The organism is Psychrosphaera saromensis (assembly GCF_002954545.1).
Lineage (GTDB): Bacteria > Pseudomonadota > Gammaproteobacteria > Enterobacterales > Alteromonadaceae > Psychrosphaera > Psychrosphaera saromensis.
Genome location: NZ_MSCH01000003.1, coordinates 461,374 through 576,716 on the forward strand (window position 1 = coordinate 461,374; position 115,343 = coordinate 576,716).

At 37.6% G+C, this 115,343-nt stretch carries 107 protein-coding genes (1 of these 107 running past the window's edge); 43 read left to right on the top strand and 64 right to left on the bottom strand.

Annotated elements, in window-relative coordinates; all coding sequences use genetic code 11:
• Window positions 1-264 precede the first annotated feature (264 nt).
• The 7 genes from BTO11_RS02080 to BTO11_RS02110 all read left to right on the top strand — a co-directional run bounded on the left by BTO11_RS02080 (window position 265) and on the right by BTO11_RS02110 (window position 6,285).
• Window positions 265-1,356 carry a methyl-accepting chemotaxis protein gene (locus BTO11_RS02080; protein ID WP_181135818.1) on the top strand — a complete coding sequence of 364 codons (1,092 nt, stop codon included), beginning with the start codon at window positions 265-267 and terminating at the stop codon, window positions 1,354-1,356.
• A gap of 22 nt (window positions 1,357-1,378) precedes the next feature.
• Window positions 1,379-2,212: a nitrate- and nitrite sensing domain-containing protein gene (locus tag BTO11_RS02085; RefSeq protein WP_105051024.1), complete on the top strand. Its 834-nt coding sequence runs from the start codon at window positions 1,379-1,381 to the stop codon at window positions 2,210-2,212.
• Window positions 2,213-2,445: 233 nt separating this feature from the next.
• Window positions 2,446-3,930: an ATP-binding protein gene (locus tag BTO11_RS02090; protein WP_105051025.1), complete on the top strand. Its 1,485-nt coding sequence runs from the start codon at window positions 2,446-2,448 to the stop codon at window positions 3,928-3,930.
• A gap of 15 nt (window positions 3,931-3,945) precedes the next feature.
• Window positions 3,946-4,611 (top strand): response regulator, encoded by a 666-nt coding sequence (locus tag BTO11_RS02095; protein WP_105051026.1) that lies wholly within the window; start codon window positions 3,946-3,948, stop codon window positions 4,609-4,611.
• A 132-nt stretch (window positions 4,612-4,743) separates the two neighbouring features.
• The gene (locus BTO11_RS02100) at window positions 4,744-5,025 is read left to right on the top strand and encodes an EF-hand domain-containing protein (RefSeq protein ID WP_105051027.1); all 282 of its coding nucleotides are present in this window, start codon (window positions 4,744-4,746) and stop codon (window positions 5,023-5,025) included.
• Window positions 5,026-5,027: 2 nt separating this feature from the next.
• Window positions 5,028-5,507, top strand: a complete 480-nt coding sequence (locus BTO11_RS02105) for a hypothetical protein (RefSeq protein WP_105051028.1) — start codon at window positions 5,028-5,030, stop codon at window positions 5,505-5,507.
• 310 nt (window positions 5,508-5,817) lie between these two features.
• Entirely contained in the window at window positions 5,818-6,285 is a 468-nt protein-coding gene (locus tag BTO11_RS02110) for a GAF domain-containing protein (protein ID WP_105051029.1), read from the top strand.
• Between the two features lie 24 nt (window positions 6,286-6,309).
• Here BTO11_RS02110 and BTO11_RS02115 read toward each other — a convergent pair whose 3' ends face one another.
• Window positions 6,310-6,963, bottom strand: a complete 654-nt coding sequence (locus tag BTO11_RS02115; RefSeq protein ID WP_229793361.1) for a TetR/AcrR family transcriptional regulator — start codon at window positions 6,961-6,963, stop codon at window positions 6,310-6,312.
• 143 nt (window positions 6,964-7,106) lie between these two features.
• Here BTO11_RS02115 and BTO11_RS02120 point away from each other — a divergent pair, with 143 nt between their 5' ends.
• Window positions 7,107-8,144, top strand: coding sequence for an MBL fold metallo-hydrolase (locus BTO11_RS02120; protein ID WP_181135819.1), 1,038 nt, complete (start codon window positions 7,107-7,109; stop codon window positions 8,142-8,144).
• Window positions 8,145-8,146: 2 nt separating this feature from the next.
• Here BTO11_RS02120 and BTO11_RS02125 read toward each other — a convergent pair whose 3' ends face one another.
• Together BTO11_RS02125 and BTO11_RS02130 are read right to left on the bottom strand one after the other, a co-directional pair.
• Window positions 8,147-9,913 (bottom strand): hypothetical protein, encoded by a 1,767-nt coding sequence (locus BTO11_RS02125; protein ID WP_105051031.1) that lies wholly within the window; start codon window positions 9,911-9,913, stop codon window positions 8,147-8,149.
• A 248-nt stretch (window positions 9,914-10,161) separates the two neighbouring features.
• Window positions 10,162-11,922, bottom strand: a complete 1,761-nt coding sequence (locus BTO11_RS02130) for a hypothetical protein (protein WP_105051032.1) — start codon at window positions 11,920-11,922, stop codon at window positions 10,162-10,164.
• Between the two features lie 214 nt (window positions 11,923-12,136).
• Between BTO11_RS02130 and BTO11_RS02135 the strand changes: the two genes are divergently transcribed.
• Window positions 12,137-13,108 (top strand): CNNM domain-containing protein, encoded by a 972-nt coding sequence (locus BTO11_RS02135; RefSeq protein WP_105051033.1) that lies wholly within the window; start codon window positions 12,137-12,139, stop codon window positions 13,106-13,108.
• Between the two features lie 218 nt (window positions 13,109-13,326).
• On the opposite strand, the gene BTO11_RS02140 is transcribed toward BTO11_RS02135, so the two are convergent.
• The 9 genes from BTO11_RS02140 to greB all read right to left on the bottom strand — a co-directional run bounded on the left by BTO11_RS02140 (window position 13,327) and on the right by greB (window position 22,557).
• Window positions 13,327-13,965 (bottom strand): NAD(P)H-dependent oxidoreductase, encoded by a 639-nt coding sequence (locus BTO11_RS02140; protein WP_105051034.1) that lies wholly within the window; start codon window positions 13,963-13,965, stop codon window positions 13,327-13,329.
• 147 nt (window positions 13,966-14,112) lie between these two features.
• The gene (gene rnk / locus BTO11_RS02145; RefSeq protein WP_105051035.1) at window positions 14,113-14,502 is read right to left on the bottom strand and encodes a nucleoside diphosphate kinase regulator; all 390 of its coding nucleotides are present in this window, start codon (window positions 14,500-14,502) and stop codon (window positions 14,113-14,115) included.
• 126 nt (window positions 14,503-14,628) lie between these two features.
• A complete protein-coding gene (locus BTO11_RS02150; RefSeq protein ID WP_105051036.1) occupies window positions 14,629-14,931 on the bottom strand; it encodes a GreA/GreB family elongation factor in 303 nt (100 codons plus the stop codon).
• Window positions 14,932-15,451: 520 nt separating this feature from the next.
• The gene (locus BTO11_RS02155) at window positions 15,452-17,326 is read right to left on the bottom strand and encodes an Lnb N-terminal periplasmic domain-containing protein (RefSeq protein WP_105051037.1); all 1,875 of its coding nucleotides are present in this window, start codon (window positions 17,324-17,326) and stop codon (window positions 15,452-15,454) included.
• 83 nt (window positions 17,327-17,409) lie between these two features.
• Complete coding sequence (locus BTO11_RS02160) at window positions 17,410-17,892, bottom strand: DUF3015 family protein (RefSeq protein WP_105051038.1); 483 nt, start codon at window positions 17,890-17,892, stop codon at window positions 17,410-17,412.
• Window positions 17,893-18,183: 291 nt separating this feature from the next.
• Window positions 18,184-20,016 (bottom strand): glutamine--fructose-6-phosphate transaminase (isomerizing), encoded by a 1,833-nt coding sequence (gene glmS, locus BTO11_RS02165; protein WP_105051039.1) that lies wholly within the window; start codon window positions 20,014-20,016, stop codon window positions 18,184-18,186.
• A gap of 89 nt (window positions 20,017-20,105) precedes the next feature.
• Window positions 20,106-20,867 carry a DeoR/GlpR family DNA-binding transcription regulator gene (locus BTO11_RS02170; RefSeq protein WP_105051040.1) on the bottom strand — a complete coding sequence of 254 codons (762 nt, stop codon included), beginning with the start codon at window positions 20,865-20,867 and terminating at the stop codon, window positions 20,106-20,108.
• Window positions 20,868-21,365: 498 nt separating this feature from the next.
• Window positions 21,366-21,866, bottom strand: a complete 501-nt coding sequence (locus BTO11_RS02175) for a YehS family protein (RefSeq protein ID WP_105051041.1) — start codon at window positions 21,864-21,866, stop codon at window positions 21,366-21,368.
• A gap of 148 nt (window positions 21,867-22,014) precedes the next feature.
• Complete coding sequence (greB, locus tag BTO11_RS02180; RefSeq protein WP_105051042.1) at window positions 22,015-22,557, bottom strand: transcription elongation factor GreB; 543 nt, start codon at window positions 22,555-22,557, stop codon at window positions 22,015-22,017.
• A 229-nt stretch (window positions 22,558-22,786) separates the two neighbouring features.
• Here greB and BTO11_RS02185 point away from each other — a divergent pair, with 229 nt between their 5' ends.
• Window positions 22,787-25,162 carry a Tex family protein gene (locus BTO11_RS02185; protein ID WP_105051043.1) on the top strand — a complete coding sequence of 792 codons (2,376 nt, stop codon included), beginning with the start codon at window positions 22,787-22,789 and terminating at the stop codon, window positions 25,160-25,162.
• Window positions 25,163-25,251: 89 nt separating this feature from the next.
• Here the strand turns inward: BTO11_RS02185 and BTO11_RS02190 are convergent, their stop codons facing one another.
• Both BTO11_RS02190 and BTO11_RS02195 read right to left on the bottom strand, forming a co-directional pair.
• Window positions 25,252-26,049 carry a DODA-type extradiol aromatic ring-opening family dioxygenase gene (locus BTO11_RS02190; protein WP_105051044.1) on the bottom strand — a complete coding sequence of 266 codons (798 nt, stop codon included), beginning with the start codon at window positions 26,047-26,049 and terminating at the stop codon, window positions 25,252-25,254.
• 67 nt (window positions 26,050-26,116) lie between these two features.
• Window positions 26,117-26,725 (bottom strand): FMN-dependent NADH-azoreductase, encoded by a 609-nt coding sequence (locus tag BTO11_RS02195; RefSeq protein WP_105053634.1) that lies wholly within the window; start codon window positions 26,723-26,725, stop codon window positions 26,117-26,119.
• A 201-nt stretch (window positions 26,726-26,926) separates the two neighbouring features.
• Between BTO11_RS02195 and BTO11_RS02200 the strand changes: the two genes are divergently transcribed.
• The 3 genes from BTO11_RS02200 (at window position 26,927) to BTO11_RS02210 (ending at window position 29,418) form a co-directional block, all read left to right on the top strand.
• Window positions 26,927-27,835 carry a LysR family transcriptional regulator gene (locus tag BTO11_RS02200; RefSeq protein ID WP_105051045.1) on the top strand — a complete coding sequence of 303 codons (909 nt, stop codon included), beginning with the start codon at window positions 26,927-26,929 and terminating at the stop codon, window positions 27,833-27,835.
• A 107-nt stretch (window positions 27,836-27,942) separates the two neighbouring features.
• On the top strand, window positions 27,943-28,632 hold the full coding sequence (locus tag BTO11_RS02205; protein WP_105051046.1) for a pirin family protein: 690 nt from the start codon (window positions 27,943-27,945) through the stop codon (window positions 28,630-28,632).
• A gap of 42 nt (window positions 28,633-28,674) precedes the next feature.
• Window positions 28,675-29,418 carry a sulfite exporter TauE/SafE family protein gene (locus tag BTO11_RS02210; protein WP_105051047.1) on the top strand — a complete coding sequence of 248 codons (744 nt, stop codon included), beginning with the start codon at window positions 28,675-28,677 and terminating at the stop codon, window positions 29,416-29,418.
• Here BTO11_RS02210 and BTO11_RS02215 read toward each other — a convergent pair.
• From BTO11_RS02215 to lptM, 6 genes are all read right to left on the bottom strand, one after another.
• On the bottom strand, window positions 29,415-30,893 hold the full coding sequence (locus tag BTO11_RS02215; RefSeq protein ID WP_105051048.1) for an NAD-dependent succinate-semialdehyde dehydrogenase: 1,479 nt from the start codon (window positions 30,891-30,893) through the stop codon (window positions 29,415-29,417). The two genes, BTO11_RS02210 and BTO11_RS02215, sit on opposite strands and share 4 nt — an antisense overlap.
• A gap of 105 nt (window positions 30,894-30,998) precedes the next feature.
• Window positions 30,999-31,916 carry a tyrosine recombinase XerC gene (gene xerC / locus BTO11_RS02220; RefSeq protein ID WP_105051049.1) on the bottom strand — a complete coding sequence of 306 codons (918 nt, stop codon included), beginning with the start codon at window positions 31,914-31,916 and terminating at the stop codon, window positions 30,999-31,001.
• 12 nt (window positions 31,917-31,928) lie between these two features.
• Entirely contained in the window at window positions 31,929-32,585 is a 657-nt protein-coding gene (locus BTO11_RS02225; RefSeq protein WP_105051050.1) for a DUF484 family protein, read from the bottom strand.
• Window positions 32,582-33,409 (bottom strand): diaminopimelate epimerase, encoded by an 828-nt coding sequence (dapF, locus tag BTO11_RS02230; protein ID WP_219846485.1) that lies wholly within the window; start codon window positions 33,407-33,409, stop codon window positions 32,582-32,584. The genes BTO11_RS02225 and dapF overlap by 4 nt, the downstream gene beginning before the upstream one ends.
• A gap of 64 nt (window positions 33,410-33,473) precedes the next feature.
• Window positions 33,474-34,724: a diaminopimelate decarboxylase gene (gene lysA, locus BTO11_RS02235; RefSeq protein WP_105051052.1), complete on the bottom strand. Its 1,251-nt coding sequence runs from the start codon at window positions 34,722-34,724 to the stop codon at window positions 33,474-33,476.
• An 89-nt stretch (window positions 34,725-34,813) separates the two neighbouring features.
• Window positions 34,814-34,969: an LPS translocon maturation chaperone LptM gene (lptM, locus tag BTO11_RS16685; RefSeq protein WP_373295200.1), complete on the bottom strand. Its 156-nt coding sequence runs from the start codon at window positions 34,967-34,969 to the stop codon at window positions 34,814-34,816.
• 71 nt (window positions 34,970-35,040) lie between these two features.
• Here lptM and cyaY point away from each other — a divergent pair, with 71 nt between their 5' ends.
• The 7 genes from cyaY to BTO11_RS02270 all read left to right on the top strand — a co-directional run bounded on the left by cyaY (window position 35,041) and on the right by BTO11_RS02270 (window position 40,977).
• Window positions 35,041-35,358 carry an iron donor protein CyaY gene (cyaY, locus tag BTO11_RS02240; RefSeq protein ID WP_105051053.1) on the top strand — a complete coding sequence of 106 codons (318 nt, stop codon included), beginning with the start codon at window positions 35,041-35,043 and terminating at the stop codon, window positions 35,356-35,358.
• Window positions 35,359-35,434: 76 nt separating this feature from the next.
• The gene (locus BTO11_RS02245; RefSeq protein WP_105051054.1) at window positions 35,435-35,866 is read left to right on the top strand and encodes a DUF2914 domain-containing protein; all 432 of its coding nucleotides are present in this window, start codon (window positions 35,435-35,437) and stop codon (window positions 35,864-35,866) included.
• A gap of 111 nt (window positions 35,867-35,977) precedes the next feature.
• Window positions 35,978-36,916 (top strand): hydroxymethylbilane synthase, encoded by a 939-nt coding sequence (hemC, locus tag BTO11_RS02250; RefSeq protein ID WP_105051055.1) that lies wholly within the window; start codon window positions 35,978-35,980, stop codon window positions 36,914-36,916.
• Window positions 36,917-36,942: 26 nt separating this feature from the next.
• Window positions 36,943-37,767 (top strand): uroporphyrinogen-III synthase, encoded by an 825-nt coding sequence (locus BTO11_RS02255; protein ID WP_105051056.1) that lies wholly within the window; start codon window positions 36,943-36,945, stop codon window positions 37,765-37,767.
• A gap of 9 nt (window positions 37,768-37,776) precedes the next feature.
• The gene (locus tag BTO11_RS02260; protein ID WP_105051057.1) at window positions 37,777-39,141 is read left to right on the top strand and encodes a uroporphyrinogen-III C-methyltransferase; all 1,365 of its coding nucleotides are present in this window, start codon (window positions 37,777-37,779) and stop codon (window positions 39,139-39,141) included.
• A complete protein-coding gene (locus BTO11_RS02265; protein ID WP_105051058.1) occupies window positions 39,141-40,340 on the top strand; it encodes a heme biosynthesis HemY N-terminal domain-containing protein in 1,200 nt (399 codons plus the stop codon). The genes BTO11_RS02260 and BTO11_RS02265 overlap by 1 nt, the downstream gene beginning before the upstream one ends.
• 40 nt (window positions 40,341-40,380) lie before the next feature.
• Window positions 40,381-40,977: a class I SAM-dependent methyltransferase gene (locus tag BTO11_RS02270; RefSeq protein ID WP_105051059.1), complete on the top strand. Its 597-nt coding sequence runs from the start codon at window positions 40,381-40,383 to the stop codon at window positions 40,975-40,977.
• 164 nt (window positions 40,978-41,141) lie between these two features.
• On the opposite strand, the gene BTO11_RS02275 is transcribed toward BTO11_RS02270, so the two are convergent.
• Window positions 41,142-41,621: a hypothetical protein gene (locus BTO11_RS02275; RefSeq protein ID WP_105051060.1), complete on the bottom strand. Its 480-nt coding sequence runs from the start codon at window positions 41,619-41,621 to the stop codon at window positions 41,142-41,144.
• A 306-nt stretch (window positions 41,622-41,927) separates the two neighbouring features.
• Window positions 41,928-42,992, bottom strand: a complete 1,065-nt coding sequence (locus BTO11_RS02280; protein ID WP_105051061.1) for a mechanosensitive ion channel family protein — start codon at window positions 42,990-42,992, stop codon at window positions 41,928-41,930.
• Window positions 42,993-43,101: 109 nt separating this feature from the next.
• Between BTO11_RS02280 and BTO11_RS16400 the strand changes: the two genes are divergently transcribed.
• Complete coding sequence (locus tag BTO11_RS16400) at window positions 43,102-43,485, top strand: DUF2956 domain-containing protein (protein WP_146105450.1); 384 nt, start codon at window positions 43,102-43,104, stop codon at window positions 43,483-43,485.
• A 76-nt stretch (window positions 43,486-43,561) separates the two neighbouring features.
• On the opposite strand, the gene BTO11_RS02290 is transcribed toward BTO11_RS16400, so the two are convergent.
• Both BTO11_RS02290 and BTO11_RS02295 read right to left on the bottom strand, forming a co-directional pair.
• Entirely contained in the window at window positions 43,562-43,876 is a 315-nt protein-coding gene (locus tag BTO11_RS02290; RefSeq protein WP_105051062.1) for a DMT family transporter, read from the bottom strand.
• A 149-nt stretch (window positions 43,877-44,025) separates the two neighbouring features.
• Complete coding sequence (locus tag BTO11_RS02295) at window positions 44,026-44,562, bottom strand: GNAT family N-acetyltransferase (protein ID WP_105051063.1); 537 nt, start codon at window positions 44,560-44,562, stop codon at window positions 44,026-44,028.
• Between the two features lie 147 nt (window positions 44,563-44,709).
• On the opposite strand from BTO11_RS02295, the gene BTO11_RS02300 reads away from it, so the two are divergent.
• Window positions 44,710-45,612 (top strand): LysR family transcriptional regulator, encoded by a 903-nt coding sequence (locus BTO11_RS02300; protein ID WP_105051064.1) that lies wholly within the window; start codon window positions 44,710-44,712, stop codon window positions 45,610-45,612.
• Window positions 45,613-45,644: 32 nt separating this feature from the next.
• On the opposite strand, the gene BTO11_RS02305 is transcribed toward BTO11_RS02300, so the two are convergent.
• Window positions 45,645-46,091: a GNAT family N-acetyltransferase gene (locus BTO11_RS02305; RefSeq protein WP_105051065.1), complete on the bottom strand. Its 447-nt coding sequence runs from the start codon at window positions 46,089-46,091 to the stop codon at window positions 45,645-45,647.
• A 329-nt stretch (window positions 46,092-46,420) separates the two neighbouring features.
• Between BTO11_RS02305 and BTO11_RS02310 the strand changes: the two genes are divergently transcribed.
• Window positions 46,421-47,347, top strand: a complete 927-nt coding sequence (locus tag BTO11_RS02310) for a LysR substrate-binding domain-containing protein (RefSeq protein WP_105051066.1) — start codon at window positions 46,421-46,423, stop codon at window positions 47,345-47,347.
• Between the two features lie 36 nt (window positions 47,348-47,383).
• On the opposite strand, the gene BTO11_RS02315 is transcribed toward BTO11_RS02310, so the two are convergent.
• The 3 genes from BTO11_RS02315 to BTO11_RS02325 all read right to left on the bottom strand — a co-directional run bounded on the left by BTO11_RS02315 (window position 47,384) and on the right by BTO11_RS02325 (window position 49,302).
• Window positions 47,384-47,755 carry a 2OG-Fe(II) oxygenase gene (locus BTO11_RS02315; RefSeq protein WP_105051067.1) on the bottom strand — a complete coding sequence of 124 codons (372 nt, stop codon included), beginning with the start codon at window positions 47,753-47,755 and terminating at the stop codon, window positions 47,384-47,386.
• Window positions 47,756-47,832: 77 nt separating this feature from the next.
• Entirely contained in the window at window positions 47,833-48,426 is a 594-nt protein-coding gene (locus BTO11_RS02320; RefSeq protein WP_105051068.1) for an HD domain-containing protein, read from the bottom strand.
• Window positions 48,427-48,681: 255 nt separating this feature from the next.
• Entirely contained in the window at window positions 48,682-49,302 is a 621-nt protein-coding gene (locus BTO11_RS02325; RefSeq protein ID WP_105051069.1) for an RDD family protein, read from the bottom strand.
• 400 nt (window positions 49,303-49,702) lie between these two features.
• Between BTO11_RS02325 and BTO11_RS02330 the strand changes: the two genes are divergently transcribed.
• Together BTO11_RS02330 and BTO11_RS02335 are read left to right on the top strand one after the other, a co-directional pair.
• On the top strand, window positions 49,703-50,578 hold the full coding sequence (locus BTO11_RS02330) for a DMT family transporter (RefSeq protein WP_105051070.1): 876 nt from the start codon (window positions 49,703-49,705) through the stop codon (window positions 50,576-50,578).
• Between the two features lie 105 nt (window positions 50,579-50,683).
• Window positions 50,684-51,922 carry a leucine-rich repeat-containing protein kinase family protein gene (locus tag BTO11_RS02335; protein ID WP_105051071.1) on the top strand — a complete coding sequence of 413 codons (1,239 nt, stop codon included), beginning with the start codon at window positions 50,684-50,686 and terminating at the stop codon, window positions 51,920-51,922.
• A gap of 128 nt (window positions 51,923-52,050) precedes the next feature.
• Here BTO11_RS02335 and trhO read toward each other — a convergent pair whose 3' ends face one another.
• Entirely contained in the window at window positions 52,051-53,037 is a 987-nt protein-coding gene (trhO, locus tag BTO11_RS02340) for an oxygen-dependent tRNA uridine(34) hydroxylase TrhO (protein WP_105051072.1), read from the bottom strand.
• Window positions 53,038-53,338: 301 nt separating this feature from the next.
• Between trhO and BTO11_RS02345 the strand changes: the two genes are divergently transcribed.
• A complete protein-coding gene (locus BTO11_RS02345; protein WP_181135820.1) occupies window positions 53,339-53,878 on the top strand; it encodes a DsrE family protein in 540 nt (179 codons plus the stop codon).
• Window positions 53,879-53,972: 94 nt separating this feature from the next.
• Here the strand turns inward: BTO11_RS02345 and BTO11_RS02350 are convergent, their stop codons facing one another.
• The 6 genes from BTO11_RS02350 to BTO11_RS02375 form a co-directional block, all read right to left on the bottom strand.
• Window positions 53,973-54,305: a hypothetical protein gene (locus BTO11_RS02350; protein ID WP_105051074.1), complete on the bottom strand. Its 333-nt coding sequence runs from the start codon at window positions 54,303-54,305 to the stop codon at window positions 53,973-53,975.
• A gap of 599 nt (window positions 54,306-54,904) precedes the next feature.
• Window positions 54,905-55,471, bottom strand: a complete 567-nt coding sequence (locus BTO11_RS02355) for a hypothetical protein (RefSeq protein WP_105051075.1) — start codon at window positions 55,469-55,471, stop codon at window positions 54,905-54,907.
• Window positions 55,472-55,483: 12 nt separating this feature from the next.
• The gene (locus tag BTO11_RS02360; protein WP_146105451.1) at window positions 55,484-57,160 is read right to left on the bottom strand and encodes a hypothetical protein; all 1,677 of its coding nucleotides are present in this window, start codon (window positions 57,158-57,160) and stop codon (window positions 55,484-55,486) included.
• 247 nt (window positions 57,161-57,407) lie between these two features.
• Window positions 57,408-58,970, bottom strand: coding sequence for an exopolyphosphatase (ppx, locus tag BTO11_RS02365; protein ID WP_229793363.1), 1,563 nt, complete (start codon window positions 58,968-58,970; stop codon window positions 57,408-57,410).
• 156 nt (window positions 58,971-59,126) lie between these two features.
• Window positions 59,127-60,839, bottom strand: a complete 1,713-nt coding sequence (gene olsF, locus BTO11_RS02370) for a bifunctional ornithine lipid synthase OlsF (RefSeq protein ID WP_105051077.1) — start codon at window positions 60,837-60,839, stop codon at window positions 59,127-59,129.
• 192 nt (window positions 60,840-61,031) lie between these two features.
• Entirely contained in the window at window positions 61,032-61,898 is an 867-nt protein-coding gene (locus tag BTO11_RS02375; protein ID WP_105051078.1) for a LysR family transcriptional regulator, read from the bottom strand.
• 129 nt (window positions 61,899-62,027) lie between these two features.
• On the opposite strand from BTO11_RS02375, the gene BTO11_RS02380 reads away from it, so the two are divergent.
• Both BTO11_RS02380 and fghA read left to right on the top strand, forming a co-directional pair.
• Window positions 62,028-63,158, top strand: coding sequence for an S-(hydroxymethyl)glutathione dehydrogenase/class III alcohol dehydrogenase (locus tag BTO11_RS02380; protein ID WP_105051079.1), 1,131 nt, complete (start codon window positions 62,028-62,030; stop codon window positions 63,156-63,158).
• An 88-nt stretch (window positions 63,159-63,246) separates the two neighbouring features.
• The gene (gene fghA / locus BTO11_RS02385) at window positions 63,247-64,086 is read left to right on the top strand and encodes an S-formylglutathione hydrolase (RefSeq protein WP_105051080.1); all 840 of its coding nucleotides are present in this window, start codon (window positions 63,247-63,249) and stop codon (window positions 64,084-64,086) included.
• An 86-nt stretch (window positions 64,087-64,172) separates the two neighbouring features.
• On the opposite strand, the gene ppk1 is transcribed toward fghA, so the two are convergent.
• From ppk1 to rho, 6 genes are all read right to left on the bottom strand, one after another.
• On the bottom strand, window positions 64,173-66,281 hold the full coding sequence (gene ppk1 / locus BTO11_RS02390; RefSeq protein WP_105051081.1) for a polyphosphate kinase 1: 2,109 nt from the start codon (window positions 66,279-66,281) through the stop codon (window positions 64,173-64,175).
• Between the two features lie 172 nt (window positions 66,282-66,453).
• Window positions 66,454-66,936 carry a GNAT family N-acetyltransferase gene (locus BTO11_RS02395; RefSeq protein WP_105051082.1) on the bottom strand — a complete coding sequence of 161 codons (483 nt, stop codon included), beginning with the start codon at window positions 66,934-66,936 and terminating at the stop codon, window positions 66,454-66,456.
• A gap of 76 nt (window positions 66,937-67,012) precedes the next feature.
• Window positions 67,013-67,711 (bottom strand): NAD(P)H-flavin reductase, encoded by a 699-nt coding sequence (gene fre / locus BTO11_RS02400; protein WP_105051083.1) that lies wholly within the window; start codon window positions 67,709-67,711, stop codon window positions 67,013-67,015.
• Between the two features lie 53 nt (window positions 67,712-67,764).
• Window positions 67,765-68,046, bottom strand: coding sequence for a 2Fe-2S iron-sulfur cluster-binding protein (locus BTO11_RS02405; RefSeq protein WP_105051084.1), 282 nt, complete (start codon window positions 68,044-68,046; stop codon window positions 67,765-67,767).
• 2 nt (window positions 68,047-68,048) lie between these two features.
• Window positions 68,049-69,551, bottom strand: a complete 1,503-nt coding sequence (gene ubiD / locus BTO11_RS02410) for a 4-hydroxy-3-polyprenylbenzoate decarboxylase (protein WP_105051085.1) — start codon at window positions 69,549-69,551, stop codon at window positions 68,049-68,051.
• A gap of 106 nt (window positions 69,552-69,657) precedes the next feature.
• Window positions 69,658-70,923, bottom strand: a complete 1,266-nt coding sequence (rho, locus tag BTO11_RS02415; RefSeq protein WP_105051086.1) for a transcription termination factor Rho — start codon at window positions 70,921-70,923, stop codon at window positions 69,658-69,660.
• Between the two features lie 306 nt (window positions 70,924-71,229).
• Between rho and proB the strand changes: the two genes are divergently transcribed.
• The 3 genes from proB (at window position 71,230) to BTO11_RS02430 (ending at window position 74,791) form a co-directional block, all read left to right on the top strand.
• A complete protein-coding gene (gene proB, locus BTO11_RS02420) occupies window positions 71,230-72,372 on the top strand; it encodes a glutamate 5-kinase (protein ID WP_105051087.1) in 1,143 nt (380 codons plus the stop codon).
• Window positions 72,373-72,386: 14 nt separating this feature from the next.
• A complete protein-coding gene (locus BTO11_RS02425; protein ID WP_105051088.1) occupies window positions 72,387-73,637 on the top strand; it encodes a glutamate-5-semialdehyde dehydrogenase in 1,251 nt (416 codons plus the stop codon).
• A 257-nt stretch (window positions 73,638-73,894) separates the two neighbouring features.
• Window positions 73,895-74,791, top strand: coding sequence for a hypothetical protein (locus tag BTO11_RS02430; RefSeq protein ID WP_181135821.1), 897 nt, complete (start codon window positions 73,895-73,897; stop codon window positions 74,789-74,791).
• A gap of 123 nt (window positions 74,792-74,914) precedes the next feature.
• On the opposite strand, the gene BTO11_RS02435 is transcribed toward BTO11_RS02430, so the two are convergent.
• A complete protein-coding gene (locus tag BTO11_RS02435) occupies window positions 74,915-75,940 on the bottom strand; it encodes a TonB-dependent receptor (protein ID WP_105051090.1) in 1,026 nt (341 codons plus the stop codon).
• Window positions 75,941-76,172: 232 nt separating this feature from the next.
• Between BTO11_RS02435 and BTO11_RS02440 the strand changes: the two genes are divergently transcribed.
• Window positions 76,173-77,057 (top strand): alpha/beta fold hydrolase, encoded by an 885-nt coding sequence (locus tag BTO11_RS02440; protein WP_105053636.1) that lies wholly within the window; start codon window positions 76,173-76,175, stop codon window positions 77,055-77,057.
• Here BTO11_RS02440 and BTO11_RS02445 read toward each other — a convergent pair whose 3' ends face one another.
• From BTO11_RS02445 to BTO11_RS02455, 3 genes are all read right to left on the bottom strand, one after another.
• Window positions 77,058-77,681 (bottom strand): LysE family translocator, encoded by a 624-nt coding sequence (locus BTO11_RS02445; RefSeq protein WP_105051091.1) that lies wholly within the window; start codon window positions 77,679-77,681, stop codon window positions 77,058-77,060.
• A gap of 90 nt (window positions 77,682-77,771) precedes the next feature.
• Window positions 77,772-80,909 (bottom strand): efflux RND transporter permease subunit, encoded by a 3,138-nt coding sequence (locus BTO11_RS02450; protein WP_105051092.1) that lies wholly within the window; start codon window positions 80,907-80,909, stop codon window positions 77,772-77,774.
• Window positions 80,910-80,918: 9 nt separating this feature from the next.
• Window positions 80,919-82,112, bottom strand: coding sequence for an efflux RND transporter periplasmic adaptor subunit (locus BTO11_RS02455; RefSeq protein ID WP_105051093.1), 1,194 nt, complete (start codon window positions 82,110-82,112; stop codon window positions 80,919-80,921).
• A 235-nt stretch (window positions 82,113-82,347) separates the two neighbouring features.
• Between BTO11_RS02455 and BTO11_RS02460 the strand changes: the two genes are divergently transcribed.
• The 3 genes from BTO11_RS02460 (at window position 82,348) to BTO11_RS02470 (ending at window position 85,333) form a co-directional block, all read left to right on the top strand.
• Complete coding sequence (locus tag BTO11_RS02460) at window positions 82,348-84,198, top strand: DEAD/DEAH box helicase (protein WP_105051094.1); 1,851 nt, start codon at window positions 82,348-82,350, stop codon at window positions 84,196-84,198.
• 430 nt (window positions 84,199-84,628) lie between these two features.
• Window positions 84,629-84,865, top strand: coding sequence for a hypothetical protein (locus BTO11_RS02465; RefSeq protein ID WP_105051095.1), 237 nt, complete (start codon window positions 84,629-84,631; stop codon window positions 84,863-84,865).
• A gap of 120 nt (window positions 84,866-84,985) precedes the next feature.
• A complete protein-coding gene (locus BTO11_RS02470) occupies window positions 84,986-85,333 on the top strand; it encodes an energy transducer TonB (protein ID WP_105051096.1) in 348 nt (115 codons plus the stop codon).
• Window positions 85,334-85,779: 446 nt separating this feature from the next.
• Here the strand turns inward: BTO11_RS02470 and BTO11_RS02475 are convergent, their stop codons facing one another.
• From BTO11_RS02475 to BTO11_RS02520, 10 genes are all read right to left on the bottom strand, one after another.
• Entirely contained in the window at window positions 85,780-87,375 is a 1,596-nt protein-coding gene (locus tag BTO11_RS02475; RefSeq protein WP_105053637.1) for an ABC-F family ATPase, read from the bottom strand.
• A gap of 178 nt (window positions 87,376-87,553) precedes the next feature.
• A complete protein-coding gene (locus BTO11_RS02480) occupies window positions 87,554-88,744 on the bottom strand; it encodes a threonine/serine exporter family protein (protein WP_268245082.1) in 1,191 nt (396 codons plus the stop codon).
• Between the two features lie 138 nt (window positions 88,745-88,882).
• Entirely contained in the window at window positions 88,883-89,461 is a 579-nt protein-coding gene (locus tag BTO11_RS02485) for a hypothetical protein (protein ID WP_105053639.1), read from the bottom strand.
• Window positions 89,462-89,579: 118 nt separating this feature from the next.
• Window positions 89,580-90,689, bottom strand: coding sequence for a hypothetical protein (locus tag BTO11_RS02490; RefSeq protein ID WP_105051097.1), 1,110 nt, complete (start codon window positions 90,687-90,689; stop codon window positions 89,580-89,582).
• Complete coding sequence (locus BTO11_RS02495; RefSeq protein WP_105051098.1) at window positions 90,689-92,263, bottom strand: DNA recombination protein RmuC; 1,575 nt, start codon at window positions 92,261-92,263, stop codon at window positions 90,689-90,691. Before BTO11_RS02495 ends, BTO11_RS02490 begins: the two co-directional genes overlap by 1 nt.
• Before the next feature lie 65 nt (window positions 92,264-92,328).
• Window positions 92,329-93,699: an oxygen-independent coproporphyrinogen III oxidase gene (gene hemN, locus BTO11_RS02500; protein ID WP_105051099.1), complete on the bottom strand. Its 1,371-nt coding sequence runs from the start codon at window positions 93,697-93,699 to the stop codon at window positions 92,329-92,331.
• A 73-nt stretch (window positions 93,700-93,772) separates the two neighbouring features.
• A complete protein-coding gene (gene chrA / locus BTO11_RS02505; protein WP_219846451.1) occupies window positions 93,773-94,966 on the bottom strand; it encodes a chromate efflux transporter in 1,194 nt (397 codons plus the stop codon).
• A 174-nt stretch (window positions 94,967-95,140) separates the two neighbouring features.
• Window positions 95,141-96,565 (bottom strand): sigma 54-interacting transcriptional regulator, encoded by a 1,425-nt coding sequence (locus tag BTO11_RS02510; protein ID WP_105051101.1) that lies wholly within the window; start codon window positions 96,563-96,565, stop codon window positions 95,141-95,143.
• Window positions 96,562-97,146: a mediator of RNA polymerase II transcription subunit 4 gene (locus tag BTO11_RS02515; protein WP_105051102.1), complete on the bottom strand. Its 585-nt coding sequence runs from the start codon at window positions 97,144-97,146 to the stop codon at window positions 96,562-96,564. The genes BTO11_RS02510 and BTO11_RS02515 overlap by 4 nt, the downstream gene beginning before the upstream one ends.
• Window positions 97,147-97,148: 2 nt before the next feature.
• Entirely contained in the window at window positions 97,149-98,633 is a 1,485-nt protein-coding gene (locus BTO11_RS02520; protein WP_105051103.1) for a HAMP domain-containing sensor histidine kinase, read from the bottom strand.
• Between the two features lie 346 nt (window positions 98,634-98,979).
• Here BTO11_RS02520 and BTO11_RS02525 point away from each other — a divergent pair, with 346 nt between their 5' ends.
• Both BTO11_RS02525 and BTO11_RS02530 read left to right on the top strand, forming a co-directional pair.
• Window positions 98,980-99,252 carry an EF-hand domain-containing protein gene (locus BTO11_RS02525; protein WP_105051104.1) on the top strand — a complete coding sequence of 91 codons (273 nt, stop codon included), beginning with the start codon at window positions 98,980-98,982 and terminating at the stop codon, window positions 99,250-99,252.
• 50 nt (window positions 99,253-99,302) lie between these two features.
• Window positions 99,303-99,575, top strand: a complete 273-nt coding sequence (locus tag BTO11_RS02530) for an EF-hand domain-containing protein (RefSeq protein WP_105051105.1) — start codon at window positions 99,303-99,305, stop codon at window positions 99,573-99,575.
• A 138-nt stretch (window positions 99,576-99,713) separates the two neighbouring features.
• Here the strand turns inward: BTO11_RS02530 and BTO11_RS02535 are convergent, their stop codons facing one another.
• The gene (locus BTO11_RS02535) at window positions 99,714-100,337 is read right to left on the bottom strand and encodes a hypothetical protein (RefSeq protein WP_105051106.1); all 624 of its coding nucleotides are present in this window, start codon (window positions 100,335-100,337) and stop codon (window positions 99,714-99,716) included.
• 77 nt (window positions 100,338-100,414) lie between these two features.
• Window positions 100,415-100,846, bottom strand: coding sequence for a VF530 family protein (locus BTO11_RS02540; RefSeq protein ID WP_105051107.1), 432 nt, complete (start codon window positions 100,844-100,846; stop codon window positions 100,415-100,417).
• Window positions 100,847-101,251: 405 nt separating this feature from the next.
• On the opposite strand from BTO11_RS02540, the gene BTO11_RS02545 reads away from it, so the two are divergent.
• The 6 genes from BTO11_RS02545 to BTO11_RS02570 all read left to right on the top strand — a co-directional run bounded on the left by BTO11_RS02545 (window position 101,252) and on the right by BTO11_RS02570 (window position 109,005).
• The gene (locus tag BTO11_RS02545) at window positions 101,252-101,872 is read left to right on the top strand and encodes an ANTAR domain-containing response regulator (protein WP_105051108.1); all 621 of its coding nucleotides are present in this window, start codon (window positions 101,252-101,254) and stop codon (window positions 101,870-101,872) included.
• A gap of 1 nt (window position 101,873) precedes the next feature.
• On the top strand, window positions 101,874-102,959 hold the full coding sequence (locus BTO11_RS02550) for a CmpA/NrtA family ABC transporter substrate-binding protein (protein WP_105051109.1): 1,086 nt from the start codon (window positions 101,874-101,876) through the stop codon (window positions 102,957-102,959).
• A gap of 328 nt (window positions 102,960-103,287) precedes the next feature.
• Entirely contained in the window at window positions 103,288-106,056 is a 2,769-nt protein-coding gene (locus BTO11_RS02555; protein ID WP_105051110.1) for a nitrate reductase, read from the top strand.
• A gap of 11 nt (window positions 106,057-106,067) precedes the next feature.
• Complete coding sequence (gene cobA / locus BTO11_RS02560) at window positions 106,068-106,988, top strand: uroporphyrinogen-III C-methyltransferase (protein WP_105051111.1); 921 nt, start codon at window positions 106,068-106,070, stop codon at window positions 106,986-106,988.
• Window positions 106,989-107,004: 16 nt separating this feature from the next.
• Window positions 107,005-107,985 (top strand): glycosyl transferase family protein, encoded by a 981-nt coding sequence (locus tag BTO11_RS02565; RefSeq protein WP_105051112.1) that lies wholly within the window; start codon window positions 107,005-107,007, stop codon window positions 107,983-107,985.
• Between the two features lie 114 nt (window positions 107,986-108,099).
• The gene (locus BTO11_RS02570; protein ID WP_105051113.1) at window positions 108,100-109,005 is read left to right on the top strand and encodes a hypothetical protein; all 906 of its coding nucleotides are present in this window, start codon (window positions 108,100-108,102) and stop codon (window positions 109,003-109,005) included.
• Between the two features lie 11 nt (window positions 109,006-109,016).
• On the opposite strand, the gene BTO11_RS02575 is transcribed toward BTO11_RS02570, so the two are convergent.
• The 7 genes from BTO11_RS02575 to BTO11_RS02605 all read right to left on the bottom strand — a co-directional run.
• Window positions 109,017-109,865 (bottom strand): NAD-dependent epimerase/dehydratase family protein, encoded by an 849-nt coding sequence (locus tag BTO11_RS02575; protein WP_105051114.1) that lies wholly within the window; start codon window positions 109,863-109,865, stop codon window positions 109,017-109,019.
• 20 nt (window positions 109,866-109,885) lie between these two features.
• Window positions 109,886-110,182 carry a YkgJ family cysteine cluster protein gene (locus BTO11_RS02580; RefSeq protein ID WP_105051115.1) on the bottom strand — a complete coding sequence of 99 codons (297 nt, stop codon included), beginning with the start codon at window positions 110,180-110,182 and terminating at the stop codon, window positions 109,886-109,888.
• Window positions 110,183-110,320: 138 nt separating this feature from the next.
• Window positions 110,321-110,650, bottom strand: coding sequence for a hypothetical protein (locus tag BTO11_RS02585; protein WP_105051116.1), 330 nt, complete (start codon window positions 110,648-110,650; stop codon window positions 110,321-110,323).
• A gap of 68 nt (window positions 110,651-110,718) precedes the next feature.
• Complete coding sequence (locus BTO11_RS02590) at window positions 110,719-111,609, bottom strand: DMT family transporter (RefSeq protein WP_105051117.1); 891 nt, start codon at window positions 111,607-111,609, stop codon at window positions 110,719-110,721.
• 119 nt (window positions 111,610-111,728) lie between these two features.
• Entirely contained in the window at window positions 111,729-112,139 is a 411-nt protein-coding gene (locus tag BTO11_RS02595; RefSeq protein ID WP_105051118.1) for a GFA family protein, read from the bottom strand.
• Window positions 112,140-112,494: 355 nt separating this feature from the next.
• Window positions 112,495-114,321, bottom strand: coding sequence for a bifunctional protein-serine/threonine kinase/phosphatase (locus BTO11_RS02600; RefSeq protein WP_229793364.1), 1,827 nt, complete (start codon window positions 114,319-114,321; stop codon window positions 112,495-112,497).
• A gap of 73 nt (window positions 114,322-114,394) precedes the next feature.
• Window positions 114,395-115,343, bottom strand: partial view of a NarK family nitrate/nitrite MFS transporter gene (locus BTO11_RS02605; RefSeq protein ID WP_105051119.1) — the 3' portion only. 542 nt of this gene lie beyond the right edge of the window; the window shows 949 of its 1,491 coding nt (coding positions 543-1,491); its start codon lies beyond the right edge, outside the window; the stop codon is at window positions 114,395-114,397.

The window sequence follows — 115,343 nt, forward strand, 5'->3', positions numbered from 1 at the left end:
TCATTATTTATTAAAAACTTCATATTCTTAATAAATACCAAATTAGTACATAGTTTAATAAATCCGCACCAAGTTAGGTCAAAGAAAATACGCCTAGTAAAATTAAGCATTGATATTCAGCGAGTTACAAGTTGGAATATATATTGATATGTATAGAGATATAGAAACCTAAACAATCAATGGATTTGAAACTTAACACTTATGCTAAATACATTTGTTTGGCCCACGCGCCAGTTAGTTAAATATATAGGCTTCAAAGCTTATGTGGCGATATTAGTACTCTTTATCTTTACCCAAGTTGTGTTAGCCGTCTTTTTAATAACTGACTCAAATACAGCTTCAACTCTTTTGCTGATCAATGCCTGTTTGGTTTGTTATTTTAGTTTGTCACTCATTGTTATTTTCTCCCGCGAAATCGTCACTTTCAAAACTGCATTAGATAGCTTAGACCCAGAATCCTTTGATTACCGTAGCTTAAAATTACACAGCTTACTGCCAGTTGAATCTATTGAACAATTTATGAATACTTACCGTGAGTTAAATAGGGTGAATAATAAACACCACGAAAAACTCCACGAAGTAGATTATTCAGCATCGCAAGTTATCGAAAAAGCCCATGCGGTATCCGTCAATGTACAAAAGCAATCTGATGCTACAACTTCTACAGCGGCAGCCATTAATCAGATGAGCCAATCCTTTGTTGAAGTTAATAATAGGATCGCCGATGTTCATACCTCATCTAAAAATGCCAACCAAGACGCTAAAAACGGCAGAAGTACAATCACGGACTTAAGATCATCACTAAATATTGTGCTAAACGAAGCCAAAAATACCCAGCAAGATATTCAACAATTAGAACAACTGGTGAAAATAGTCACAACTTCATCTGAGTCAATACAAGCAATAGCCGATCAAACTAACTTATTAGCATTAAATGCATCAATTGAAGCCGCTAGAGCTGGTGAAACAGGCAGAGGTTTTGCAGTTGTTGCCGAAGAGGTTAGAGCCTTGGCACATAGTTCACGAGAGGCGGCTGATAGTATTAGTTCTAATATCAATGCAGCCTTAACTCAAAGTCACAAAATAGCTGAAAACATGGCAAACGTTGTTGAGCAAACTTCACATTGTCAGTCACAATCAACTCTGGTTGACGATGCGTTAATTGAGATCACATCAGCAACTATGTTGGTACAACAAAAAATGGAAAATGTATCAGCAACAGCGGAACAACAAAGCGCTGCAACATTGGAAATATCGCAACATATTGAGCTCGTTGTGCAAGGGGCTAGAGACAATGCTGAAATAGTAAAGCAAACAGAAATTGTCGCCGGTCACTTAAAAATGTTAACTCAATAGAGTCAGAAGGAATTAAATTAACATGTATATATATATTCTATTTGTTGTCATATTGACGTTAAGCGCGCTGCTCATTCATTCGTACAAAGTAAAAAAGACCAAAGCCCAACAGTTAGATGGTTTATCTAATATTATAAATATAAAGTCACTGATAAGTTTAGTGCAAAAACATCGAGGTTTGAGTGCCGCAAAGCTAAATGGGGACTTAAAACAGAAAGCGGAATTAAGTGATATTGAAAGGAAAATTAACAAAATCAGTAATGATTTATCCAATAAAAAAGTCGCAACTTCATGTCGTTGGATATCATTTCAAGATCACTGGAGTCGCTTAACCAAACAAAATATAGACACCGACCCGCAAAATAATTTTAAACAACATACACAGATGATTTCAAATCTACTTTATCTATTAGAGGATGAAGCCGAAAATAGTCATTTAAATTCATTATCACTAACGGCTATGCCTAACATAGGTTATGTTTGGCGAGAGCTTGTTGCTTCCACTGAAACTATAGGACAATCAAGAGCGATTGGTGTTGGAGTTGCTACGGTGGGAAATTGTAGCAGTGTCGATAAAATTCGTTTATCTTTTTTGGAGCAGCATATTAAGCTAACAAGCAAAGATATACTGTCTAAATTATCATTTTTAGATAGTTTCAGCGGCCAGCATAAAACCTTATTAACCACAGCTCAGACAAAAATGACTGAACTAACTAACATCATAGAATTTGAGTTGATTCAAACATCATCAATTACTATTACCGCGAATGATTATTTTACGTTAGCAACCGATAGTATTAGTGCTATTGATGATATTTTTAACAACCAGTTAGAACAAATAAAAATTACACTATGAATGTGAAAGACTTCAACTATCCTTCCTAATATTTCACTTGGTTATTAACCGTATAAACGTTATTTTTAATAGTGCACTGTATTTGCACATTGGCTTAATATGATCACCCTTAGGTTTTAATTTATTTAGCCAGAAACATTCAAATTACCACTCTATTCATCGAATGTATCTGTGTAAATCATGTTCCTGTATAACCATGGCAGGTTACGTTAAATAAGGATTTTGTCCCCACAATGAAAATTCAAAATAAGCTGTTTTTAGTATTATTTGGCTTTAGCTTTTTATTAGTCACTATTTTAGTGTTACTTATGCAATGGAGCCTAGGTAAAGGCATGATTAATTATGTTAATACTAAAGAAGTGCAAATTTTACAGCCGTTAGCCGTCCAATTAGCTGAAGAATATAAAGAAGATAACAGTTGGCTTTCTATGGACGGCCAGAATGATAAATTCCGACATTTGATCACTAATCAATTAAAAGGCAGTGAATTTATTGACGAGAGTCGACTTCCTCCGCAACCACGAAGAGGTATGCGCCCCCCGCAAAATGATGCAGATTCAAAATACTTTAGAAAAGCAAGAAACGACGGACCTCCGGGTAGAAGATTTCGTCCACCTCAGCAAGAGAATGAAGCCTATTATGCGTTATTAGACCAGACAGAAAATGTTGTGGCTGGCATGTACCTTGATGATTTGGATTATACTAAAACAGCAATAGAGCTTAATGGCGTTACCATTGGTTTTTTAGCTATCTCTAAACGAAATAGACTTACTAATGGTTATGAAATTGATTTCATCGAACAACAACAAAATTATCTGTGGGTAATCGCTTTGATGGCTATGAGTCTTGTGACTTTAGTCACTTTACCATTAGCAAGAAACTTAGTTGAACCAATAAAGCTTATTAGCCGAAGTATGCACCAACTGACACAAGGTAATTATAAACAATCTGTACAATTAACTCGTCGAGATGAACTTGGTCAAATGGCAAGAGACTACAATGAATTAGCTCTGACATTAGCGGAAAATGATACTGCCAGAAAGCGTTGGTTGGCAAATATTTCTCATGAACTGCGTACGCCGGTGGCAATACTGCGTGGTGAATTAGAAGCCATGTTAGATAACGTAAGACCATTATCGAAAGATAATATTTCGTCCGCTAACGATGAAGTAAAACACTTACAGCGCCTTATTGATGACTTAAATTTACTTACTAGTGCCGATGTTGGCGGAATGCGCTACCGTAAACAAGATGAAGAGCTAACTCACTTAATCTTAAATGAAGAACAGAAATATCAAAGCTATTTAGCAACGGCTGGTATTAAGTTAAATCTTAATATTACCGACCAAGAAATTGATGTGTACATTGATAAAACCAGACTTTATCAACTGTTTGAAAACGTTATCAATAACTGTATTAAATACTCTTACGCCACAGAGTTAACCATCTCATTGTCGGTTGAACATATTGGTGACAAACAATTTGCCGTTTTAACATTCGAAGACAATGGCATTGGCGTAGAAGAGGTACATTTAGCACACCTGTTTGAGCACTTGTATCGAGTTGAGGAATCACGTAACAGAAAAACAGGTGGAGCCGGATTAGGCTTAGCTATTTGCCGCCTTATTGTTATTGCTCATCAAGGCGAAGTAACCGCGCAACATTCTAAAAATGGTGGTTTATCCATAGTGATTAAACTGCCAATAGTTATAAGTTAATAAGAGAGTATATATATGTTGAATCCGATATTAATCGTAGAAGATGAGATAAAACTCGCTAGCTTATTGTCTGATTATTTTTTACAGGCAGAGTACACCACTCACCAAATTCATGATGGGAGTGTCGTGATTGACTGGGTGAAAGAACATCAACCTAGCGCTATTTTACTGGATATCATGTTGCCAGGAAAAAATGGCATTGATATTTGTAAAGAAATACGTCAATTCTCTAATGTACCTATCTTAATGATCACCGCTAAGGTAGACGAAATAGATCGACTAATCGGCTTAGAACTTGGCGCTGACGACTACATCTGTAAACCTTTTAGTCCTCGTGAAGTGGTTGCTAGGGTTAAAGCTGTGCTAAGAAGAACAGTCACGATAGAGCAAAACTCGGAACTACTTGAGCTAGACGAACATAGATTAAGTGTTGGATTTCATGGCAAGGAAGTATCGTTAACGTCGGTAGAATTTCAGCTGCTAAAACCTTTAGCTAATAAACCTGAACGTATTTTTACTCGTGAGCAGTTAATGCAAAACATGTATACCGATCACCGTATCGTTAATAACAGAACAATCGATAGTCATATCAAAAAGCTACGTAAAAAATTGGCCGATATCAGTGACGGTAAAGATTGGATTCATTCCGTTTATGGTACTGGATATCGTTTAGTTTTATAAAAGCTCGATTAATTTTATAAAAGTCCCCTTACTTACGTACTTCCTCAATTCTTGCACAATGTTTGCAACTTCTGTCGTTATTTTATAATTAATGCAATTGGCATAAGTCATTAATAACGATAGGAGCATTACATGCATATTTATTCAAAAATGCTACTGGCTTTAGTATTCAGTGCGACTACTTTAGTTCAAGCAGCTCAAACAGAACACGAACGTAAACCTCGCCCTGTATTTTCCGATATAGACACCAACTCAGATGGTGAAATTAATTTTGAAGAGTTCTCTATTCTAAAATTACCACACGGCGAGCATGAAGAAGTATTTGTCAGTATAGATGTCGACAACAACGGAGTGATTAGCAGCGAAGAGTTTGAAAATCACAAACCACCACGTCCTAAAAGAAAAGAGAGGTAGTAATGATTAATTCTGTAAGCTCTGGCATGTCGATGCCTGGAATGCAGTCATCTAGTTCAGGTCAGCAAAAGCTAACAACTGAACAACAAACGTTAATGTCTGAAACATTATCGCAATTTGATCCTGACAATTTAACCGAAGCTGATGCGCTATCGATTGTTGAAACGTTTTCAGAAGCTGGCATTCAGCCAAATGGTGAATTTGCAGATGCAGTGGCAGAATTGGGATACGATGCAAAAGAGATCGGTGATTTAGCTCAAGTATCGGAAGAAGGTCAAAGACCACCTCCGCCTCCACCGCCACAACAAAGCAGTGAAGAGATCACATCTTTGGTTGATTACCTTTCTGAATTAGTAGAAGAAACCTTAGCTACTAGCGGTTCTGAAAAACTAACAGATGAAGATAAAGAGTCTATTTTAGCTCAGGTTTTTGAAGAATTTAATATTGAAGATCAGAGCTCTATCATTAACACTAGTGTTTAATGTTAGATAAAATTATTTTTTGCAGAAGCCATTTTTAATATTAAAAATGGCTTTTTTATTTTTGCGGTCAAAAAACACTCAAGCTAGATGCGAATGCGTTTTGGTTACTAAAAAAGTTACTTTTGTGAATCAGCACCTGCTAATCAGAAAGATTTACATAACATTATAATTTTATTAAAGAATATAATTTCGATTAGCATTAATGCCCCTATCCCCTGATTTACGTCACTTTAACTCCACATAAAAAATATTGTTATCCTTTTCATAGAGTCGTATATTTCAGTTACTTATTAACTAACTTAGGTAGTATATGGCTGAAGTAAATTTCCATGATGTATTAAGCAAGCAACTAAACGTTGTTCGAAAAAAGCTAAATATGGAAACCGCTATTGTTAGTTATATAAACGACAATACATACACGTTAATTGCTGTTGATAGTCATTTGGAAGGCGTATTTAAAGCTGGGATGGCTTTTCCGCTTGAAGATACATATTGCCGAGACGTTTATCAATTTAATCAAGTAATGCGTTACTACAATGTTGGTTCTATGGACTCAATGTTGCAGCACCCTGCCTATTTATCAGTTCAATTAGAAAGTTATCTTGCCGCCCCAATCAATGATGATAAAGGTCAGGTTGTAGGTACAGTGAACTTCACGTCGTTAATGGCTAAACGCCAACAGTTTGAAGATAAAGAAGTTGAATTAGCAACGGATTTAGCGGCCTTCATTGGTAAGAATATTGAACAATATAAATTATTAATTCCTAGTGAGTCATAATTTCAATTCACTAACAAAAGTAAATTACACTTGGTAGTAGCTTAAAAACATGCCTACGGTCATCTCGACCAAGTGTTGTTTTTCGCCTACCGAAAGAGGAGCAGTTTGACGTAAAAGTTGTGGCCAAAATACCTGAGCTTTTAACAAGTTAGTAATTTGATCATGAGCAAAATCTATATCTAACGGTTTTAACTTTCCGTCAGCCATTGCCAACTTCAACCAACGTTTAAGTAACGTTTCTTGTTCAAACATTTTAGCCATTTTACTTTGCAGAGGTTCTGGAGCAAATAAGAAATGAGCCATAGCGATTCGAATTAATTCCATCATTTCTGTGTCGGCCATTAATTCAACTTCGTCCGTTAATAACAAAGTTAACTGCGACTTTATATCTTGTTCAGCACTGTATACAACGTCATGAACGGCAGTGCGTTTTTCCCAGCCAGCCAAAATAATTTCAGCAACTAACACTTCTTTACTTTCAAAATGATTGTAGACCGTACGCTTGGAGACCTGAGCTAGTTCTGCAATTTTATCCATGCTTGAGTCCGCCACACCGTATTGTTGGAATGCAGCTAACGCACCAGCGATAATAGCTTCGCGCTTTAACTCGCTACGTGTCTTCTTCACTTGTGTAATAGTTTCTGTACTTGATTGCTCTGTCATCGATTGCTCGGTCATGGATACGTCTCAAAATAACTGAACCAACATTTTTACACTGATCAGTTTACTTTTCAATTTATTAATTTAAACTGCACCGTGTAGTTTACTTTTTTTGTTGATCAATAATGTTAAAAATCTCAATCTTAATAGGGTTAATACTTATGACTTCTAGCTGCGTAAAAAACTTTGACGACAACAAGCAACCAAAGAAATTTACCAATACAGAGATAGAACATAAGACTAGCTTTAGTGACTTTTATGCCATGCTCAAAGCTTATTGGAATGACAAACGTACACTAGCTACACCATCTTTTGATATTCCCGTTCAGCCATTAACTGCCGCTCAATTAGCACAAGATAAATTTGATGCCGTATATAGACTTGGCCACTCTACTATTTTATTACGCATAGACCACGAGTTTATATTAATTGATCCTGTATTTAGCGACCGTGCCTCACCAGTGCAATGGTTTGGACCAAAACGTTTTCATCAAGCTCCTATATCCATTGCTGATTTACCAAATATTAAAGCGGTGATCATCAGCCACGACCACTATGATCATTTAGATAAAGATGCCATTAAACTCTTGGACCAAAAAGTTGAATACTTCATTACACCATTAAAAGTAGGACAACATTTACGTGACTGGGGAATTGATGACGCTAAAATCACTGAGCTCGCCTGGTGGCAAACTACTGAAATTGATACGTTAAAATTTACCGCAACGCCAGCTCAACACTTTTCGGGTCGAGGATTATTCGACAAAGATGAAACTTTATGGGCAAGTTGGGTTATTGAAGGATGGGAGTCTAAAATCTATTTTAGCGGAGACTCAGGTTATTTTGGTGGCTTTAAAGAAATTGGCGAGCGTTTAGGGCCATTTGATTTAACCTTGATTGAAACGGGGGCTTATAATGAATTATGGCCGGACATCCACATGTTTCCTGAGCAAAGTTTACAAGCTCATATAGACCTAAAGGGACTTGCTATGATGCCAATTCATAATGGAACTTTCGACTTATCTTTGCATAATTGGTACGAACCATTTGAACGTATTACCCAGTTAGCTGCTGACAGTTACGTCACTTTATTAACGCCACAATTTGGTGAGGCAGTTAATATACAAGTTCCTAAGCTACTGCAGAAAGTACCAGTGACCGTAAATTGGTGGCAAGAGACTGGACAGATAGAAAAATAATATTAGCTCAGTTTAAGCGCATCATATTGCATATAAACATCTAGCGCTTTAGATTTTGCGGTAACCCTAGCCGCACCATCTAGTTCCTCTTTTTCTATTGTCTCTTTTTTAGTTTCAATGGTGCCTATGTACATATTAGACAATATATCTTCTATCAATTTTAATTCACTGAGTTCAACAATAGACTCTTCTGTGACTAAGGTTTTTACCCTTCCATCGGAGTAAATCCGCGTATCTTCAATTCGATTATCCAAAGTATGATTTGATGTAAGACTCAATGCGTCACTTGAACTATCCCACGTGATTTTATTTTCTAACTCTTCCTTACGACTTGTAATAACTATATCTTTATCCACACTTGCCAAACTAGATGGAGTAGAGGCTCGGGAATCAAGTGAGAAATTCTTTTTTTGCGAATATTCGTAGAGATTCTCAAGTTCTTTACTTTCCGTTACTTGAGACATATTTACTCTTGTACTGACTACATCATCAAGGGTCTTAAAGTCAGCTATGTTAAGTGAATATGAATAATCCATAAGTGATGAGATTTTACTAGTGAATTGGTTCGCTCCTACCCGTTTACCTATTGTTGGTATAACAAACTTGTCTATATCATGTTGGCTTTTTTGCGTATTTACATCAAACAATGAAGTAAACGACTCTACAATAAATTCATTTAATACCTCTTTACCTCTATTTCTAAAACCAAACTCATCAAGTAAATCTCTCATTTCCAAAGCGTAACGACTTAGCTCCTCATCATCTTTTTCGCCAAGTAAGGATGTGGTTAAACTGAAACCAAAATTCTGAGAACTACCCATTGTGTTATAGTTCATTGCTACTGACAAAGTCTGTTCTTGAGTTTCTTGATTTACTTCATATGCAAAACTGCTTTTATCGATAAATTTATTGGTATCAATTGAAAAGCCTTTTAATAAGCTCATATCAAAACTTTCAGCAATATTGATATTATCCAATCCCGATACGCTTTGATCATTTGAAAGCACTTGCCCTATATACTCAGAAGTCCCTGCAAACAACTGATTTAAGGCTTCATGTTCTTCCTCAGATAATTTACCATCTACTTGATATGATAAACCATTAAAACCCTCTTCATTGCCATAAGAAGAATTTCTTTGGTAAGTAACTGTGATGGTATCGCCTTCTTGGGTTTCTACTTCGAAAGTCACCCCCATAAATCCAGCACCCGGCAAATCAAATAATGAACTGCCTTGGGCAAATTTATTTTCTGCGCTCGCTGCAGGTAATTTATTTGTGAGATTGTTTTCTATATAACTTTGACTGGCGACTAAATACGATTCTGTATCGTTATCAAGTTGGCCTAAACGGCTGAAGATATCGGCAATATTTAGATGAGCAGCTTCCGAATATTGAAGGGCGTGTTGCACCTTATTAAATAAGTCCTCAGTATCTTTGTTTGACTTTAGCTGCTCTATATTCCCATCCACATTATTTACATACTGCTGCTGAATATAGAACGGCTCATCTGGAATTGGAGGTTTAGTCTCTTTGTAGGAACTTATAGTAAAATTGCTCTTACCTCCAGCATCTAACAACAGTTGATCGGCAAGTAATTGCTCTACATTCGGTTTGGACAAAACAACATGGCTGGAGTCTAATTCTTTAGACTTTGTAACATTTTCCAGGCTACCAGAAGCGCTCGTTAAATCACCTTTGGTCAAATTTTTGTTATCCACCGTTTTATTATCAACAGTGCTATTTACTGATGTAGGTTTCAACAATTCCATTTTCATTCACCTGACTAAAAAATAATTTACAAAATTAAAGAGCCTTATCAATACATCGGCAAGTGTTGAATAAACTTTAAACCATAAATAAAATTAGAATAAATGCTATCTTGATATAGAAAAGCGACTCGATTAAACCAAAGTAAAAATAGCGCAACATTTACGTGATTGGGGAATTAATGACGCGAAGATCACTAAACCTTCTTGGTGGCAGAGACTGTACAGGTAGTGAAATAATAGTAGTTGTATTACTTAAGTTTAAGCGCATCGTACTGCATGTAAACATCTAGTGCTTTAGATTTTGCAGTAACCCTAGCCGCACCATCTAGTTCCTCTTTTTCTATTGTCTCTTTTTTAGTTTCACGTGTGCTTGTGTACATATTGGTCAATATATCTTCTAGCAATTTTAATTCACTGAGTTCAACAATAGCCTCTTCAGTGACTAACGTTTTTACCCTTCCATCAGAGTAAATACGCGTATCTTCAATTCGATTATCCAAATTATGTTTCGATACCAAGCTTATTGTATTTTGTATGCCATCAACCTTAACTTTATTTTCTAATTTTTCTTTACGGTTTGTAATAACAATATCTCTACTGACATCTTCTGCATTGGATGGTGTTGATATATATGAGTATAGTGAAAAGTTTTTTTGTTGAGTAAATTCATATAACTTTCCAATTGATGTGCTTTCCGTTTTTTGTGACATTTTAATTCTTGCACTTACTTCATCTGGACGATCTTTATTTTCCGCCAGATTAAGTGAGAAGTTATAGTCCATCAGGGATGTTATTTTACTAGTAAATTGGTTAGCTCCAACCCGTTTGCCTATTGTGGGTATAACAAACTTGTCTATATCATGTTGGCTTTTTTGTGTATTAACATCAAACAATGAAGTAAATGAATCCACAATAAACTCGTTTAATAACTCATGATCGCCCTTTCTAAAGCCAAACTCATCAAGTAAGTCTCTCATTTCCAGAGCATAGCGACTTACTTCATCTTCATCCTTACTTCCAAGTAAAGATGTGGTTAAACTAAAATCAAAACTTTGAGCAGCGTCTCTACCTGAAACATTCATTTCTATCGATAAAGTTTGTTCTTGAGTTGCTTTATTTACCTCATATTTATAATGGCTTTGCTGCCCAAATAGTTTTGTGTCAATTGAAAAGCCTTTTAACAAGCTCATATCAAAGCTTTCAGCAATGTCTATGCTGTCTAATCCACCTTCCTTTCGATCGCCAACTGACATTTGCCCAACATACTCGGCTGAACCAATAAATAGTTGATTTAACGCCTCTTGCTCTTCCTCTGACAATTCACCATCAACCTGATACGATAAGCCATTAAAACCTTCTTCGTAGCCATAAGACGTACTCCTTTGATATGTGACAGTGATGGTATCGCCTTCTTGGGTTTCTACTTCAAAAGTAACCCCCATAGATCCAGCTCCTGGCAAATCGAATAATGAACTGCCTTGTGCAAATTGATTTTCTGCGCTCGCGGCTGGTAATTTATTTGTGAGGTTGTTTTCTATATAACTTTGGCTGGCAACTAAATACGATTCTGTATCGTTATCAAGTTGACCTAAGCTACTGAAGATATCAGCAATATTTTTATGAACAGATTGAGAGTGAGTTAGAGCGTGTTGTACTGTATTAAATAACTCTGCAGTATCCTTACCGTCACTTATACGATCTATATTGCCATTTACGTTATTTACATACTGCTGCTGAATATATAGCGGCTCTTTTTTGTCAACAGGTTCAGGCGCTACATAGCTCGAGATGGTGAATTGTTGTCCTTCGTTTAAAGGTAGTTGTTCTGCAAGTAGCTTTTCTACATTAGGTCTGGACAAAGCAACATAGCTGGAGTCTAATTCTTTAGACTTTGTAACATTTTCCAGGCTACCAGAAGCGCTCGTTAAATCATCCTTGGTTAAACTGGTTTTATCACCTGCTTTATAATCAGCTGTGCTATTGACTGAGGTAGGTTTCAACAATTCCATTTTCATTCACCTGACTAAAAAATAATTTACAAAATTAAAGAGCCTTATCAATACATCGGCAAGTGTTGAATAAACTTTAGCCAATAAATATTTTTGATAGCCTAAGGGTTGTTTATATTTCATTTGGCAATATACATATGTAGATAGGTAAATAGATAAGCAACGGCTAAAATCAATATTGGTAAGCCATTAGTTACTGAGTAAAGAGGATAATGTGTTTTTATTATTGTTGTTTGCCATTGTCGCTATTCTAGTTTCATTTATATGTTCAATTATGGAAGCGGTTTTATTGAGCATAACGCCTGCTTTTATTACTTCATATCCAAATAAGAAAATAGCGCAACGTATGACAATGTTAAATCAACATGTGGATAAACCATTGTCAGCAATTTTAACATTGAATACAGTTGCTCATACTGCTGGAGCCGCAGGTGTTGGCGCACAAGCCTCCCATTTATACGGCGACTCATCCATTGGTATAGCCTCGGCTATTATGACCCTATTTGTGCTTGTTTTTTCTGAGATCATTCCAAAGACATTGGGAGCCAACTATTGGCGAGAATTTGCGCCTTTTGTTACCTCAGTATTAACCTACTTAGTCTGGTTGTTAAAACCTTTTGTTTGGATGTCAGAACTTATCACTAAGCTGTTCAAACGTACTCACGATGAAAGTCATTATATGCGTTCAGAAATAGAAGCTATGGCAAAGATAGGTTTGCAAACTGGGGCATTACAACAAGGTGAGTCGGACATCATCCAAAGCTTGCTGCACTTTAGAGAAATATCGTTACGTGAAATAATGACACCACGTGCAAAGGTTTTCCGTTTGCACAAAGACACCACAGTTGAAGAGTACTGTAAATTACATGGCTCGGTTTCATACTCCCGAATTTTAGTATTTGATAAAAACCCAGATGACATTATTGGCTACGTGCTAAAAACCGACGTTATGCTGGCCAATAGTAGAGTGAAACCTAGCTATCGGATTTCTAAACTAGTTAAAGCGCTATTAACTGTGTCACAAACCTTATCTTTACCTGTGTTATTCAACAAGCTTTTAACACAACGAGCGCACATATCTTTAGTGGTTGATGAATATGGTGAGATACAAGGGATAGTGACGTTAGAGGACGTAATAGAAGCTTTGCTGCAAGTCTCTATTGTGGATGAAAGAGACCTACAGTAAAAGACGGTGAAAATAACAAAACAAGTTCAAGCCTAAAACTGGCTGATTTGTGTATTGTGCAGCTATTGCTGGTTAAATTTCACCTATTAAATTTCGCCTATTAAATTTCGCCTATTAAATTTTTCCATAAAAAAAGCTGAACTACTTATTAGCTCAGCTCTTCATATCTTTTGTTGCTATAGAATTTTACTACTTAGCGACTTTTAAGTAAGTCGACTTTATTCAACGGTAGTAATAAAGTCTTCCGTTGAACGGCGTACTTTTTCTAGGTTAACTAACCAGTCACCTTCCGCTTCACGATAACCCAAAGGTAACAAGATAACCGATTTTAACCCGCGTTCTTTAAGACCTAGAATTGCATCCACTTCGTCAGGAACAAAACCTTCCATTGGCGTACTATCTACTTTCTGTTCAGCAGCAGCAATAAGTGCAGTACCCAAACCAATATAAGCTTGGCGAGCAGCATGTTCAAAGTTTGTTTGAGCATCACGTTGTGGGTAAGTATTTAGTAACATTTGGCGGTAGTTTTCCCAACCTTCATTAGTACCACCACGTTTCTCGTTAACTAAATCGAACATAGTGTTAATGCGTTCAGCTGTGTAATTGTCCCACGCAGCAAAAACTAATAAATGAGAACCGTCGGTAATTTGTGCTTGGTTCCAAGCATGTGGCACGATTTGTTTGCGTACTTCAGGATTCGTTACAACAAAAACTTCATAAGGCTGTAAACCACTAGAACTAGCGCTTAATCTAATTGACTCTAATATGTAATCAACTTTCTCTTGGCTAACCGGTTTAGTTGCGTCCATTTTTTTTGCAGCGTAACGCCATTGTAGATCTTTTAGTAATTCAGTCATATATCTCTCAGTTAAAGTAAAACAAACAATAAAGTTTAGCCTTATATGGTATTCCCACCTTAAAAAAACAAGTGGTTAAAAGCAAACTCTATAAATGAGTGTTCTGATCAGCGCTAATTTCTTAGCGCTAGATTTAAATAAACCCATTTACCTTAATGGGTTTTTATTTACATTAACAATTTCAACGGATTGTTGCACACCTTGAATTTTCCACTCAATACTTTGTCCTTTGCTCAGACCTATTATTGCAGAACCAATTGGTGCGAATATTGAAATACTATCGTCGTATTTATCCATACAACTAGGTAGGCATAAGGTTTTAGTGAAGGTTCGGCCTGAGCCTGAAACTTTAAAGGTAACTTGACTATCAATTGTCACAACATTACTTGGTATCGATTTTACGCTAACGATGGTTGCCCGAGCGAGTTCATCTTCCAAGGCTTTAATTGATTCATCAGGCTGTTTGATACGAGCTATTTGAAACTCTAATTCTGCTAAGTCGGCAGTGGATATAATTATTTCTGGTTGTTTTTTCATGATCAACTTTCTTCTATTAGGTTAAATAAAATTGGCTCAGTTGAACCACATAAATTGAAGGTTTTGTATATGAATTTACTTTTTATATTTGTCATTTCATTCCTATTGTTTTTGTTGTTTGTTTTACTAATGACTGTTGTTAATACTAATTACTTGCCACTTAGCAACGCCTGCTGAGGTTTTTATTTTTGCTACTTCACCAAATCGCAACCCTAACAATTCACAACCTAACACTGAGGTATATGAGACGGTTTCAATTAAAGGTATGTTTTTTTCACCCTCAACAATGTGTAAATCAAACTGTTCTTTGGTAGATAAGTTCTTTAATCCAACAGTACTACCAACCCTAGTGCGATTTTCTAAACGCGATACCTGACTATTACTAAACTCTAATCTGTCGAGTAAAGAGCACAAGGTTATTGGATTCATTAATATCCTATAACTAGAGTTATAGAACCGCGGGTTTGATGGGCAAATTAAGGCTTTGCAAAACCTATAGATGTGTATAAGCACGGTGAATTCTCCAACCGGACTGATTTATTAATAAATTATAAGTATGAGAAACAGCCGAACGTATTCGCTACGCTCGGCTTAAATTGGGAAGGTGAGTAAATTACTCTTAAAGATGCTGACGTTGTATTTTCTGTACATTTTTTCCTCTAATTCTTAGTTCGATAATACCTCCAGATAAAATAAAAACAAGTCCTTAGTGACTTGCCATAAACTTAACAAAATCATTACGATTTTTGTCTATCAGCAGCTGATAAAGATGGCGCAGATTTTATGATAATTGGAAAGATTTAGGCGGTTTTGTAAATCAAAGGCGTTAGTGATTTCCAACGAGCTTGTCGTAGTTTTATGGGGAACTAAAGACTTATACAAAGAACCTTGTATAGGTCTTTACCAATTAAAGCGTCACTCGACAAGCTACTATTAAAGCTCTCGCATGCTAAAAATAATAATATAAGGTTAGCTTTACTTGAGTATCTTCAGAGTGCCATTTTCTATAATTAATACTGCTCCTTAATGCGAGATTAGTATTTAGTGAAAGGTTCCAGGATAAATCGACTTGGCTATAGTACTGATTACCAGTGTTAATCAGTTGCATAACATTCCCGGTTAATCCGAGTTTATTATTGTTATTTACTTGCCAAATTGTACCAAACTCAATACCAGCCCCAACGTCTAATTTATCAGTAATATCTCCATAATTTAGGGCAACTGAACCTAGTACAAAACTATGTAAATTATTAGGGTCGCCAAATGATTTTCCAAATCCACCTTGAGTAAAATATCGATTTTTTTCTTTAACTGGATATTCACTCGCACTATCTTCATCGACACTAGGCTGATGATCGTAACCAAGTTTCATACTCCATGACCAGCTATCAAAGACGGCGTTATCAGGAGCAAGTGACATAGCATCAACTAAATATAAGTGTTCAATTCGACTTTTATGATGCTCTGAAAAGCTTCCTTCTAAATCAAAAAAACTAATTTTTGCACCAGGAATATAACCATCCGAACTATCAAGTAAGTCATGATAAGCCAAGCGGTAGGATAATTTTATTTGACGCGCTCCGTTCTTACTGTCAACAAACGTTACTCCTGCTCTAGATGAACTATGCCCTTGCTCAGGTGAAATATCGGGCTTTTTAGGCTGGGTAAATGGAGTCGGTGTTTTCAGTTTACTGCGTTGGTATAGTAATTTATTTAATCGTGGTGCAATATTCTCACGCTGAAGACCTTGGTCGTTAAAATCAAAGTTTAACCATTCATATGCCATTTCTAAAATTGCAGCCTGGCGATCTATGCTATATGTCGATTGTTCAAATGTTCCAGTGTCCATTAATTCATGGACCGACGTTAATTCTTGCTCTGATAACTGCTGTGAATAATGGTATAGACGAGTACCAAATGCTGGTCGATAGTTAGGTGCTTGCAGTAATTGATGTTCTCTTAGTACGGCAACAGTGTCCGACGGAATTGCTTGAAAAGAAAATGTGGATGTTAAATCAAGAGTCTCGTTTGCTAATTGTAATAAACCAAGTAGCTGATAAGAGCAGTTTTCATCGATAAAATAGTAATCAAATTTAGCTCGTTGCAATTCCCATAAATGCAGTAATATGCGGTGAACTTCATCCTCTGATAGATTAAGTTTATACTCCCAAATATCACGAGACTCTATGTCATTATATTCACGAACTTTTCGATAATAAGGCATCACAGTAAACGAGCCTGGATACATACCAACAAAACCTTTAAATGCATAAACCGCGGCATTGTCTGTTTCGTCAGGTTGCGCGGCAAAATTAACAGCAAAAGCAACTAGTTCTCTGTGCCTATTTTGATCTTTAGCATCAACACGCAATAGCGTATGACCAAACATGGATGAAGGGCTATTCATAAAGGCAGTTGGAAATACTAGTGTAATACCTGCTGGGTTAAGTGTTTTTTGCCACATAGTTAGCTCTGGACAATTGAGCTCTGGCCAGTGGTTATCTGTATTGTTTTTTAGCCATGTATAGCGAGCTGGAAATTCACACCTAAGCTTATCAGTTTTTTCTGCCGTAACATTTTTCCCGTTAAAAACATCCAATGTAGCCATTAGTTCCGCATAAGGGTCGGTTTTACCAGATTTTGCGAGAAAAAAACGTTTATCGTCAACTTCACTTTTAAAATCAGTTAATGTGGCAGATCTATAATGTATGAGTTTTAACCAGTAAGGTTTATCGGCTAAATCAGAGAAAGGAACAGAAGATGCGAACAGAGGCAGTGACAAACTAGCCATTAAAACAAGTACAGCTTTGCTTAATATTTTCATAATGTATTATATAAAAAGCCCCAAAAGGGGCTTTAGATGACTTCCTGAATGCAGTAATAAATGCAATTAGCTAAAATTACTAATTAAGAAAGTTTATAGCTTGATAATGCTACGTCATTTGCAACTAAGCTGTTTAGATTTTCTAAAACAGTTTGTGATGTTACATTTTCAGAAGTAAAAACAGCTGAGAAGTTTGCTTGAGCTAAAGTAGCAAATGCCGCTTTGTCTTGATCAGCAATTCCCCAAACTTCAGCAAGAGTCGCTAAAGTTTCGCCTTCACCTTTTGACATATCACGAGCTAGTTGGTCAACATTACCATCAATGAAAAGTGAAACTGTTTCAGTAGAAGTTACAGTCCCATTACCATCACAACCTAAAGTACCGAAGCTGATACCAAAAGTTTGGTTACCAGAACTACCATTAGTTGTTGCACCTAAAATTTTAACCGCTTTACCATCTTTTCCAGCAAAAATCATAGAACCTAGACCACAACCAATATCTTGGTCTGCCATTGCTTGAGAAAGAGGTAAAAGAGAAAGTGCTGCTATAGCGATAATTTTTTTCATATTTATAAATCCTTTATATTATTAATTAGCCTTTATGAGAAAGGCAATTTAATCTAGCACAATAAATTAAGTGGTAACAACCTTGTTATTTATCTCGATAAATATTGATTAAATCACGTACCTATAAATAATTAATTTTAACTATGTTTACTTTCATTTGCCGTGATTTAGCATCTTTTGCTGACATAAAAAAACCACCAAACCATGCTTAATTCATTATGAATCGGACACGATTAGATGGTTCAATTAAATAACTATGCTGTAAATTTACACAAAGTTTAGCTGTAAAACTTACTCAACCGTCACTGACTTAGCTAAGTTTCTAGGTTGGTCAACGTCTGTGCCTTTAATGATAGCGACGTAGTAACTCAATAACTGTAGCGGTATTGTGTAAACAATTGGCGCTATGATTGGGTCAACATGTGGTACTTCCATTACGCGCATAGTGTCGTCGCCTTTGAAGCGTGCATCTTTGTCTGCGAATACATATAAAATACCGCCACGGGCACGTACTTCTTCAACATTAGATTTAAGTTTTTCTAATAAATCATTGTTTGGTGCAACCACAATTATTGGCATTTCTGCATCAATTAACGCTAACGGACCGTGTTTTAACTCACCAGCTGCGTATGCTTCTGCGTGAATGTATGAAATTTCTTTTAGCTTTAACGCGCCTTCCATTGCAATTGGGTATTGCTCGCCACGGCCTAAGAATAAGCTATGTTGTTTATCGGCAAATTCTTCCGCTAGTTTTTCAATACCTTCCGCCATCGTTAGCGTTTCTTCTAACTTATTTGGCAAGGTAGCAAGGGCGGTTACAATTTCTTTTTGTAACTCAGCAGTCATGCCTTTTTGTTTGCCTAACGCAACCGTTAGCATTAACAAGGCCACCAGCTGTGTAGTGAATGCTTTGGTTGAAGCAACACCAATTTCAGCACCCGCATTGGTCATAACCGCTAAGTCAGACTCACGTACTAATGATGAACCTGGTACGTTACACACACTTAAACTGGCTTTATAACCAATCTCTTTTGCTAAACGCAGTGCTGCTAAAGTATCAGCCGTTTCGCCAGATTGTGAAATCGTAACGATTAATGAGTTAGCTGGAACAAACGACTTTCTGTATCTAAATTCAGACGCTATCTCAATATTACAACTTACATTAGCAAGCGACTCTAACCAGTAACGTGCAACCATGCCCGAATGGTAAGACGTACCACAAGCAATAATTTGTACATGGTCAATGCCCTGTAAAATTTCAGCGGCATTTTCACCTAAATATTCTTCAATAACGGTATCTGCATTAATACGATTTAATAATGTATTACGAACAGCAGCTGGTTGTTCATGAATTTCTTTCATCATGTAATGACGGTATTCACCTTTGTCACCTGCATCATGCGTTACCGTAGATTCATTAATTTCACGTTCAACTGCGTTACCGTCAGCATCAAAAATATTAATTTCATCACGAGTAATTTCAGCAACATCACCTTCTTCTAAAAAGATGAACTGACGCGTAACGGGTAATAATGCCAACTGATCAGAGGCAACAAAGTTTTCGCCGATACCAACGCCAATCACTAATGGGCTACCAGAGCGAGCCACCACAATACGGTCTGGGTTAGCTGGTTCCATCATTACCGTGCCGTAAGCACCGTCTAATTGCTTAACTGATTTTTGTACTGCCGCTAATAATGTGTCTGTGCTTTTACGGTTTTCATGTACTAAATGCGCAATAACTTCAGTGTCGGTTGCAGATAAAAACTCGTAACCTTTGGCTTGTAGCTCTGTGCGAAGTACTTCATGGTTTTCAATGATACCGTTATGAACTAAGGCTATGTCATTGTTAGACATATGTGGATGGGCGTTCTCTTTAGTAACACCACCATGTGTTGCCCAACGAGTATGAGCTATACCAACTGTGCCATTTACTTTCGATTTAGCCACGGCTTCAGCAAGGTTTTTAACTTTACCTATTTCACGTTCACGTTTTAACGAGCCGTCACTTTCCATTAAGGCAACACCAGCAGAGTCGTATCCTCGGTATTCAAGACGCTTAAGGCCTTCTAACAATATATTTACTATATGACGTTCAGCTACGCCACCAACGATTCCACACATAATTTTCTCCAAAAATTTATTAAGTGTAAAAGCAGAACCTTGCCTGCTTTTTAATATTTTTATAAGCTCAGACTACTGCGCTTATATAACTAATACGCTTTGATCACTAAAACGTTTTGAGCGGTTATTAAGCGCTCACTTTCGGCATCGATATCTGCGTCTGTTACCAGCACATCAATATCCTGCCAACTCAATTCTAAGTTAGGTATTTTTCTATCTAGTTTTTCTGATTCTGCCAACACAATAACTTGTTGTGACACTTCTGCCATCACTCGACTTAGATTAGTCAATTCGTTAAAGGTTGTAGAGCCACGGGTTACGTCTAAACCAGACGCGCCCAAAAATGCTTGGTCAAAGTTATAGGCTTTTAACATGTTCTCAGCTTGCTGACCTTGGAATGAATGCGATTGTGCATCCCAAGTTCCACCTGTCATTAACAAGGTAGGTTCATTTTCTAGTTCAAGAATATGATTAGCTACTTCCAGCGAGTTACTCATCACCACTAAGCCACGCACATGTTGAGCGTGAGATAAAACAGCGGACGTTGTGCTGCCACTGTCTATAACAATGCGGTTATGATCTTTAATTAACTCAGCGGCTGCTTTAGCAATGGCTTGCTTGCGTTTTGAAATCTCAGGACCTGCCAATTCTGACGAACCAGAAGGTAAGGCAATTGCGCCACCGTATTTACGTAATAACAGTCCGTTAGATTCAAGCGCGGTTAAATCTTTACGGATAGTGACTTCCGATGTATTAAACATAGATTTTAACGAATCAACCGTCACTTCATGCTGTTCGTTGACTAATTCAACGATTGAACGACGGCGAGACTGAGTATTTCGTTTTTGCACAAACACAACCCTTAACTTTCGATTCGAAAGATTATAGTTTCGTTTATATTTAAATCAAGGTTTTATTTAAATCAAAAGTTAACGTCCAACAAAAGTAATCGGAAAACTATTACGGTCAATTATGTAGCGAGATCAATCAGGGAAATACCAGTCGAGGGGAATGAACTAATACTTTAAATTTAAACATTCAAATTTATCGCTGAATTATGCCCAAGCTAAAGTAAGGAAAATAAAATGAATAAGACCGACACTACTTTATTAGGATTAGGCTTATTAATAGCAGTGGCTCTACAGGGTGGATTATTTTGTCTAAAATGGCGAGGCTAGTTAATTTTTTCCATGTTATTTTAATATTTAACCGCCTACACATTTATAAATATAGACGGATAAAATTAACCCCGTGTCTACTTACACAGGGTCACATCACACATCAAGCTTCTAGCTTCTAGCTTCTAGCTTCTAGCTTCTAGCTTACAGCTTTATTTCATTACGGCTTTTTTATTCAGCTTCTGGCTCTTCATTATTTTCAGTAGCGTCTACTTCACCACGTAATTTAATTTGTAAACCTTGTAGGAAGTTACGCATTACTTGGTCTTTACATTCACGGTAATGTTTATGCCCTGCTTTTCTGAAAAATGCACTTAACTCATGTTTGCTTAAGTTAAAGTTGGCAAGTTCTAAATATTCTAATAAGTCTTCAGCTTTTAAATTAAGAGCGATTTTTAATTTATTAAGCATGATGTTATTTGTTAGTTTTTGCTCTGGAGCAGGTTGTGCGCCTTCACGTTTACCGCGTTTTTCGTTGATTAACCCGTTTAAGAAAGAGGCCATCATAGGATCTTGTAAGCTTGCATAACGCGGGTCATCATCTTTTTTCAACCATGATGTTACTTGTTCTTGAGTTACTTTTTGATCTGCCGCTGCAAATGTTTTCATCATTGCAGAGTCACTAAAGTCAAAGCTGTAACGGATTCGACGTAAAATGTCATTGTTAGTCATGGTTGTTTCCTGATTTATAAATTCTGAATTTGGGTGCTTTGCTCATAAACTTGGTAAGAAACCAGCAGCCCATTAAATTGTAGCAATGGCTGTATTGTACTTGTTGTGCGCGGTAATGTCAGACTATGAATACTTTTATTTACTCTATTTAGCCTTCCGGCTCTTGAAGTGACTCTTCTTGTGGCGCTTTGTAGCTAATAACATTCACGTTATAACATACCTTTCCCGTTGGCGTTTGTACCCAAGCTTCTTCGTCTACTTGCTTGCCAATTAAGGCTCTTGCCATTGGTGCGTCTATGCTGATCCATTTTTTATATACGTCAATTTCATCTGGACCCACTATACGAATTTTAGTTAACTCGCCATCATCGTTCTCTAATTCTACCCAGGCACCAAAGAATACTTTACCTTCCTGCTCACTTGACGGGTAAATTACTTTTAAAATTTCTAAACGTTTTGTTAAAAAGCGTACTCGCCAATCTATTTCTCTAAGGCGCTTTTTACCATAAATGTATTCAGCGTTTTCGCTTCTGTCACCTTGAGCCGCGGCTTCAGATACTGACTTAGTAATTAGAGGTCGCTCGTCCTTCCATAAGTATGTCAGTTCTTTTTCCAGCTTGTCGTAACCATCGCGTGTAATGTAGTTGGTTTTGGTTAACAGCTCAGGATCTGGCTTTCTGTAACGCCCCATTAATGCTTCTTATTTTTTGTGATTTCAGTTTATAGGTAGTATTTAAAACTAATAAAAGTAAATGTACAAACTTGTTAGTAAAATTCAAGACGGTTTATTTTTCCATTGTTGTTTAAAACTCAGATTTAATCTCAATATATTGCTTTATTATTTTTGTTTTCATACCTATGATGCTGCCTTAGCTTTTTGTCAGTTTATTGTGTTTCTATTTTCAAGGATCTTCAAACCTATGTCTGTTGTTAGTCAAACAATCCCTCAGTTAATTGCTGAAGAAATTTTAGCACGTACCGAGCAAGTTATTGCTGCTATTACCTTATTAGATGAAGGTTCAACGGTGCCATTTATCGCTCGTTACCGTAAAGAAGTTACTGGCGGGTTAGATGATACCCAGTTACGTAATTTAGAAACTCGTCTTATTTATTTACGTGAATTAGAAGATCGTCGTCAGGTGATCTTAAAGTCGATTAAAGAACAAGAGAAACTGACTCCTGAATTAGAAAAAGCCATATTATCGGCTGACAATAAAACCCGTTTAGAAGATTTGTATTTACCTTACAAACCAAAACGTCGTACCAAAGGTGAAATTGCCAAAGAACAAGGTTTAGAGCCATTGGCAGATGCGTTATATGCTGATGCAAATTTAGACCCAGAACAACAAGCGCAAGCATTTGTTACCGGTGACGTTGCCGATACTAAGGCTGCATTAGATGGCGCTAAATACATCTTAATGGAACGTTTCTCTGAAGACGCTGAGTTGTTAACCAAAGTACGTCGTTACTTAAAACAAAATGCTTACCTTGAAGCCAAGGTTATTGCCGGTAAAGAAAACGAAGGTGCAAAATTCCAAGACTATTTTGACCATTCTGAATTAGCCATTAAAACACCATCGCATCGAGCACTTGCTATGTTACGTGGCAGAAACGAAGGTATTTTACAGTTAGTGTTAAATGCCGATCCGGGTCAAGAAACGCCAATTAGAGAATCTCAAGTAGAAAACATTATTGCTACTCACTTTGGTTTGAACTTCAACCAAAAAGCTGGCGATAAATGGATGAAATCTGTTGTGCAGTGGACATGGAAAATCAAAGTATCTATGTCGATGGAAAACGAGTTGTTATCTGAAATTCGTGAAAACGCAGAACAAGAAGCGATTCGCGTATTTGCTAAAAACTTAAACGACTTATTAATGGCCGCACCTGCTGGCGCAAAAGCGACACTAGCAATAGACCCAGGTTTTAGAACCGGTTGTAAAATTGCGGTTGTGGATCACACAGGTAAGTTCTTAGACAACGCCACAATTTATCCACACGAGCCTCAAAACCATTGGGATAAATCAATGCGTACTATTGAGTTGTTAGCACGTACTCATAAAGTGGAATTGATTGCCATTGGTAACGGAACGGCTTCGCGTGAATCAGACAAACTAGCGGCTGAAGTGATAAAAGCTTGTCCAGAATTAAAATTAAGCAAAGTCATGGTAAGTGAAGCCGGCGCTTCTATTTATTCTGCCAGTGAATTTGCATCAAAAGAGTTTCCAGATTTAGACGTATCTATCCGTGGTGCTGTTTCAATCGCCAGAAGATTACAAGACCCACTTGCAGAGCTTGTGAAAATTGAACCTAAGTCTATCGGTGTTGGCCAGTATCAACATGATGTAAGCCAAAGTTCATTATCAAAAAGCCTAGATGCGGTTGTAGAAGATTGTGTAAATGCCGTTGGTGTAGATTTAAATATGGCGTCTATTCCGCTGTTAAGCCGAGTGTCTGGTCTGAATAAAACCTTAGCCAACAACATCGTTAAATTCCGCGATGAAAATGGTAGTTTTAAAAATCGTAAAGACTTAAAAAATGTTGAGCGCTTGGGGCCAAAAGCCTTTGAACAATGTGCTGGATTCTTAAAAATTGCTAATGGCGACAATCCACTTGATTCATCTTCTGTACATCCTGAAGCGTATCCTGTTGTTACTGAAATCATCAAACAAAGTGGTGTTGCGGTAAACGATGTTATTAGTAACTCTGAGTTTTTGTCTAAGATAAATGCCAACGATTACACTAATGATAAATTTGGTTTACCTACGGTTGAAGACATTATTAAAGAGTTGGATAAACCAGGACGAGATCCTCGTCCAGAGTTTAAAACGGCAACCTTTAAAGATGGTGTGGAAGCGTTAAAAGATCTGAAAGAAAACATGATTTTAGAAGGTGTTATCACTAACGTAACTAACTTTGGTGCCTTTGTAGATGTTGGCGTTCACCAAGATGGCTTAGTGCATATCTCATCAATGACGGACAAGTTTATTTCTGACCCATCTGAAATTGTAAAAGCCGGTGACATAGTAAAAGTTAAAGTGATGGAAGTAGATATCCCTCGTAAACGCATTAGCTTATCTATGCGTATGGATGAACAAGCTTCAGGTAAAACTGGAGGGGCTAAGCCTGGAGCAGCTAGGCCTGGCCAATCTAGATCGGTTAAAGGTGATCAGAAACCTCGTTCTAATAATGGCTCTAATAACACTAACCGTTCGTCTAATAACTCTAGCAATTCTTTGGGCGGCGGCGCTATGGGCAACGCCTTTGCTGATGCATTTAAAAATGCGAAGAAATAGTAACTAGTTTCGAGTTTCGAGAAAAACAAAAATGCCGACCTGCTTTTGAAGCTGAGTCGGCATTTTTAGTCCTACACTTTTTTACTCAATCACCACAAATACATGCTTGATTTTTTATTCAGTATATTCAATTCAAACGTTTGTAAACAGGCTCGTTGCGCAGCACCATAACAAACATGCAATGGTAATAAATGCTCTTCTCTTGGCTGACAATATCTAGCCGCGGGTGCTTGTACCCAATCTGTGAGTAACTCTGTTCTTGTACTTTCACTGATCGCTTTATCTGAGCAAGTTGCTAATAACCAGCGTTCAAAAGACACATTCATCGCTCTTGCTTCTTTAGTTTCTGGCGCAAAAAAAGCTTTCATATTATGAAATGAAAAACCAGATCCAATGATCAACAAGTTATCAACATCTAGCTGATTTATTGCTCGCCCCATTTTTATGTGCTCACTTGGATCTAAAGTATTTACCAAAGACAACTGAATACAGGGGATATCGGCTTCTGGAAACATTACTTTTAAAGGAACAAATACACCATGATCTAGCCCACGTTGAGGGTCCAACTTTGATTTTATACCAGAACGCGTAAACGATGCATGCAGCTGCTCAGCCAATAAAGGCGCCCCCAAACACGGATAGGTAATGTCATATGCAGCTTGAGGAAAACCATAATAATCATAGATAAGATCTGGTGCAGCGTTTGATGTAATCGTTGGAATATCTTCTTCCCAATGGGCACTCACTACAATAATCGCCGACGGCTTTTGTAATTGCCCCGCTATACCTTTTAAACAATCTAACATTTCATCATGTGCAGGATCGCCCAGTAATGGCATTGGTCCACCACCATGTGACAAAAATAAAACTCTAGAATTATTTTTCATATTCCCCCCCCCTAAGCTAAACATCTATTAAGTACAAAGCCCTTGTTAGTTAACTGAGTTACCTGGCTTAGATTAACGATTCTAATACAACATCCATTGCTTGTTTGGCTCCTAGGATATTTTCCTCTTTTGCCGGCATCGCTAATCCTTCCGCATAAATAAACTGTACGTCTGTAATACCAATAAATGCTAATACATCTTTAAGGTACTGAGTTTGGCTGTCTTTTGGTGTACCTTGGTACATACCACCACGGGCAGCAACAATAATGGCTTTTTTACCTTCTAATAAACCAACAGGGCCTTGCTCTGTATATTTAAAAGTAATACCTGCTCTAGCAATACGGTCAATCCATGCTTTGAATGTCGAAGGAATACCAAAGTTATACATTGGCATACCTATCACTAGCGTATCTGTATTTTGTAACTCAGCCACTAAACTATCAGAAATATCGGCGAGTTGAGATTGCCCGTCAGTACGTTCATTTGCTGGAGTCATCCAAGCACCCATTTCAGCCTGAGTTAGATGTGGAAGTGCATCTTGTGATAAATCTCGGCTAACAAGATTCACCTGTGTTTTAGCTTTGCCTTTTAATCTAGTCACAAACTCATGTGACAATATATTTGAATTACCAAGTTTACCGTTTATTGATGAATTAACTAATAGAACATTATTTATTTCAGAAGCTGCGCTCATTTTAAAATCCTTAATTTGTTTACCTTGGTAACTAGTATTATGTTATTTTTAACAGAATAAAATCGTTAAAATACGTACAAACCATTCGTTAAAACAGAATGTATTTGAAATTAAATGTCGCTAAGATAAATATAACTAAAAGTACGGCATGTTAACCAAACCTATAAAACAAAGAGTAAAGCTGTGTTAAGAATTACATTAGAACAATGGCGAATGTTTAGAGCGGTTGTGGAGTTTGGCGGTTTTAATCAAGCGTCACAAGGCATACACAAGAGCCAATCAAGTATTCATAATGCCGTGGGGAAAATTGAAAACTCATTGGATGTGAAGCTTTTTAGCATTGAAGGTAGAAAAACCGTATTAACCGAGGCTGGAGCGTTAATCCTCAGGCGTGCTAATTTTCTACTTGATGAAGCTAGTAAAGTAGAAGCCATTGGTCATACGCTTGGGCAAGGTACTGAGAGTCGTCTTCGCATTGCTGTTGACGAAATTTTTCCACAGTCTTTGTTATTTAAAGTTTTAGAAAACGTTTCTATTCAATATCCTCTATTACAAATTGAGTTAATTGAAACGGTATTAAATGGCTCCACTGAATTACTAGAAAGTACCAAGGTCGACATTGCTATTTCAGCCACGCCATTAAGTAATGGTCTGAGTGAAAGTCTTTGTCATATTGAATTTGTTGGTGTTGCCAGCCCAGATCATCCGCTACATAAACTAGACGCAGAGCTGACGTTAGAAGATTTAAAGAGTCACCGCCAGATTGTGGTACGAGATTCTGCCATAGGGAATAAAAAGGACGAAGGTTGGTTAGGGGCAAATCAGCGCTGGACCGTTAGCCATATTAAAACCTCAATCGATATGATCTGTAAAGGTTTGGGCTTTGCCTGGTTACCTACAACCTCAATTGAACAACAACTAGAAACACAACAATTAAGACCACTTAGGCTTAACCGTAACAGCAAACGTTCTGGCCAATTATATTTAGTGTTTAAAGATGTCGACCGCTTAGGCCCAGCGGCTAAGTGTTTTTTAGCTGAGTTACGTGAACAATGTTTATCTATTAACAAGCCTGATTTACAGAGTAACTAAAACAAACATTCTTTAAAAACGAATGATTGAGACAATAATTGATAATTTTAATCTACTCATATGAATATTAAACTAGCTTCATTAAAACAGCGTATTGGGGTTTAGTTATGAAATATATTAGAAGGTCAGAAGAAAGAGGCCAAGTCGATTTTGGTTGGTTGCAGAGTAAACATAGTTTTTCCTTTGGTGAGTATCACGATCCAAAACACATGGGCGTGTCTGTATTAAGAGTGATAAACGACGACATGGTTATGCCAGCTCAAGGTTTTGGTACACACGGACATCGCGATATGGAAATCATATCTTATGTGATTGAAGGTGCGCTGAAACATGAAGATAGCACAGGCAACAAATACACTGTCCCAGCTGGTGATGTGCAGCGTATGAGTGCAGGTAGTGGAGTTAAGCATTCTGAATTTAACGCCTCAACTACCGACCCAGTTAAGTTTTTACAAATCTGGATACAACCTAATGTAATGGGTATTGAACCAAGCTATGAACAGAAAAGTATCCTACAGCAAGGTCAGTTAACGCCGTTAGTCACGCCAAGCGGCTCAAGTGACACATTAAGTATTAATCAAAATGCCAGCATATCTCGTTTAGTTTTAATGAATGGGGAAGCTTTCACGTTAAATACCGAACAACAAACAGGATACTTACATATTGTAAAAGGTAGCCTACTGGTTGATGGAGAAGAGTTTAATGCTGGCGATGCCTTTGCGATTGACTCACAGCAACATTGTGAAGTAAAAGCTAACTCAGCTCTTGAAGCGCTTTGGTTTAACTTACCCAGTTAACACAACTTAAACTAGAGCAACTAAAACGTTAAAAGGATAAACATGGAAATATCGGCAGTTATTATTATCGCAATTGTTGTACTGCTTATTGGTATTTCCAAATCCGCATTTGCTGGAGCATTAGGTGTATTTGCAGTGCCTTTGCTCATGTTAAAATTCAGCGCCGTTGAAGCAATTGCTTTAATGTTGCCTTTGCTAATAATAGCCGATGTAATAACAGTGAAAGGTTATTGGAAGAAGTGGGATACACCTTTATTAATGACGTTAATTCCAGGAGCTATTGTTGGGATCATTACCGCTAACCTAATCATAGACCTTATTAACAACGACTATTTACAGTTTGTTATTGCCAGTATTTGTATTGTCTTTGCTATTAAAAACATCGTATTTAAACATATAGAATTAAAGCTAATTAATAACAAACTTGGTGCTTACTGCATGTCAGCTTTGTCCGGTATTTCTAGCACTTTAGTTCATGCTGGCGGTCCGCCTTTACTGATTTATTTTAGTGCTATTGGTTTAGCGCCATCAAAATTTGTTGCTACCGCCGCTATATTTTTTGCCATTATGAACTTAGTCAAACTAGTTGGTTTTATTTCTTTGGGCTTAATAACCTCAGATCTAATATTGACTGCGCTTGCCTTTATTCCAATGGCATTTGTCGGCCATTGGATAGGTGTAAAGATCAACAATAACCTAGACAAACAGCTATTTTTAAAAGTAATGAATTACTTACTGCTGGTGTTGGGATTTTGGTTAATTATAAAAGCGAATATAGATATTTAATCTAAACCGCCCATGCATAAATACTTAGTTTCTAAATAATCATCCAGTCCATATTTGGAACCTTCACGACCACTACCTGATTGTTTTACGCCACCAAAAGGCGCAGCTGCATTGGAGATTAAGCCTTCGTTTATGCCAACCATGCCGTATTCCAAACCTTCTGCGACTCGCCAAATCACACCGATGTCTCTGGCATAGAAATACGCGGCTAATCCGTATTCCGTATCGTTTGCCATATTGATAGCATCTTGCTCAGTTTCAAAACTAATAATAGGTGAAACTGGACCAAATATTTCGTTGGCAGCAATAGGCATGTCGTTAGTGACCTGGCTTAATATTGTCGGCTGGTAAAAGTTATTAGTAACGCCATCAACCACCTGAGCTTTAGCACCGCCTAGTTCCAGCTTTGCTCCTGCGTTAATTGAGTCTTGTACTAGCTTATTTACATTGTCCACAGCCGAACTTGAGATCATAGGGCCAATAAAAACACCATCCGTCAAACCATTGCCCGTTACTAACTTAGCGACTGCGGCGGTAAACTTTTCAGTAAATTCTCGTGCTATCCCCTGCTGAACCAAAATACGATTGGTACACACACAGGTTTGCCCTGCATTTCGGTATTTAGATAGCACAGCACCTTCAACGGCGGCATCAATATCAGCGTCGTTAAATACAATAAATGGGGCGTTACCACCGAGTTCCATCGATACTTTTTTAACGCTTGTGGCACATTGAGCGATTAACGTTTTGCCAACAGCGGTTGAGCCAGTAAAGGTAAACTTAGCCACATCAGGATGCTGAGTAAGTACCTTGCCTATGCCTTTGGCGTCTTCACCAATCACAATATTAAACACGCCTGCTGGAATACCCGCACGTTCTGCCAGCTCTGCCATAGCTAAAGCCGATAAAGGGGTTTGTGTGGCAGGACGACCGACAAATGTACAACCTGCGGCTAATGCAGCCGCGGCTTTACGAGCTATCATGGCGTTAGGGAAATTCCACGGCGTGATTGATGCCACAACGCCAACGGGTTGCTTGATCACAATAATGCGTTTATCTGAGGATGGCGCAGGTATAGTATCGCCGTAAACGCGCTTTCCTTCCTCAGCAAACCATTCGATAAATGATGCGCCATAAGCAATTTCGCCTTTTGCTTCCGCTAATGGTTTACCTTGCTCAAGCGTTAAAATACGGCCTAGGTCATCTTGATGTTGCATCATTAAGTTAAACCAGTTTCTTAATAACACCGCTCTTTCATTGGCCGACTTACTCGACCATCCTTTAAGTGCACCTTTGGCAGCTTTAACCGCTAATTCAGCGTCTGCAACTCCGGCATTTGATACCTTAATGAGGACTTCATTAGTCGCAGGGTTAACAACCGAGAACTCTGCATTATCAACCTTTCCTTTATTTAGCCACTGCCCATTAATATACGAATGTTGCTTAAGCAATGATTTGTCGTTTAACTTATCCATGGTGTCGCTCCAGAAAAGATGTGAATGTATGCGTGAACTAATAATATATAAGTGATGATTTTATTATTAAATTCAAGTGGTGTTTGTACGACTGATTAGATGTTGTTACTTTTTTGCCCTTGGGTGAGCACTGTCATAGACCTTAGCTAAGTGCTGGAAATCTAAATGGGTGTAAACTTGAGTGGTGGATAAATCGGCGTGGCCCAATAACTCTTGTACCGCACGCAAGTCACTGCTTGATTGTAATAAATGTGATGCAAACGAGTGGCGTAATTTATGTGGATGTAATGTGTTATTTAACCCTTGGCGTTTGGCCCAATAACTTAATCTTTGTTGCACTTGCCTAACACTGATCCTGTTGCCTAATTTACTAATAAACAGGGCGTCAGTTTCGGTTTTTAAAAACTCGCTTCTGCATTTTAACCACAGGTTTATTGCTTCAATTGCCATTCGGCCAACTGGCACTAACCTTTGTTTACTGCCTTTACCTGTCACGCGTAATTCTGCGTTGGTTAAGTCTATATCTAAACGGTTGATAGAGGTTAATTCCGCTAAACGTAAGCCGCTAGAATAAAACAATTCCATTATCGCCTTGTCTCTAAACTCTATGGTTTGCTCTGGGGTAAATGACAGTAATTGAGCGACTTCATCCACTTCCATATTTTTAGGCAGTGGTTTGTCGGTTTTTGGTGTGGTTAATAACTCAGTAGGGTCGAGTCGGATGACATTTTTATGCAGTAAGTATTTAAACAAACCTTTAACTGATGATAATTTTAACTGTAACGAACGGGGTTTTAATTTTGCTTCACGTAAACCTATTAGCCAACGTTTTAAGGCATTAGCATCCATTTTCGACCATGTATCACAGTTAGATTCAATGCAGAAATAGCATAAATGTAGGATGTTAGCTTGATAGGTTTTTAACGTTAATGTTGCATAGCCGCGCTCATATTTTAGATACGCTAAATATTGCATGATTTGCGGCTTAATCGACTCTGGTAAATGCTCAATATCGTTCAGCATTTTACAATACAACTAACAGGTAATATGTACAGCGTGACGACTTAACAATCGACCTAATTGATCAATGAATAAGGTATCCATCTGTGGATTAAAATGGTGAATTGAGCTAGAAGCAATCGCTGCAATGCCAAAGATAGTTTCTTCATCGCCAACCATATAGTTTAATTCAACTAACGCGACCGACTGTGCAAAACCGTCAAATACCGCTTCCATGATCTCTGGATACAAACGTCCCAAATAACTTGAATTGCCATCTAGTTTGGCTTGCAGATGAATGTAAGCTTCATCTTCTGGTTGTAATAATCTAAATTGCGCTAAAAATAGTTGTTCTTTACAGACATCATTAATGACTTTTTCTAACGTAGCGATAGAGTCACAACCGACCAATCCAAGGTACATATCACTAACAGAGCGGAAGATGACTTCATTTTGTCTGGCGTTAACCATCAAAGCGTTTAGCTCTTCTTCCATTTGCAGAATTTTTCCGCGTTGAATCTCCTGACGGCGCTCCAATAAAGAAGTGGTGCCGTGCGTTACGTGGGGAATACGTAACTGAGTCACTAGCTCAGGGTGATCAAGAAAAAAAGAAGGTGTCTGCTGTAGGTAGTCTTTGACTAACTCAGCATCCAGCTCAAGGTCTTCAAAATTAGGTGTCAGTAATTTGGTCATATATGCATCTGTCCATCAAATACGTATTCTGCAGGGCCTGTCATTTTAACTGGAGAATTCTCATCATGCCAGCGAATATGTAATGTCCCACCTGGTAAATCAACTTGGACTTTACTGTCCAATAAATTTTGTAAACGGCCAACAACAACTGCCGCACAAGCTCCGCTACCACAAGCTAAGGTTTCACCTGCGCCGCGTTCAAATACTCGTAATTTAATATGCTCACGATTAATAATTTGCATAAAACCAATATTGGCTTTTTCTGGGAAACGTTCATGTTGCTCTAAACGCGCGCCTAGTTCTTCAACTGGCGCAGTTAGTACATCGTCAACCACAGTCACACAATGCGGATTTCCCATAGAAACCACGCCACATATAACGTTGTCGTCATCCGCTTTTAATATATAGGTTTTTTCTTGCTGTTGAGCATTAAACGGCACTTTTTTAGGCTCTAAAATAGGGCGTCCCATGTTCACAGTTACTTGATTTTCACCTTCAAGATACAACACCATATTGCCAGATTTAGTGCTTACTTTAATCGCCGACTTATTGGTTAAACCTTGCAGTTGAACAAAACGGGCAAAACAGCGTGCGCCATTACCGCACTGAGAAACTTCACTGCCGTCTGCATTAAAAATTCTGTAGTGAAAGTCTAAGTCTGGATCATAAGGCGGTTCAACAACCAACAATTGATCAAAACCGATACCAAAGTTTCGGTTAGCCAATTGTTTAATTTGTTCTGGCGAGAAGTACACATTTTGTGTCACCCCATCAACCACCATGAAATCGTTACCCAACCCATGCATTTTTGTGAACTGTAACAACATCTTTGTCGGTTTTCCTAAGTTTGCCCTAAATCTTCCCTAAACTTACATAGTGAAGGTAAAATTAATCTTTTAATATAGACTCGCCAGCCCAAAGAGATTCAACTGTCTCTCTTTGTCTAACTAAATGCATAGTGTTGCCATCAACCATAATCTCAGCCGCTCTTACTCTTGAGTTATAATTTGAACTCATAGTAAAACCGTATGCACCGGCTGAACGTACCGCTAAATAATCGCCCGCTTCAACTGACAGCTCTCTATTTTTTCCTAAAAAGTCACCGGTTTCACACACGGGCCCAACTACATCATAGCTCAAAGAATCACTGTCTCTTTGCTCCACTGGAACAATATCCTGCCAAGCAGAATATAATGCAGGTCTAATATTATCGTTCATTGCAGCATCAACAATGCAAAAGTGTTTATCTTCGTTTTGCTTTAAAAACTCAACCTTGGTCAACAAGATACCAGCATTCGCCATAATCGCTCTGCCTGGTTCAAATAAAATAGTTAAGTCTGGTCTGTGTTTTAATTTTTCCATTAAGACTTTCATGTACTCAGACGGATGCGGTGGCGTTTCATCTTTATAAGTAACGCCCAAACCGCCACCAAGATCTAGGTGACAGATTGTTACACCTGCTGCCGCTAACTGATCAATCAATTTGATTAATTTGTCCAGCGCATCTAAAAATGGAGAAAGGTCAGTTAATTGTGACCCTATGTGACAATCAACACCTTGAACATTTAAATGCTCTTGCTGATTAGCCCATTTGAATAGTTCCACGGCATCGTCGATGTTAATGCCAAATTTATTTTCTTTTAAACCAGTAGAAATATAAGGGTGAGTACCCGCATCTACATTTGGGTTTACTCGCAACGAGATTGGTGCGATTTTATTCAATTCTTTTGCGACTGAATTTATACGATATAACTCAGCTTCAGATTCAACATTAAAACATTTAATACCAATCTCAAGCGCGTATTCAATTTCAGCTTCAGTTTTACCAACGCCAGAAAAAACAATTTTAGTTGGATCGCCACCAGCTTCTAATACTCGAGCTAATTCGCCACCAGATACAATATCAAAACCAGAACCAAGACGAGCCATCACGTTTAATACCGCTAAATTTGAGTTGGCTTTTACCGCATAACAAATTAAATGAGGATGTTCGCCGGCCGCATCATCAAATGCTTGCCAATGACGTTCAATGGTCGCACGAGAATAAACGTAAGTTGGTGTATTAAAAGCTTCAGCTATGTCTTTACATGCCACTTGCTCAGCAAATAAACTGCGATTCTGGTAACTAAAATAATCCAAGGCTCTTTCCTGTCTGGTAAATTTGGTCAATCAAGGTTAATCGTTTTGCTACTATTTTGAGGTTGATATTGTCTTAATAGCTTTTAAAATTACTTTTCAACAGATTCTGTTGACTCAGCAACGGGTTTTTCTTTAGGTAAAGTTAAAGGTCCACGTTGGCCACACCCCATTAGTTGTAGGGTCACTAGCGTTAAAATCAGGAGGGTTAGCCCCCTTTTACATAACTTATTAGAAGAATAATGCATGTTTTTACTGAATCTATTAAATTTGCCGCCTATAATCGCACGGTATAACGTAATTGCAAGCAGGAACTACTATGAACGACAGTGAATATCACAAATTAGCCGACGAATTCTTAAATAACTTACAAGACGCCATTGATGAAGTGGAATTTGACTTAGATTATGAAAGTGCAGGCGGTTTAGTGGAAGTTATTTTTCCTAACGCCAGCAAGATCATTGTTAACAAACAAGCTCCTTTGCACCAAATCTGGGTAGCGACAAAAGCCAACGGTCACCATTTTGAATATATAGATGGAAAATGGATAGACAATCGTGGCGGCTCTGAACTTTGGGCATTGTTAAGTGAAGCGGCAACCAAACAAGCCGGTGAAAAAATTACCTTAGCAATTTAAGATAATTAATTTAGAACTTAAATAACGTTAAAACGACACCCGAACCAACATATAAATAAAATTAGGAACTATTTAAATGACCAAATATATAACTCACGCTTTATTTTCTTTACTACTTTTAGCTGTTAGTTCTGTCGCTTATAGCGCTGAGACTGTTACTGATAGCGAAACCGTATTATCTGATAATATTCGCCGAGCTATTATTACTGACTCTATTGTAAAAAGAGAACCAGCATCTGATTTATCTAATACCAGTATCTCGACCGACGTCAGCAAAGTGTATTTGTTTACTGAAGTAATTGGTAAAGCGGGCACAATGATCACGCACAGATGGTTTTTAGATGGCAAATTAGAAGCAGAAGTTGTGCTAAAAATTGGTGGAAACCGTTGGAGAACTAACTCAAGTAAAACACTTGATCCAACTATGCACTTAGGCAGTTGGCAGGTTGAAGTTGTTGATGAAAAAAATCACGCAATTGCTTTGGTTAATTTCAACTACGGCGAATAAGCCGCTAGTAACAAAAAGAGGACTAACGCTTTAGTCCTCTTTAGCCTCAGTTTAATAACTGTTATTCTATCGTTATTAACGATATCCAATTATTAAGAATTAATTCAATTTATGACAAGTTCAACTAAACCAGTGATCCGTATCGCAACTCGTGAAAGTGCTTTAGCAATGTGGCAGGCCTATTATGTTAAAAATAAACTTGAACTTGCTCACCCAGAATTAACCGTTGTATTAGTACCAATGACAACCAAAGGTGATCAAATACTCGATACGCCTTTAGCGCTTATTGGTGGCAAAGCCTTATTTGTAAAAGAGTTGGAAGTGGCAATCTTAGAAGACCGAGCTGACATAGCGGTACATTCAATGAAAGATGTTCCGGTGGAGTTTCCAGAAGGCTTAATGTTACACACAATTTGCGAACGCGAAGACCCTCGTGATGCGTTTGTTTCTAATACCTATCAAGACTTTGCAAGCTTGCCAAATGGCGCAGTTGTTGGAACATCTAGCCTACGCCGTCAGTGTCAAATTAAAGCCTTGCGTCCAGACTTAGTAATAAAAGACCTTAGAGGCAATGTAAATACTCGCTTACGTAAATTAGATGAAGGTCAATACGACGCTATTATTTTAGCCGCCGCAGGTCTTATCCGTTTAGAAATGCCTGAGCGTATTAAACAACACTTAGACACTGATATGTTATTGCCAGCCAACGGACAAGGTGCTGTCGGCATAGAATGCAGAACTAACGATCCGCTAATTCAAGGTTACTTGGCCACGTTAGAGCACACAGAAACACGCATTAGAGTATTAACAGAACGAGCGATGAACAGAGCGTTAGAAGGTGGTTGCCAAGTACCAATTGGTGCATACGCAACGGTAGATGGCGATCAAGTTACGTTAAAAGGTTTAGTGGGTAGTTTAGATGGTTCCCATATTATTACTGACCAAGTCATAGGCGCGACCAGCCAAGGTGAAGCGCTAGGCACACAACTAGCCAAACAATTGTTAGCCCAAGGCGCAGATGTCATATTAAAAGAAGTATATAAAGGTTAATCACAGATTTTGAGGCGTTTATCTACATGTCACAAGCTAAACCACAAAAGACGTTAACTATACTAAATACTCGCCCATCCCCAATGGGCGAGGAATTACAACGGCTGCTTACGCCTCAATTTATTAGTCATCACTTTCCAACCGTAACCAATAAAGCCATTGAGTTACCAAATAAAGCACCGTTAAAACAATGGTTACAAGATAGTTCGTTTGCTTGGATATTTGTTAGCCGGCCAACCGCTATGTATTTCCGACAGTTGTTACAGCAATATGGACTAGATAACTTTTCTCCTGCAGGTGGTGTATTTGCCATTGGTGAGTCCACCAAGTCAGAATTAAAGCAGTTTATTAGAACGCCTAATGTTCCAACGCAATCAAACCAAGAAAACCATTCAACATTGCAAATAATGACACCTGAATTGTCGAATAGTGAGTCTTTCCTTACTATTAAGCAGTTAGATGACTACCAAAGTTTTGTGCAAGTTAAAGGCAAAGGTGGTCGAGAACTGATAGGCCAGTCTTTAACACAACGTGGTAAACAATATTTTCCACTGGAGTTATACCAAAGAGAAATGCTGCAATATTCCAGTAGCCAAGTCGACTCTTGGTTAGAGTGTGATTGTATATTGGCAACCAGCATTGATATTGCCAAAGGCATATTCACTAATTTATCACAGCAAAGTAGCCGCAAAAATATTCAGCTTTTGTTACATAAAATAAAGTGGGTAGTCTTGAGTGAAAGGATTAAACAGTTTTTAATAGACAACAAGATAAAAGAAGAACATATTTTTATCTGTGAAGAGTCGGATAATTCCTCTATTATCAATACGATCAATTTAATTTCTAAGTGAGATAACAGCATGGCTCAGGATAAAGAATCCAAGACATCAAAAACTTCAAATGAATTAACGCCACAAGGTGAAAACGAAGTAGTAGATGCCAAGAACTCAACAGCAGCAAAACAAGATGACAGCTTATCGACTCAAGAGTCGTTGGCTAAACTTGAGTCAGAAGTAAAACAATCTCGTGCTGCAGAAAAAGAAACTAAATCAAAAAATACGGCAAGCTCAAAAGCAAAAGCCAGTAAAACGGCTGAAGCAAAGAGTACTGAAACATCGTCATCGGCTAACAGCTCAAAAAACGCTGAGAAAAAGATCCGCACGGAAAAAACTAAAAAACCAAGAAGTTGGTTAGCTATATTCGCCTTTATATTTAGCGTTGCGGTCTCTGCTTTTGTCGGATTTTTTTGGTGGCAATCTCAACTGTGGTTTAAAAACCAAGAACAATTAGAGCAGCTTAAACAGCAAAGCATAGTTAATACCCAACAAATGCTGAATCAACTGCAAACTAAATTAACCCAATTAGAAGTGATGAGTGAGCAGAAGCTTAATCAAACAGAAGACGATACCAAACAAATTAACGACTCGCTAAGTAGTTTAGCCGTTCGTATTAAAGAACTAGGTAAGAGCCAACCAAATTATTGGCTAGCCGCAGAAGCGGGTTATTTGATCAACTTAGCCGAGCGCCGTTTATTAGTAGAACAAGATGCCAATACTGCGATTCAATTATTGTTGGATGCCAACCAAAGATTAACTGCGATGCAAGACCCTAGCGTGTTCCATATTAGAGAAGCGCTTAGTGAAGATATTGCGTCTTTGTACAGTATTAAACAGCCTGACTCAGACAGTGTTTATTTAGCGTTATCTGGCTTAATTGAAGAAACTAAAACTATAAAATTTGCTCAGGTTTATATTCCAAAGCCTAATGCTAACGTAACAAAAGAACAGCACGTAAGCTCAGAAGTTAACGACTGGAGCGACAATTTACTTATTAGTGTAAGACGCTTTTTTGGTAACTTTATCACCATCACACGTCGTGATGCAGCAATTCAGCCGCAATTACCTGCAGATCAAAAATGGTTTGTCCGCTCTAACTTAACCACGCAAATGTTAATGGCACAAAATGCAGTGGTAGATAAAAATCAGGCGATATATGACGACGCGTTGAAGAAAATTGAAGATTGGATCCTGCAATACTTTGATGCTTCCGATACACGAGTTGCAGCCGTAACTATGACTTTAATTGAGTTAAAACAAAAAGACATTGGTCTCGTTTTACCTGAAGAATTAAACGCCCAACCTCTAATAGCCAACTACCTTCAAAAACAAATATCATTGAGGGAAAAGGTAAGTGAAGACGACCAAGGTCAGGGGAAAGATAAATAATGACTAAGTTAATAAAAGGCTTAATTGTCCTGGCTTTATTCGGCGCTATGCTCTTTATTGCCCCCAATATTATGCATCAACAAGGTTACATTTTATTTTCGCTAGGCAACTGGACTCTTGAAGGTTCTGTGGTGCAGTTTATTATTGTCATTACCGTGACTGTGCTTATTTTGCTAGCGGTTTGGTTAATCGTAAAATACTTAGTTTTATTTTTAATCCGACCATCAAAGTGGTGGCAAGATAGATACGCAAGAACTCACGCAAATTTCTTTCAAACGGGTGTGGATTACATGGCACTTGGCCAATGGAAAAGTGCTGCAGAGCAGTTTTTAAAAGTAAAACGCATATCAAAAAAACAAACCGCAGCTGAGTTAGCCTTAGTGTGTGCTGCACGCGCTAACAATCCAGAATTAAGTGACGATATCACTAAACGCTTAGCATCCAATTTTGAACTGTCCGACGCAAATCAACAATTTGCTAGCTTGTTAATTTTAGTCCAGCAACAGCAGTTCCCGGAAGCGTTAGTCTTGTTAAATAAATTAAACTTACCGGTATTAAAACAAACCACCGCGTTTCAGCAATTATGGTTAGCAATACAACTGAATAACCATGCATGGAGTGAGGTTAATAAACAACTAACAAAAATGCACAAGCAAGCTTTAAAACAATCTAGTGGTGCCGTTGAAGAATGGAACTTGCACCTTTATGAAACGTTTAATATGGCCTTTGTTAGCTACATTACTCAATACTCTACTAACCAGTTGCAACAAGTTTGGGATCAACTATCAAAAGCTAATCAACAGATAAATTCTGTATCAGAAGCATATGTAGCGGCGATAGCATCACAAGGCGTGTCACAACATATTGAAAACCTATTATGCGACTCAATGTCTCACAGTGGTAATCAATGGGTATTAAACAACGTTAGACGCTGTTATAAAATTGCAGGTAAAGTCCACATGGACAAGCTTTTCACTTTGGTACAAAAGCAAATTAACAAAAACCAAGAAGACAAAGTATTGTTAACCATATTTGCTTATTTAGCCGCTGGTCAAAAAGATAACCAACTAGCCAAACAAGCACTAGAACAAGTGATTTACAGCAATAAAAACAAACTAGACACAACCTTATACGCCAACGTATTAGCCGAACTCGGTGAAGTAAGACGCAGCGTAGAAGTGTTTCAAACGATAAGTTAGTGTTAATACTGCTCAGTAGCAATAAAAACCGAGGCCAGTTATGTGGGATAAAAGGTATAGCAATGAAGAATTCGCTTATGGTACTGAGGCAAATGACTTTTTAAAGTCTGAATTTGCTCAGATACCAAAAGGCGGAAAGGTGCTTTGTTTGGCTGAAGGCGAAGGCAGAAATGCCGTCTTTTTAGCTAAACAAGGTTATCAAGTTACCGCCGTGGATCAATCTCCTGTTGGGCTAGTTAAAGCTAAAAACTTTGCTTCTCAAAACGGTGTCGAGATATCAACCATAGTCGCCGACTTAAATGACTACGATCTTGGCGAAAATACTTGGGATGGTATCGTTTCCATTGCTGCACATGTTCCACCTTTTTTGCGTAAAAAACTGCATACTCAAGTTGTAAAATCGTTAAAAGCTGATGGCATTTTTATTTTAGAAGCTTATACAGAAAGACATCTTGAAATGGATGGCGTTGGCGGTCCACCAAATAAAGAGCTACTTATGTCCCTTAAGGAATTAACCATAGAATTAAATGGTTTAGAGTTTGTTATTGGTCAAGAAGTTGATAGGCATATATCTGAAGGTAAATTCCATCAAGGTGAAAGTTCAGTAGTACAAATTGTTGCTCGCAAAAACTCTTAAGAGCTTAAACCAATTTTTTATGCAGACGGTTAAACCACCTTCTTCGAAGTTTTTACTTATCTATGGAAGTAAATAAAAAATGGAGTTCACTTTCTCACGTGAAGAACAAACTCCGTTTTATTTACCTGCGTTACATATTTTTATCTGCTATTTTTACCAGCTGCTTAATCAATAAAAGTATCTTGCTGTTTATTACTTTTAGCAAAAATAAGTCCGACAACAATAAACGCAAAAAACAAAATGTGTAACCACAGTTTTGGACCTACCGATGTGTTTAAAGCAGATAAAGAACTAAAGGCTGGAATTTGTTCAGTCGTTATTAGTTTTACCACCCATTCATTAGCGGGTGTTGCAGTCAATGTCGTTACCCAGCCCAATACCAGAACTTGACCGACATTAACCAATGAAGAGCTGTTAAAGTTAAATATAACCGACGAAAGTACTGCGTAAAATATTGAAACACTCACATGAACAAACCAAGACAAAACTAACGCAGTGCATTCGCTGTAAGCACCAAGCTTAACGTAAGCATCTGCATGTCTTGACGTTAATGTTGCCATACCAAAAAGAGGCTGAACCAGAATAAAAGCAATGCTGGCAATAATGCCCACGACGATAGCGGTGATAAATGTATTTTTATTCATGATTTGCCTTGTTAGATTCAAATAGTAAGTTCAGTAACTAATAGAAAGGGGTTTACGCTTTATAATTTCAAAAAGAGTTTTTAGTTACCTTGTTGCACAAATTTACTCATAGCATGAGTATGTTAATAAGAGTCAGATGATAAAAATGAGATAAAAAAGTCAGGCTATAAATCTCTTTATAGCCTGACTTTTGTATTGATGTACTGATTTTATACGATGCTTAAAACAAGCAATTTAAACCACGCAGTTAAACCTCTCAGTTAAACCACTCATTTAAAAAGGGACTGCTACTTACCTTTAAATTTCTTAGGCTATCGTACTCTCTGTTTGCTCTACTTGTAATCTTTGTGTTGGGTAAGCAAAATCGCCACCTAGTTCTAGTACTAACTCACCAATATCCAACAACACTTTTTGTTTATGCTCGTGGAAAGTAACCCAGTCTGTAGTGATGGTCATGCAGTAGATTAAGATATTTAACGACGACTCACCGTAACCATTAAAATTAACAATTTTAGTTTGATCCTGTGCCACCAGCTCAGACTCATTTAAGTATTGAGTGATTTGTTTGACAATATCTTGCACTAGTTTCATATCGTCATAACGCACAGTAATTGTTTCTTGAATTCGCCTGTGGGTCATACGCGATGGGTTTTGCACCGTAATATTGTTAAACGCAGAATTTGGCACATACAAAGGACGTTTATCAAAGGCACGGATTTTAGTGATGCGCCAACCTATGTATTCTACCGTCCCTTCTATTTCTCTATCTGGAGAACGTATCCAGTCGCCTACCTGAAACGGCTTATCTAAATACAACATAATGCCACCAAACCAGTTGGACACTAAATCCTTGGAAGCAAAGGCTAATGCAGCACCAGATACACTCCCCATAGCAATTAGCCCTGTTGCGTCTAAACCTAATAGGTCAAAAGCCACAATCACTAAAATTAAGGTTAATAACAAACGGCCTATTTTGGCTAAACCAATGACCGCCGTTTGATCTAATTTCCCGCTACCTTCACCTGACAAGCTTAGTCTTTCGTAGCTATTTATAATTCTAAAGCCATACCAGCTAAGATGCAGAGCGACTAAAATTGGTAAAACTTCGTATTGATCTAAGTTTAAATTAAACCCGAATATCACATCGCTGGTTTCTATTAATGCCCAGACTGCACTAGTAAATAATAAAAACTTGGCTGGGGTATAAATAGAACTAATACACACACTCAAAAAAGAGCCCGACGTTTGATTAACTAATTTTGTCTTAAACAACCGCAAGATAACAACGCCCGACAAAATCATAATAAGGGCAACTAACTGACTAAAGTAATCTTGATTTGGGTCAAACAGATATAATGCGTCTTCTAACATACGGTTCCTATAAAAGTGTAATGATTTTAATAATGCGAAAAGGGGTAAGTTAACGTATTCTTAGGCGGTATAAAACCTATTCACGTATTTTGGATTAAAAATTTCTCCTATGACTAAAAATTCAGTATCTGCACAAACCGAAGATCAATCCTTAGAAATTGCTAAAGCAACACAAAAACCAGGCCAAACCAAAGAGCAAACTAAGCTAATTGCTAAAGGCATTGAAAAAGGCATTGCTGAATACAAAAAACGTCAAAAAGCCAAAGCGCGTGACCTAGACAAAAAACGTAAAAAGTTAGATGCCAAACAAGAATCATTAGAACAAAGCGCAAACGAACTAAACGATGACTTATTAAGTGCAAAACAAAGTAAAAAGCAACGCACAATGCAGGCATCAGATACTGGTTCACCGCATTATTATACGTCGTTCGCCTACATTATGTTGATATTAACCTTGTCTTGGATCACCTTTCACATGATCACAGTTCATTAAGCTCTTGAATTCGCACTCCTAAATTCGCACTCCTGAATTAAACCAACTTCATTAAAAGCGTTCTAACTTTAGAGCGCTAACTTAAAAGCTTAAGCCCAACCACACCAGCAAATATTAGGCACAAGCATAAAATTTGCTGAATGGATAAAAATTGGTTAAAAAAGTAATGATTAATTATCGATATAGAAGAAGCGCCAACGGCCAACCAGACTAAATAAGCCACGTTAATTGGGATCTCTTTTAACGCTATTGAAAATAGTATTAAGCTCAATACCATACAAAATACAGCTAAGATGACGTAAGGGATGTTGGTAAAAGATTCAGACTTTTGAATGCCGAGCAACCAGCCCGCTTCCAAAATACCTGCAATAAATAAGATAAACCAATACATATATAAACGCTCTATTATAAGTAGGGGTCGTCCCCTGATAAAATAGAGCGGTGAGGTCGTCCTCACATCGTTTGATTTTTTATTTTGATAATTGAATGCCACATTGGTAGCGCGGTGATCATAACAAAGATTATATAAAAATAAACAATCTAACTCTCACATTGATAGTACACAACCTCAGTGTCACCGAGAGGATCTTTATGTAAGGTTTTTTCAATAAAGTGCATGCCAATTTTTTTCATAATATTAATAGAGCCTGCATTATCTGAGTCGGCAATTGCGCTAAAATCACCTGAATAACCATTATCAACGAGCCCTTTCTTTACGGCTAATGCAGCTTCTGTGGCGTAGCCTTTACCCCAACTGCCTTGTTTAAATCGCCAACCTAGCTCTAAGTTATTGAGTTCAGGTGCTTCTGTAAAAAATTCCATTGGACGCACCAAAATCCAACCAATATATTGATTGGTTTCAAGCACATTAACTTGCCACAGCCCCCAACCATTTTGTTTATTAGTGAACTTGTTAACCCTTGGCACAAACGTATTAACTATGGTCTCCATCGATGTTTTTTTACCGCCGTTAATATAGCGCATCACCTCAACATCTTGGTCTAATTCAAACCAAAGCGGCGCATCTTGCTCAGTCATTAATTTAAAGCTTAATCTCGCTGAGTTATTAATTTTCATTTCCACACGGCCTTACTTAAGACGATTACACTAAAAACATAAATATGCATTTATTGTTTCCATTTAAGAGTGAATAAAATTACATTTACAGGTTAATCCATTACAATCGTCAAATATACTTTACTCTTCTTTTTATTAGGAGCTTTCATGCCTACCAGTTTTAAGTCTTTAGAAGGCATTGTTGCGTTTGTTGAAGTCGTTTCCAACGGCAGTTTTACCAAAGCCGCTGAAATAAGCGGACATTCAACGTCTTATATAAGTAAAGAGATCACTAAGTTAGAAGAGCGATTGGGCGTGCGCTTGCTTAACCGAACTACGCGTTCTTTAAGCCTAACACCTGAAGGCGAGATGTATTACCAGCAATGCCAACAAATTGTTAGTGATGCAGTAGACGCTGAACAATCCATGACAGGTCAACAACAAAAACCCAAAGGCTTATTGCGCGTAAGCTGCCCAGTTAACTTTGGCTTATCAAAATTACGTCCCGTTTTAGCCAAGTTCACAAGCCAACATAAAGGCGTGCAGCTAGATTTAGAGTTAAACGATAGAAAAATAGATATGGTCGCCGAAGGTTATGACGTAATAATAAGAGCGTCTCTTCAACAAGAAGATTCAAGCTTAATTAGCCGACGTTTTATGAAGTCAGAAGTTATTACTGTTGCCTCGCCTAGCTACCTTAGAAAAAACGGTTTACCGAAAAAGCCAACCGACTTAGCGGTTCATCAAACAATAAGTTACGGCTATGTAAAACAACCTAAACTTTGGATGTATATCGACAAAAATGGTCAACCAATTCATGTGAATGTTGATAGCCAAGTGACCACCAACAGCGGCGAGATGAACCTTGCATTATCTATTGCAGGAAAAGGCATTACCCGCATCCCTAGATTCCATTTAAATGATGAGATCACAGATAATAAACTAGTCGAGCTATTTGAAGACTACCCTCAAATTGATGTAGACATACATTTGGTTTACCCAAGCCGTAAACATATGTCGAGCAAAGTAAGAAGCTTTATTGATTTTGTGATCGCTGAGTTAGGTGATTAAACGTATCAATACTAAACAATATTTCTTGATGGTTATTTATACACATCTAGTTGATGTAATTCCATAAACGATTCTGGAGAGCTTAAAGCTTTAAAACCAAACTGTTCATAAAGGCTATGGGCATCACTTGTAGCAAGCACCATACGTCGAATGCCTTGCAGATCAGGATGCTTAATAATGTCTTGCATGATCAACTTACTTAAACCTTTACCTCGATGTTCTTTTGATACAAAAACATCAGCTAAGTATGCGAATGTTGCAGAATCCGTAATCATACGAGCAAATGCAACCTGTCTACCGCATTCAGTAAAAACACCAAAACAAAGTGAATTATTTATAGCTTTTTCCATTGTATTTAATGGGATGTTTTTAGCCCAGTAAGAGTTAGATATAAAGCCATGTATTGTCGTTAAATCCATATCTTTTAAATCTGAACTCGTTTTGTAACCTGCAACCACTGTAAACTCCTTAATAAGCATGACAGCCTAATATACGAAAATAATGTAATAAGTAAAAATAATTTCATTATTTCACTTTTGATTTGTTTGTTATCAACAAACAATAACACTTACTTATAATATGACTGTTGTTCTGCATTTATTCCTTGCCCTATTTTAGTCATCCAATCATTCAACTTTTGTATAAGTTTTGATTTGACATTTGATTGTTCTTTAGCCTTGTGTACACTGTATTTATTAATACTCATGCGTATGCACTGCCCTTTATTGATATTGATTTAGCAATATTCTGTATTAATAACGTGCGAAATACGAACAATCAAAATCAACTTACAATATAAGTAAAACTTATGGATAAACGTTTAAGACATATTGGTTTATTACGCTGTTTTGATGCCGCAGCTAGGCATCAAAGTTACAGTTTAGCCGCTGAAGAACTGTCAATTTCACAAGCAGCGGTAAGCCAACAAGTCCGTAATTTTGAAGAACATTTTCAGGTGAAACTGTTTAGTCGAGAAGGGCGCGTTATGCGTTTGACTAAACAAGGTAAGACCTTGTCTAACTCAGTGACAAAAGCGTTTAGTGAACTATCGTTAGGTTTTGATCGTATCCAAATCGAACCTGAAAACGGTGTATTAACCGTAACCGCGTCTCCGTCTTTTTGCTCCAGATGGTTGGTACCTAGATTGTGGAAGTTCTCTAGTTTATATCCCGATATTCAGGTACGCGCATTAGCCTCATCCCAATATGAAGATGTTAGGCATTCAGAAATAGACGTAGCGATTCGTCAAGGTGAAAAGCAAGTTAGTAACGTACATCAGGAAACACTCATCTTAGATCCTATTTTTCCGGTTTGTTCTCCTAAGGTGTTAGAACAACATGGACTAACAAGCCCAGAACAAATAAACCAATGTTGGTTAGTTGAGGCGATAGATCATACTTGCAGTAAAACCAGTAATGGCTTTAACAGCCCTAACGGGTTTAGTTGGAATGATTGGTTTAATTTAGCAGGAATACCCCTGAATGAAGACCATCATAAATGGATGGAAGTAACGACATGGGAAATGGGAATTAATGCCGTATTAAGCGGACATGGCATATTTTTAACTTCAGGCTGCATGGCTCAAGATTTAATAGAATCTGGAGCGTTAGTGAAACCTTTTAATATTCAAATTGAACCTGGGTTAAAGTTTTCATTGTTATACGATGAAGAGTCACCAAGGATTGCAAGAATCAAGGTATTCACCGACTGGTTGAAAAAAGAATTACTTAAATAAATGTGTAGATTAATAATGATTTCATCCGTTAAATCCTTATTCAGACTTTGTTTTGTTAGTGTCTCTCACCCAACCTATGCTAAGTAAATATCTATTACCTTTAACTACTTTTGACACTTGATGTTGGCAAATATCAGGGCGGAAAAACTTAATTCGCTTAGTTTCAAAAATAGGATTTTGGCACAAAAACTCTCCGCCTTGCTCTGCACTTTTTAACACTATGTTGAGACGATAATGTTTACCTGATTTTACCTTGTCAGTATGTGGCGTTATCTCACTGCCTTCTGGGAATCTAAGTAAATAAGTATCAAACTTGATTGGCCACAATGCCCCACACAGTAACATCTTGTCATATCCCGACTTCTGCCGACCTAACTCCCAACGAAATAATTTACTAAAAAAAGACATATCACTCCAAAATAATATGGCGAATAAAGTATCTAATTAAAGCTTACTTATGCCGAATTTCATCAACAATTAACTTCTTACGCATCAACTAGCCAGCCTTGCTCAACCGCATAATCTATTTGCTGACAAACGTATAACCACAAATCTGGTGCTAAACCTTCAAGGAATCTATTACGTTTCATCACTTGTGATTTATTTACCTTATGCCTAACCCAACTTCCACCTTCATTTCTCATGTTTTGTAATAGCGGTAAAATACTGTCTATTGCTTTAGCAAATCTGGCATCTACAGTTTGGGCCTCTTCAAACTCTAACCATAATTGGTTAAACGTTTGGAACTGTTTTTCCGGCAATAAACCAAATAGTCGCTCTGCGGCTACAATTTCTTTATCTTGTTGATAAGCTAGTGCTTTTTGATCTGAAAATGCAAACATATCACCTGCATCAATTTCTACAATGTCATGAATTAATAACATACACATTACACGGGAAATATTAACTTTTTCTGCCGCATACTCATGAAGTATGTGAGCCGTCAAGGTTATGTGCCAACTATGCTCTGCACTATTTTCGAATCGATTTTTATCTGACTTAACAAGTGCTTGTCGGTAAACCCCTTTCAGTCGGTCTAATTCAATTATAAAGTCTAATTGTTGATTGAGTTCTTGCATTGGTTATCCAAAGTTTGAATTAATGAGTGTCGGCTGTAGTCACGCAAAAGAAGTTAGGGTTTATTTGTGGGAGTTATAGTATTGCTCTGTATTACATCATAGCCGTTAACGGTAAATCGTTAAGGATTGTAACAATAAAATTAGCCTGCTGCATACCGACTAATAGGAATAGACAATGGAAGTTTTAATGTTCTAAACCTCAGGCCCCATATTACATTTATTAAAGTGGGTTACTTACATAACCCACTTACATATTTATTCTGCTTTTTCTGCGTCTGTATCGCCATCTACATAACACACTTTAGTTTTTGCAATGTAGTCATGCAAACAGCGCTTGTCTTTGCCAAAAATAAATAATGGATCGACGAAACCAGCAATAATGCTACCAACACCTGGAATAAAACTAATGACTTGCATAGGTAACATACGTTTAAGCAAAATTGTAGAGAATGTAGCCTGAGTGCCATCTAGGTTCTCAACTCTTATACCCATATAATGCTTGCCAATAGTTTGAGCATAATTATAAAGAAGATAACCATGTAAAATTAACAAAATGGTTAAACCATAGAGAAATGATAAAGCCATCACTTCAAAAGTTTCTTCTTGCAGTTTTTCTAAACCAACATAAAAAATCATAGGTAAACTAACTATAATTGCAATTAGTCCATCAACAATAGCGGCTGCAAATCTATGCCCTCTAGAAGCTAAATCACCTTCAATTATTGGCGCGCCCTGATTTTCAGGTTGTTGCTGTTTTTGTAAAATTAAATCGTCAATTAATTTGGCTCTTTCAGGATAAAGATCTCGGTCAATTGATGCGGCAGAAGAATGTAATTCTTCCAAAGAATAATTAGAAAAATCTACGTTTGAGTCCATAAGCGAACACTCCATTGTTTAACGCCCTATTTATAATTTATAAACCAATCACTAGCGGGCGGATAATCCAGTAATCGGTTACATTTTTCACTCTACAACGCCAGAGAATAACAAAATCACTAACAAATTTTTACACTGTGACATTTACCAATATAGGTACATACAGCGTAGCGTATTTAAAGAGTCTTACCAATTTGGATAGCTGTAATTTGTTTGAGGCGACTGACATTTAGTTTGTTAATCAATTACATTAATTTACATTTACTTGATATTCAATAGATTATTTTAACTCAAGGTAACTATAAATTTAAAAAATGTAAAAAACAAAACCTTGCACAATACCTTTAACCCGATAATCTACAGCCACACAAGATTGACTAAACACAAAAGCGAACACACCTTGAGCTGGATATTCTTCACCGTATTAGCCGCCTTTATGCAAACCTGGCGCAACGCGTTACAAAGTAAATTAAGCAAACAAGTTAATACTTCTGGTGTGACATTAGCGCGCTTTTTATTTGCCACACCAATAGCCGTTATTTATCTACTTTCTTTGTATTCTTACGAAACTCAAATCATCCCAACGTTTAATCAAACCTATTTGATGTACATAGTCATTGCGTCTGTTGTGCAAATTTTTGCAACGGCGCTAATGGTTATTTTATTTAAGCAGAGAAACTTTGCGGTTGGAGCTGGTTTAGCCAAAAGTGAAGCTTTAGCTGCGGGTGTATTAGGCATGTTATTTTTTGGCAGCCAGTTATCTATTTTAGGTTGGCTAGGTATCGCACTTGGTACTTGCGCCGTATTTATTCTAAGTGGATTCACCAGTAGAAGTACGCTAAATATAAAAACGGTTTTAATTGGTTTGTCATCAGGAACCTGTTTTGCTCTTACTATGCTATTTGTTCGTGAAGCCAGTTTAGAGCTTAACGTTCCTTTTCCATACAGCGCAGCTTGGTCGTTAGTTTGGGTGTTATGTATACAAACTGTTTTACTAGGAAGTTATATTTTTTACCGAGAACCGGAAACCTTTAAGCAACTAAAACAACATCCTAGAATTACCTTAGCTATCAGTTTTACTAGCTGTATTGGCTCAATTGGCTGGTTTAGTGCCGCGGCTTTACAATATGTGGCGTATGTTAAAACGGTAGGGCAGATAGAAATACTCTTTACTATTATCCTTTCTGTATTTTGGCTAAAGCAACCCGTTAAGAAGAACGAATTAGTCGGCTTAACATTAATCTCTATTGCTGCAGTGCTTGTCATGTGGAGCTAGTTTACATATGACAGTTGCGATGTAAGCTACCTATAACAACAGTCTGATTTTAGTCTCAGTTTCTTATACAATACGCATATAATTTTGTTAATTTGAAATGTTACTTTGCAAACGATTAAACAATTACTCTCTGGTGAATTAGCCGGAACCATGTCTTTAAAGCTTTCTGAAAATCTGACATCAGTACCTGTAGAAATATTATCTCTGGCCGACACTTTAGAGATTTTAGATTTATCTGGGAATCAGTTAACGCACTTGCCAGACTTTCTTACACAGCTGCCTAAACTTAGAATTATTTTTGCCTCTAATAACCTGTTTGAAACCTTGCCTGAAGTATTAGGACAATGTAAAAACTTGGAAATGGTTGGCTTTAAAGAAAACCAAATTTCTTATGTACCTGAGGCTTCATTACCAGCCAAACTACGTTGGTTAATATTAACTAACAACCAACTACAAACGTTACCTGACTCGTTAGGTCAAAGACCTAATTTACAAAAACTAGCGCTAGCTGGAAACAAGCTAACTTGTTTGCCGGCAAGCTTAGTGAACTCAAGTAAGCTTGAATTACTGCGAATTTCAGCCAATGAGATGACTGAATTTCCTGAGCAGTTATTATCATTACCTAAACTCGCATGGTTTGCTTTTGCTGGTAATCCGTTTAGCCAATCAAATGTTGAAATAAAGTCGGTGCCGTTAGTTAAAAAGTCGAGTTACCAGTTACAACAGGTATTGGGACAAGGTGCTTCTGGTGTTATATCCAAAGCCAAATGGCTGAGTACACAAACTGACTTTCCTGATGAAATTGCAGTTAAAGTATTTAAAGGTGAGATCACCAGCGACGGTTATCCAGAAGATGAATTACAAGCTTGTTTAAAGGTAAAAACACATCCAAATTTAGTGCAATCTTTAGCGCAAGTTAAAGATGATGGTGAACTTGCTTTGGTTATGGCTCTTATCCCACACAACTACATAAATTTAGGTTTACCACCAAGCTTTGCAACCTGCACCCGCGATACATTTAGTAAAGGCTTTACCCTGCCAATCACAAAAATAACTAAAATTGTGCAGCAAATGACAAACGTATTTGAACATTTACATGACGACCAAGTTTGTCATGGTGACTTATATGCGCATAATACTTTGATAGATGAAGATGCGAATATCATATTTGGCGACTTTGGCGCAGCAACTATGTATCACATGTTAACTGACTATCAACAACAAGCTATTAAGCAAATAGAACAAAGAGCCTTGTATTGTTTTATTGATGATCTGCTAACAATTTGTGCTGATAAAGATAAAAAGTCGGAAGATTATGACAACTTAAAAAGTCTAATTTCTTAAGCCGTTTTACTTTGCTTAGACGGAGCCTTTAATTTGACGCATAAAAAAACGAGCATTAACTAATGCTCGTTTTTTATTAACAGTCATAACTGAAATAATGTTACTTCTGCTTGGTTATTTTTAATTTACTATTTCTGCTTAGCGCGCGCTTGCTCTTTAAGTTGTTTTTTCTCTTGCTGGCGTTTCAATAGCGCTTCTGTTGCGTCAGAACCAATATGTTCTTCACCACGTTCATGAGCTAAATCAATTTGCTTTTGACGCTCAGCAAAGCGTGCACGTTGCTCATCTGTGACTTTATCTACACAATGTGGACAAGAAATACCTTTAACATAATGCTCTGATTGCATTTCTTCTTGTGTAATTGGCATACGACAAGCGTGACATTGGTCGTATTTGCCTTTTTCTAAGCTGTGATCAACCGCAACACGGTTATCAAATACAAAGCAGTCACCTTCCCACATGGTTTCTTCTTGTGGTACTTCTTCCAGGTACTTTAAGATACCGCCTTCAAGGTGATACACCTCGTCAAAGCCTTGCTCTTTCATATACGCCGTTGATTTTTCACAACGAATACCGCCGGTGCAGAACATGGCAACTTTTTTGTTTTTTGCCGGATCTAGGTTTTTAGCTACGTATTCTGGGAATTCTCTAAAGGTTTCTGTTTTTGGATTAACCGCACCTTGGAATGTACCAATTTGGATTTCATAATCGTTACGAGTATCCACCAAAATCACATCTGGATCTGAGATAAGCGCATTCCAGTCTTTTGGTTTTACGTAAGTACCCACTACCTGTAAAGGATCAATTCCTTCGACACCCATAGTCACGATTTCTTTTTTAAGTTTTACCTTAGTGCGGTAAAACGGCATGCTGTCGTCGAAACTTTCTTTGTGGGAAATACCGGCTAAACGTGGGTCTTGTTGTAACCAAGTTAATACTGCATCTATCCCTTCACGAGATCCTGCAACAGTACCGTTAATGCCTTCTTCGGCTAATAACAAGGTACCTTTAACCTGATTGTCTTCCAATGTTTGTTGTAATGGTTGACGTAATTCTTGATAATTTTCTAAGCGCACAAACTTATACATTGCGCACACTACTACTTGTGATGACATATTGTCTTCCTCTTTGCCCCCTGAGTCGTAAACCCAGAGCATTGCGGATAAATTAAGTGCGGCATTATACGGTTTTTGTTTGATAAATAAACGGGTAGATAATAAGAAACAACAAGTTATTGATCTCGCTCAATATAATAATACTTCAATTACTAATTGAGTGAGGTATTCGCCCCTCCCACTTTAAATCCTTTTATTTTTTAGTAAAAATCACTAGAGTGACTACAGCCATTAAAGCAAACATAAAAAAACATTAATCAATTACGCCAAGCGACCCAGCATTGCGTAACAGGGAATGAATATGAAATTATTAATCATAGTGACCTTAGTGTTGCTACTTAGTAGTGTATTAAATAAAAGCATCGCAGCTGAGTTTACAGATGGCCCCATTATTTTTGGCTATGGCAAACATACGCCAGTGCAACAAGATATAAAGCCTGAAAAAGGTGCTCAGCTAAAAGTGGTGTTCGATGTAGCTAAAGCAGGCAAAGATGGGGAAGTTAACCGAGGTTTTAACAGCGTCGCTCGATTTTTAAATATGCATGTCGCCAATGGCATACCAGCCGAAAACATTCATCTAGCCATTGTAGTTCACGGTAGCGCCAGTAACGAGATGTTAAATAATAAAATGTATTTAGCTAAATATGGCAAAGATAATCCGAACATTGAGCTCATTTCTACTTTATTGAAAAACAAGGTTGAGTTTATTCAATGTGGACAATCCGCGGCTTATCATAAAATTTCTAACCAGGACATGATTGAAGGTGTTGATATGGCATTATCCGCCATGACAGCCCACACAATTTTAGCAGCCAAAGGTTATAGTCAAAATCCGTTTTAACGGCAAGTTAAGGTGCCACAACGAAAGTGGCATTACCATTCGCACAGCGAAAGCGCTATGCGTTAGTGGTCCCCGTTAAATACCTTGTTATAAATTATTGATAATAGTTTTTATTTTTGATTAAACACAGAATGAAAACGATAGAAACTAAAGTACCGAATGGAAATATTAAAAGGCATAAAACCGAGACAGCTATTGCAGCCTTTCTGGCTATTTCCTTCCGCATAAACAAACCAACACATATAGCAGGGACTAAGATAGAACCCAAAACGCCAACAGAAAGCCAAGTGCTAACATCCTCAGAATTAATAAGTTTCAGGATGAGAGCACCATAAATGAACTTTAATATGAAAATAACTATATAAGCCGCGATCGAGTTAATGATCAATACTAAATCTTTTGAGTAGCTCATTTCATTATCAGACAATTAGTACACCTTTGTGTAATATTTATAACAATTCATTTAATTAGCAAAAGTTGCATCATAGATTTCTTTAGGTAATGCTATTGCTGGTGCATTACTACATATTCGTTCAATTTCACTATCACTAAGTTCTTCACCTTTTAGCTCTTTTGCTTTTTTTATAAATCAACTCAAAAATTTCATTGAACATGCTAATTTCCTTATACACCTAACAGCTTAGTAGCGCGAATTCCTGTTTAAGGGCGTTATCCATAGGTGGTTTTATTCCGCTAATAAACTTTTTATAATTAGTTTTGTGGCAATAACTTAGCAGTTGATTTAACTATAAACAATTGATTTTGGCAAAACCTGCCATAGCATTACAAATTCACTTACTTTCATTGATATCTGTATATGGACATAGTTAATTATCTGCTTTGGTTTTTTAATTAGAAGTAAGGAAGCCAAGCTTTATTTGATTATAACAGCGCCAACATTTAGAGGCTTTATAAACATTGCTCAATTCAAGGATGAAGGGATGTGTGGTTGAAAGCAGATGCAGGCTCTTAAAGTAAAAAGTAGCCTGCATTTTTATTTGCTGGATATTCAAAAAAGACGACTTACTAAATAATCTCTTCATTTGCTGGTAATACAACAGGAGCGCCAAACGTTGGTGCATCATCAGTCTGATTAGCGCCTTTCTTTTTAGTTTTCACAGGCGTGCTTTTAATGCTTTTTTCTTCCTCGCCCACTTGGACTATTAAAGTCAAAGCTCGGCCGCTTTTCATGCCATTACTTTGAGTTTTTACAACTGCATATAAATAATAACGGCCAACTTCAGTTGCGCTTACTTCAAATGGAAATGTCGTTACGCCGTTTGATAACCTAGCATTTATTTCTGTAGTACCACTAACAATAGAAAGACCATCAGAAGCAGATACCTTTATTTCCATATCACCAGAGCTGTATTTACTGTCAATAGCAAGGTCGATTAAGTATGGAACTCCAGCTTCCGCTAAACTTACTTTGCTATTAAGCAAAGAAACGGCAGAACCTTGTTTTTGATACGTTGTCGTATTTTTTGTATAACTGTCGGCAGCAACTGCATCAGTGATATTTGACTCAGTTTGACAAGCTGATACACCCACAGCAACTAAGCTGGTTAAACATAATATTGATAGAATTTTCATAAATTACACCTTTTAAGAATTTGTTACTGTAACGTTAAAACACGCTGTACCGCTAATAGTCGTATCATCACTATCAACATTGGAATAATCATATACTTCTAATATGTATTCATCTTCCTGTAGATTTACAGTGCTAGTTTCTTCGCCTTTATCTTCCCCGCCGCCAAAGCCTGCAGTTGAACCATTCACACTCTGGGCAACCTCACCATTTAAATACAGAACAAAATCTGGATCAGAGGCGGTTTCTAATATATAGCTGCCAGTAGCTAGAAAGTCAGCCGTAATAGTATAAGTCCCAGCGACTGATATATCTAAGCGTAAAAATTGACGAGTACCTAGGCCATTAAACTCTTGTGCTTCAATATGACTACACACTTCTACAGGAATAGAGTCAGCTGAAATGGATTTATAAACATCTAAGTTACTGTCTACTCCTGCATTGTGTCTTTCACCAGTTCCAAATTTATCGGTTATAATATCAATACCATAATTAGCATTTAATGTTTGTCCTGCAATCAAAGTGTCAATTGCAGTTTCGGCTGTGGGATTTAGAGTTTTAACTTCATCAATAAGAGAAAAAATACTGGTCATGCTTGCTTGGTTTACGTAGTCAGAACTTGTCATTGCTTGGTAAATACCTGCAAAGCCGAGTGCTACCGTATCATTATCATCTTCACCCGCATCATAAATATCGTATAAAATTGATTGAACAGAATTTTCACTATACCAACCAGGGTTACTATTGAGATAGATAGTATTATCATCCACATCTAACTCAAAACCTAAACCTTGTTGATCACCGCTGGTGTCACGGTAAATTGGGTCGTCGGTTACCATGCCAGAAAATGCATTACCAAAACCTTCGCCTAAAGCAACCCGCATATCAAGTATGTCACCATAGCCGTGTTCACCACCAACACTATCTGAGCGAGATAAATTATCTTCAAAATAGTGACCTAATTCATGGATAATAACGTGGTCATCAAATTCATCCGTGTCTAAGTCCTCTTTACCCAAAATATACAATTGGTCTCCTGAGTAGAAACTCGTACCTATCTCACCATCGGTAGGCTCTCCGGATGCAGTGCTATTATCTTTGCTCCAGAAAATATCCACATCATCCATATTGACGTTAGAGTCTACAGCGACAACTTTCATTACTACATCATAAGCGGTATCTAAAATAGCAAATGGAGCTGAGGCTCTTGTATCTGAATATGAGCTGCCATCCCAACCAGTTGTTGCAGTCAAATTACGTATCGAGTCAGCTGAAGTATCAGAGTCAGTTAATGATCCCTGTAAAACATATAAGCCACCGTCATTTGTATTATCCCTTATCTCAATATCCCATTTAGCAGTTGCTACACTTAAAGTCTGGGCTTTAACGCTTATTTGCACAGCAGAGTCTTGCTCTACCGTAACTGAGTAGAAACCGTCATCGGAAGTTGTACTTGTTGCCACCACGTCGCCAGATTCATCCAACGCCTCAATAACAACGCCACGAACCGGAAGTACTTTTATATTATCGTAATCTAAACCATAAGTTGAGGTTGAAAAAGGGACACGTTCATACTGAATGGTTCCTGTGATATTAATAGTTTCAGTAACATTAGTGCCTCCATCGTTGTTGGAACACGCAGCTAAAAAAAACGACGTGATAAATATGATTAGATATCTTTTGTTTGACAATGTTTTGCCCATAAATAATTACTCATAAATGATTATTAAATTAGATAATATTAGCGGCGATTGATCTTCCACATCAGACATAGTTCATATTTAAATGAAACAAAATCAATAGAGATAAACTGGACTAAATAGAACCGAGGTTGGAATTTACAACGTTTTCTACAAAAATAGTATTAATTCATGACCGAAGTAGTAAACCTTAAATGATATACAACACTTGCGGGACAAATAATTACCTATAATTGAATCACAAAAAATTAAGCTCAATCCCGATTCGGGCGAGTTTTTCTTGCTCTGCGGCTAAGTTAATTTCGATGATTGGGCGCACAGATAACCAGTTCTCTGGAAACTGTAGCGATATTTCATTATCCGACACGCTTGTTGTAAATTCAGGTAGGAAGTCTTGTTGGCGCTTAATATTTAACAACACGCTTAAGCGCAATAAAATAATGCAATGTAAGACATCTTTAGCGCTAAACTGGCTAAATATTGGAACCTCTTCTAAGCGGATTCTTTTACGATGAAAGCGCGTGAGCATTGCCAAAAACTGTTGTTCTTCCGCATTAAAGCCCGGCAAGTCGGAGTTACTTAATATGTAATGGGAATGTTTATGTACTCCTGTTGAACTGACATGCAAACCAATCTCGTGTAATAACGCAGACCAACCTAATAATTGCTTTAAACCACTGCTTTTTAACTGCCAATCTTTTTTAACGTGTTTGAATAATTTAAATGCAGTATTAAGTACCAAGTTAGCTTGAATGGTGTCGATATCGTATCGGCTTGCTAAACTTTGTACCGAGCGCTCTTGCACGTTGGTATGTGTAAGCGAGTCTTCCATCTCATAAATAACCCCCTCACGTAATGCCGCTTGAGCAAATGACATTTTATCAATTTCAAATTGTTTAAAAATGGCAATAAGAATAGCTAACCCCGCAGGAATTAATTGTCTTCTGTCCTCGTTAACATCACCTAATTCTAATAGTTCCATATCTTCAGTGGCTATTAGCTTTTCCATTAATGTTTCCAGCTGAATTAATGACAAAGTTCCATCATTAGAGCCTTTATTGGCATTTGAGTCCTTGTTACCAATTGCGTTTTTATTAACAATCGCCACTATACTTTCAATGGTACCAGAGGTCCCAATGCACTGTTGCCAGCCTTGTTTGATATATTTGTTTTCAATAAGAGCTAACTGCTGTTGAGCATACACAATGGCTTTATTAACCATTTTACGTTTAACCTTGCCTTGATTAAAAAACATCTGTTGAAAGCTGACGCAGCCAATGTCGATACTGCGTAATAAGATAGGTTCAAACTGCTGCCCTAGGGAAAATTCGGTTGAACCACCACCAATATCAACAACTAACGTTTTACCTTCTAAGGTTTCCGTATGCGCCACACCATTGTAAATAAGTCGTGCTTCTTCTTGTCCGGAAATAATCTCTATTGGGTAAGGTAATATTTTTTTTGCAGCTTTAATAAAAGCTAAGGCATTCTTGGCTTTTCTAAGAGTATACGTTGCCACAATACGCACAGTTTCGGGTTCAAACCCGTCTAGGCTATGCTGAATGATCTCTAACGCTTCCAGACCACGGTTAATTGCGTCTTGCGACAGGTGATGATCTTTGGATAAACCATCGGCCAAATGCACTTTAATTTTAGTTTTATGTAAAATTTGCACCGTATTAGAGATAACTCTAGCCACCACTAAATGAAAGCTATTGGAGCCGATATCCAGCACTGCTATTTTGGTTGAGTTTGCACTTTCAATGCTATCTAACGTTTTGGTGATCAAGTTGGCTTGCAAGTTTGTATTAACCTCTAACGGTGCCTGAGTATGATTTAAGTCTAGCGTTGATTTTAAGGGTTACTTAATATTTATTGCGCTAACTTTATCACCGTCTAGCCTAAGCTGCCGCAAATTATTTTTAGTCTTGGAAAAAAGCTTCCGCCCTTTGCGCGTTTAAGCTCTTTGTTCCAAATAACGTTGCCTTTTTGCATCTTTAAATTTACTAATTTCAGTGATCATAAATCCGTCAATGCAATCGCAAAAATCTGGATCAACATTGAATGCGGTGAATACAGTACCGCCTGGCTCACATAATTCTGAATACTGTTTATACAGAGTAGGCACAAGTGCATTATATTTCTTAAGTTCAGCTTTTAGCTGTTTGAACTCATTTTCATAATCGTCACCAGTAAAGTGAATACCGTCAGTTTCTGCCATTTCAAAAGGGCGACTTGCGGTAACCGACTGTGATTTATCGCCAAAATAAGTTTGGTAAAACCGCACTAAACAGGCTTTAGCGTCTTGGCTTAAATCATTACTCATAGTGACAGAGCCAACTAGATATTTGATTTCGGGATGCTGTCTAAGGTAAGCACCAATGCCTTGCCATAAATAATCTAAACCGCGTTTACCCCAATATTCTGGCTGAATAAAGCTGCGGCCAAGTTCTAGTCCATAGCGTTGAACATCGTAATTTAACTCAGTTAAGTCAAACAGTGTCTCGCTGTACAGTTTGTTTAGTCCAGTATTTTGTCTCATACGAGCAATAGGCACCATACGATAAGCGCCAACTAATTCGTATTGTTCGTTGTCCCACACCACTATATGGTCGTAGTAATTGTCGAACTTATCTAAGTCTCTTTTGTGCCCGCTACCTTCGCCAACCTTTCTAAAAGTAAACTCTCGTAAACGGCCAATCTCGCGCATAATTGCTGAGTCACTGTTGTGTTGATAACAGTAAATTCGTTTGCCATCGTTGGTTTGTCCTAGCAACTCACATTCTTTTAATTCTTTGGTCAGTATTTTTTTGTTTTCAGGATGAGCAACACTTTCCACCAGCGGTTTAAATTCAGTTTGATATTTTTTCTTGGCTAACGAATACACTTGTTTTTTAAATAATTGCCTAAGATTTTTTCTATCAATTTTCAGTTCGTTATAAGTTTTGTATTCAATGGCTGGGCCAATTCGAATACGAATATCTTGATTACGTTGTTTGAACATTTCATCAATTAACCACAGGGTCGAAAGCGGTTTAGCCAATAAAGATAGCGCATAAAAAAATAGTGAATTTTTACCGTCAATATGGATAGGAACAATCGGCGCTTTCGCTTGTTTAGCGAAGTTTAAGAAACCATTTTTCCATTTACCGTCTTTAACGCCTTTTACGCCTAAACGAGATACTTCTCCTGCTGGGAATATTAATAAGGCACCGCCAGATGCAATATGTTGCTCAATGGCTTTCATATTAGATTTGGCAGTGTTACCCGCCATATTATTCACAGGCAATAATAACGGACGCAAAGGTTTAATTGACCAAAGCAGCTCATTGGCTACTATTTTTACGTCTGTACGAATGTCGGTACATAGCTTTAATAAGGCAAGACCATCTAAGCTGCCAATTGGATGATTGGCGATGGCAACCACTGAACCTGTATATGGCAGGTTGGTTTTTTCTCTGTCGTTAATCAGGTAGTCAAACTCAAAGTAATCTAGTACTTTTTCAACAAAGTCGATCCCTTGTAAATCTGGGTAGTTTTTTGCAAAGTCTTTCATTTCTGATTCGTGAAACAAATACTTAAGTAAACGTACCGCAGACGATTTAATAAGAGGATTGCTTGAATCTATTTTAGGTAGCTGCTTTGCAACTATGCTTTCAACTGAAATCACAGATCACCATCAAGGCATATAAAAGTGATGTGAGCGTATTCGACTAAGGTGACAGGCATGTTACAAAATAATGTCTAAATCATGACAGGATAAAAAGCAGATTAGGTAGCTGACACTAATAAGACGAGAATAGACTAAAACACTCATCTCAATAAATCAGCTTTCTTCAGAGTTAATTCAATGCCATCCCAATTAAACCAAGTGCTCAGCCAGATAATCCACTAACAATCTTATTTTTGGCGATAAATGGCGGTTTTGTGGGTAGACCGCCCAAATACCTTCATCATTGGCGCGGTAATTATCTAATAAGCTCACCAATTTGCCACTTCTTATATGTTGTTCAACATAATAGTCCGGCAATTGCACTATGCCTAACCCCTTTAATGCCGCGTCGGTAAGTCCATAACCACTGTTATAGCGTAGCTTTCCAGTAACTCTAACGTTTTTCTCTTTACCAGCTTCTTTGAAATGCCAATAGTCTAATGTGCCCAACAAACAACTATGTTTATTAAGCTCGGCAATTGAGTGTGCCGTACCGTAGGTATTTAAGTAAGCAGGAGACGCGCAAACGTAATTGGTTCGCTCCGCTAGTTTTTTTGCCATCATTGAGGAGTCACTTAACTTACCTAACCGAATAGCCAAGTCGTAACCTTCTTCGACTAAGTCTATTTTAAGATTACTTAAGTAAGCGGTTACTTCCACATCGGCATATTGCTTCATAAAGTTATTAAGTAGAGGAAGTATTTGTTTTTCGCCATAGGTAACGGGAGCGGTAAGTTTTATTTTGCCCTGAGGTTTTGACTGTAAATTAGTAACAGCACGTTCAGCGGCAACTAAGCCGTCGAGTACGCTGCGGCAGTGATGATAAAACACACGTCCTTCATCGGTTAACGACACTTTACGCGTGGTGCGGTAAAACAATTTTATATTTAGACGCTTTTCTAAAGCACTTACCTGTCGGCTAACTTGAGCGGTGGAAATCTGCATTTTTTTTGCTGCTAATGTAAAGCTCTCGTTTTCCGCAACATTAACAAATTCACTAATTCCTTCCCACTGCATATTATTACTCCTACCGCACACTATTACCTATGTGTAAAAGTGATTTGCAAAATCTATGTATTATCATCATACAAGAAACAAATATAATGAGATATATAAAATACCGAACCATTAATAGTGAGAATATTTATGTCAGATCAATTTATTAAGTCAAAAGCAGCAATTGCTTGGGGACCTAACCAACCATTATCTATTGAAGAAGTGGATGTTATGTTGCCACGTAAAGGTGAAGTACTCGTTAAAGTTATTGCATCTGGCGTTTGTCATACCGACGCGTTCACTTTGTCGGGTGAAGATCCTGAAGGAATATTTCCTGTTATTTTAGGTCACGAAGGTGGCGGTATTGTTGAGCAAGTTGGCGAAGGCGTTACTAGCGTTAAAGTGGGCGATCATGTTATTCCACTTTACACACCAGAGTGTGGCGAATGTAAATTTTGTAAGTCAGGTAAAACTAACTTATGCCAGAAAATTCGTGAAACTCAAGGTAAAGGCTTAATGCCTGATGGCACAACTCGTTTTTATAAAGACGGTCAACCTATCTTCCATTACATGGGCTGCTCTACGTTTTCTGAATACACAGTAATGCCTGATATTTCCTTGGCTAAAGTTAATAAAGAAGCGGCACTTGAAGAAGTATGTTTACTTGGTTGTGGTGTCACAACAGGTATTGGTGCGGTTATGAACACAGCTAAAGTCGAAGAAGGCGCAACCGTTGCTATCTTTGGTCTTGGCGGTATTGGTTTATCGGCTGTGATTGGCGCAACAATGGCCAAAGCAAGTCGCATTATTGCCATTGATATTAACGAAAGTAAATTCGACCTAGCTAAAAAACTGGGTGCGACTGACTTTATTAATCCAAAAGATCATGACAAACCAATTCAAGATGTGATTGTTGAATTAACCGATGGCGGCGTTGATTATTCTTTCGAGTGTATTGGTAACGTTGATCTAATGCGTTCAGCTTTAGAGTGTTGTCATAAAGGTTGGGGTGAGTCGGTTATTATTGGTGTTGCTGGTGCAGGACAAGAAATATCAACCCGTCCATTCCAATTAGTAACTGGCCGTGTATGGCGTGGTTCTGCATTTGGTGGCGTTAAAGGACGTACTGAATTGCCTGAATATGTAGAACGTTACATGGCTGGTGAATTTAAATTAAGCGACTTTATTACCCACACTATGGGACTTGAAGATATTAATGAAGCATTTGAGCTTATGCATGAAGGCAAAAGTATTCGTTCAGTTATTCACTTTGCTAAATAGGCCTTTGCTAATAACGTTTGTCTACATTAATTAATATCCAGTTCCCTTTTTAACAATCGTTGATAAGGGAACGTTTCGAGGTTTTACCATGACAATTGAAAATATAAGCGCAAACAAAAGCTTTGGTGGTTGGCATAAACAATACAGCCACCAATCTAAAACGTTAAATTGTAATATGCAATTTGCTATCTATTTACCACCACAAGTATCGAACGGCGAAAAAGTCCCAGTCTTATATTGGCTTTCAGGCTTAACCTGCACCGACGAAAACTTTATGCAAAAAGCCGGCGCTCAACGCATTGCGTCTATGTTAGGAGTGGCTATCGTCGCACCTGATACTAGTCCGCGTGGTGAAGACGTAACCAACGATGAAGCTTATGATTTAGGCCAAGGCGCAGGGTTTTATGTTAATGCAACTCAAGCACCCTGGAATCGTCATTATCAAATGTACGATTATGTAGTGAATGAGTTACCTGAGCTTGTTGAGTCGTTATTTCCGGTAACCAGTAAACGTTCAATTTCAGGACATTCTATGGGTGGACATGGTGCATTAACTATCGGCATGTTAAATCCAGAACGTTATTGCTCAATCTCTGCATTTAGCCCTATCTGTAATCCAATTAATTCACCTTGGGGTGAGAAGGCTTTTACCACCTATTTAGGTAAAGACAAAACAACTTGGCAGAACCACGACGCCAGCGAGCTAATGCGACGTGCTACAAACTTTGTCCCTACTAAAGTAGATCAAGGCGGTGCGGATAATTTTCTAGTTGAACAATTAAAGCCAGAAGCATTAGAAGCGGCGGCAAAAGTAAATGATTACCCGTTAGAGCTAACCCTGCATGAAGGTTATGATCATAGCTACTATTTTATCTCTTCATTTATTGAACAGCATATACGCTTTCATGCGGTACATTTAACTAAGTAACTAAGTAACTAACTAAGCACTCGTGTCATCTAATACCTTTAAATGGGTATTAGATGACAAATTATTACTCAGTTACCTACTAAAAATCACAACGCCTGTTTTTCTAACCCTTTTAAGTACTGGTATATCTCAAGTTGCGAGCGTAACTTTTTCTTGTTACCTCTTTTTACATAGCTATTGTTTTGTAATTTATCGATGATGCGCGCTTTCATTGTGTCTTTAAATTGTAATTCTAAAATATGAATAATACGCTGGGCTAATACGGGATTAAGTATTGGAACACCAATTTCTATCCTGTCTTGCATATTACGGCGCATCCAATCTGCCGATGAAATATAAACACTAGGCTCACCACCGTTATTAAATACCATCACTCGACTGTGCTCCAAAAAGCGGTCGACTATGCTGATGATTTTAATATTTTCACTTAGGTTTTTAATGTTTGGCATTAACGAGCACATACCACGAACTATGCCTCGAATTTTAACCCCAGCCTGGCTAGCTTGATAAAGTTTGTCGATAATATCTCTATCTATTAGATTGTTCACTTTAAAGGTAACTTCGCCATGATGACCTTGTTCTACCAGAGCAATCTCGTTATCTATCAGACCTAAAATTCGCTCTTTAGAATTTACTGGGGATACCATCAAGTGTTTAAAATTGTATTGGCGGTAAGGTAATTGAATTAGCTCAAACACTTTTATCGCTTCTTGGGTAATAACCGGGTCCGCAGTATATAAACTTAAGTCAGTATAGATTTTGGCGGTGCTCTCGTTAAAGTTGCCAGTGCCTATATGTGCGTAATGCACAACCTTGGATTGTTCTTCACGACTGATCACGCACAACTTAGTATGAATTTTAAATGATGGGTTACCAAAAATAACTTTCACGCCCGCGTTGGTCATGGTTTTAGCCCAGGCTATATTCGCTTGCTCATCAAATCTTGCTCTTAACTCCATAACCACAGTGACCATTTTACCGTTATCAACAGCATCGATAAGTGAGCTCACGATGCGCGAGTTTTTCGCAATACGGTACATGGTAATTCGAATGTGTTTTACCTCAGGGTCGAAGGCAGCCTGGCGGACAAATTCAGTAAAATGTAAAAACCTATGATACGGATAATGCAGTAAGACATCAGTATGAGCGATAGCGTCAAACACAGTATTAAAATCGGTAAATTGCTTTGAACTAATAGCTGGTATTTCTTTGTTTTCTAGACTGCGCCTGCCTATATTTGGGAAGCTAATAAAGTCTTTAAAGTTCCTTATATGACCACCGGCCACAAGATTGTCGTATGAGGAATGTTTTAACTTCTTCTTCATGCTTTTGATCATATCTTCCGGCATAGCCCCGTCATATATGACACGTACAGGTTCGGCAATTAATCTTTGCTTCATACTGTCTGACATTTTTTCCAAATAACTGTCGTCAATTCCTTCATCAATAGAATATTCAGAGTCGCGAGTCACTTTAAATGAATAGGAGTCAATTGAATCGAACTCAACAAAACCTTTAAATATATTTTCTAAAAATAGCTGTAAAACATCGTCCAACAATAGTATTTGTTTAACCTTATTTTCTGACGGTAACACGATAAAACGCGGCATTTTATCAGATGGTAATTCTATTGTGGCATATTGAGTTGGCTTTTCATTACGGTATAAACCAACATAAAAATAGGTAGCAGAGTCATTAAGTCGACTCATTAGATTTACTTTTTTATCGATTAATATTGGTGCTATATGTCGTAGAACTTTATTGTCGAAAAAATCTTTAAGCCAGGCTAATTGATGTTCGCTCAACTCTGACTTTATCGTTAAATGGATTTTATTTTTACGCAGAACATTGAAAACACGTTTATGAATTGTGTCGAACTTAACCGCCATTTGGGCTATTTTTTCATTGATGTCGGCCATGACTTGAGAGTACTGCTCGGCCTTTTCTAGCTGACCACTATTTTTATAAATGAGAACTTTGCGGCGAACACTGGCGACTCTTACTCGATAAAATTCATCCATGTTACTGGAATAAATACCTAAGAAACGTATGCGTTCAATAATAGGATTTTTCGCATCATCGGCTTCTTGTAATACTCTTTCGTTAAAAGATAACCAACTCAATTCTTTTGAGAAGTACCTTAATTCGTTTTCTGGATAAGTGTGTAATACTGAAGCGTTTACTGGTAATGTCATGCGTTTTCAAATTATAAAGAATACCTAATCTCAGTATATTTAACTTATATTTCAAAATTGTGAAAAGCACACATTAAGACAAAGCCAATAAAAAGGACAGCAATGACCGTCCTTTAAGATTAGCTTTTTTTAATGATCATATTCAATTACGTATTAAATAATCATTTTGCTACTAAATCGCTTTTTCCCAAAATATGGCTTTGCCCATTTCTGGATCTAATTCGTAACCTGAAAAACCAAATTTAGTATATGCATGTTGAGCAACTTTATTACCCTCCAAAACTTCTAGGGTGATTTTACAAGCGCCGCGTTCTTTAGCGACCGACTCGACTTTCTCCATCATTTTAGTGCTAATACCTAAACCTCTAAATTCACCCTCAACGGTTACGTCGTGCATATTAATAATAGGTTTGCATTTAAAAGTAGAGAAGCATTGAAAGCAATTGATCAACCCGGCAGGTTTACCACCGACATAACATAAAACAGTAAAAGCATTTGGCGTTTGATTTAACGCTGCAACTAAATTCTGTTGAGTATGCTCAGACAAAGCTTCTGCTCCGCCCATAGGATCTAAAGCATAACCATTTAGCAGTGTGACTAAATCTTGTGCATGTTGTGGATTGGTGTAATTGGCGAGTAATATTTCAACAGACATAAAAAAGGCTCTTTAATAAATTATAGAGCCAGTCTATTTCAATAATTGATTGGCGTCAGCCTGATTTCACATTTAATTAAATAAAGGCAAACGCATCAGCATAAAGATGCTCTTTAATGGCACCATGCTTAATAAAATCGTCTCTAGCAATACCGGCCATTTTAAAAGGGCCTGCTAAATAAATATCGTACTCCGCTAAACTAGCAATATCGTCCATGACCGCTTTATGCACAAAACCTGTTTTACCTTGCCAGTCGGCTGATGGGTTTTCAACAACTGGAATAAATTGCAAATTAGGATAGCTTGCTGCCCATGTTTCCATTTCCGTTTTCGCGTATAAAGCCGTTTCGTCTTTTACACCCCAATATAAAATAACCGGGTTTACCGACTCAATATGGACTAAATGATCTGCAATTGATTTGGTATAAGAGAAACCTGTGCCGCCAGCCATTAATATAATTGGACGAGTAGACTCGTGCTGTAAAAACGCATCACCTAAACCAACTTCAAGTATCACTTCACGATTTACCGACATATGATCAAGCGCACCACGAGGGTAAGCATCGTCTGGTCCTGCGCCTATATGCAATTCAATTAACTCAGCATTGGGTGCTGAAGCAATTGAGAAAATACGTTTATCTTCGTCTGACAATACAATTTGTAAGTACTGACCAGCTTTAAATGGTGCAGGAATTAAGGGCTTAAGCTTAACAATGTTAACAAAGTCGGTAGCCGCTTCAATTGATACAACTTCGGCTAAAATAGTTTGAGGCATTTCATTTTCTCTTTCTTTATCTTAAATAAGTAAATCAATAATTAAATTTTGATTTATTTAATGAACGGATGATGTAACGTCATATCCGTTACTGGATAGCCAATACAAGCGTAAGTAAACTTTTGTCCATTGTCGGCTTCAGTTAATAATGATGCTTCATCTCTGTCACCATAACTCACTTCGCCAGCAATTGTTTTACACACACAAGATGTGCATACACCTTGACGACAACGATATGGGAAACCTATGTTATTGCGTTCGGCAGCTTCAAGAATAGTCTCACCGTCATTGACTTCGAACTCTATTCCACTTGGTTTTATCGTTATCTTAGTCATCGTTATCCTTTGCTTATATTACTAGCAGGTGACTCTGGTAGAGGAATGCCTAATTCATCCCAAATGTCATCGACTCGGGTTTTGATTTCCTCTGTCATGACAATAGGTTCACCCCATTCTCTATCTGTCTCACCTTGCCATTTATTTGTGGCATCCATTCCCATTTTAGAACCCAATCCAGAAACTGGAGAGGCAAAATCTAAATAGTCGATTGGCGTATTTTCGATTAAAACTGTATCACGAGAAGGGTCCATACGAGTAGTAATTGCCCACATAACATCTTCCCAATTACGAGCATCAATGTCGTCATCACACACAATAACAAATTTAGTATACATAAACTGGCGTAAGAATGACCACACTCCCATCATCACGCGTTTAGCATGGCCTGGATATTGTTTTTTAATGGTTACTACGGCCATACGGTATGAACAACCTTCTGGCGGTAAGTAAAAATCAACAATTTCTGGGTATTGTTTTTGGATTAACGGCACAAACACTTCATTTAATGCCACGCCCAAAATCGCTGGTTCATCTGGTGGACGGCCAGTGTAAGTGCTGTGATAAATAGGGTCTTTTCTGTGAGTAATATGAGTAACAGTGAATACTGGAAACTCTTCTACTTCATTGTAATAACCGGTGTGGTCGCCATAAGGCCCTTCTGGTGCACTTTCATTTGGATCTAAATAACCTTCAAGTACAAACTCAGCAGAGGCTGGAACTTGTAAGTCATTTGAAATACATTTCACTACTTCCGTTTTATCACCACGTAATAATCCAGCAAAACCGTATTCTGATAATGTATCTGGCACTGGTGTTACTGCACCTAAAATAGTGGCGGGGTCAGCACCAAGTGCCACAGCAACTGGGTATTTTTCACCGGGGTTAGATTTTTTAAATTCAGCAAAATCTAACGCACCACCACGATGAGATAACCAACGCATAATCAATTTATTTTTGGCTAATAATTGCTGGCGATAAATACCTAAATTTTGGCGAGGTTTATTTGGTCCTTTAGTGACGGTTAACCCCCAAGTAACTAAAGGCGCAACATCACCCGGCCAACAATGCATAATTGGTAACTTTGTTAAATCAACGTCATCACCTTCAATGATGGTCTTCTGACAAGGTGCTTTTTTAACTTCTTTAGGCGATAAGTTTAATACTTGTTTAAATATCGGCAACTTAGAAAAAGCATCTTTAAGTCCAGCAGGCGGCTCGGGCTCTTTTAAAAAAGCTAAGGTTTCACCTACTCCGCGCAATGCAGACACATCATCTTGTCCCATTCCCATAGCAACCCGTTTTGGCGTACCAAATAAGTTTGCTAATACTGGAATATCAAAGCCTTTTGGATTTTCAAATAACAAGGCTGGCCCTTTGCCTCGCAAAGTACGGTCGGCAATTTCAGTCATTTCAAGGTGGGTGTCCACTTCTTTACTGATCCGAACTAACTCACCTTGTTGTTCAAGCTGGTCGATGAAATCTCTTAAGTCTTTATATTTCATTTAAACACTTCTTTAATCGCTGGGTTTATTAATGTAATTGATATAACCCATATATTAAAAAACCCCAAGCTAAGTTGGGGTTTCTGATTTTAACCTAACTAAGCGTTTAGCTTTTTTGGCGTTTCATTGCTTCAAAAAACTCTTCGTTGGTTTTAGTCATTCCTAATTTATCAATTAAGAATTCCATTGCTTCAACTTCTTGCATTGGATGAATGATTTTACGAAGGATCCACATTTTCTGTAGTTCGTCTTTCGATGTCATTAACTCTTCGCGACGAGTACCAGAACGATTGAAATCAATAGCTGGGAATACACGGCGTTCTGCAATCTTACGATTTAAGTGCAGTTCCATGTTACCTGTACCTTTAAATTCTTCGTAGATTACTTCGTCCATCTTAGAACCAGTATCAACTAACGCAGTTGCGATAATAGTTAAACTACCACCTTCTTCTACGTTACGAGCGGCACCAAAGAAACGTTTTGGTTTATGTAGTGCGTTAGCATCAACACCACCAGTAAGTACCTTACCTGATGATGGTATAACTGTATTATACGCACGCGCTAAACGAGTTATTGAGTCAAGTAAGATAACAACATCTTTTTTGTGCTCAACTAAACGCTTGGCTTTCTCGATAACCATTTCCGCAACTTGTACGTGACGGCTAGCTGGTTCGTCAAACGTTGAAGCTATTACTTCACCTTTAACTAAGCGTTGCATTTCTGTTACTTCTTCTGGACGTTCGTCGATTAGAAGTACCATTAATATCGCTTCAGGGTGATTCGCTGCAATTGACGTTGCAATGTTTTGCATTAGCATTGTTTTACCCGCTTTTGGCGGAGCAACAATAAGACCACGTTGGCCACGGCCAATTGGAGATGCTAAATCTAAAACACGAGCCGTAATATCTTCCGTTGAACCATTACCACGTTCCATCGTAAAACGAGAGGTTGCATGTAATGGAGTTAAATTTTCAAATAAGATTTTGTTACGGGAGATTTCTGGCTTGTCGTGATTAACTTGTTCTATTTTCAATAACGCGAAGTAACGTTCTGAATCTTTTGGCGGACGAATAACACCGTCTATTGAATCACCAGTACGTAAATTGAATCTACGTATTTGACTTGGTGAAACATAAATGTCATCTGGACCAGCTAAATACGAAGAATCAGCTGATCGCAAAAAGCCAAAGCCATCTTGCAGTATTTCTAAAACACCGTCGCCGTGGATGGATTCACCACCTTTAGCGTGTCTTTTTAGAATGGAGAAAATTATGTCTTGCTTGCGCAGACGGGCCATATTTTCTAAACCCATAGTCTCAGCTAAATTGACCAATTCGCTAATAGGCTTACTTTTTAGTTCTCTTAAATACATAGAAGTGTCTTTGTTTTGATGTGGAATTCTGGGGTTATTAATCGGGTATTGTGCAGGAGTGCACCAAACATGAGACATAAGTTAGCAGCATTTTTAACCAGGGTAAAGGCAAGAAGTCGACAAAACGCAATTAAATTAGTTTTTTTGCTAAATTAGCGAGTATTTAACCAAATCTAGGATAATAAATTGCCAGTTCCTAAGATAAATATCTAACTCATATCATTTGCGTATCGATCTAATTCATAGAATCAGTTAGAGTAAATTTAACGTATTTACTCAAATTATTCACTGTAGAACACTCAAGCAATGAAGACTCAGGATTGGACAAGCTGGCAACGAGCTGTAATAAAAGTGGGCAGTGCATTAATTGCACCTAATGGCACACAAGTCAGTGACGAATATATTTTACCTATAACTCGGTTTATTCTTCATGCGCGTGAGTTAGGTAAAGAAGTGATTTTAGTTTCGTCAGGTTCTGTTGCGGCAGGTCGTGCTGACATAAGCTGTCATAGTCAAGGTGTCACTATTGCTGAAAAACAGGCGATGGCTGCGGTAGGCCAAGCCAAGATGATGGCAAACTGGCAGCGTTGCTTTGATGCTAGTTCTTTTGATGTTAGCTGTGCGCAATTACTTATTACTCACGCAGACCTGAGAGATCGTAGGCGTTATGTTAATATAAAAAATACAGTGCGTGAATTACTTATAAATAACGTCATCCCTATCATTAATGAAAATGACACTGTGGCAACTGAAGAGTTAAAAGTTGGGGATAATGATAACTTAGCCGCTTTGGTTGCACTGGTTTCTGATGCCGACATCTTGTTCATTTGTAGCGATATTGACGGATTGTATGATGCGGATCCAAAAACCAATCCAGATGCTAAATTGCTACCGTCAGTCGATGGGATAACTAAAGACATATATGCTTTAGCCGGTGACACCCAGAATAAAATAGCCACTGGCGGTATGATCACTAAGTTACAAGCCGCTGAAAAAACCACAAATAACGGTATTAATACTTTTATAGTCAATGGTAAAAATGAGAATACATTCTCTGAGTTGTCCGACAATCAACATGTCGGCACTTGGTTTAGAGCGGTAAAAAGTAAAGATTCAGCAAAAAAACAATGGCTAAAATACACTCTGCACGCTAGAGGTAAATTAGTTATAGATGAAGGAGCACAAACAGCATTGCTGGGCAATGGCGCCTCGCTGTTAGCAAAAGGAATCGTATCCGCACAAGGTGATTTTGTGCGCGGTGATGCGATAGATATAGAGTACGAAAATGAAATAATTGCCCGAGGGTTAAGCCAATACTCTAAAACAGAGTTGGACTTAATTGCAGGTAAAGACAGTGTAGAATTTGTGTCCATATTAGGTTTTAGGCACGGTTCTAAACATATAGAGGAGATCATTCATCGAGATGATCTGGTTTTATTTAATAGTTAGATAAGGAATAAAGAATGACTTTTTCTATTCAGAACATGGCTTCGCAAACAAAAGAAGCTGCAAATGTAGTGGCAACACTTACTACCGAGACCAAAAATCGGGTTTTAATGACCATATCGGCTAACTTGCAAGCTCATAGCGCAAAAATCTTAGCGGCCAATAAATTAGATATGGAAGCTGCAAAAAAGAATGACCTTGCAGAATCTATGATAGATAGATTGTTATTAACAGAAGAGCGCATAATCGCTATTGCTAAGTCGGTTGAATATATTGCCACTTTACCAGACCCAGTTGGTTTAGTAACTAAGACGTCTCTTTTACCAAACGGCTTAAACATGTCTAAGCAACGTATACCTCTTGGTGTTATTGCGATGATTTATGAATCACGTCCAAATGTAACCGTTGATGCTGCTTCATTATGCTTTAAAGCAGGTAATGCCGTTATATTACGTGGTGGTAAAGAAGCACTACAAAGTAACTTAGCATTGGCTGACTCTATTCATCAGGCTCTTGCTCAATTCGATATTCCACTTAATGCAATTTCTTTGGTTCCGGACCCAGATCGTGAAATCATGAACGAGCTACTTACATTAAGTGACGACGTTGATTTATTAATACCTCGTGGTGGTGAAAACTTAATTAGATATGTTACTGAAAACAGTCGCATCCCTGTTATCCAGCACTATAAAGGTGTATGTCATTTATATGTGGATAAATTTGGCGACCTAGAGAAAGCATTAAAGATTTTAGTTAATGGTAAAGTCCAACGTCCTGGTGTTTGTAACTCATTAGAAACGTTATTAGTGCATAAAGATGTGGCGAAACAGTTTTTACCTATAGTGGCGGCTACTTTTGCTGAACATAAAGTTCGCGTACATGCATGTGAAAAATCATTACCGTATTTTGAAAATGCAGACCTGGCAACTGACTTGGATTACGATGCTGAATACTTAGCGTTAGAAATTGCGATTAAAATCGTAGACTCTTATGATGAAGCGGTAACGCACATCCAACGTTTTAGTTCTGGTCATACCGAAGTGATCATCACTCAAGATATCTCGTTAGCTAATAAGTTTATTAGACAAATCAATTCTGCAGTCGTTATGGTTAATGCATCATCACGCTTTAGTGATGGCGGCGAACTTGGTCTTGGCGCTGAAATTGGTATATCAACCAGTAAACTTCACGCCTACGGTCCAATGGGATTAGAGTCATTAACTACTGAAAAATTCGTGGTTATCGGTGACGGTCATATTAGAGGTTAATTCCTCTAATATAAAAAAAGCGGCTATTAGCCGCTTTTTTTATGCTCAAAATCCCCCCAAACCTCTGTACCTAAAATTAGTATAGGACTTCCCCTATTCTATAATTTTAATTTGATTGTAAAATACACACTGAATTTGAAAAACAGATATTTATGAGTGTGTAATACATGAATTTAAGAACTCAACTAACAGCGCTATGTGCTATAGCATTAACTGCCTCAGTTAATGCTAACAGTATTGCTGTAACTGGAGTTCCTATGTCTAACGACGAATCAGCTTTTGATGTTTTTACTGATACAAAGTCAGCTACCTCAAGTGGTAATAAAAAAAATACAGTACTCTCTTCCAATTTAATCGCTGATGAAGAAGTAGATTTTAGTCGGATTTCTATCTCTACTTCATTAATGTTAGTCAGAAACAATGAAGTTGCAGCTAGCAGATTCATCAGCGAGTCCAATTCATTTTCAGATACCGATACAATTACCTTATTAGAATCAGTTGGTTTCGGCTCCCCAGTTGCTAGCGTTGACTCAATATATGATCAGCACGCTACCGAGCAGGAATTTGCTAATAGTCACCTGGTCTCCAAATCTGTTGAAATGAATGAACTTTCCGTTGGTGTTGCTTATGTTGCTCATTTAACTGAAAAGTTAAGTTATAACGTTTATCTAGGCTACGTTTCTGGTGAAATCACGGTTAATGAAGCTCTTTCCGCTGAGTTAGATTATAAAGATAATTATTCTGCACTATCATTTGCCCTAAAAAATCATATTGAAAATAATATCCCAACTCAAGAAGGGGTATTAAGCAGCGGAACCCCATATTCATATCAAAATTATCAATTAAAATGCGGATATACCTATATTGCATTCCCAACGTTAAACCTGAATGCACACGGTTCATCAAACACAATTGAGTTCGAAACTCTTGTGGTAAAACTTGAGGCTGAGTTTGCATTAACCGACAACTTTCATTTGCTTGCTGGTTTAGCTTCGGAAGGTACTACTGTGGGTAATATAGATGCGAACATTGATGGTTATGTTTATAACATTGCAGCCTCATACTCTATTTGGCAAGATGTTGGCGTTGAGTTTAATCATAAAATATATGATGGCCAAAGCAAAACATCAGTTGGTGTTAACTACACGTTTTAATTCCTCAATTTTGTAATGACTCCCCTGTAAAAATCATATATTCATCAATTTTTTGTGTTGCCAGCAGTTTATATTGGGCAATAAAAAGGCTGCAAATGCAGCCTTAAATGATAAAAGTATCCACTAAAATCTGTAGTTAACACCAACTGATGTTTTGCTTTGGCCATCATATATTTTATGGCCAAGTTCAATACCTATACCATTCCATATGCTATAGGATGCACCAAGGTTGTAAACAAGGTCTTGTGAATCGTCAGCATTATCAATTGACGTTGTTTCAGATGATAAACCAGCGATTAGACTAAAGTTATCAGTTACTGAGAAATCAGCCTCTATTTTCATGACTAAAGTTGAGAAATCAATAGTAGTAGATGCATCGTGAGCATTTGGGTTGAGTGTCGGGAATGTTACATATGAGTACCCCAAACTATATTTGTAATCTTGATATATGTACTGCTCTCCAGAGCTATTTGTACCTTCATCTGTAGGAGAGTTAGTATTTATGTTATTTTCTAATGCTTCAGGAATAGGTTCATAGTTATTATTTACATCGGCCAATTGAAGCGACAATCCCTCATTGATAACAAGCTCACCAGAAATATAACCTAGATAAATATTATAATTTAATGAATCGTTGATCTGTAATACATAAGCAGCACCTATTTCAAATTCGTTCATTTCTATTGACGTACTTGAGAAGTAACCATTTATGAATACACTGTCTATAAAGCCATCAGTGTCATAAGTATAACCATAACCATTGTAACCTAGATCTAAACCATAATTACTCAATAACTCTTCGCCATCACTTTCCGACATTTGCTCGTAAAGGGACTCTAATGAAGTGTTACCGAATGAGTCTGACTCAGTTTTAAAGTAATTAACTGATAATCTAAAGTTTTCACTCGGTTTAAAAGACGCTGAAAAGTAAGTTCCAGTAAATTCTAAGTCCTCACCATTAAGGAAGCCTGATGAATCAAGTTGATTGATCTGGTGACCTGCTGAGAATGTTAATTCTTTATCAGATAAAACGTCAAAAAACGATTTTTTTTCTGGAATTGGAGTTTCTGATGGGTTTAATGTTTCAGCAATAGTTGAAGCAGATAAAGTTAAAGCAAATAATGCAGTGATTGACTTTTTTAATGTCATCTTATGTCCCTATAGTTTAAGTAATTGAAATTATTATACATATTACATGAATGTTATCGAGTTATATATGGAAAGCTTCTACACTGATTTATAATATAATTTCACCAGTCGCTAGAAATTATTCTGATATTTAATATCCCTTAATTAATTCTTTATAACAGGATTACACTTGTGTGTGTATTGTAAAATACTTACACTGAACTCAATTACAGATGTCAGACCAGATGGTGTTATGTTTCAACAATCTCTTTATTTAACTCAAGATAGTCACTCTTTGCATATCCGCAATATCCATAAAGCTGCAGGTGGTATTCCTGTACTCATGTTTCATGGCGCAATAGAAAACGGTAAAATTTTTTATACTGAATCAGGTAAAGGATTTGCCAGTTATCTTGCAGAGCAAGGTTATGATGTCTATGTTGCTGATTTTCGAGGTAGAGGATTGAGCACTCCAAAAATTGATGGTGGATCAAATTTTGGCCAACATGAAACTATCGTTCATGATATTCCAGCTCTTATTGAATACGTATACGATTTAACTAAACAACCTATGCATGTTGTTTGTCACTCTTGGGGCGGTGTTTTATTTGGCAGTGCATTAGCACGATTCCCTGATTTATTACCCCATGTTCGTTCTCAGTTGTGTTTTGGCACAAAACGTCGAGTGTCTGTATGGAATATCGAGAGAGTACTTAAAGTCAGCTTAGTTTGGAATTTTCTCAGTCCAATAATCACTAAGAGAACCGGTTTCCTTAACGCCGTTAAGTATGGGATTGGTTCGGATAATGAAACTCATCAATCTATTATTGAGGGTGTCAATTGGGTTAAGTCAAAAACCTGGATCGATCCAATTGATAATTTTGATTACAGCGCCGCTGCACAAAAAATAGAGTGGCCAGCCACTTGGCACATAACAGGAATTAAAGACTTTGCATTAGGTCATGCACAAGATGTGAAGTTGTTTATTAATGAAAGTAGTAAAAACGCAGCACGTTTTAGTAATTTATCTAAAAAAGGCGGCTATAAATTAGATTATGATCATATCAATATCTTAACCTCGCCTCATGCACCCTATGATCATTTCCCGGAAATTGTAGATTGGTTAAAACAGCATTAACTAGCTAAGGGCGAGCCAAACCGCAACGGCTATCATTAACGACCCAGATATCTTGTTTAGTTTTTTAACATTATCTTTCTGGGTTAATGCTTTTCCTATGGTTTTCCCACCAGTTGCATATAACGTCATGCAAATAAATTCTGAACAAGCAATAACCAATACTAATATCACCAACTGAGAGGCGACTGGCAACTCAGGATTAATAAACGGTGGCAATAGAGACACCATAAAAGCCCAGCCTTTAGGGTTAGCAATGGCGGTTATAAAACCTTGATTAAACAAAGCTCTTTTACTCACAAAAGCAGATTCCGAGCCTGTATCCGACAGCGCCAATTTACCTTTTGAACGCCACATATTAATACCAATCCACAGTAAATAAAGTGCACCTAATGCTTTTAGTACATTGAACAGTATTGGATATTGCAACATAACAGCAGAGACGCCAATTACCGCGGTAATAGCTACAGCTGCGACACCTAGTAATTCGCCCCACATCATCCACATGGTTTTTCTAACACCAATAGACATCCCCAAACTCATTGCTAATGTCATGCACATGCCTGGGGTGATACTGACCATGAAGAAGGTAGGTATAAATATCGCTAATAAAGTTAGGTCTATCAAAGAGTTGCTCCAAAAAAATCAGATAAAAAAGCCAGTTAAGTAACTGGCTTTTAAGTATCTTATTAATAACTCGATTTTAATCGATAGTCATTAACTTTCTTTTATTCTTGTTTGAACTGGTCTGTTTTTTCTGAATTTAGATTTAATATATGCTTTTGGTCCCGCCAAATCTTGTAAAATCAGATACAAACAAGGTACTAGTATTAAGGTTATAACGGTTGCATATAAAACTGCAAAGCCTAGTCCCGCCGCCATTGGCACAACAAAACGAGCTTGCAAACTAGTTTCAAACATAATTGGTAATACACCAACAAATGTTGTGATAGATGTTAATAATATCGCTCTAAAACGAGCGGTGCCAGCCTCTACTACTGAATCTTTAATACTGAAACCTTGTGTTCGTTTTTGGTTTACATAATCTGTCATTACCAAGCTATCGTTTATTACAACCCCAGCGGCTGCAATCAAGCCAAACAGAGACATCATGCTCATATCTAAACCTAAGAACCAATGCCCAGCTATAGCACCTGTTAAACTAAATGGGATAACCGACATAATGATCAATGGTTGTGAGTAACTCTTAAGTGGTATGGCTAATAAAATGTAAATCATCAACAAACCAGCGATCAAGAACATTGCAAATTCACTCTGTTGCGATTGGTCTTCTTCTATTTGACCACCCAACTCAGATTTAACACTTGGGTATAACTCTTTTAGTTTTGGCAATAAATTTTCTTGTATTGATTTAACCACTTCATTAGGTGCAATAACATCTTCATCTATGGAGCCGAAGATATAAACACTACGATAGCCACCTTCACGGCGAATGTAACTAATCCCCGGTTTTTCAGTCAATGTTACAACGTCACCTAACATTACTTCTTTACCCGTTGGCGTAGTGACTATTGCATATTTCAACTCAGAGAAACGTTCACGTGTCAGTTCAGGGTAACGAACCATTACTTTTATTTCTTGTCCTTCACGTAATACTCGTTGTGCCTCACCACCATAAAAACTCGCACCTATTTGACTCGCTATCGTTTGCAGATTAAGGCCAAGGTCATACGCAACAGGTTTTAGCTCTAGTTGTATTTCTTTACTTGCTGGATCTATTGTTGAGCTAACATCGTACAAGCCAGTTTCTTGCTGCAGCATTGAAATTAATTCTCTACCCGCTGCATTTAACGTTGGTATATCAGGTCCAAATAATAAGTAACCAAACTCACCTTGGCTACCGCCACCGTTAACATCATCTTGCACTGTAAATGACTTCATCCCTGGAATAACCGGCATGTTTTCACGCCAGCGACGGGCAAGTTCAAAGGTGTCAAATGGGCGTAACTCTTCATCAACCAAAGGCGCCATAATACGGCCATCAGTACGGCCATTATTATAAGCAAGGATATCTTTAACCATACTAGTACCGTATTCAGCAACTGTTTCTTTTTCAACGTTAATGATCACCTGTTCAATAGCTTTAATTGCATTGATGGTCATTTCATCAGAAACCGTTTCATTCATCTCAATTTCAATACTTGGAAAATCATGAGGTACTTTAGGTGTTGCAACCATGCGTACATGATTACCGTTTAAGAGTCCAATGCTTAACAAAAGTAAACCAATGAATACCATCAGTACTAGCCAGCGCCATTCGATACATTTATTCAAAAAGTTTTTATAGGGTCCATTTACAAAACCAAAGAACTTAGCATTGAATTTTTCTCGCCAGCTCCCCGCTTTTATTGGGGTTACTTTCATATGCGATAAATGAGCAGGCAGTATTAATTTTGATTCTATTAAGCTAAATACTAAACATAAAATAGCTACACCCGCTATGTTATAGAAAAAATCTCCTTGTGGGCCGCTTGCGAATAACACTGGAGCAAATACAGCGATAGTTGTTAACACTCCAAAAGTTGCAGGAGTGGCTACTTTTTTAGCACCTTTAACAACATTCTCTACACCACCACCATGCTTTTCAACTTCAGAATAAGCACTTTCTCCAATAACAATCGCGTCATCCACCACAATCCCTAGCACCATGATGAAAGCAAAAAGAGAAAGAATATTAATGCTAATACCTAAAACAGGCATCATCATTACAGCACCTAAGAAACAAACTGGTAACCCTAACATTACCCAAAATGCTAGCTTAACTCGCAAGAAAATACCTAACATCAAAGCAACCAATAACGAGCCGTAAAATAAGTTATCGATCATCATATCCAAACGCGCGTTTAAGTAATATGTCATATCAACGATTGGATCTAGCTTCATGCCTATCGGTAGTGTTTTATTTCTTAATTCAACATAATCTTTAACTGACTTGGCAACTGGAATTGTATTTTGATCTTTGGTGGCTTTTATCGACATATTGACAACATTTAAGCCAGACATCTTGGAGTAATTTTCACCTTCCACAAATCCGTCTTTTATTGTTGCTATATCTTCCAATAAAACCTTAGATCCATTCATGCCAATTTTGACAGGAATATCTCTAAACTCTTCACCATTGTAATATTGGTTCTCAATACGGACAGATATCACGCCAGAATTAGTGCGTAGTTGACCAGCTGAGTAATTAGCTGAATAACGTCTGATTGCTTGCGAAATATCACTTAATGTTAAATCGTATTTACGTAATACCTCAGGCTTTACTTCAATCGCAATTTCTTCACTAGGGGCATAAACATCAACAAGAGAAATATTGTTTAATTCAAGTAGCTCATGTTCAACTTGTTTGGCCACACGTTTAAGTTCAGGTACCGGAAAATCCCCAATTAACGATAATTCTATAACTGGTTGGTTAAACTCTAATTGTGAAACCGTAATTGGTTCCATAGCACCAGGGAATGTCGCAATACTATCGGTTTTAGATTTAACTTTATCTAATACATCCGACAAGTTTTTATCTGGATCGATTTCAAGCTCTATTTGACCAAAGTTTCTAAAGGCACGTCCTGTCTGCTTTGTTATTTCAGTCACGCTTTTAAGTGACTCTTCTATTTTGATTAGGATACTTTCTTCTATCTCTTGTGGTGATGCACCAGGATAAGTAGCCGTGATTTGTATATAGTTAAACTCTACATTAGGAAACATTTGGCGTTGCATAGTGAAATAGCTCACTAAACCCATGATAATAATGAAGAACATCATTAAGTTGGCAGCAACGCTATTATTTGCAAAAAAGGCAATTAACCCTGTTTGCTTTTTTTCATTTGTTGACATAACTAATCCCTATTCTTTTTCAGAGCTAGTTGGCTCAACAGATACGTCATCAGACTTGTCTTTTGCTTTGATGTCTTTTTGTCCGGCGATTAATACGTCCATATCTTTCTGCGGATATTCAGGCAATGTAAGGATTAAATTGTCACCATTTTTTAATCCGTTACCCACTATAAAATAATCAGCTTCTTCACGGATAACTTCAATACGTCTTATATCCAGTTTATTTTCATCTGTTGCGACCCACACTGAATTGTTAGTCACTAAATCTTGCGATAATTTAAATACGTTATTTAAGCTTTGACCATTAAATCTAACGGTTACGTAATTACCAAATTGCATTTTAGGTAATGAAGAATCTATGCTGTATGGATTTTCAACTTGCACAACGATATTAGTCATACGTGTGTCGCTATCAACCACACCCAAATCACGAACGATTTTACCCGGTCGGTTAAATGCATAACGGCCATCTTTTGATACGTCGGCTTCTAAGCCTAATAATTGGTTTGGTAAAAATGCGCTGTCAAAACCAGCAATTGGGAAAATAATTTCTGCAGTTTCGATATTATTAATTTCACCAACTCGGGCACCTTGGTTTACGTTTTGGCCTTTACCTATATCTCTTGCGATAACTAACGCATCATATGGCGCTCTTACTTCACAATAAGACAAATCTCTTTGCGCTAGCTTTAATCTTGCCTGAGCAGATTTAACAGCCGCTTGTGCACTTAATAATTGAGGCTTTCTTAAATATAAATCAGTGACTCTTGAATTAGGTAAGGTTTTAGCTTCACGTTCAGCAACATCGGCTAAACCGCGTTCTTGTATTAAGCTAGATTGAGCGCTCGTTAATGCCGCTTCCGCTTGCAATACTGCAGCTTGATAATTATCAGGGTTAACGTTAAATAATACATCGCCACGTTTTACTAAGCCGCCAGCAACAAAATTAGGATTCCAACTTACAACTTCACCTGATACTTGAGCAGATAAAATAGTACTTTCTAAAGGTCTTACTTCACCGTGGCCCGTAATAACAACCTGGTGAGTAAGCGAACTAACTTTTTCTACTTTTACCGTAGGACGAGTTTCGACTGGTTTTTTTTCTTCTTCTTCTGGGCCAGACGCCCCTATAACATTCATACCAACAATGCCAAATATAAAAGCTAATATTGGAGCTGCTATTTTTATCCATTTTTTATTCATAATAATTCTTACCCTGATTAAATTACACACATAATAACGTAACAAGTGACATTTGTCTGAGTATCTAATTGTAAATAAATGTTTTATTTAACACTCAAATGTAAAACTATGTTGCGCTTAGCTATGATTTATTAGTAAATCAAATCATATACATGTAAATATGCCCCTAAGAGAAAGCTTTATAACCTGTTAAACTACAGGCCAAACACGATTAATGATAAAACTTATATAAAGCATGTTTACACTTCGCCCCTATCAAACCGATGCGGTCACCGCCACTTTAGAGCACTTTCGTAAAACTAACGATCCTGCTGTTATCGTGTTACCCACAGGTGCCGGTAAAAGTTTAGTTATTGCTGAATTAGCCAAACTGGCAAAGCGCAAAATTCTAGTACTTACCCACGTAAAAGAATTAGTTGAGCAAAACCATAAGAAGTTTGTGCAATACAGTGATTATTCTGGAGTGAAGTCTGGCGTATATTCCGCAGGGTTAAAGTTAAAACAAACACAATTTCAAGTTACCTTTGCAAGCGTGCAGTCGGTTGTGCGTAATCTAAATGCGTTTGCCGCCGAATATTCTTTAGTTATTATTGATGAATGTCATCGTGTTAGTCAGCTACAAAAAACCAAAGCTGACGAAGATGTTGGTGCTAATGCGGCTTCTCCTGCTGTTGCTCCGGCTGCTCTAGCTAAAAACAGCCAATATGGACAAATAGTCCAACAACTCAAAACCATTAATCCAGAGTTAAAAATTCTAGGTTTAACGGCTACACCTTATCGAATGGGGATGGGCTGGATATATCAATACCATCATCATGGTATTAAGCGCAGTGATTCGGCAAAACCATTTGTCCGATGCATTTACGAATTACCTTTGTCTTATATGATCAAGCATGGCTTTCTTACGCCTCCCAATATGGTTGACGCTCCCATAGCGCAATATGACTTTTCAGCGTTAGATTCAAATAAAAACGGTGAGTACTCTGAAAAAGAAGTAAATGAATTATTAGTTAAATATCCAAGAGTTACCCAAGCTATTACTGAGCAAATAGAACAGTTAGCCACAACTCGCCAAGGCGTGATGATTTTTGCAGCCAGCATAAAACACGCAAAAGAGATCCAGGGGTATTTACCGACAAATCAAACTGCGTTAATTACAGGTAAAACTAAACTAATTGAACGCGAAAATCTTATTAATGACTTTAAAGCTAAAAAACTAAAATTTTTAGTGAACGTATCAGTATTAACCACGGGCTTTGATGCGCCTCATGTTGATTTTATTGCCATCTTACGACCGACAGAATCAGTCAGCTTATACCAGCAAATTGTTGGCAGGGGCTTGAGGCTAAACGACAACAAAAAAGATTGTTTAGTGGTTGATTACGCCGGTAACGGTATTAATATTTTTTACCCAGAAGTTGGTGAGAAAAAACCAAATAACAGAAGTGAGTTGGTTCAAGTGTTTTGCCCTAGTTGCGGATTCGCTAATTCGTTTTGGGGAATTAAAGATCAAGAAGGCAAAGTAACCGAACATTATGGACGAAAATGTCAGGGCTTCTTTGAGGCAATTGAAGACGACGTATTGGGCGATGAAACAGGCTCATTACAGACAGATTGTGACTATCGTTTTAGATTTAAAGAATGTGAACATTGTAATGCACAAAACGATATTGCAGCTCGGGTTTGCCATGCATGTAATGAAGATATTATTGATCCAGATGACAAGCTAAAAGCGGCATTAAAGCTCAAAAACTCTTTGGTAATACGCTGTGCGGGTATGACAATGAATGAACAAAACAACCTGATCAATATCATCTATTACGATGAAGACGGCACTGAATTAAAAGAAAATTTTGATATGAGCAATCATAAAGCTCGTTATCACTTTAATAAACAGTTTGGCCAAAGAATGGCAAATGGCGCACAGCCAACCAAGTTTGCAAGCGCAGAAGAAGTATTAGAAAAGCAGGCTTTGTTAACACCACCTGATTTTATCGTAGCGCGTAAACAAAAACACTTTTGGCAGATACAAGAAAAGATATTTGATTACCAAGGCAATTACCGTAAAGCTAACGAGCTTAGTTAAGATAGATCAGGCGCTAATAACCTTAGTTTTAAGTGAACAAGTGTTAGGTGAACAAGTCTTAACTTGAGCTGTCAGATTCGATTAACAAGAATCAATCAAACCTGACAGTCGCATATGTGCTATAAGCGGCGGTTACATGTAACTTGTTTATGCCCCAAAACGAGTTATGAGAAATAATATAAGAGCCAAATTAAGTGTACCTGCCCCCATTTATTATGTATTGCTGAATTTCCTACCAAGTCAAGAAAACAGGAACAATGCCCATCCTTGGGGGAACACAAAAAACCAAGTTGATACGTAACAAAGTGTGGTAAATGTTGTAGAGCTTTGGTATTAATAGTGAAAATAAATAAAAGGAACCGCGTTGTCAGAAACTTAGGCAGTCGTCCTCTGATTAAATTGTTAGGTGTTTCTCAGATTTGGAGTTCAAATGGGAATTAAGTTTTGGTTCGTTAGAGCGTTAAAAGTATTTCTTGGAGTAGCCGCCTTACTTTTTATAGTTGAGTTGCTTAAACAGCATTCAGTTCAAGAGGCATTAATTTTTGCTTGTACTTGGTCTTTGATTACAACAATAGTGTTTATATGTTCAAGATTATATCAGTCACGTAAAGGTGTAGAGTGTGCTTTGTGCAATGATATTCCAGACAAAAGTGATAAAAACACCTAACAAGAGAATGAATAGTGACTCACTTTAGTTTGTCATTTTTAGTTGCAAACGACGCAATAAAACTGCCAAACTAGTTCACACATTATTCAGGCGTTATATTTTTATGGAGTAATTCAGAATATGAGAAAATATTTAGCTATAGCTGTTCTTCTATTAGCCGGCTGTGCGTCAACAGATTCAAAAGTATATGATAATTCGTTAGTTACAAATCCTTCTGTTCCTATTATGAGAATAGAACCTCGATATCCAGAAGGCATTAAGGGAATTAATGGCTATGTTAAAGCTGAATGTACAATTAATGAATCGGGAAAAGTAGATAAAATAACGGTATTAGAGTCTGTTCCTAAAGGTGTTTTCGACAAGGAAGCGCTTCGTGCACTTAAACGTTGGATTTATAAACCTGCTGAATTGAATGGAAAAGCTGTAAAAACAAAACATGAAGTTCAATTGGATTGGAGTGCTGGTTAATAAAAAATATAACAAGTCGTTTAAAAGGACAAAAAACAGTTGGTTTTTGCTCGTACCTCGCTTATTTTAACCAACTATTTTTTGCCTCTTAATGAGGCGTTACTGAACGTCCCATTCCACAAGTTTTTACTATCAATTCTACCTTGTACGAACGACCGCAAATGGCGGCGTTCAACATCCCTAACTCGTTTCTGTCCAGAAATGAGTTTGACCGAGCGTCCGTTCCTCGCTCTTAGCTGCCTATTAGACGGAATCTAAACCTATTTATCGAAACTGTCAGACAGATATGAGCTACTAGATGTTCGTAATACCAACACCAGATACAAAAAATCTCGCGCTATGATCAATACATGATCAATACATGATCACAGCAACGAGATTTTTAAGTAGCTAACAGTTCCTAGCTAAAGGTACTTATTAACTAAAACTAATAATTAGCTAAAACCTTAAGCTTCTACACCTTGGCTTGCCAAGTACTCTTCATAAGTACCTTTGAAGTCGATGATTTTATCTTTTTTGATCTCTATAACACGAGTGGCCAATGAAGATACAAACTGACGGTCGTGACTGACAAACATCAAAGTACCGTCGTATTGTTCCAACGCCATGTTTAATGACTCGATAGATTCCATATCCATGTGGTTGGTTGGTTCATCCATCAATAAAATGTTTGGCAATGCCATCATCATTTTACCGAACAACATACGACCTTGTTCACCACCTGATAATACTTTAACTGACTTTTTAATATCGTCAGAAGAGAACAACATACGGCCTAAGAAACCACGGATTGATTGCTCATCATCAGTTTCACGGCGCCATTGGCTCATCCAGTCGAATAAGTTCATGTCAGTTTCAAAATCAGAAGCATGATCCTGTGCATAATAGGCAATTTTGCCACCTTCAGACCATTTAATATCGCCAGAATCTGGGGTTAAATCGCCTTGTAAACAACGTAAGAATGTCGTTTTACCTGCACCATTTTCACCAATAATCGCAATACGTTCACCAACTTCAACCATAAAATCGAAGTCTTTAAATAATGGACCTTCATCAAATCCTTTAGATAAACCTTCAACAATTAGTGACTGACGATATAATTTCTTTTCTTGTTCAAAACGAATAAATGGATTTACACGACTTGATGCTTTTACATCATCAAGTTTGATTTTTTCCATTTGTTTCTGACGAGACGTTGCTTGACGTGCTTTTGAAGCATTCGCAGAGAAACGAGCAACAAACTGTTTAAGTTCATCAATCTGGCCTTGTTTCTTAGCGTTGTCAGACAACATACGTGAACGTGCTTGTGTGGACGCCAACATATATTCGTCATAGTTACCTGGATAAACTCGAAGCTCACCATAATCCACGTCAGCCATGTGCGTACAAATACTGTTTAAGAAGTGACGGTCATGGGAAATAATGATCATGGTTGAGTTACGTTGGTTTAAAACATCTTCTAACCAGCGGATAGTGTCTATGTCCAAGTTATTGGTTGGTTCGTCCAACAACAAGTAATCAGGATCTGAAAACAGGGCTTGTGCTAACAAGACTCTTAATTTCCAACCGGGAGCGATTTCGCTCATTAAACCGTAATGCTGTTCGCTAGGAATACCTAAACCAAGTAATAATTCACCTGCATTTGAGTCGGCTTCATATCCGCCCATTTCAGCAAATTCAGTTTCTAAATCCGCTACTTTCATGCCGTCTTCTTCAGACATTTCAGCCATGCTGTAAATACGATCACGTTCTTCTTTAACGGCCCATAATTCAGCGTGTCCCATGATCACAGTATCAATAACCGAGAATTGCTCAAAACCAAATTGGTCCTGTTTTAGAATACCTAAACGCTCACCAGGTCCATAACTTACGTTACCAGCTGATGGTGTTAATTCACCGGTTAAAATTTTCATAAAAGTTGATTTACCGCAGCCATTGGCGCCGATAAGACCGTAACGATTTCCGTTACCAAATTTTACAGAAATGTTTTCAAATAATGGCTTAGCGCCAAATTGCATTGTGATATTAGCAGTTGTGATCACTGAAATTGGTATCCCATATTCTTCGTCAAGAAATGACAAAATTGGTGTAAAAAATTGGTCGGCATTTAACCAGAAAAACAACTATTTTACCAGTCAAATCTAGTAAAATAGCTTGTTCATCATTAATTGTGTTGCCTTAAAAGCATTTGCTTTTTTGAGCAGTTCGTAACGTTAAGTGTTATAAACTCTTTTTCGGAGGTAATGCTGAGTTCGCAAATATCAGTCCAGCCATAATAGACATGAATATAACCACCGCTTGTTGTCCTGCATGTTCTGCATAAGCAAAACCTTCGCCGGCAATATAAGTATTTAAACTAATAAATGTTTTACTACCTGGGACAAGTACAATCAATCCTTGCATCGTCACGATTGCCGCAGGCGCCTTAGCGAAACGAGTAAATAAATTACCGTAAACACCAACCACAAATGCACCAACAAATGCACCTAAGCCATAATCAAAATATGTTGAACCTAAACTACTTGTAGCATATGCAATAAAGGCAATTAACATAGACCAGAACATGTGTTTTCTTCTGGTTCTAAAAGCAATCATTAGTGATATTGATAAAGTTGCAACCGCCAGCCAAACTGTCCATTGAGGTAAAGGTGGTAAACCAATGTATTCTGAATGACCAAAGACAGCAAAACCAACTTCCATGCCCAGAAATGCACCAAAATACAATTTAAACAGCATCATGAATGCATCCATGATCTTCACTGTACCAGAAACTAAATGCCGCGCAGATAGTTCTGCTAGACCAATAACCAGTGCTAAACCAGGGATAAATACAATAATGGAAGATAGAATAACCAAACGAATACTGATGGATGCATCGAAATACACAGCAATGCCGCAAGCACAAAAAGCCGATACCATAGCAACCAGAGGCTCTAGCATATTGGTTACGCCCTTTGAGCGCTGCCCCCAAAGTACAAAGATGTAAACAACCAGTCCTAATAAACTTGCCCAAAGGACATCGTTTAAGCTACTTCTCATTAGCATGGCAAACGCACCACCAGCTAAAATATAAGAAACCCCAGTAGAAAAACGTCCGTAGCGGCTTGGCATATTTTCGATTTCGTCTAATCGGTCAAGCGCTTCATCTATGGTTAATACATTTGAAATAACATCACTAACAACTTCATCTGTGCGGGACAACGATCCCATATCCAAATCACCAGGCGTTACACGTGCAGCATGTGTATATTCATCTTCGTGGCCTTCAGTCCATAAAACAAATGTCATAGAAGTTGGAGAAATAATAAATGAAGAACGTAGCTCTATTGCATCCGCTAGTTCCATTAAATGGGTTTCCAAGCGATATGCTGGTGTGCCATATTTGTGCAACATTTTACCTAAACGAAGAATGAACTTTCGTTTTTGTTTAAATGTTTCATTATGCTCTGCCGCTATATTTTCCAAACTTAATTTTCTCTTGTTTTGTTAATCTGTTAATTGGCTAAAACCTACTTTATAGCAGGTTTAGATTAGACGACTTGTGTCGTACTAATCGAAATATCCCCAAGGTGCACTTGGTTGTGTGATTGCTTTGCTAAGGTCAAAATCCACTCTAAATTCACGTCCTTCACGGATTAGACGATAACTAAATTTTTCTGGGTAAATAAACATTTGCCAAGTATTAGTCACCGACTGAGGAATACCTGAACTGACAAATAATTCTTTAGAATATTGATCCGCAGGGAATGATTGAACCTGGTTATAACCTGCATCTACTGTGTGACCACCATACATGGTTGAGTCATCCATAGAACCATCTTTATGGCGGTGGTCGTGTTTTAATGACAAACCAGAACCGGTCTTTTTGATGATCCAAGTACGGGATGCATCATCACCTACATAAAATGGTATTTGTAACTCAGTGTCACTGCATTTACGTACAAACATAACTAAAGGCTTATTGGTAAAACTGTCACCTGGTGCATTATCTACAGTTACTTTACCTGAGTACGCTTTTCCACAATGTGCTTTAATAGCATCAAAAAATGCATCATGCGTTGGTATTGAAACCAAAGGCGCTGGCTGGAAATTACGTTTATCTGTCTGATTATTCGTATCAGCTGCCACGGCAACTTGAGTCAATAATATGAAACTACCAAGAACACATGAAAGTAACCCAAAAATGTTACGGTTAGTCTTATTTTTTTTATTTACTTTATATAACGTCACGTTCACTTCCCTTTATTTATTCACTTCTGATTTTATTAAATTCAAGGATAACTGGCTCAGGTGTATCAACAGCCAAATTAACAGACTCGACTTTATCGCAAGTCATTCCCATGCCAGTAAAAAACGATTGAGGCTCGGTAAATGTTAACCTTATGTTTGCATCTCCACGTCCAATCTTTAACTGGTCTTGATCCTTATCTAACTCTTTCGCCGATTCGCCTTGCTCGCTCTCGATTGTTTGTAACGAAGCTATCTTGTTTACATCTACAATCAATAGTCCCCATAACGAATCGTTAATCACTAAGTGATCGTCCATCAGGTACAAAGAATGGTGTCTGCTGGCTCTGTGGTTAGCCACCACCATAGTGATGGAGTAACTAACGAACGTTGCGATAACGATGGCTAAGGTTTGGCTAAAATCAAACAGCAGCCAATAACAAAGATACGCAACTCCTACTAACGCCAAAAGAGCGAAAACCAAATGCATTCTATACGCTGATAACAAGTTTATGTTGGCAATATTTTTTACATGATTACGACTAAAGTATTTAATAGCGTAATACCAACTTGTTGGTTCATAAGCAAAAGCCAACGCTAATGCGTTTTCTCTTTCTAATTTATCTTTCTCTTTATTTGATAAGCCCAAATTAGCTAATTTTTCCGCATATTTGATATTTGTATGAATACGAGGGTCGCCAGATAATTTGCGAGCGTTCCATAACGACTTAACAATTGTGTACATTAAGAACAATTCAAGAATAAGCAAGACTGCTATTATTGGGTACCTTAAATACATAATAAATTCAAAGTACTGGGCTATTTGCTCAGGATATTGATAACGCGCAATAAGAGAACTTAATGAGAAAATCATAATGATTTTCCACACAGGTTGCTCGCCCGCTTTGATCACAAAAAACCAATAACATGCAGGGATAACAATAAAGAATAAACTCGTTACAGCTAATAATTTAAGCCAAATAACATTGCCGAGTACAAACCAAGGACTCTGATAATCTAACCAAGAAATAGCACTTGGTACCGTATCTGGCATTACCTTACTGGTAACCCAATAAGATACGATGGCTACAATTAAAAAAAGTAACCTGAATTTAGCAGGGCGTCTCATTAATCTTCCTTGTTTGTATTTGTATCTGTTTTTGCTTTATTTTCTGGTTGCTCTACTCTTTCAGCCACCAGCTCTAGTCTGTCGTATTCAACATCGGCATGTGACGCTTCTAACTGCGGCATAGATTTAGTCACGCGATTAGACAAGTGCGAGAAACGCTCAACTTTACCAGCCAAACCTTGTTTACCGGCTAGGCCTTTTACTGTGTCATTGTATTGATTACTTACCGTCGCTAATGTTTTGCCTAGTTTTTGTAAACGCTCCGCCACAATGCAGACTTGGTTATAAATATCGCCTGCTTTTTCACTGATCTCTTTGGCTTCTGAATTACCTTGCTCAATGCGCCATAAGTTAGCTACGGTTTTTAAAATAGGCATTAAGGTTGTGTGCGACACCAAAATAACATTACGGTCGTAACCATAATTAAACAGATCTTTTTTGTGTTTTAACGCTTCGATATAAGCCGGTTCAATTGGCATAAACATCAACACAAAGCTTGGGCTCTTCATACCGACTAAGTTGCTGTAATCTTTTTTACTTAAGTCATCAATGTGATTTTTTACCGCAGTAACATGTTCATCTAGCGCTAACGCCACTTCTGTTTCAGTTTCTGCGCCTATGGCTTTGTCATACGCAACCAAAGAGACTTTACTGTCGATAATGATGTGTTTGTCATCTGGTAACTTGATGATGAAGTCAGGCAAACGTCGATTGCCTTCTGTGTCCATAAACTTTTCTTGTGCGTCGTAATGATCGCCTTTTACTAATCCCGCTAATTGTAAGGTTCTTTCCAATTGAACTTCGCCCCAATTACCTGCGGTTTTTTTGTCGCCTTTAAGTGCCGTTGCTAAGTTGTTAGCTTCACCACTCATTTGTACACCAACATCTAATACTTTTTTAAGTTCTGCCGCTAAACCCGCTTGGCCTTTTACTGACTCTGAATGCACTTCATTAACGCGTTTTTGGAAGCCTTCAACTTGTTCTTTAAACGGTCTTAAAATTGAATCCAATTCGCTTTTGTTAGACTGACTAAATGACTTACCTTTTTCTTCCAAAATAGTATTGGCTAAGTTAGAAAATTCAGTTTTCAATTGTTCTCTTTGCTGATCAACATCTAGTTTTTGTTGTTCAAAATGCAGTTGTTTTTCGGTTAACGAGGTTTTTAATTCGGTGAGCTCATTGCTAATGTCGTTATGCGCAGATTGTACTCTTTGTACATTGGCGGTTTGATTTTCTAATTGCTGTTTTAATTCTAGAATTTGACTATCACGCTCACTCAGTCGAGTTTCAATACCTTGAATATCAGCTTGATATCTAGCAATTTGTTGATTGGCAAGTTGAGCTTGGGTTTGAAAGTTAACCGCACTTTCTTTGGCTTCATGCAAAGCGCCTTGCAGCTCAGTAATTTGGTTTTGTGCATTGCTATTAACTAGCTCAGCTTGGTTGATGTTATTTTGAGCTTGGCTCAGCTGTGAGCGACTGTTAAACAGTAAAAAAACAAACAGGATCAATAATACAAAGACAACAATAAGACTTATTGCTAACACAGCTGGGGAGGTGATTAATTCATTCAAAACAAGCTTCACTTAATTCAATAACTTAGAATTAGTATTGTGCCTATTAGGTAACCAAAAGGGAATTAAATCACCCTAGAAAAACGCTGTTTATTTAATTGTTTTTGTAAATACACATCAAACGTCATACAAATATTGCGGATCAATAACTTAGCAACTGGTTTTACTCGTATTACATCATCAGTAATATCAATTAAATTGTCTTTAACAAAGATAGTTAAATTAGATATTTCATAAGCAAAGTATTCATCAAAGTCGATATTAAACTTATTATTAATACTGGCTTTGTTTAATTTAAAATTGCACATTAATTGCTTGATCACTTCAGCTCTTATCACGTCGTCCTGAGTCAGTTGCAGCCCTTTTTCTATTGCGTGAGAGTTGGCGTCGATGGCCTGATAATAATCATTTAGACTTTTAAAATTTTGACTAAACGAACGACCCACAGCGCTTATAGAAGAAACACCTAAGCCCAACAAGTCACAGTCACCTTGAGTGGTATAACCTTGGAAATTACGATGTAAGTGGCCTTGCTGTTGCGCCATGGCTAACTCGTCATTTGGCTTGGCAAAATGGTCCATACCAATGGCAATATAATCTTTAGCTCTTAATGTCTCTATGGCTCTTAACATTAACGCTAACTTGTCACTACCACTTGGCAGCCATTCGTCTTTTATTTTACGCTGTGCTGCAAAACGGCTCGGCATATGTGCATAACTAAACAAAGAAATTCTGTCTGGATTTAATTCAATAACGGTAGCCAAAGTATTATCAAAAAGCTCCGCACTTTGATGAGGCAAACCGTAAATAACATCTAGGTTAATCGAGTTGAAATCTAACTCTCTTGCTCTTTGCATTAGCTGAGCTAAAAAGTCAGTATCTTGTACTCGGTTTATCGCTTCTTGTACTTTTAAATTAGCATCTTGAAAACCAAAACTCAGTCGATTAAATCCTAACTGTTTTAAGTGATCCAACAGGTCTAATTCAATCTCTCTTGGATCAATTTCGATACTCATTTCAACATCTTGTTGAAACGTAAAATGTTGCTTAACCGCACCAATAATTCTGTCAAATTGCAGCTCAGACAAGAAGCTCGGCGTGCCACCACCAAAATGAATTTGTTGGATTTTATGGGTTTTGAACAAAGGCGCACGTGCAGCTATTTCTGTGATCAGATAATCAAGATACAAGTCCGCTTTGTGTTTATGGCGGGTCACAATTTTATTGCAACCACAGTAATAACAAAGACTATGACAAAATGGGATATGGATATACAAAGACAGGGAATTTGAGTCAGACTCGTTAACGGCTAGCTCAAACTCATCATTACCAAACTGCTCGGAAAATTCCAGTGCCGTTGGGTATGAAGTGTAACGAGGTCCGTTAATATTGTATTTGCTTAACAGCTCAGAAGTTAAATCCACTATCTCCGCCATGGCGGTATTCCCACTAATTGATTATCAATGGGCACCAGTATAAAGACTTATAAATTTAACAATTTGATCAAGCTCAATAAAAATACGAAGAAAGCATACTCATAGCGATACACCAAAATACAACCAACAAAGGTGAGCGCTTAAAGTACATCAGCATAATAAAACCAATGCCAGCTACCGCCACATCAAATAATGATGAAATAGCCGAGGTTAAAATAGGATCATAAAATACCGCAGCTAAGATACCAACCACCGCAGCATTAACACCGGCAATGGCGTTAGCGGCAGTTCGTCTATGTGAAACCGCCTGCCATAAAGGCAATGCAGCACCCACCAATAAAAAACCAGGTAAGAATATAAATATCAGTGCGACAAAAACCCCCAAGAAAGGGCCTTGTTCAACAGGAATTAATGCCCCTAAGTAAGCAGCAAAGGCAAACATAGGTCCAGGTATGGCTTGCGATGCACCGTAGCCAGCAATAAACTGTTCATTACCAACTAAGCCAGTTCCCACTACAGAGTCTTGTAATAAAGGTAACACCACATGACCACCGCCAAATACTAATGCTCCTGCATTATAAAATATTTGAGCAATAGTAAATAATCCATCATGACCGCCAACAAGCATAAACATCAGCAGTAATACGGTAAAAATAGTGAATAGCATTAAACCAAACTTTTTACTGTAATGAACATTAATGGTGTTTTCAGTTTCAACCTCAGGTTGTTTACATAACCAGATTCCCATTAACGCCCCGACGAACACAGCAAACATTTGTGACCAAGTCGAGTCCACGAATAACAACATGCACATCACAGCTAAGGTCAGTAGTCGCCTTGTGATGTCCGGGCATAATTTATTAAACATGCCCCACACTGCATCAGCAACCACAGCACAAGTGACTAATTTCAAACCATGAATGGCAGCAATACCCATCTCACCAGATAAATAAGGAAGAATAGACGCAAAGGCAATTAACAAAATAACCGAGGGCAGAGTGAAACCAATAAAAGCGCTAATTGCACCAAACCAACCAGCTCTTAATAGTCCAAGAGCAAAACCAACTTGACTACTTGCTGGTCCAGGTAAAAATTGGCAGATGGCCAATAACTGAGAATACTGATTTTCGTTGACCCATTTCTGACGTTCAACTAACTCTTTTCTGAAATAACTAAGATGAGCAACTGGGCCACCAAAAGAAGTCAGCCCAAGTTTTAGGAAGGTTTTAAATACACTAAACACGCTAGTTTTAGAGTTTGAATTCACACTTGTTTCCAACATTTAACAAGATGAGTTGTCGCTCTTAATGAAAATGGCGACCACTTGTCTTTAAAGATAGCCTCATACTATACGTGTCATTGAAACGGTAAAAAAGTGAAACAATTGTGAAATCCCCCAAACAGTACCTGACGCTTTATTAAAACGACAAAGCCGCTCTAATTAGACTTCACGAAACGCTTCTGGATTTAAATGGTGCTTGTTCAACAACTTATAAAACTCAGTTCGGTTTCGTTGCGCTATTTTTGCAGCTTGAGATACATTGCCAGCCGTTGCTTTTAATACGGTAGCTAAGTAGTCACGCTCAAATTGATCGCGCGCTTCTTGAAAAGACGGATGCTGATTTGGCGCTTCCCTAAGGGCACTTCTTACTAAAGATTCACTAATTAATGACTCGGTAGATAAAGCCACACTCTGCTCGACCACATTTTGTAATTGTCGAATATTACCCGGCCAAGGTGCACAAATGAGTAACTCCATTGCCGTTTGAGAAAAGCCGTTAACTTGCTTAGTGGTTTGCCCAGATGTTTGGCTTAAAAAATGTTGCGCTAATAACGGGATATCTTCTCGGCGTTCAGATAATGGTGGGAGAACAAGCTCAACTACGTTTAAGCGGTAATATAAATCTTCTCTGAAGGTTTGTTCTTTAATCGCCTTTTGCAGGTTTTTATGGGTAGCTGAAATGATACGAACATCCACTTTTACTGAGCTGGTGCTGCCAACCGGACGTATTTCTTTTTCTTGTAATGCACGTAATAGTTTTACCTGAAAACTCATTGGCATATCGCCAATTTCATCTAAGAATAAGGTGCCACCGTCACTTGCTTCAAATAAACCAATATGATGTTGGTCTGCTCCGGTGAAAGCGCCTTTTTTGTGGCCAAACAATTCAGACTCAAGTAACTGTTCTGGAATAGCTGCACAGTTAATGGCGGTAAAAGGTTTAGTACGCCTCTCACTTGCTTGATGAATTGCCTGAGCTAATAACTCTTTACCAGTACCACTTTGACTGTTTATTAATAGACTGAAATCACTTTTCGCTACCTGAAAGGTTTGTTGTAACAGCGTTTCCATTACCCCACTACGAGATATTATTTTGTCACGCCATAAGTGGCTTTCTTGATCAGCATTACCTTGACTTGAAAGTGGCTGTAAACGAATGGCTTGCTGGACTATGTCTAGCAGTTCTTGGCTTTCAAATGGCTTAGTTAAAAAACTGAACACACCTTGTTTGGTGGCATTAATCGCGTCTGGAATAGTACCGTGCGCTGTCATAATGATCACAGGTAGACTCGGATATTGTTGACGTATTTTTTCAAATAACGCCATGCCATCCATTCCTTCCATACGTAAGTCACTGATCACTAACTGCGGTTGAAAACTTTTTAAAATACCTAACGCTTCTTTAGCACTTTGCGCTGATTCAACATGATAGTTAGCCGCATTTAGACGTATGCCTAATAAACGCAATAAGCTTGGATCGTCATCAACAATAAGTATTTTTTCTTTGCTCTGGGCGACCGTGCTTTCAGTAATGTCATTTCCGTCAGCGGCGCCTTCTAGATTAACAATTTCATTCACATTCATAGCGGTGTTCCATGATCATTAATAGAGCGTTCAATATTCTTCAATTGAATAATCTGTTGCTGTAATTTTTTGGTGCGCTGCTCTAGCTGTTCAATAGATTGCTGCTGAACTTCTAACTGCTTTTGGCTTTCGGTGTTGGTTTTATCTTTATCTATTAGTCGGTTAAGGATTAATAACTGCTGATTAAGCTGATCTTTAAGCATCACAATAAAAGCAAGATCAGCCACATTAAAGTGTTGTGGGGATGTTTGTTTATTCAGCTTTTCCTTTGCAATATACGGATTATGTATTGGTGAGTTTGGCAAGCTATGCAGCAGTAATAAATTATATTCAGCGGCTTGATTACCGCTGGATTGTTTAAGCTGTTGTTTATCTATTTCGGCAATTAATTCATCATTATTTAAGCTTTTTATCCATAAATAATAGTTACCGTAAGAAGAGTGTTCCTTGTCGACAATTTTAATGCTATCGCTATCTTCGCTGGCTTTTTTCGCCATTAATTGGCAGCCGCCAAGTGAGACAGAAAACGCAATTAACAAAGTCACTCGCAGTAAAGATGGCTGAGTTGAGAAGGTGATCATAATTAAGATTTTTCCAGATGATGAATTTTTGTCGGTGTCATTAATTGTGTTTTAGGCAAGCTTATTTTGAATGTCGTGCTGGTTGACGCAATACTTTCAATCGTAATGGTGCCATTTAAGCGCATAAGCAATTCTTTCACTATGGTTAGCCCTAAGCCACTGCTTTTTATTTGGCTATTGTGTGCTGTCGGTCCTTGATAAAAAGCATCAAATATTTTGTTATAAAGTGATGGTTCAATACCAACACCTTGATCTGTGATGGTCAGTTGTAGTCTTTGCTGCTCTATCCAGGCTTTTATCGTAATTGAGCCTTTATTGGGAGAGAACTTAATCGCATTAGATAAGATGTTATCTAAGATGACGCTAAGCTGCTTACTGTTGCATTGCAACGAAATATCATCAACTTGCTTAATCACAGTTAACTGCTTTCTTTTTATGTCCAACGCCCACAAAGACAAAGCCTGCTCAATCTCTTGGTTTAGATTAATGACTTCGGCATCTTGCAAACTGGTTGAGTCCAATACGATATTAAAATCCAGCAAGTCTTCTATTAATCGTTGTAAACGAGTGACACTTGTACGAATAATATTAGTGACTTCTTGCTGATCGTTATTTAAGTCGCCCACACTGTTATCGTAAAGTAATTCAGTGCCTTCTCTAATCGCTGCTAGTGGGGTTTTTAACTCATGAGATATATGGCGAATAAAGCTAGATTTTTGCAATTCTAGTGCATGTAAGCGTCTGCGCATTAATTCTAACGCATCGGCAATTTCTTCTATCTCCGTTGACCCTTCAACCGTAATAGGTAATTGAAAGTTACCTTGCTCCAATAATTTTATTTTATTGATCAACTCTTTTAATGGCCGCGTAATCAATACTATAAACACGCCAGCGATGAGTAATGTCATTGGGATAACTAATAAGCTGAACATCATGGTCTTTTTAACTTGATCACCAGATGCCACCATATTGTTAGCTTGCTGATTGATGATCTGGTTTGAGTGCAAGGATAGTTTTTGATTCACCAGTGCAAGCTGCTTAAAACGACTTTGTAATAATTCTAAATTTACTGAGTTAGCCGAGGGCGTTTGAATTAATTGATCTATCTCTTTTACTTTACCGTCAAACTGCTGCACTAAAATAGAGAACTGTTCATCGTTATAAGATTTAAACTCGCGTGCCAAAACCGTTTTCAACTCATGCTTTTGTTCTGTGTATTGCTTAAGTAACTCTTGTTCTTTCAATACTAAATATTGGCTTGCGAACCTTTCAAGACGGATTAAGGTTTGGCTAATCTGGCGATTATTTTCAACCAACTCAGCTACATTGAAAATAGCTGACGTACCTTGTTGAGATAATTGATTAACCTGATTTGCACTATACAGAAACGCAAAAACCAAAGGTAAAGCAACTAAGCCAAAGCCCATCAATGTCAGTGTTTTAATCGACAGATGATAAATCGATAAGTTTTTAATCCATTGCTGCATTAATTAATGTACTTCTATATTGAAAATAAATAACCAAGACCTTGATTTAACCCTGTTTGAGCAGGATAAACAACATTGTCTTAAATTGACGACAGTCATTAAGCCTTACTGGAGAACAATGTTAGTTATTGTTTTTAAAGGATAAATTAAACTTCTTCCTTAATTTACTGCAAAGATACTAAATTGAAATATTTTAACTGTTGCTAATTGGCGACACAACCAAAGCTGCAAAATTCACTTTTCCTTTAAATATCAATAGGTTACAAGTTGGCACGTTGAGTGCAATATCCATTGTGATACTACACAAACCTACGGGTTTAATTTTAATAATAAGAAGGAAAATAAAATGTTTAATTTAAAAAATATCACTCTAGCTATCGTTGGTTCTTTAGTAGTTACATTCTACGCAAGTGCAAATGCACCAGTTACAACTAAAGTAGCTACTGCGCCAAAAGCAGACCTAGTAAAATTATTAAGCCAGTTTGATGCTGACAAAAATGGTTCATTAAGCAAAGCTGAAGTTGCTGCAAGCAATAACAAAACATTAATGGCAAATTTCGGCAACATCGACACTAACAAAGACGGTGAGTTAAGTAAGCAAGAACTTAAATCATTTTAATATATTGATAACTAACACATTTTAGTAAAAAAACAGAAAGGAAAATTAATATGTTTAATTTAAAAAATATCACTTTAGCTGCAGTTGCGTCTTTATTCGTTACATTCTACGCAAGTGCAAATGCACCTGTTACCGCTGAAGTAGCTGGCGCTCCAAAAGCAGACCTAGCTAAATTATTAAGTAAATTTGATACTGACAAAAATGGTTCATTAAGCAAAGCTGAAGTTGCTGCAAGCAATAACAAAACATTAATGAATAACTTTAACAGCATCGATTTCAACAAAGATGGTGAGTTAAGTAAAAGAGAACTTGAATCATTTTAATAGAATGATGAATGGCATACGTTAACTAGTTCGCCCTGGATTAAATGAACTAGCTAGCGACGTTATCTAATGTTAACCAGCTATTTCCCCGCACGGAAATAGCTGGTTTTTTTATAGTGAACTATGAATTTTATATCTTTACTGAACATCAATACCGTTCAAAAATTTAGCAATATCAATTTTATGCTTTTCAACTAACTTGCTACCTGTATATGCAAGATACTGAGTTGCACTTTCAGCGTCCGAGTAATAATAGCCAAAATACGTTATTTCCATACTCTTTACAGTGCCTTGCATTTCCATATAAATAACTTTCAAGCCATTTACATTTCTATACTCTTTTTTTATCACTTTCATATTAGGAGCTGCGGACTGTGCAGTAGAAAAAGCAATATTAACAAGCTCTTCAAGTTTGATCTCTATACTTTCTGTAATGATCATACCGTAAAGATCTGAGCCTTTAGAATATAGATTGTATTCAATAGCAGCTGAATCATTATTTTTCTTAAAGCTCCATTTTTTAGGATTGAGCCAAAAAGCTGAATTATTTGTCGAGCTTTTTAGTTTAAATGTAGAGTCTGGCTCTTTAATGAAATTTTGACTATTTTCTGTTAATTTAACTTCTTCAATTTCAGATTCGTAAGTCCATGTACCATTACTTTTTAATATCACCACATCACCATTATCAGTAATGGCTTTTTTATCTTCAGCTACCGCATTAAAAGTTATAATTACTAGCACTAAAACTAATATTAATCTCATATATATCCCTGTCTCTATTTTTAATTACTTTAATATTTCAGTAAGTTAGCAAGCCCATTAAAAAATTACAAACCCGTTCATTTCCTGCGGGACATTCCCCAAGGGTCTTCCGCTGTAGACGCCTTTTGTCTAATCGAACGAGTTAAATTGGCTTTTTGTTTGTTGTAACGTACACGTTCTGCATCTTCCAAGCTAAGTTCTCTTGGCGTTCTCGGTTTTTGAGTCAAAGGGACAATGCGATCACGTGGCGGTAATTCAAATTGAGTATCGTCAGGCTTTGGTAAGTTTTTAAGTTTATACATATAAAAACCTTCAACTTTCTCTAACGCCCACTGAGTTTTTCTTAAAAATTTACAACTAGATTCAACACTTGGATTAGTTTTAAAGCAGTTAATATTAATGTACGCAAATAGAATACTCCAACCATAGAAGTCAACAAGCTCTTCTAAAATCTGCTCTAATTTTTTACCGTGTAATGGATTGTTTTTGTATATTTCTTCGTTGCTCATGGGATATCGAATTACTGTTAATCTGTTAGATGGGTTCATTATAGTTTGTATGACTTTTTTAAGATAGTCGGCACATAGACTTACAGTGCCAAAAATTACAAAAACGGCTTAGAACAAGTCACTTTTATCAGACATTTTATATTGATGATTGTTAAATCTATAACGGGAATAATTAAACACCTTGATCTTTATAAGAAAACATTTCACTATCATTGTGCATTTTTTAGCTAACTTCCGTTTACTTTTAGTCAAAAATAGCCAATTATGCAGATTCAAATGCAAAAAAAACAATGTAAATCAATGGTTAATGCAACTTAGATATAACATGCGCGTTTATGGCTCTATTTAATTTCAGCCATAAAAAATCTACAACAAGTAGTGTAATAAAGGGTTTAGTTTATTCATATGTCTGTACAACAACTATCATCCACGACAGCAAAATTATTAACTGTCTTAATTATTGATGACAATATGGATCGAGCGTTAACGTTTGAAACTGCGTTAAAAGACACCCCTTATTTAGTAAAGCATTTAGCTCATACGAGTGTATCCCTGTTAAAAGAAGTAGAAAATACTGAGCCAGATATCATCCTCATTGATATTGAATCACCAAACCGCGACACAATTGAAAGCTTAAGTACCATATCAGCCTTTAATCCTAAACCTATCGTGATGTTTTCAGAACAAGATCAGCCTGACTTAATGCGTGAGTCGATAAAAGCAGGCGTTAGTGCTTATGTTTCCGGCGATACAAATCCAGATCGTGCAAAATTCATTTTAGATGTTGCTGTCGCAAGATTTAATGAACACCAAGGTCTTAAAAACGAATTATCCGATGCTAAACGCCAACTAGAATCCAGAAAGTGGGTTGATCAGGCAAAAGCATTATTGATTGAAAAACAAAATATGACCGAGCAAGAGGCCTATTCCGCCATCCGAAAAATGGCGATGGATAATGGCCAAAAAATGGAAGATGTCGCAAAAAACCTTATCTCCATGATGCAGTTAATGGGTGGAGCAAAATAACATGACTACACAGAACCGAACGTTAGAACAAACTGAATTAAACATAGGCATAGTTGCACTTACCGATTGTGCACCACTGGTTATGGCCAAGCATTTAGGTTTCTTTAAGCAATGGGGACTTGATGTCAACTTACACATCCAGCATTCGTGGGCAACCGTTAGAGATCGTTTACACGCAGGTTTATTAGACGCCGCACAAGTATTAGCTCCTATGCCCTTTGCGAGTACGCTAGGATTAAATGGTGCAAAATGTGATGTTATTAACGCTTTCAATTTAAGTATGAATGGCAATGGCATTACAATTTCTGTTGCCTTATTTGACCAGATAACAAAACTGAACCATGGCGAAGAACCGTCATTACCTCTTGATTCATCATGGATAAAACAAGTTGTAATAAACAGACAAAAAAATGGTGAAGCTAAGTTACGTTTTGCTGCCGTTTATCCATATTCTTGTCACTTCTACCAACTAAGAGATTGGTTATCTTTAGCTGGAATCGATGTTGATAATGACATTGAGATTATCATTATCCCGCCAACTGAAATGACAACCTCACTAGAAAAAAATGATATAGATGGTTTTTGTGTTGGTACGCCTTGGAATACCAAAGCTGTAAGAGCAGGCATTGGCGCAACCGTGATCACCTCATGTGATATTTGGCATGAAGCACCAGAAAAAGTATTAGCTGTAACTAAACAGTGGCAACAAAAAAATCCAAACACGTTTTTAGCTATGTTAGCCGCGGTACAACAAACCTGTGAATGGTTAGATTCCATTGCCAACCGATTTGAAGCAGCCAGAGTGCTACAAACGTACCTAGATGAATCTTTAGATGTTATAGCGCCATCGCTAATTGGTAGTTGTTTAACCACCAAAGACGGCGCACCTAGAAGTATCCCAGCTTATAATCGCTTTATAAGTAAAGACGCGAACCTACCACAATTAAGCCAAGGCAGAGTTTTATTGGACAAGATGGTTTTAGCCAATCAATTGCCAAAAGACTTTACACAAGCAATGAAACAACAACTTCTAAAAGACGTTTACCGACCTGACTTATACCAAGAGATGTTAAATTTAAGAAGGTAGATGACCCAATTAGGTGACAATAAATAATAATCATGGACGATTAGCACCAACAGTGTGCAAGTAAAATCCCCCTACATTTACTGCATGAAAAATAAGATCATTAATAACAAACAGTTAGCCTAATTAATTGATTTATTTGTTACTGGCATATAACTTGTTACTTAATATTCATCGCCGAATAATCAATTACCTAATAAAAGCATTATTCGTTATCAGCTAAGAGTTTTAAAACTCTATATCACTAGCTCCTCAATGTAGAGGTAAAAACTAATTAAACAAGCAAAGGCGCTTCCTGAAAAGGTTGTCGCCTTTTTTTTGTGAGTAAAAAATGACCCAACAATTTGAACAAAAAACAATTAGATCAAGTTGCCCATATTGCGGGGTAGGTTGTGGCGTGGATATCACCACCACAAATGGCATTCCAAGCGCCGTTGTTGGTAGCCCAAATCACCCAGCTAATCTTGGCCGTTTATGCGTTAAAGGGTCAAACTTAATTGAAACCATAGATCACGATGGACGCTTATTGCATCCTATGATTGATGGTAAACAAGTAGATTGGCCACAAGCAACTCAACATGTTGCAGAAAAGTTCAGTCAGATCATTGATGAATTTGGACCTGACTCTGTCGCTTTTTATGTATCCGGACAAATCTTAACGGAAGACTATTATATTGCCAATAAACTGATGAAAGGTTTCATTGGTTCAGCCAACATAGATACTAATTCACGCTTATGTATGTCTTCGGCAGTAGCTGGTTATAAACGTGCATTTGGCTCAGATACCGTTCCTTGTAGTTATGAAGATTTAGACCATACCGAGCTTTTAGTCTTAGTAGGCTCTAACGCAGCCTGGACACATCCGGTTTTATTTCAACGCATGGAAAAAGCCAAGCTGGCCAATCCTAACGTCAAGATCATCGTTATTGATCCAAGACGTTCAGCCACGGCAGAGTTAGCAGATGCTCACTTACCGTTAAAAGCAGGCAGCGATGTGGCTTTGTTTAATGGCTTATTACATTACTTAATTCAGAACGACGCAATAGATAACCAATACATAAATGCTCATTGTGAAGGCTGGGCAACAACAGCAAAAGCGGTTGCAAGTAGTGACTTAACAACAACCGCTTTATTATGTGATTTAACAGAACAAGAATTGGAGCAGTTTTATCAGTTATTTGCTCAGTCAAAAAGTAGCGTTACTTTCTACTCTCAAGGGGTTAATCAATCTAGCCAAGGTGTAGATAAATGTAATGCCATAATTAACTGTCATTTAGCCACAGGTAAAATTGGAAAATTGGGTTCTGGACCTTTTTCTATCACAGGACAACCCAATGCCATGGGTGGCCGTGAAGTAGGTGGCTTAGCCAATATGTTAGCCGCACACATGAATATTGAAGACAAAACTCACCGTGATTTAGTACAAGAGTTTTGGCAGTCTCCCACTATTTGTCAAAAGTCAGGGGCTAAAGCCGTCGACTTATTCGATAAAATTAACTCAGGCGAAATTAAAGCAGTTTGGATCATGGCAACCAATCCGTTAGTCAGCATGCCCAACAGAAACGTGGTGGAACAAGCACTTAAAAAATGTGAGTTTGTTGTGGTATCTGATTGCATGGAAAAGAACGATACGCTTACCTATGCAGACGTTAAATTACCTGCCACGACTTGGGGTGAAAAAGACGGAACCGTTACCAACTCTGAACGCAGAATCTCTCGTCAAACAGGCTTAATGGCCGCTCCTGGTGAAGCCAAACATGACTGGCAAATTATTCGTGATGTGGCTCATAAAATGGGCTTTACTGAGCACTTTAATTATCAACACTCTGCCGACATATTTAAAGAACACGCACGTTTGTCTGGTTATAAAAATGGCACTGATGGTTATGCCGTCCGTGACTTTGATATTTCAGCTTTATCTCAATTATCACTTAATGAATACAACCGACTAACGCCTATTCAATGGCCGGTTAATAGTACTTATCCTAATGGGCGTCAGCATATTTTTGATGATGGGAAATTCTATACACCATCACAAAAGGCGCAATTTATAAATGTAGTAGCGCAATTACCGCAACAAATACCAAATGTTGAATATCCATTTATTTTAAATTCTGGCCGACTAAGAGATCAATGGCACACTATGAGTCGGACAGGGAAATCTGCCGCCTTAGCCAAAAATGTAAAAGAACCATTTTTATTTATTCGCCCGGAAGAAGCAGAAAAATTAGGTTTAACTAAGTCTGACTTAGTTAAAGTAGCCAGCCCTTATGGTGAAGTAATACTACCGCTGCAGTTTGATAAAGGTTTACAAACAGGTAACTTATTTGCGCCGATTCACTGGAGCCAGTTAACCGCGCCAACCGCCAATATCGCTAAATGTTTTGGCTCTTTTGTTGACCCTATTTCGGGTCAACCAGAATGTAAATTCACTGTGGTTAAAGTCGAAAAATATGAAACCAAACAATTTATCCAATGCTTCTCTACCTCTGAATTTGAACCGCAAAGTGACTATTGGGCCAAAGTAAAAATAACCTCAGGTTTTGAGTATATTTGTGCAACGTCTAACTCTATTGATTTGGCCATAAATTGGTGTCGTGAGCATAACCAGGTGTCTGGTGATTGGAGTTATTTTGAAAACAGTCAAAGTGGCATTCGTACGGTACTTTGTATCAAAGAAAACAAACTGCAATTTGCTGCATTTTTAGCAGACTATAAACCAGAGATAAATGCCGATTGGGTAGAAAGTTTATTTGCTCAACCAAGTGTTACCGTTGAACAAATCAACCGTATTTTACGTGCCGACGTAGAGCAAAATTTCTTAAACGGTAAAACAATATGCAGTTGTTTCAAAATTGGTGAAACGCAAATTATAAATGCCATTGTTGATAACAATGACAATACAACTGAGTTGTTAGGTAAACGACTTAAGTGCGGTACTAACTGTGGTTCATGTAAAAGTGAATTGAGATCGCTGATCAACGAATACGGGCAAAACAATAGCCAAACAACTAACTCGCTATCTACAAATAAAAATATCAGTAATAGTGTGGCACAGCAAAATGCCAAATTAGTTCAAATCCCAATTACAGAAATATAGGCAGGTACATTATGTTTAATTTAACGTTTAACTTATCTCATTTAGCAATGTTTCGTTTAACTGCGCTGCGTTCAAATATGTTCCGTTTATTTAGCTTTGACTTAGCAAAAGAACAATTAAAAAAGGCTCGTGCTGATAAAGCTAAATTAACTAAACCAGCTAATTCTATTGGTCATGTACATTTAGTTGGCTCAGGTCCTGGTGATGCTGAATTATTAACACTAAAAGCTTACCGTTTATTACAAACGGCTGACGTTGTTATGTACGACTGGTTAGTCAGTCCTGAGATCGTGAATATGATCCCTAAGAATGTAGAGAAAGTATTTGTTGGTAAAAAATGTGGGCGTCATAGCATGACGCAAGATGAGATTTGTCAGTTGTTATCTGAACGCGCGCTTGCTGGGCAAGATGTCGTACGTTTAAAAGGTGGTGACCCATCTATATTTGGCCGAGCAGCAGAAGAAATTGAGCATCTACAACAGCATAATATAGACTTTGCGATTGTACCCGGCGTAACAGCAGCATCTGGTTGCGCAGCCTGGTCTGGTATTCCTTTAACGCACAGAGATTGTGCGCATTCGGTTCGTTTTATTACTGCACATTTTAAAAGTGACGAGATTGCGGCTGATTGGAAAAACTATGCAGAATCTAACGATACTTTGGTTTTTTACATGGGCTTAAATAAAGTAAAACACATAGCAGACAATCTGATCTCGTACGGAAAAACAGCGACAACCCCAATGGCGATCGTTGACCAAGGCACCACAAACAATCAAAAAACCTACATTTCTAACTTGGCTGATATTGAACAAGTATTAAATAGTGAAAATATTATTGGTCCTGCTTTGATTGTGGTCGGCGATGTTATAAATTACCAAGCTCAAGTTAATATTGATTTGCTTCATGCAAAGTCAACACACGCTGCGGCGTAACGGTAAAACAATAAAAATGAATGAATTTTCGCAATACATAAAGCTAATTGGCAAAGGTAAAAATGCGGGTAAATATTTAACCATGGAGCAGGCCTACAGCGCCTTTTATCTATTGTTAAAAGGCCAAGCTGAACCTGAACAAATTGGTGCTTTTTTAATGTTATTGCGTGTTAGAGAAGAGTCTGCTGAAGAACTCGCTGGATTTGTTAAAGCCACCCGCGAATATACACCAACGCCAGTACAACAAATCAATGTCGATTTAGACATGGGCTGCTACGCCGGAAAACGTCGCCATTTACCTTGGTTTTTATTAGCCATGTTATGCCTTGCTCAATCCGGTAAGCGGATATTTTTACATGGCTGTAAAGAGCCAGACTCAAATAGACTGTACTTGCCCGACGTATTTAAACAGCTAAACATACCAATTTCACAAACCGCAGCACAAGCCAATGAGCAATTGGATAAAACCAATTTTGCTTATATGGATTTAGAACAAGTAAACCCTAAGTTAAATCACTTAATTCAAATGCGTCGTTTGTTTGGACTGCGCTCGCCTGCTAATACTTTAGCCAGAATGTTAAACCCAACATCAGCAACCTATAGTTTTCATGGCGTATTTCATCGTCATTTTGATGAAAGGCATATTCAAGTCGCTAAATTATTAGGCGACAAACATGTATCTTGTATTCGTGGTGAAGGCGGAGAAGTGGAAGTAAATCCTGAACGAGGATTTATCCAACACTTAGTTAATAATAACGACATATCCAGTAATGAGTTTCCAACCTTACTACCTAACTGGCAAATAAAACCAAGAGAACTTGAGCCTTTAGAACTAAGAAAATGTTGGACTGGTGAATTGCAATTTGAATACGCACAACAAGCTATTGTTGGCACAATTGCCACTTACTTAACCTTGTTGGATTCTATTAGTGTTGAACAGGCATTACAGCAAGCTGAAACTATGTGGTTAAATCGCAATACCTCCTTTGAATTTTAGTAATTTGAATTAAAGCCGTGATATTCGCTAAATAATCTTCTTTCATCTATATTTACTGGACGATTTTTAACCTTGCTTGTTTATCTCAGCGCGAGTCACTGATATTGGATGCTTATGAGAATCTTATTTATTAGCCTGTTTAACTCATCCGTTTTATATATTCTAGTATTTAGCTTATTAGCTTCAACTCCAGCCATCGCATTAGATAAAATAAAGGTCAACAAGGGCCAATCAGAAATAGATATAAGAACTGGATACACCTACGACATTTTAAATAAAGCATTGGCTATTGGTGTTGATAAATTTGGTCCTTATGAAATTGAGGTTGCTGGTTTCTCCATCCCTAATCATCAAACATTAAAAGAGCTCACAAGGGGGGAATTCATCAATGTTGCCATGGCTTTGTCCACCGAAGAATGGGAACAAAACAGCATACCAGTTCGTATTCCGCTAAGACGTGGTATTTTTAGTTATCGTTTATTAGCCATCAATAAATCCAACGCAGAAGTGTTCAATAATATTAATACCCCAGAGCAACTTAAGCAGCTCACCATAGGCCTGCGAAAAAGTTGGCGAACACGTGAAACATTCAACGCATTAGGTTTTACCATTTCCGACGCCTATTCTTATGACTCTATTTTTGCCATGTTAGATAAAAATAGATTTGATTACATACCTAGAGGCATACATGAAATATACGATGAGATTGAGATCAGAAAAACCTCATTCCCAAACCTAGCTGTTGAGCCAAGATTAGCCCTACATATTCCCGCACCTTTTTATATGTTTGTATCAAAAACCACGCCGCAAATAGCTGAGCGTTTGTCATGGGGATTAGAAGAATTGGTCAAGCAAGATATTTTAAAAGACACTTTTGAACAATATTATGGGGAACATATTAAAAAAGCAGATTTGGAAAACAGAACCATTATTCACTTAGGTAATCCGGTATTACCAAGTAAAACACCACTGGAACGAAAAGAGTTATGGCACTCATTTTCGATACCAGAAGATCAATAGCGCTTAGCTAATTAACAAACATCACGACTAAAATCGATAGCCATTACATCGGGATAAACAAACTGATAATTTAGTCTAGCTTTCACTTTAGCGTTATCAATAACCTTAAATGCAGGTGTTGAATTCGTTTCACACTGAGCTGGTTCTACGCCCAAAGATTTGGCAGCGTGAGTATAAAACTCTTGTTTATTTGGGTGAGTATCTGAGCAAACGTTAAAGTCTTCCGACCAAATATCTTCATTTATTATCTGACAAATAATATTAAGACAATCATCTCTGTGAATAAGATTCACTTTAGCCTGTGCATTTTTAATGGTTTTACCGTTACGGAAAAAACGACCTGGATGACGTTCATAACCAATAAGCCCACTAAAGCGGATCACCGTAGTATCAAATGAATTTGATTGCTTAAACAACCACTCTATTTTCGATAATGGATGTTCAGCAGACTCTAACTTGTCTGACTCGGAAATCACGCCGTTATTATCTGGATAAACTGATGTAGAGCTAATAAACATCACATGTTTAATTGGCGACTGTTCAATTTTTTCAATTAACGCTGCAAATGCAGGGATATTCTTATTAGTGATATTAACAACTAATACTTCAGCGTTTAAAAAATCAGTAACATCACTCGATAGGTTTTCTATATCGACTAAAAACGCCGATAAAGCTTTAGCCTTAATTTGGGTGTTAGTGTCCATGTCAGTGTTAATGTCAAAGGAATGTTTTCTTTGCTGTGAGCGTGTGGAAAGGTTAACACTGGCACCTAATTGAACAAGCTCTTGCGCAAGTGGATAACCTAGCCAACCGCCACCTAACACACTAATTTTACGACCTATCATCTTGCTAACACTCATGCTTTATATTGCTTAAGTAACTAATCATTGCGCTCTTCCTGACACTCAAACGATCCCATTTCAAATTCTCGGCAAATTAGCGGACGAACTTCATAAATGCTGCACATATGGGTGTCTCGGTCTAACGCAGCACACCAACCATCATCGAGTCTTAGCATCACTTCAGAACCCCATTTGTCGGTTTTAATGTAACGTTCTGGCACGCCAGTTTCTGTGATCAACATCACTTCCAACTTGCAACAGTTAGCTCGGCAAGTGGAACAAGTTACATCTGGATTTATCTCAGATATATCTTCTATTGGGATCAAATCGGACATGAGCTAACGTTTCCTAAAATAAATAAAGTGATGAATTCACCTACAATCATAAATGAGTTTAATCGACAGATTAAAGTCTCAGGACTATGCCACAACGCAGCTAGATCCCATATGACTAATTGCCTTATCGCCTTATCGCTAGTCTTGAGTCAGTACAACTGACATTGAACATTCAATGTGCTTTAACATGTCACTGACAATTTTAGGTACTTGTTGATTAACATCAACCATTTCCATGTTGACCATTATCGAAATATCACAGTCATCCAATGTCAGTTGTTGCTTGATATAAAAATCAATAATATCGTTAAGACTCATTGGCGTTAAAGGCACCATGCCTATGTATTGCTTTTTCTCTTCTACCTCAATGCAATAAGCATCCATCAACTCTTTATTTAGAGTAAAACTCTGCATACGATTAAGTGATAAAAAACGAAACATCACTTGGACTGAGCTTGCTACATTCATTTAATACTGCCTGTTATATTGTCCATATAAACCTTATCTATTTTATACCTGCAACCACAAAGAAAAAATCAAGACTTGGTATAATAACGACGCCCCATTATCACTATTAAAATACCGCCGAGAACTAATAAAGACGAGATAACTAACCTAATAGAAATTGGTTCGCTAACAAATAACACGCCACCAATAGCCGCTAATATTGGCACCAAAAGTTGTATCACAGCAGCTTGAGTCACTGATATATCTTTAAGTACTAGATACCAAAGTGCATATCCCATAGCAGAGGTAACAGCTCCCGATAAGACAGCATATACCATGCCCCACTCAGTAATTTTGCTGTATTCAAAAGTGAGTAAAATCAACACAAGTACAAAAGGAATCGTGCGTAGGAAATTCGCAGTCGTATCCATTATTGGCTGCTTAGAACCTCTCCCCAATAAAGTATAAATCGCCCATGCGATACCAGATAAAGACATTAAGATAAAACCTAATAAGGACGGCGTTGATAAGCTAGGCATAACTAAATAAATCACACCGAAAAAGGCTAACGCTATCCCGAACCATTCTGCAAAATGTAATTTATTACCGTACAACGCACCAACAATGATCATTGTAAGTTGCACTAAGCCAAATAAAATTAATGCCCCAGTACCCGTATCTAACGATATATATCCATAAGAAAACGTAACCGCATAAACAAATAACATTAAACTGGCTAACCAGGTTTTTAACGAGTTTTGTTTTTTAAATTGCTGCACAACAGTAACAACATTACCTTTAACTATAATGAGACTGATAACGAGCAAAGAAACAATGCCAGACAACAGGCGTATTGATGTAAAACTTGAAGCATCAATTAAACCTTGCCCCAAAGCCAGACGACACAAAACTGAATTTCCAGCAAAAGCGATTAACGCAAAACTAATAAAGGCGAGTAACTTAACGGTTTGAATAGGCATAATTAACTTAAGATATTGTGACCAATTGGGTTAATTCTTTAACCCTCAATTGGTCTTACTGATATGAACACGAGTAATTCATTTACTCTGCTACTGGCTTTTATTATGAGTGCTTAAACTTACTCAGGGTAACGGGCGTATTTATTTGCGGCTTGGCCTTCATCCAACCAACAGCTTTTTTCTTGCCAAAATATATTAGCTGACGGACGTATTTTTGGATCTTCATTTAAGTAACCGGCAGGGATAGCCAATGTAGAACCATCTCGGCTTAAATAAGGTACTTGTGAACCACAAGCAGTACAGAAACTATTACTAAAACGTATAGCATCGGGTAAGTCATAACGTTTCACTAACTCTTGCCCTGACACCCATTCTATTTTATCTGGGTCGGTAAAAATTAATGAAGCAAATGCAGAACCGGTTTTTTTCTGACAACGGTCACAATGACATTGGTAAAATCTTTTAAAAGGCCCAGTTACTTTACTAACAACCTGACCACATAAACAACTTCCACTAATAGTCTCACTCATAAAATCTTACCTACTCAGTTAAAACTCAAACTTAGTAACAATTATTCGTTACCCGTATATATACCTAAGTAGCTAGACTATCGAAGTAAACTTCACTTGCCAAACTTTTTATACCAATTGGTATTAATATTTTATTTGATTTTACTAAGAAATATTTGAGTGGAGGCTTATACAAAAAAACAATGATGAACAAAGGTCATATTGAAATTCGTTATAAAAGCCAATAAACTGAACAACAGTCATATTATTACTGACCATTATTCATAACAAACTATCTAATTGATATTAATAAATTTTACTTCAACCTACATTAAGTTTTCATTTCATCAAAACAGAAAGGGAACCAGTTGTGGCATTAGCGATAAAACAAATACGTTTGAATAATTAAAATACAGGTAAGCACAGCGCTTAACATTTTCCAGAACCCAACAGGATTTCTCTCAAGCAAAGGGGCTGTCTCTATTTTGTTTACCATAGCTATATTAGGTGTTGTGAGGTCTTTTAGAAATTCAGACAAAGCTAAATAACGGCTAGATATATTAGGTTGTGTGGCTTTTTGTAAGGCTAAGTCTAGCCAAATAGGAATGTCTTTTCTGACTCGTTTAGCAAAACGATATTGCCACTGGTCAAAGTTAGTCACTTGTTGATGTTGTACTAATGGTGTTTTAAATGGCAGTTCGCCCGTTAACATTTCGTAAACGATAACACCTAGTGAGAATATATCTGAACGATGCACTCCTTGCTGTCCCAACAAATATTCTGGTGCTATATACCCAACTGCACCGGCTAATGTGTCTTCAATCAAGGGTGAGTTTATCTCTGCCAATCCACTCACTTGCACAGTGCCAAAGTCGATAAGTTTAATATTACCGTCATTCTCAATCATGATATTTTCAGGTTTTAAATCACGGTGCACCATACTTTGACGTTGAAATACTCGCAGCCCAGCAATAATTTTTGCCGTAACTTCACGCACTAAGCTTAAGCTCGGATTTGGATTGTCATACATCCATTGTCTTAACGTTATGCCTTCAACGTATTCACAAACATGATATAAAAACGGGCTCATCGCTTGGCCATTCTCTTTTACCCTAGGGTAAATTTTCATTATGGCTTTATTATTTATACGACTGCCAACCCACTGCTCACGGACAAAACCTTCGAGGTAATTTAAGTCTTCGGCAAAGTTGTCGGACGGTGCTTTTAATACTACTTTTTGCCCAGTGTTTTTATCTTTGGCGACATACACATGACTACGTGCACCACTGTGAATTACTTTTTCAATTAAATAATTGTCTATGGTTACGCCAGCTTTCATCACAGGCGGAATTTTTAATGCGGTGAGCTGTTGATGAACTTCATCAATGTCTTTATTAGGTAAATTGCTAACCTCTGCAATTATGCAGCTTAAATTATCTTTACTGCCAGCCTCTTCAGCTGCTAAACAGATTTCCGTGGCTATCTTTTCTAAACTTAGTTCTTTGTTTACTAGATGCGCTTCAAGTTGTTTGTTGGTTAAGCAGTCGTGTACGCCATCGGTGGTGAGTAAAAATCGGTCATTTAGTTGTAAATCACGCTGAATAAAATCCACTTCTAAATGGCTATCCATTCCCAATGCACGCGTTAATACACTATTGTCTTCATTTGGAAAATAACTGTGATCTTTAGTCAGCTGCTCAACTTTACCCTGCCGATATAAGTAAACTCGACTGTCTCCGGCATGGCATAAATACGCGGTATTAGACTTAAAAATTACCGCACTAAAAGTGGTAACCAATTGATTTTGACGACAGCTCGCTTGTTGTCCGTGGTGGAATAACCAGGAATTTAACGAGGATAAAACCCGTGCTACCGAATCTTTGGTAGACCAAGATTCAGGTGTACTAAAATAGTCTCGAATAAAGGTAGTAACACTCGTTTGACTTGCTTGTTGTGCATTCTCACTACAACTTGCACCATCGGCAATACAAACAACACTACCTTTTAATTCCCGAGCCGATCCTTTAGCTTGTTGTGCAGCAAAAGCATCTTGATTTTCAGCCTTAACACCTTTGTCAGAAAACCCTCCAAACAAAACATCTAACATTTTACCTGCCGATACAGTCAACGCTTCCTTAGAAACGTTACTGTCGGTTAAAGGCGCATCCATAGAGCTTTGTTTTGGTGTTATAAAATCAGGCAAAAGTAATTACTCGGCTGTTTATCCAAAAGGCTGCACTTAGTTAATTTAATTTAAGTAACGTTAACAGTGCAATTTAACTAACTGATATTAGCTCTACCGTACCATCTTCTTGTACTTCTGCAATATGACCTTCTGGTTCTTTCATCATTAATAATGCGATAAAACCAACCACAGCCGTTGCAGCAATAACTAAAAAGAAAGTACTGTAATCTACCAAGGACAACACAGTTAAATACACAACCGCACCTACGTTTCCGTATGCACCTGTCATACCTGCAATTTGTCCTGTCATGCGGCGTTTAATTAATGGAACTGCCGCGAATACAGCGCCTTCACCCGCTTGCACAAAGAATGAACATGCCATTGCAGCAACAACCGCTAACCATACAGTCCAAGAGCTATCTACTTGTCCCATCACAAAATAACCAATCGCTAAGCCTGCCGTCAATATTAACAATACTGGTTTACGACCGTAACGGTCAGACAACCAACCGCCACCAGGGCGAGACATCAAATTCATAAAGGCGTATGCAGAAGCAACCATTCCCGCAACCACTGGCGTTAATTCAAACGTCTCAGAAAAGAACAAAGGCAGCATAGAAATAACCGCTAATTCAGAACCAAAAGTCGCAAAATATAAAATATTTAATACCGCAACTTGTTTGAAGCTGTACTTGTGAATTTCAGCCACTGGCTCAACAAATATATTTTTATTCACTTGCCACACATGGTAACTATCAAACAAATACAACGCCGCTAAACCAATATAAATAGTATTCACGACAAATTCGCTAAACATGCTTATTCCAGCTGGCGATAACTTCCAGGTTAATAAAGCGAGTGCACCATACATAGGTACTTTCATTACTAGCAATAACCAGAAATCACCTTTTGATGTTACTTCCATCGCGCCTGCTTTTTTAGGACGATAATAAGTTGCACCTTTTGGTGTGTCTGACACATTTTTATAAAAGATAAATGAATACAGTAAACTAACTAAACCAGTAAGACCCATAGCCCAG

Coding starts and splice junctions, on each gene's coding strand:
- BTO11_RS02205 (WP_105051046.1), top strand. CDS start 27,943: ATGAAATATATTAGAAGGTCAGAAGAAAGAGGCCAAGTCGATTTTGGT.
- BTO11_RS02570 (WP_105051113.1), top strand. CDS start 108,100: ATGAGAATCTTATTTATTAGCCTGTTTAACTCATCCGTTTTATATATT.
- BTO11_RS02245 (WP_105051054.1), top strand. CDS start 35,435: ATGACCAAATATATAACTCACGCTTTATTTTCTTTACTACTTTTAGCT.
- BTO11_RS02405 (WP_105051084.1), bottom strand. CDS start 68,046: ATGACTAAGATAACGATAAAACCAAGTGGAATAGAGTTCGAAGTCAAT.
- BTO11_RS02155 (WP_105051037.1), bottom strand. CDS start 17,326: ATGAAAATATTAAGCAAAGCTGTACTTGTTTTAATGGCTAGTTTGTCA.
- BTO11_RS02130 (WP_105051032.1), bottom strand. CDS start 11,922: ATGGAATTGTTGAAACCTACCTCAGTCAATAGCACAGCTGATTATAAA.
- BTO11_RS02435 (WP_105051090.1), bottom strand. CDS start 75,940: ATGACATTAAAAAAGTCAATCACTGCATTATTTGCTTTAACTTTATCT.
- BTO11_RS02490 (WP_105051097.1), bottom strand. CDS start 90,689: ATGAGACGCCCTGCTAAATTCAGGTTACTTTTTTTAATTGTAGCCATC.
- BTO11_RS02595 (WP_105051118.1), bottom strand. CDS start 112,139: ATGAGTGAGACTATTAGTGGAAGTTGTTTATGTGGTCAGGTTGTTAGT.
- BTO11_RS02470 (WP_105051096.1), top strand. CDS start 84,986: ATGAGAAAATATTTAGCTATAGCTGTTCTTCTATTAGCCGGCTGTGCG.
- fre (WP_105051083.1), bottom strand. CDS start 67,711: ATGCCTCAAACTATTTTAGCCGAAGTTGTATCAATTGAAGCGGCTACC.
- BTO11_RS02120 (WP_181135819.1), top strand. CDS start 7,107: ATGACTTCTAGCTGCGTAAAAAACTTTGACGACAACAAGCAACCAAAG.
- hemN (WP_105051099.1), bottom strand. CDS start 93,699: ATGGCGGAGATAGTGGATTTAACTTCTGAGCTGTTAAGCAAATACAAT.
- BTO11_RS02320 (WP_105051068.1), bottom strand. CDS start 48,426: ATGCAAGAACTCAATCAACAATTAGACTTTATAATTGAATTAGACCGA.
- BTO11_RS02525 (WP_105051104.1), top strand. CDS start 98,980: ATGTTTAATTTAAAAAATATCACTCTAGCTATCGTTGGTTCTTTAGTA.
- BTO11_RS02440 (WP_105053636.1), top strand. CDS start 76,173: ATGTTTCAACAATCTCTTTATTTAACTCAAGATAGTCACTCTTTGCAT.
- BTO11_RS02175 (WP_105051041.1), bottom strand. CDS start 21,866: ATGACTAACAATGACATTTTACGTCGAATCCGTTACAGCTTTGACTTT.
- BTO11_RS02590 (WP_105051117.1), bottom strand. CDS start 111,609: ATGCCTATTCAAACCGTTAAGTTACTCGCCTTTATTAGTTTTGCGTTA.
- rnk (WP_105051035.1), bottom strand. CDS start 14,502: ATGAAAAAACAACCAGAAATAATTATATCCACTGCCGACTTAGCAGAA.
- BTO11_RS02315 (WP_105051067.1), bottom strand. CDS start 47,755: ATGTCTTTTTTTAGTAAATTATTTCGTTGGGAGTTAGGTCGGCAGAAG.
- BTO11_RS02585 (WP_105051116.1), bottom strand. CDS start 110,650: ATGAATGTAGCAAGCTCAGTCCAAGTGATGTTTCGTTTTTTATCACTT.
- BTO11_RS02255 (WP_105051056.1), top strand. CDS start 36,943: ATGTCACAAGCTAAACCACAAAAGACGTTAACTATACTAAATACTCGC.
- BTO11_RS02535 (WP_105051106.1), bottom strand. CDS start 100,337: ATGAGATTAATATTAGTTTTAGTGCTAGTAATTATAACTTTTAATGCG.
- BTO11_RS02325 (WP_105051069.1), bottom strand. CDS start 49,302: ATGGACTCAAACGTAGATTTTTCTAATTATTCTTTGGAAGAATTACAT.
- BTO11_RS02225 (WP_105051050.1), bottom strand. CDS start 32,585: ATGACCAAATTACTGACACCTAATTTTGAAGACCTTGAGCTGGATGCT.
- BTO11_RS02140 (WP_105051034.1), bottom strand. CDS start 13,965: ATGACTGAATTACTAAAAGATCTACAATGGCGTTACGCTGCAAAAAAA.
- BTO11_RS02510 (WP_105051101.1), bottom strand. CDS start 96,565: ATGAATGTGAATGAAATTGTTAATCTAGAAGGCGCCGCTGACGGAAAT.
- proB (WP_105051087.1), top strand. CDS start 71,230: ATGAAGACTCAGGATTGGACAAGCTGGCAACGAGCTGTAATAAAAGTG.
- xerC (WP_105051049.1), bottom strand. CDS start 31,916: ATGCTGAACGATATTGAGCATTTACCAGAGTCGATTAAGCCGCAAATC.
- BTO11_RS02565 (WP_105051112.1), top strand. CDS start 107,005: ATGAATGAATTTTCGCAATACATAAAGCTAATTGGCAAAGGTAAAAAT.
- BTO11_RS02185 (WP_105051043.1), top strand. CDS start 22,787: ATGTCTGTTGTTAGTCAAACAATCCCTCAGTTAATTGCTGAAGAAATT.
- greB (WP_105051042.1), bottom strand. CDS start 22,557: ATGGGGCGTTACAGAAAGCCAGATCCTGAGCTGTTAACCAAAACCAAC.
- BTO11_RS02380 (WP_105051079.1), top strand. CDS start 62,028: ATGTCAGATCAATTTATTAAGTCAAAAGCAGCAATTGCTTGGGGACCT.
- BTO11_RS16400 (WP_146105450.1), top strand. CDS start 43,102: ATGACTAAAAATTCAGTATCTGCACAAACCGAAGATCAATCCTTAGAA.
- BTO11_RS02345 (WP_181135820.1), top strand. CDS start 53,339: ATGAAATTATTAATCATAGTGACCTTAGTGTTGCTACTTAGTAGTGTA.
- rho (WP_105051086.1), bottom strand. CDS start 70,923: ATGTATTTAAGAGAACTAAAAAGTAAGCCTATTAGCGAATTGGTCAAT.
- BTO11_RS02550 (WP_105051109.1), top strand. CDS start 101,874: ATGACTACACAGAACCGAACGTTAGAACAAACTGAATTAAACATAGGC.
- BTO11_RS02290 (WP_105051062.1), bottom strand. CDS start 43,876: ATGTATTGGTTTATCTTATTTATTGCAGGTATTTTGGAAGCGGGCTGG.
- BTO11_RS02300 (WP_105051064.1), top strand. CDS start 44,710: ATGCCTACCAGTTTTAAGTCTTTAGAAGGCATTGTTGCGTTTGTTGAA.
- BTO11_RS02150 (WP_105051036.1), bottom strand. CDS start 14,931: ATGAATCCAATAACCTTGTGCTCTTTACTCGACAGATTAGAGTTTAGT.
- BTO11_RS02580 (WP_105051115.1), bottom strand. CDS start 110,182: ATGTCCGATTTGATCCCAATAGAAGATATATCTGAGATAAATCCAGAT.
- BTO11_RS02280 (WP_105051061.1), bottom strand. CDS start 42,992: ATGTTAGAAGACGCATTATATCTGTTTGACCCAAATCAAGATTACTTT.
- BTO11_RS02310 (WP_105051066.1), top strand. CDS start 46,421: ATGGATAAACGTTTAAGACATATTGGTTTATTACGCTGTTTTGATGCC.
- BTO11_RS02110 (WP_105051029.1), top strand. CDS start 5,818: ATGGCTGAAGTAAATTTCCATGATGTATTAAGCAAGCAACTAAACGTT.
- BTO11_RS02430 (WP_181135821.1), top strand. CDS start 73,895: ATGTCTAACGACGAATCAGCTTTTGATGTTTTTACTGATACAAAGTCA.
- BTO11_RS02395 (WP_105051082.1), bottom strand. CDS start 66,936: ATGTCTGTTGAAATATTACTCGCCAATTACACCAATCCACAACATGCA.
- BTO11_RS02520 (WP_105051103.1), bottom strand. CDS start 98,633: ATGCAGCAATGGATTAAAAACTTATCGATTTATCATCTGTCGATTAAA.
- BTO11_RS02555 (WP_105051110.1), top strand. CDS start 103,288: ATGACCCAACAATTTGAACAAAAAACAATTAGATCAAGTTGCCCATAT.
- ppk1 (WP_105051081.1), bottom strand. CDS start 66,281: ATGACATTACCAGTAAACGCTTCAGTATTACACACTTATCCAGAAAAC.
- BTO11_RS02275 (WP_105051060.1), bottom strand. CDS start 41,621: ATGAATAAAAATACATTTATCACCGCTATCGTCGTGGGCATTATTGCC.
- hemC (WP_105051055.1), top strand. CDS start 35,978: ATGACAAGTTCAACTAAACCAGTGATCCGTATCGCAACTCGTGAAAGT.
- BTO11_RS02090 (WP_105051025.1), top strand. CDS start 2,446: ATGAAAATTCAAAATAAGCTGTTTTTAGTATTATTTGGCTTTAGCTTT.
- BTO11_RS02515 (WP_105051102.1), bottom strand. CDS start 97,146: ATGATCACCTTCTCAACTCAGCCATCTTTACTGCGAGTGACTTTGTTA.
- lptM (WP_373295200.1), bottom strand. CDS start 34,969: ATGCATTATTCTTCTAATAAGTTATGTAAAAGGGGGCTAACCCTCCTG.
- BTO11_RS02125 (WP_105051031.1), bottom strand. CDS start 9,913: ATGGAATTGTTGAAACCTACATCAGTAAATAGCACTGTTGATAATAAA.
- BTO11_RS02160 (WP_105051038.1), bottom strand. CDS start 17,892: ATGAAAAAAATTATCGCTATAGCAGCACTTTCTCTTTTACCTCTTTCT.
- BTO11_RS02270 (WP_105051059.1), top strand. CDS start 40,381: ATGTGGGATAAAAGGTATAGCAATGAAGAATTCGCTTATGGTACTGAG.
- BTO11_RS02450 (WP_105051092.1), bottom strand. CDS start 80,909: ATGTCAACAAATGAAAAAAAGCAAACAGGGTTAATTGCCTTTTTTGCA.
- BTO11_RS02540 (WP_105051107.1), bottom strand. CDS start 100,846: ATGAGCAACGAAGAAATATACAAAAACAATCCATTACACGGTAAAAAA.
- BTO11_RS02465 (WP_105051095.1), top strand. CDS start 84,629: ATGGGAATTAAGTTTTGGTTCGTTAGAGCGTTAAAAGTATTTCTTGGA.
- BTO11_RS02575 (WP_105051114.1), bottom strand. CDS start 109,865: ATGAGTGTTAGCAAGATGATAGGTCGTAAAATTAGTGTGTTAGGTGGC.
- BTO11_RS02375 (WP_105051078.1), bottom strand. CDS start 61,898: ATGCAGTGGGAAGGAATTAGTGAATTTGTTAATGTTGCGGAAAACGAG.
- BTO11_RS02085 (WP_105051024.1), top strand. CDS start 1,379: ATGTATATATATATTCTATTTGTTGTCATATTGACGTTAAGCGCGCTG.
- fghA (WP_105051080.1), top strand. CDS start 63,247: ATGACAATTGAAAATATAAGCGCAAACAAAAGCTTTGGTGGTTGGCAT.
- cyaY (WP_105051053.1), top strand. CDS start 35,041: ATGAACGACAGTGAATATCACAAATTAGCCGACGAATTCTTAAATAAC.
- BTO11_RS02105 (WP_105051028.1), top strand. CDS start 5,028: ATGATTAATTCTGTAAGCTCTGGCATGTCGATGCCTGGAATGCAGTCA.
- BTO11_RS02460 (WP_105051094.1), top strand. CDS start 82,348: ATGTTTACACTTCGCCCCTATCAAACCGATGCGGTCACCGCCACTTTA.
- BTO11_RS02295 (WP_105051063.1), bottom strand. CDS start 44,562: ATGAAAATTAATAACTCAGCGAGATTAAGCTTTAAATTAATGACTGAG.
- BTO11_RS02425 (WP_105051088.1), top strand. CDS start 72,387: ATGACTTTTTCTATTCAGAACATGGCTTCGCAAACAAAAGAAGCTGCA.
- ubiD (WP_105051085.1), bottom strand. CDS start 69,551: ATGAAATATAAAGACTTAAGAGATTTCATCGACCAGCTTGAACAACAA.
- BTO11_RS02545 (WP_105051108.1), top strand. CDS start 101,252: ATGTCTGTACAACAACTATCATCCACGACAGCAAAATTATTAACTGTC.
- BTO11_RS02210 (WP_105051047.1), top strand. CDS start 28,675: ATGGAAATATCGGCAGTTATTATTATCGCAATTGTTGTACTGCTTATT.
- BTO11_RS02095 (WP_105051026.1), top strand. CDS start 3,946: ATGTTGAATCCGATATTAATCGTAGAAGATGAGATAAAACTCGCTAGC.
- BTO11_RS02100 (WP_105051027.1), top strand. CDS start 4,744: ATGCATATTTATTCAAAAATGCTACTGGCTTTAGTATTCAGTGCGACT.
- trhO (WP_105051072.1), bottom strand. CDS start 53,037: ATGTCATCACAAGTAGTAGTGTGCGCAATGTATAAGTTTGTGCGCTTA.
- BTO11_RS02455 (WP_105051093.1), bottom strand. CDS start 82,112: ATGAATAAAAAATGGATAAAAATAGCAGCTCCAATATTAGCTTTTATA.
- BTO11_RS02530 (WP_105051105.1), top strand. CDS start 99,303: ATGTTTAATTTAAAAAATATCACTTTAGCTGCAGTTGCGTCTTTATTC.
- BTO11_RS02115 (WP_229793361.1), bottom strand. CDS start 6,963: ATGACCGAGCAATCGATGACAGAGCAATCAAGTACAGAAACTATTACA.
- BTO11_RS02305 (WP_105051065.1), bottom strand. CDS start 46,091: ATGCTTATTAAGGAGTTTACAGTGGTTGCAGGTTACAAAACGAGTTCA.
- glmS (WP_105051039.1), bottom strand. CDS start 20,016: ATGTGTGGAATCGTTGGTGGCGTAGCTGAACGTCATATAGTAAATATA.
- BTO11_RS02215 (WP_105051048.1), bottom strand. CDS start 30,893: ATGGATAAGTTAAACGACAAATCATTGCTTAAGCAACATTCGTATATT.
- BTO11_RS02355 (WP_105051075.1), bottom strand. CDS start 55,471: ATGAAAATTCTATCAATATTATGTTTAACCAGCTTAGTTGCTGTGGGT.
- BTO11_RS02265 (WP_105051058.1), top strand. CDS start 39,141: ATGACTAAGTTAATAAAAGGCTTAATTGTCCTGGCTTTATTCGGCGCT.
- cobA (WP_105051111.1), top strand. CDS start 106,068: ATGTTTAATTTAACGTTTAACTTATCTCATTTAGCAATGTTTCGTTTA.
- BTO11_RS02260 (WP_105051057.1), top strand. CDS start 37,777: ATGGCTCAGGATAAAGAATCCAAGACATCAAAAACTTCAAATGAATTA.
- BTO11_RS02190 (WP_105051044.1), bottom strand. CDS start 26,049: ATGAAAAATAATTCTAGAGTTTTATTTTTGTCACATGGTGGTGGACCA.